This is a genomic window from Variovorax paradoxus (assembly GCF_000834655.1).
GTDB classification, from domain to species: Bacteria; Pseudomonadota; Gammaproteobacteria; order Burkholderiales; family Burkholderiaceae_C; genus Variovorax; species Variovorax paradoxus_F.
Genome location: NZ_JXQQ01000033.1, coordinates 55,743 through 149,362, shown reverse-complemented (window position 1 = coordinate 149,362; position 93,620 = coordinate 55,743). Strand labels below are relative to the sequence as shown.

At 66.3% G+C, this 93,620-nt stretch carries 95 protein-coding genes and 2 tRNA genes (1 of these 97 only partly in view); 50 read left to right on the top strand and 47 right to left on the bottom strand.

Annotated features, from left to right (window positions below):
- Nucleotides 1-1,983, bottom strand: a 1,983-nt coding sequence (locus tag RT97_RS16115; RefSeq protein WP_042579793.1) for an arginine/lysine/ornithine decarboxylase, incomplete at its 3' end; no start/stop codon positions are given.
- A gap of 197 nt (nucleotides 1,984-2,180) precedes the next feature.
- On the opposite strand from RT97_RS16115, the gene RT97_RS16110 reads away from it, so the two are divergent.
- From RT97_RS16110 to RT97_RS16090, 5 genes are all read left to right on the top strand, one after another.
- Nucleotides 2,181-2,606, top strand: coding sequence for an NfeD family protein (locus RT97_RS16110; protein ID WP_042579792.1), 426 nt, complete (start codon nucleotides 2,181-2,183; stop codon nucleotides 2,604-2,606).
- A gap of 34 nt (nucleotides 2,607-2,640) precedes the next feature.
- Nucleotides 2,641-3,570, top strand: a complete 930-nt coding sequence (locus RT97_RS16105; protein WP_042579791.1) for an SPFH domain-containing protein — start codon at nucleotides 2,641-2,643, stop codon at nucleotides 3,568-3,570.
- Between the two features lie 24 nt (nucleotides 3,571-3,594).
- Nucleotides 3,595-3,685, top strand: a tRNA-Ser gene (locus tag RT97_RS16100).
- A 211-nt stretch (nucleotides 3,686-3,896) separates the two neighbouring features.
- The gene (locus tag RT97_RS16095; RefSeq protein ID WP_042579790.1) at nucleotides 3,897-4,253 is read left to right on the top strand and encodes a hypothetical protein; all 357 of its coding nucleotides are present in this window, start codon (nucleotides 3,897-3,899) and stop codon (nucleotides 4,251-4,253) included.
- Nucleotides 4,254-4,353: 100 nt separating this feature from the next.
- Complete coding sequence (locus RT97_RS16090) at nucleotides 4,354-4,743, top strand: response regulator (protein WP_042579789.1); 390 nt, start codon at nucleotides 4,354-4,356, stop codon at nucleotides 4,741-4,743.
- A 99-nt stretch (nucleotides 4,744-4,842) separates the two neighbouring features.
- On the opposite strand, the gene RT97_RS16085 is transcribed toward RT97_RS16090, so the two are convergent.
- The 4 genes from RT97_RS16085 to RT97_RS16070 form a co-directional block, all read right to left on the bottom strand.
- Nucleotides 4,843-6,051 carry a branched-chain amino acid ABC transporter substrate-binding protein gene (locus RT97_RS16085; RefSeq protein WP_042579788.1) on the bottom strand — a complete coding sequence of 403 codons (1,209 nt, stop codon included), beginning with the start codon at nucleotides 6,049-6,051 and terminating at the stop codon, nucleotides 4,843-4,845.
- Between the two features lie 137 nt (nucleotides 6,052-6,188).
- Complete coding sequence (locus RT97_RS16080) at nucleotides 6,189-6,584, bottom strand: hypothetical protein (RefSeq protein WP_042579787.1); 396 nt, start codon at nucleotides 6,582-6,584, stop codon at nucleotides 6,189-6,191.
- Nucleotide 6,585: 1 nt separating this feature from the next.
- Complete coding sequence (locus tag RT97_RS16075) at nucleotides 6,586-7,029, bottom strand: DNA polymerase III subunit chi (protein ID WP_042579786.1); 444 nt, start codon at nucleotides 7,027-7,029, stop codon at nucleotides 6,586-6,588.
- Entirely contained in the window at nucleotides 7,026-8,540 is a 1,515-nt protein-coding gene (locus RT97_RS16070; RefSeq protein ID WP_042579785.1) for a leucyl aminopeptidase, read from the bottom strand. Before RT97_RS16070 ends, RT97_RS16075 begins: the two co-directional genes overlap by 4 nt.
- A gap of 21 nt (nucleotides 8,541-8,561) precedes the next feature.
- On the opposite strand from RT97_RS16070, the gene lptF reads away from it, so the two are divergent.
- From lptF to RT97_RS32530, 8 genes are all read left to right on the top strand, one after another.
- Complete coding sequence (lptF, locus tag RT97_RS16065; RefSeq protein WP_042579784.1) at nucleotides 8,562-9,701, top strand: LPS export ABC transporter permease LptF; 1,140 nt, start codon at nucleotides 8,562-8,564, stop codon at nucleotides 9,699-9,701.
- Nucleotides 9,698-10,807 carry an LPS export ABC transporter permease LptG gene (lptG, locus tag RT97_RS16060; protein ID WP_042579783.1) on the top strand — a complete coding sequence of 370 codons (1,110 nt, stop codon included), beginning with the start codon at nucleotides 9,698-9,700 and terminating at the stop codon, nucleotides 10,805-10,807. Before lptF ends, lptG begins: the two co-directional genes overlap by 4 nt.
- Nucleotides 10,804-11,181: a sirohydrochlorin chelatase gene (locus tag RT97_RS16055; RefSeq protein ID WP_042579782.1), complete on the top strand. Its 378-nt coding sequence runs from the start codon at nucleotides 10,804-10,806 to the stop codon at nucleotides 11,179-11,181. The genes lptG and RT97_RS16055 overlap by 4 nt, the downstream gene beginning before the upstream one ends.
- 62 nt (nucleotides 11,182-11,243) lie before the next feature.
- Complete coding sequence (locus tag RT97_RS16050) at nucleotides 11,244-12,185, top strand: CysB family HTH-type transcriptional regulator (RefSeq protein WP_042579781.1); 942 nt, start codon at nucleotides 11,244-11,246, stop codon at nucleotides 12,183-12,185.
- Between the two features lie 140 nt (nucleotides 12,186-12,325).
- Nucleotides 12,326-13,501 (top strand): pyridoxal phosphate-dependent aminotransferase, encoded by a 1,176-nt coding sequence (locus RT97_RS16045; protein ID WP_042579780.1) that lies wholly within the window; start codon nucleotides 12,326-12,328, stop codon nucleotides 13,499-13,501.
- A gap of 28 nt (nucleotides 13,502-13,529) precedes the next feature.
- A complete protein-coding gene (locus tag RT97_RS16040) occupies nucleotides 13,530-13,904 on the top strand; it encodes a hypothetical protein (protein ID WP_042579779.1) in 375 nt (124 codons plus the stop codon).
- A gap of 154 nt (nucleotides 13,905-14,058) precedes the next feature.
- Nucleotides 14,059-14,370, top strand: a complete 312-nt coding sequence (locus RT97_RS34200) for a DUF3592 domain-containing protein (RefSeq protein WP_080898322.1) — start codon at nucleotides 14,059-14,061, stop codon at nucleotides 14,368-14,370.
- Nucleotides 14,371-14,469: 99 nt separating this feature from the next.
- Nucleotides 14,470-14,628, top strand: a complete 159-nt coding sequence (locus tag RT97_RS32530) for a DUF3309 family protein (RefSeq protein WP_080898321.1) — start codon at nucleotides 14,470-14,472, stop codon at nucleotides 14,626-14,628.
- Between the two features lie 44 nt (nucleotides 14,629-14,672).
- Here the strand turns inward: RT97_RS32530 and hrpA are convergent, their stop codons facing one another.
- The gene (gene hrpA / locus RT97_RS16030) at nucleotides 14,673-18,536 is read right to left on the bottom strand and encodes an ATP-dependent RNA helicase HrpA (RefSeq protein ID WP_042579778.1); all 3,864 of its coding nucleotides are present in this window, start codon (nucleotides 18,534-18,536) and stop codon (nucleotides 14,673-14,675) included.
- Between the two features lie 380 nt (nucleotides 18,537-18,916).
- Here hrpA and RT97_RS16025 point away from each other — a divergent pair, with 380 nt between their 5' ends.
- From RT97_RS16025 to RT97_RS16010, 4 genes are all read left to right on the top strand, one after another.
- Complete coding sequence (locus RT97_RS16025; protein ID WP_042579777.1) at nucleotides 18,917-20,914, top strand: AAA family ATPase; 1,998 nt, start codon at nucleotides 18,917-18,919, stop codon at nucleotides 20,912-20,914.
- 40 nt (nucleotides 20,915-20,954) lie between these two features.
- Nucleotides 20,955-22,301 carry an amino-acid N-acetyltransferase gene (argA, locus tag RT97_RS16020; protein ID WP_042579776.1) on the top strand — a complete coding sequence of 449 codons (1,347 nt, stop codon included), beginning with the start codon at nucleotides 20,955-20,957 and terminating at the stop codon, nucleotides 22,299-22,301.
- A gap of 25 nt (nucleotides 22,302-22,326) precedes the next feature.
- Entirely contained in the window at nucleotides 22,327-22,965 is a 639-nt protein-coding gene (locus tag RT97_RS16015) for a LysE family translocator (protein ID WP_042579775.1), read from the top strand.
- A gap of 134 nt (nucleotides 22,966-23,099) precedes the next feature.
- Nucleotides 23,100-24,095, top strand: coding sequence for a DUF3829 domain-containing protein (locus RT97_RS16010; protein WP_042579774.1), 996 nt, complete (start codon nucleotides 23,100-23,102; stop codon nucleotides 24,093-24,095).
- A gap of 17 nt (nucleotides 24,096-24,112) precedes the next feature.
- On the opposite strand, the gene RT97_RS16005 is transcribed toward RT97_RS16010, so the two are convergent.
- The gene (locus RT97_RS16005; RefSeq protein ID WP_080898320.1) at nucleotides 24,113-25,120 is read right to left on the bottom strand and encodes a zinc-dependent alcohol dehydrogenase family protein; all 1,008 of its coding nucleotides are present in this window, start codon (nucleotides 25,118-25,120) and stop codon (nucleotides 24,113-24,115) included.
- Between the two features lie 92 nt (nucleotides 25,121-25,212).
- On the opposite strand from RT97_RS16005, the gene RT97_RS16000 reads away from it, so the two are divergent.
- The 8 genes from RT97_RS16000 to RT97_RS15965 all read left to right on the top strand — a co-directional run bounded on the left by RT97_RS16000 (nucleotide 25,213) and on the right by RT97_RS15965 (nucleotide 34,247).
- Entirely contained in the window at nucleotides 25,213-26,079 is an 867-nt protein-coding gene (locus tag RT97_RS16000) for a LysR family transcriptional regulator (protein ID WP_042579772.1), read from the top strand.
- Between the two features lie 32 nt (nucleotides 26,080-26,111).
- Complete coding sequence (gene dapC, locus RT97_RS15995; protein WP_042579771.1) at nucleotides 26,112-27,323, top strand: succinyldiaminopimelate transaminase; 1,212 nt, start codon at nucleotides 26,112-26,114, stop codon at nucleotides 27,321-27,323.
- A 52-nt stretch (nucleotides 27,324-27,375) separates the two neighbouring features.
- Complete coding sequence (dapD, locus tag RT97_RS15990) at nucleotides 27,376-28,209, top strand: 2,3,4,5-tetrahydropyridine-2,6-dicarboxylate N-succinyltransferase (protein ID WP_042579770.1); 834 nt, start codon at nucleotides 27,376-27,378, stop codon at nucleotides 28,207-28,209.
- A 166-nt stretch (nucleotides 28,210-28,375) separates the two neighbouring features.
- Nucleotides 28,376-29,524 carry a PilT/PilU family type 4a pilus ATPase gene (locus tag RT97_RS15985; RefSeq protein ID WP_042579769.1) on the top strand — a complete coding sequence of 383 codons (1,149 nt, stop codon included), beginning with the start codon at nucleotides 28,376-28,378 and terminating at the stop codon, nucleotides 29,522-29,524.
- 16 nt (nucleotides 29,525-29,540) lie between these two features.
- Nucleotides 29,541-30,716 (top strand): succinyl-diaminopimelate desuccinylase, encoded by a 1,176-nt coding sequence (dapE, locus tag RT97_RS15980; RefSeq protein WP_042579768.1) that lies wholly within the window; start codon nucleotides 29,541-29,543, stop codon nucleotides 30,714-30,716.
- Nucleotides 30,713-31,594, top strand: a complete 882-nt coding sequence (gene prmB / locus RT97_RS15975; RefSeq protein WP_042579767.1) for a 50S ribosomal protein L3 N(5)-glutamine methyltransferase — start codon at nucleotides 30,713-30,715, stop codon at nucleotides 31,592-31,594. Before dapE ends, prmB begins: the two co-directional genes overlap by 4 nt.
- A gap of 140 nt (nucleotides 31,595-31,734) precedes the next feature.
- Nucleotides 31,735-33,714, top strand: coding sequence for an ABC-F family ATP-binding cassette domain-containing protein (locus RT97_RS15970; protein ID WP_042579766.1), 1,980 nt, complete (start codon nucleotides 31,735-31,737; stop codon nucleotides 33,712-33,714).
- Between the two features lie 23 nt (nucleotides 33,715-33,737).
- Nucleotides 33,738-34,247, top strand: a complete 510-nt coding sequence (locus RT97_RS15965) for a hypothetical protein (RefSeq protein ID WP_042579765.1) — start codon at nucleotides 33,738-33,740, stop codon at nucleotides 34,245-34,247.
- On the opposite strand, the gene RT97_RS15960 is transcribed toward RT97_RS15965, so the two are convergent.
- Complete coding sequence (locus RT97_RS15960) at nucleotides 34,192-34,425, bottom strand: hypothetical protein (RefSeq protein WP_042579764.1); 234 nt, start codon at nucleotides 34,423-34,425, stop codon at nucleotides 34,192-34,194. The genes RT97_RS15965 and RT97_RS15960 overlap by 56 nt on opposite strands.
- A gap of 7 nt (nucleotides 34,426-34,432) precedes the next feature.
- Nucleotides 34,433-34,669 (bottom strand): helix-turn-helix domain-containing protein, encoded by a 237-nt coding sequence (locus tag RT97_RS15955; RefSeq protein ID WP_042579763.1) that lies wholly within the window; start codon nucleotides 34,667-34,669, stop codon nucleotides 34,433-34,435.
- A 65-nt stretch (nucleotides 34,670-34,734) separates the two neighbouring features.
- On the opposite strand from RT97_RS15955, the gene RT97_RS15950 reads away from it, so the two are divergent.
- Nucleotides 34,735-35,445 (top strand): helix-turn-helix domain-containing protein, encoded by a 711-nt coding sequence (locus tag RT97_RS15950; protein ID WP_080898319.1) that lies wholly within the window; start codon nucleotides 34,735-34,737, stop codon nucleotides 35,443-35,445.
- Nucleotides 35,446-35,473: 28 nt separating this feature from the next.
- Here RT97_RS15950 and RT97_RS15945 read toward each other — a convergent pair whose 3' ends face one another.
- The 4 genes from RT97_RS15945 to RT97_RS15930 all read right to left on the bottom strand — a co-directional run bounded on the left by RT97_RS15945 (nucleotide 35,474) and on the right by RT97_RS15930 (nucleotide 38,308).
- Nucleotides 35,474-36,064 carry a GAF domain-containing protein gene (locus RT97_RS15945; protein ID WP_042579762.1) on the bottom strand — a complete coding sequence of 197 codons (591 nt, stop codon included), beginning with the start codon at nucleotides 36,062-36,064 and terminating at the stop codon, nucleotides 35,474-35,476.
- 310 nt (nucleotides 36,065-36,374) lie between these two features.
- Nucleotides 36,375-36,935, bottom strand: coding sequence for a fasciclin domain-containing protein (locus RT97_RS15940; protein ID WP_042579761.1), 561 nt, complete (start codon nucleotides 36,933-36,935; stop codon nucleotides 36,375-36,377).
- A gap of 132 nt (nucleotides 36,936-37,067) precedes the next feature.
- On the bottom strand, nucleotides 37,068-37,388 hold the full coding sequence (locus RT97_RS15935) for a hypothetical protein (protein ID WP_042579760.1): 321 nt from the start codon (nucleotides 37,386-37,388) through the stop codon (nucleotides 37,068-37,070).
- 116 nt (nucleotides 37,389-37,504) lie between these two features.
- The gene (locus RT97_RS15930; RefSeq protein WP_042579759.1) at nucleotides 37,505-38,308 is read right to left on the bottom strand and encodes a MetQ/NlpA family ABC transporter substrate-binding protein; all 804 of its coding nucleotides are present in this window, start codon (nucleotides 38,306-38,308) and stop codon (nucleotides 37,505-37,507) included.
- A 276-nt stretch (nucleotides 38,309-38,584) separates the two neighbouring features.
- Between RT97_RS15930 and RT97_RS15925 the strand changes: the two genes are divergently transcribed.
- From RT97_RS15925 to RT97_RS15905, 5 genes are all read left to right on the top strand, one after another.
- Nucleotides 38,585-40,102, top strand: coding sequence for an amidohydrolase family protein (locus RT97_RS15925; RefSeq protein ID WP_042579758.1), 1,518 nt, complete (start codon nucleotides 38,585-38,587; stop codon nucleotides 40,100-40,102).
- Nucleotides 40,099-41,208, top strand: a complete 1,110-nt coding sequence (locus RT97_RS15920; RefSeq protein WP_042579757.1) for an ABC transporter substrate-binding protein — start codon at nucleotides 40,099-40,101, stop codon at nucleotides 41,206-41,208. The genes RT97_RS15925 and RT97_RS15920 overlap by 4 nt, the downstream gene beginning before the upstream one ends.
- Nucleotides 41,205-42,065 (top strand): ABC transporter permease, encoded by an 861-nt coding sequence (locus RT97_RS15915; protein WP_042579756.1) that lies wholly within the window; start codon nucleotides 41,205-41,207, stop codon nucleotides 42,063-42,065. Before RT97_RS15920 ends, RT97_RS15915 begins: the two co-directional genes overlap by 4 nt.
- Nucleotides 42,062-42,883: an ABC transporter permease gene (locus RT97_RS15910; protein ID WP_042579755.1), complete on the top strand. Its 822-nt coding sequence runs from the start codon at nucleotides 42,062-42,064 to the stop codon at nucleotides 42,881-42,883. The genes RT97_RS15915 and RT97_RS15910 overlap by 4 nt, the downstream gene beginning before the upstream one ends.
- Before the next feature lie 150 nt (nucleotides 42,884-43,033).
- Nucleotides 43,034-43,894 carry an ABC transporter ATP-binding protein gene (locus RT97_RS15905; RefSeq protein ID WP_042579754.1) on the top strand — a complete coding sequence of 287 codons (861 nt, stop codon included), beginning with the start codon at nucleotides 43,034-43,036 and terminating at the stop codon, nucleotides 43,892-43,894.
- A gap of 16 nt (nucleotides 43,895-43,910) precedes the next feature.
- On the opposite strand, the gene RT97_RS15900 is transcribed toward RT97_RS15905, so the two are convergent.
- Genes RT97_RS15900 through RT97_RS15890 form a run of 3 tightly spaced genes read right to left on the bottom strand, consistent with a single transcriptional unit; the run spans nucleotide 43,911 to nucleotide 46,273 of the window.
- Nucleotides 43,911-44,522: an alkylhydroperoxidase domain protein gene (locus RT97_RS15900; RefSeq protein WP_042579753.1), complete on the bottom strand. Its 612-nt coding sequence runs from the start codon at nucleotides 44,520-44,522 to the stop codon at nucleotides 43,911-43,913.
- A gap of 17 nt (nucleotides 44,523-44,539) precedes the next feature.
- Nucleotides 44,540-45,184, bottom strand: a complete 645-nt coding sequence (locus RT97_RS15895) for a CMD domain protein (RefSeq protein WP_042579752.1) — start codon at nucleotides 45,182-45,184, stop codon at nucleotides 44,540-44,542.
- Between the two features lie 12 nt (nucleotides 45,185-45,196).
- The gene (locus RT97_RS15890; RefSeq protein WP_042579751.1) at nucleotides 45,197-46,273 is read right to left on the bottom strand and encodes a putative FMN-dependent luciferase-like monooxygenase; all 1,077 of its coding nucleotides are present in this window, start codon (nucleotides 46,271-46,273) and stop codon (nucleotides 45,197-45,199) included.
- Nucleotides 46,274-46,720: 447 nt separating this feature from the next.
- On the opposite strand from RT97_RS15890, the gene RT97_RS15885 reads away from it, so the two are divergent.
- The 7 genes from RT97_RS15885 to RT97_RS15855 all read left to right on the top strand — a co-directional run bounded on the left by RT97_RS15885 (nucleotide 46,721) and on the right by RT97_RS15855 (nucleotide 52,689).
- Entirely contained in the window at nucleotides 46,721-46,912 is a 192-nt protein-coding gene (locus RT97_RS15885) for a hypothetical protein (RefSeq protein WP_155403824.1), read from the top strand.
- A gap of 266 nt (nucleotides 46,913-47,178) precedes the next feature.
- A complete protein-coding gene (locus RT97_RS15880; protein ID WP_042579749.1) occupies nucleotides 47,179-48,024 on the top strand; it encodes an STAS domain-containing protein in 846 nt (281 codons plus the stop codon).
- Between the two features lie 10 nt (nucleotides 48,025-48,034).
- Nucleotides 48,035-48,409, top strand: a complete 375-nt coding sequence (locus RT97_RS15875; protein ID WP_042579748.1) for an STAS domain-containing protein — start codon at nucleotides 48,035-48,037, stop codon at nucleotides 48,407-48,409.
- Nucleotides 48,399-48,803 (top strand): anti-sigma regulatory factor, encoded by a 405-nt coding sequence (locus RT97_RS15870; protein ID WP_042579747.1) that lies wholly within the window; start codon nucleotides 48,399-48,401, stop codon nucleotides 48,801-48,803. The genes RT97_RS15875 and RT97_RS15870 overlap by 11 nt, the downstream gene beginning before the upstream one ends.
- Before the next feature lie 29 nt (nucleotides 48,804-48,832).
- The gene (locus tag RT97_RS15865; RefSeq protein WP_080898318.1) at nucleotides 48,833-49,822 is read left to right on the top strand and encodes an ATP-binding protein; all 990 of its coding nucleotides are present in this window, start codon (nucleotides 48,833-48,835) and stop codon (nucleotides 49,820-49,822) included.
- A gap of 3 nt (nucleotides 49,823-49,825) precedes the next feature.
- Nucleotides 49,826-50,695 carry a sensor histidine kinase gene (locus RT97_RS15860; protein ID WP_042579745.1) on the top strand — a complete coding sequence of 290 codons (870 nt, stop codon included), beginning with the start codon at nucleotides 49,826-49,828 and terminating at the stop codon, nucleotides 50,693-50,695.
- Nucleotides 50,696-50,697: 2 nt separating this feature from the next.
- Complete coding sequence (locus RT97_RS15855; protein ID WP_042579744.1) at nucleotides 50,698-52,689, top strand: hybrid sensor histidine kinase/response regulator; 1,992 nt, start codon at nucleotides 50,698-50,700, stop codon at nucleotides 52,687-52,689.
- A gap of 35 nt (nucleotides 52,690-52,724) precedes the next feature.
- On the opposite strand, the gene RT97_RS15850 is transcribed toward RT97_RS15855, so the two are convergent.
- Nucleotides 52,725-53,195: an Lrp/AsnC family transcriptional regulator gene (locus tag RT97_RS15850; RefSeq protein WP_042579743.1), complete on the bottom strand. Its 471-nt coding sequence runs from the start codon at nucleotides 53,193-53,195 to the stop codon at nucleotides 52,725-52,727.
- A gap of 194 nt (nucleotides 53,196-53,389) precedes the next feature.
- Here RT97_RS15850 and RT97_RS15845 point away from each other — a divergent pair, with 194 nt between their 5' ends.
- Nucleotides 53,390-54,790, top strand: a complete 1,401-nt coding sequence (locus RT97_RS15845) for a tryptophanase (RefSeq protein WP_042579742.1) — start codon at nucleotides 53,390-53,392, stop codon at nucleotides 54,788-54,790.
- Nucleotides 54,791-54,935: 145 nt separating this feature from the next.
- Here the strand turns inward: RT97_RS15845 and RT97_RS15840 are convergent, their stop codons facing one another.
- Nucleotides 54,936-55,838, bottom strand: a complete 903-nt coding sequence (locus RT97_RS15840) for a LysR family transcriptional regulator (RefSeq protein ID WP_042579741.1) — start codon at nucleotides 55,836-55,838, stop codon at nucleotides 54,936-54,938.
- Nucleotides 55,839-55,937: 99 nt separating this feature from the next.
- On the opposite strand from RT97_RS15840, the gene RT97_RS15835 reads away from it, so the two are divergent.
- From RT97_RS15835 to RT97_RS15825, 3 genes are all read left to right on the top strand, one after another.
- Nucleotides 55,938-56,267 carry a nuclear transport factor 2 family protein gene (locus RT97_RS15835; protein WP_042579740.1) on the top strand — a complete coding sequence of 110 codons (330 nt, stop codon included), beginning with the start codon at nucleotides 55,938-55,940 and terminating at the stop codon, nucleotides 56,265-56,267.
- A complete protein-coding gene (locus tag RT97_RS15830) occupies nucleotides 56,264-57,046 on the top strand; it encodes an SDR family oxidoreductase (RefSeq protein ID WP_042579739.1) in 783 nt (260 codons plus the stop codon). The genes RT97_RS15835 and RT97_RS15830 overlap by 4 nt, the downstream gene beginning before the upstream one ends.
- Nucleotides 57,047-57,209: 163 nt before the next feature.
- Nucleotides 57,210-58,100, top strand: coding sequence for an alpha/beta fold hydrolase (locus RT97_RS15825; protein ID WP_080898317.1), 891 nt, complete (start codon nucleotides 57,210-57,212; stop codon nucleotides 58,098-58,100).
- Nucleotides 58,101-58,256: 156 nt separating this feature from the next.
- On the opposite strand, the gene RT97_RS15820 is transcribed toward RT97_RS15825, so the two are convergent.
- The gene (locus tag RT97_RS15820; protein ID WP_042579738.1) at nucleotides 58,257-59,312 is read right to left on the bottom strand and encodes a helix-turn-helix domain-containing protein; all 1,056 of its coding nucleotides are present in this window, start codon (nucleotides 59,310-59,312) and stop codon (nucleotides 58,257-58,259) included.
- Nucleotides 59,313-59,524: 212 nt separating this feature from the next.
- Between RT97_RS15820 and RT97_RS15815 the strand changes: the two genes are divergently transcribed.
- Both RT97_RS15815 and RT97_RS15810 read left to right on the top strand, forming a co-directional pair.
- Nucleotides 59,525-61,114, top strand: a complete 1,590-nt coding sequence (locus tag RT97_RS15815; RefSeq protein ID WP_080898316.1) for a GMC family oxidoreductase — start codon at nucleotides 59,525-59,527, stop codon at nucleotides 61,112-61,114.
- A gap of 144 nt (nucleotides 61,115-61,258) precedes the next feature.
- Entirely contained in the window at nucleotides 61,259-61,645 is a 387-nt protein-coding gene (locus RT97_RS15810) for a hypothetical protein (RefSeq protein WP_042579737.1), read from the top strand.
- A 540-nt stretch (nucleotides 61,646-62,185) separates the two neighbouring features.
- Here the strand turns inward: RT97_RS15810 and RT97_RS15805 are convergent.
- The 6 genes from RT97_RS15805 to tolB (RT97_RS15780) form a co-directional block, all read right to left on the bottom strand.
- Nucleotides 62,186-62,261, bottom strand: a tRNA-Lys gene (locus tag RT97_RS15805).
- Nucleotides 62,262-62,310: 49 nt separating this feature from the next.
- Nucleotides 62,311-63,153 (bottom strand): tRNA threonylcarbamoyladenosine dehydratase, encoded by an 843-nt coding sequence (locus tag RT97_RS15800; protein ID WP_042579736.1) that lies wholly within the window; start codon nucleotides 63,151-63,153, stop codon nucleotides 62,311-62,313.
- Nucleotides 63,154-63,172: 19 nt separating this feature from the next.
- Complete coding sequence (gene ybgF, locus RT97_RS15795; RefSeq protein ID WP_042579735.1) at nucleotides 63,173-63,922, bottom strand: tol-pal system protein YbgF; 750 nt, start codon at nucleotides 63,920-63,922, stop codon at nucleotides 63,173-63,175.
- Nucleotides 63,922-64,443: a peptidoglycan-associated lipoprotein Pal gene (gene pal, locus RT97_RS15790; protein WP_042579734.1), complete on the bottom strand. Its 522-nt coding sequence runs from the start codon at nucleotides 64,441-64,443 to the stop codon at nucleotides 63,922-63,924. Before pal ends, ybgF begins: the two co-directional genes overlap by 1 nt.
- 24 nt (nucleotides 64,444-64,467) lie before the next feature.
- Complete coding sequence (tolB, locus tag RT97_RS15785) at nucleotides 64,468-65,649, bottom strand: Tol-Pal system beta propeller repeat protein TolB (RefSeq protein ID WP_155403826.1); 1,182 nt, start codon at nucleotides 65,647-65,649, stop codon at nucleotides 64,468-64,470.
- Between the two features lie 178 nt (nucleotides 65,650-65,827).
- Nucleotides 65,828-67,054 carry a Tol-Pal system beta propeller repeat protein TolB gene (tolB, locus tag RT97_RS15780; protein ID WP_042579733.1) on the bottom strand — a complete coding sequence of 409 codons (1,227 nt, stop codon included), beginning with the start codon at nucleotides 67,052-67,054 and terminating at the stop codon, nucleotides 65,828-65,830.
- A gap of 254 nt (nucleotides 67,055-67,308) precedes the next feature.
- Between tolB (RT97_RS15780) and msbA the strand changes: the two genes are divergently transcribed.
- Nucleotides 67,309-69,093: a lipid A export permease/ATP-binding protein MsbA gene (gene msbA / locus RT97_RS15775; protein WP_042579732.1), complete on the top strand. Its 1,785-nt coding sequence runs from the start codon at nucleotides 67,309-67,311 to the stop codon at nucleotides 69,091-69,093.
- A 9-nt stretch (nucleotides 69,094-69,102) separates the two neighbouring features.
- Here msbA and rng read toward each other — a convergent pair whose 3' ends face one another.
- From rng to RT97_RS15730, 9 genes are read right to left on the bottom strand one after another with little or no spacing between them, the layout of a single operon-like run.
- Nucleotides 69,103-70,629, bottom strand: coding sequence for a ribonuclease G (gene rng, locus RT97_RS15770; RefSeq protein ID WP_042579731.1), 1,527 nt, complete (start codon nucleotides 70,627-70,629; stop codon nucleotides 69,103-69,105).
- A gap of 7 nt (nucleotides 70,630-70,636) precedes the next feature.
- Nucleotides 70,637-71,239, bottom strand: a complete 603-nt coding sequence (locus tag RT97_RS15765) for a Maf family protein (protein WP_042579730.1) — start codon at nucleotides 71,237-71,239, stop codon at nucleotides 70,637-70,639.
- Between the two features lie 2 nt (nucleotides 71,240-71,241).
- Nucleotides 71,242-71,922, bottom strand: coding sequence for a phytanoyl-CoA dioxygenase family protein (locus RT97_RS15760; protein WP_042579729.1), 681 nt, complete (start codon nucleotides 71,920-71,922; stop codon nucleotides 71,242-71,244).
- On the bottom strand, nucleotides 71,919-72,386 hold the full coding sequence (gene rlmH, locus RT97_RS15755; protein ID WP_042579728.1) for a 23S rRNA (pseudouridine(1915)-N(3))-methyltransferase RlmH: 468 nt from the start codon (nucleotides 72,384-72,386) through the stop codon (nucleotides 71,919-71,921). Before rlmH ends, RT97_RS15760 begins: the two co-directional genes overlap by 4 nt.
- Nucleotides 72,383-73,063 (bottom strand): ribosome silencing factor, encoded by a 681-nt coding sequence (gene rsfS / locus RT97_RS15750; RefSeq protein ID WP_042579727.1) that lies wholly within the window; start codon nucleotides 73,061-73,063, stop codon nucleotides 72,383-72,385. The genes rlmH and rsfS overlap by 4 nt, the downstream gene beginning before the upstream one ends.
- On the bottom strand, nucleotides 73,063-73,692 hold the full coding sequence (gene nadD, locus RT97_RS15745) for a nicotinate (nicotinamide) nucleotide adenylyltransferase (protein WP_042579726.1): 630 nt from the start codon (nucleotides 73,690-73,692) through the stop codon (nucleotides 73,063-73,065). Before nadD ends, rsfS begins: the two co-directional genes overlap by 1 nt.
- Nucleotides 73,689-74,606, bottom strand: coding sequence for an oxygen-dependent coproporphyrinogen oxidase (hemF, locus tag RT97_RS15740; protein ID WP_042579725.1), 918 nt, complete (start codon nucleotides 74,604-74,606; stop codon nucleotides 73,689-73,691). Before hemF ends, nadD begins: the two co-directional genes overlap by 4 nt.
- The gene (gene purD, locus RT97_RS15735) at nucleotides 74,606-75,904 is read right to left on the bottom strand and encodes a phosphoribosylamine--glycine ligase (protein ID WP_042579724.1); all 1,299 of its coding nucleotides are present in this window, start codon (nucleotides 75,902-75,904) and stop codon (nucleotides 74,606-74,608) included. The genes hemF and purD overlap by 1 nt, the downstream gene beginning before the upstream one ends.
- Nucleotides 75,905-75,958: 54 nt before the next feature.
- Complete coding sequence (locus tag RT97_RS15730; protein ID WP_042579723.1) at nucleotides 75,959-76,684, bottom strand: YebC/PmpR family DNA-binding transcriptional regulator; 726 nt, start codon at nucleotides 76,682-76,684, stop codon at nucleotides 75,959-75,961.
- Between the two features lie 116 nt (nucleotides 76,685-76,800).
- On the opposite strand from RT97_RS15730, the gene RT97_RS15725 reads away from it, so the two are divergent.
- From RT97_RS15725 to RT97_RS15710, 4 genes are read left to right on the top strand one after another with little or no spacing between them, the layout of a single operon-like run.
- Entirely contained in the window at nucleotides 76,801-77,589 is a 789-nt protein-coding gene (locus RT97_RS15725; protein WP_042579722.1) for a class I SAM-dependent methyltransferase, read from the top strand.
- A 2-nt stretch (nucleotides 77,590-77,591) separates the two neighbouring features.
- A complete protein-coding gene (locus RT97_RS15720; RefSeq protein ID WP_042579721.1) occupies nucleotides 77,592-78,626 on the top strand; it encodes a Rid family hydrolase in 1,035 nt (344 codons plus the stop codon).
- Nucleotides 78,627-78,670: 44 nt separating this feature from the next.
- Nucleotides 78,671-79,471: a lysophospholipid acyltransferase family protein gene (locus RT97_RS15715; protein ID WP_253278239.1), complete on the top strand. Its 801-nt coding sequence runs from the start codon at nucleotides 78,671-78,673 to the stop codon at nucleotides 79,469-79,471.
- Nucleotides 79,438-80,214, top strand: coding sequence for a glycosyltransferase family 2 protein (locus RT97_RS15710; protein ID WP_042579720.1), 777 nt, complete (start codon nucleotides 79,438-79,440; stop codon nucleotides 80,212-80,214). The genes RT97_RS15715 and RT97_RS15710 overlap by 34 nt, the downstream gene beginning before the upstream one ends.
- Here the strand turns inward: RT97_RS15710 and RT97_RS15705 are convergent.
- The 11 genes from RT97_RS15705 to RT97_RS15655 all read right to left on the bottom strand — a co-directional run bounded on the left by RT97_RS15705 (nucleotide 80,205) and on the right by RT97_RS15655 (nucleotide 91,985).
- Complete coding sequence (locus RT97_RS15705) at nucleotides 80,205-81,659, bottom strand: efflux transporter outer membrane subunit (protein ID WP_080898314.1); 1,455 nt, start codon at nucleotides 81,657-81,659, stop codon at nucleotides 80,205-80,207. The two genes, RT97_RS15710 and RT97_RS15705, sit on opposite strands and share 10 nt — an antisense overlap.
- Nucleotides 81,652-83,634, bottom strand: coding sequence for a macrolide ABC transporter ATP-binding protein/permease MacB (gene macB, locus RT97_RS15700; protein ID WP_042579719.1), 1,983 nt, complete (start codon nucleotides 83,632-83,634; stop codon nucleotides 81,652-81,654). The genes RT97_RS15705 and macB overlap by 8 nt, the downstream gene beginning before the upstream one ends.
- Nucleotides 83,631-84,794 (bottom strand): macrolide transporter subunit MacA, encoded by a 1,164-nt coding sequence (gene macA / locus RT97_RS15695; RefSeq protein WP_042579718.1) that lies wholly within the window; start codon nucleotides 84,792-84,794, stop codon nucleotides 83,631-83,633. Before macA ends, macB begins: the two co-directional genes overlap by 4 nt.
- A 203-nt stretch (nucleotides 84,795-84,997) precedes the next feature.
- The gene (locus RT97_RS15690) at nucleotides 84,998-85,501 is read right to left on the bottom strand and encodes a disulfide bond formation protein B (protein ID WP_042579717.1); all 504 of its coding nucleotides are present in this window, start codon (nucleotides 85,499-85,501) and stop codon (nucleotides 84,998-85,000) included.
- Complete coding sequence (locus RT97_RS15685; RefSeq protein ID WP_042579716.1) at nucleotides 85,498-86,595, bottom strand: sulfate/molybdate ABC transporter ATP-binding protein; 1,098 nt, start codon at nucleotides 86,593-86,595, stop codon at nucleotides 85,498-85,500. The genes RT97_RS15690 and RT97_RS15685 overlap by 4 nt, the downstream gene beginning before the upstream one ends.
- Nucleotides 86,596-86,610: 15 nt before the next feature.
- The gene (cysW, locus tag RT97_RS15680) at nucleotides 86,611-87,513 is read right to left on the bottom strand and encodes a sulfate ABC transporter permease subunit CysW (RefSeq protein WP_042579715.1); all 903 of its coding nucleotides are present in this window, start codon (nucleotides 87,511-87,513) and stop codon (nucleotides 86,611-86,613) included.
- Between the two features lie 132 nt (nucleotides 87,514-87,645).
- Nucleotides 87,646-88,533, bottom strand: a complete 888-nt coding sequence (gene cysT / locus RT97_RS15675) for a sulfate ABC transporter permease subunit CysT (RefSeq protein ID WP_042579714.1) — start codon at nucleotides 88,531-88,533, stop codon at nucleotides 87,646-87,648.
- 136 nt (nucleotides 88,534-88,669) lie between these two features.
- Nucleotides 88,670-89,686, bottom strand: coding sequence for a sulfate ABC transporter substrate-binding protein (locus RT97_RS15670; RefSeq protein WP_042579713.1), 1,017 nt, complete (start codon nucleotides 89,684-89,686; stop codon nucleotides 88,670-88,672).
- Nucleotides 89,683-90,258, bottom strand: a complete 576-nt coding sequence (locus RT97_RS15665) for an RBBP9/YdeN family alpha/beta hydrolase (protein WP_042579712.1) — start codon at nucleotides 90,256-90,258, stop codon at nucleotides 89,683-89,685. Before RT97_RS15665 ends, RT97_RS15670 begins: the two co-directional genes overlap by 4 nt.
- A 22-nt stretch (nucleotides 90,259-90,280) precedes the next feature.
- Nucleotides 90,281-90,922, bottom strand: coding sequence for a peroxiredoxin (locus RT97_RS15660; protein WP_042579711.1), 642 nt, complete (start codon nucleotides 90,920-90,922; stop codon nucleotides 90,281-90,283).
- A gap of 148 nt (nucleotides 90,923-91,070) precedes the next feature.
- Complete coding sequence (locus tag RT97_RS15655) at nucleotides 91,071-91,985, bottom strand: LysR family transcriptional regulator (RefSeq protein WP_042579710.1); 915 nt, start codon at nucleotides 91,983-91,985, stop codon at nucleotides 91,071-91,073.
- A 133-nt stretch (nucleotides 91,986-92,118) separates the two neighbouring features.
- On the opposite strand from RT97_RS15655, the gene RT97_RS15650 reads away from it, so the two are divergent.
- Nucleotides 92,119-92,766, top strand: a complete 648-nt coding sequence (locus RT97_RS15650) for an FMN-dependent NADH-azoreductase (protein WP_042579709.1) — start codon at nucleotides 92,119-92,121, stop codon at nucleotides 92,764-92,766.
- 71 nt (nucleotides 92,767-92,837) lie between these two features.
- On the opposite strand, the gene RT97_RS15645 is transcribed toward RT97_RS15650, so the two are convergent.
- On the bottom strand, nucleotides 92,838-93,395 hold the full coding sequence (locus tag RT97_RS15645; RefSeq protein ID WP_042579708.1) for an NADPH-dependent FMN reductase: 558 nt from the start codon (nucleotides 93,393-93,395) through the stop codon (nucleotides 92,838-92,840).
- 43 nt (nucleotides 93,396-93,438) lie between these two features.
- A protein-coding gene (locus RT97_RS15640) for an amino acid ABC transporter permease (RefSeq protein WP_042579806.1) crosses the window boundary here: on the bottom strand, nucleotides 93,439-93,620 show its end. It continues 562 nt past the right edge of the window; only the last 182 of its 744 coding nucleotides appear in the window; its start codon lies off the right edge, out of view; it ends in the stop codon at nucleotides 93,439-93,441.

Genomic DNA, 93,620 nt, shown 5'->3' with positions numbered 1-93,620 from the left:
GTACATCTCGGTGGTCAGGCGCGCCACGTCGTAGCGTGCGTAGAGCTGGTGGATGTGCTGGCACAGGTCGCGCAGGCCCAGGCGCTCGTAGCCCGGGTGCTGCTGGCAGAACTCGGGAAGGATGCGCCACATCGGCTGGTTGCGCGCGTAGTCGTCCTTGAACTGCTGCAGCGCCGTGAGCAGCGTGTTCCAGCGGCCCTTGGTGATGCCGATGGTGAACATGATGAAGAAGCTGTAGAGGCCCGTCTTCTCCACGATCACGCCGTGCTCGGCGAGGAACTTGGTCACCACGCTCGCAGGGATGCCGGTCTCGGCGAAGTTGCCTTCCAGGTCGAGGCCGGGCGTGACGATGGTCGACTTGATCGGGTCGAGCATGTTGAAGCCGTCGGCCAGGTCGCCGAAGCCGTGCCAGTTGCGCGGGCTCTTCTTGTTCTTGGGCTTGCCGTCCTTCTCGCCCTTCATGATCCAGTCGTCGGCGCGGCCGATGCCTTCGTCGACGAGTTTCTCGGGGCCCCAGACCTTGAACCACCACTCGTCCTTGCCGAACTCTTCCTCGACCTTGCGCATGGCGCGGCGGAAGTCGAGCGCCTCGAGGATGCTTTCTTCCACCAGCGCGGTGCCGCCGGGCGGCTCCATCATGGCGGCGGCCACGTCGCAGCTCGCGATGATCGCGTACTGCGGGCTGGTCGACGAGTGCATCAGGTAGGCCTCGTTGAAGAGGTCTCGGTCGAGCGCGCGATTCTGCGAATCCTGCACGAGCACGTGGCTGGCCTGGCTGATGCCGGCCAGCAGCTTGTGCGTGGACTGCGTGGCGAACACCAGCGATTCCTTGGGCCGCACGCGGCGCTTGCCCATCGCGTGATAGGCGCCGTAGAACGGGTGGAAGGCGGCGTGCGGTAGCCAGGCCTCGTCGAAGTGAAGCGTGTCGACGTAGCCGTCCAGCATGTTCTTGATGGTCTCGGTGTTGTAGATCACGCCGTCGTAGGTCGACTGGGTGAGCGTCATCACGCGCGGCTTGACCTTCTCGTGGTCCACGTCGGCCAGGAGCGGGTTGGCCTTGATCTTGGCCTTGATGGCGCTCTGCTCGAACTCGCTCTTGGGGATCGGGCCGATGATGCCGAAGTGGTTGCGCGTGGGCTTCATGAACACCGGGATCGCGCCGGTCATGATGATCGCGTGAAGGATCGACTTGTGGCAGTTGCGGTCGACCACCACCACGTCGTCGGGCGCCACCGTGTGGTGCCACACCATCTTGTTGCTGGTGCTGGTGCCGTTGGTCACGAAGAAGCAATGGTCGGCGTTGAAGATGCGCGCCGCATTGCGCTCGCTGGCCGCCACCGGGCCGGTGTGGTCGAGCAGTTGCCCCAGTTCTTCGACCGCGTTGCAGACGTCGGCGCGCAGCATGTTCTCGCCGAAGAACTGATGGAACATGCGGCCCACCGGGCTCTTCAGGAACGCCACGCCGCCCGAGTGGCCCGGGCAGTGCCAGGAGTACGAGCCGTCTTCCGCATAGTCGATCAGCGCCCTGAAGAACGGCGGCTGCACGCCTTCCAGATAGCTCTTGGCCTCGCGGATGATGTGGCGCGCCACGAACTCCGGCGTGTCCTCGAACATGTGGATGAAGCCGTGGAGCTCCCGCAGGATGTCGTTGGGGATGTGGCGCGCGGTCTTGGTCTCGCCGTAGATGTAGATGGGCACGTCCGCGTTCTTGCGCCGCACCTCGCCGATGAAGGTGCGCAGGTTCAGCACGGCCGGATCGAGATCGGGGCCGACCGTGAATTCCTCGTCGTCGATCGAAAGGATGAAGGCGCTGGCGCGGCTTTGCTGCTGCGCGAACTGGCTCAGGTCGCCGTAGCTCGTGACGCCCAGCACCTCGAAGCCCTCGCTTTCGAAGGCCTGCGCGAGCGCGCGAATGCCGAGGCCCGAGGTGTTTTCGGAGCGGAAGTCCTCGTCGATGATGACGATGGGGAAGCGGAATTTCATGAGCAGGGCTCCGGACAGGCAATGAGGCGCGAAGTGTACGGAATTCAGATGAAGGATTTGGTCAGCCTGGTGCAAGACATTTGGGCGACGACGGCACGAGGCACTCCTCTGGGGCCAGTACCCCTACGCAGGGCAAGCGCTTGGCGCCGTATGCCTCAGAATGGCGCGCATCGAACAAGCAAAAAAGAGGAGTTGTCATGGCGAATTCCACCATCTGGTGGCTGATCGCGGGCGCCGCCATCGTGGTCGAGCTGCTCTCGGGCACGGTGTACCTGCTTCTGCTGGCGGCCGGTTTCGCGGCCGCGGCGATTGCAGCGCACCTGGGCTTCGGCACCATCACCCAATTGATCGTGGCCGCCGTGATCGGCGTGGGTGCCGTGCTGGTCTGGTACTCGATCCAGCGCAAGCGTCCGCGGGCAGCGGCCTCCGGCACCAACCGCGACGTGAACCTCGACATCGGCGAGAGCGTGCATGTCGATGCATGGAACCCCGACGGCACCGCCACCGTGCGCTACCGCGGCGCCCAATGGACCGTCGTGCAGCGCGCGGGCCATCCGACTTCGACGGGCGAGCACCGCGTGGTCGAGGTGGTCGGCAGCCGCCTCGTCGTCGACAAGATCTAGTCAGCAGAACAGAGCTTAGAAAAGGAAGAGCACCATGGAATTTTCGGTCCCCCTCATCATCTTGGTCATTGCGATCATCTTCATCAGCCAGTCGGTCAAGTTCGTGCCGCAGCAGAACGCCTGGGTGCGCGAGCGCCTGGGCAAGTACCACGGCACCATGACGCCCGGCCCCAATTTCCTGATCCCGTTCATCGACCGGGTGGCTTACAAGCACAGCCTGAAGGAAATCCCGCTCGACGTGCCGAGCCAGATCTGCATCACGCGCGACAACACGCAGCTGCAGGTCGACGGCATCCTCTACTTCCAGGTGACCGACCCGATGCGCGCGAGCTACGGCTCGTCGAACTACATCGTGGCCGTGACGCAACTAGCGCAAACCTCGCTGCGCAGCGTGATCGGCAAGCTCGAGCTCGACAAGACCTTCGAGGAGCGCGACGTGATCAACGCCCAGGTGGTGGCTGCCATCGACGAGGCTGCGCTGAACTGGGGCGTGAAGGTGCTTCGCTACGAAATCAAGGACCTGACGCCGCCGAAGGAAATTCTCCTGGCCATGCAGGCGCAGATCACCGCCGAGCGCGGCAAGCGCGCGCTGATCGCAGCCTCGGAAGGCCGCCGCCAGGAGCAAATCAACATCGCTACCGGCGAGCGCGAGGCCTTCATCGCCCGCTCCGAAGGTGAGAAGCAGGCCCAGATCAACAACGCCCAGGGCGAAGCCGCCGCCATCACCGCGGTGGCCACCGCGACCGCAGACGCCATCGAGCGCGTGGCTGCCGCCATCCAGCAGCCGGGTGGCGAACAGGCCGTGCAGCTCAAGGTGGCCGAACGCGCCGTCGATGCCTACGGCAAGGTCGCGGCCGACTCTAAGACCACGCTGATCGTGCCGAGCAACATGAGCGAGACCGCGGCGCTCATCGCCTCTGCGATGCGCATGGTTCAGGCTGGAAAGCCTTCGAATCCGAGTTGAGCGACTGCTATAATCGTGGGCTCAGGAGCGGTGGATGAGCGGTTTAAGTCGCACGCCTGGAAAGCGTGTGAGGGTTAATAGCCCTCCGCGGGTTCGAATCCCGCCTGCTCCGCCAGAGATTGATTGTTCGTAACCGTTCGCGAACATGCAGAGTCAGCAAGAAGAAGCCCAAGTCGCCACAAGCACTTGGGCTTTTTTGTCGTCCGGGATGTCCTGTGACACGTTGCTTTGCAACAACTGGGGTCAAGTCCACCGACGCATTCGTCTGGCGGTACGATCCAAAGGTTTTACTTTTCAAGCCGGCAAGAACCGCAAAAGGAGCCTCGATGGCTGGACAGACCCAAACCGCGCCGCGTGGCAGGACCTCCCTGGACAAGACGCTTCAAAAGAGCGAAGAAGTCGCCGCCGATGTGCGACGGGCATCGGACAACCTGGCCGTGGTGAGCACGGTGCTCGAGCAAGAGTTGCCCGACGAAATCCAGGTCGGCGAAGTGGCGCAGGCCATCGAACACACCAGCCAGCTCGAAGAGAAGCTGGCCAAGTCGGCGGAAAAGCTGGCCGAGGTGAACGCCGCGCTGAGCGAAGAAATCGAGAAGCGCATCGAGGCGACTGCCGAGCGCGACGAGAGCCAGGCGCTGGCCGAGAAGCTCAAGGCCAGGATCCGCGCCAACGACCCGAGCTGAACGGGCCCCAGAACAACGGTCCTTCGGTCCGTCTCCCTTCTCCTACGCTGCGACCACGCTGGGCACGCTACGCTATTGGTTCTCAAAGCGAAACCAAGGCATGTCCCTCATCACGTTCCTCGTCGAGGACAACAAGACCATCAGAGACAACCTGGTCCCGGCACTCGAGGATCTGGTCAATGGCCATGTGGTCGGCTTTGCCGAAACCGAGTCGGACGCACTGGCGTGGCTGGCGGCCCACCCCGACGACTGGCAACTTCTGATCGTCGACCTGTTCCTCAAGGAAGGCTCCGGCCTGGGCGTGCTTGCTGGCTGCAAGGTCCGCTCCGCGGGCCAGCGGGTCGTGGTGTTGAGCAACTACGTGACCGTGGACATCCGGTCCCGCTGCCAGGCGCTGGGAGCCGATGCCGTGTTCGACAAGTCGCGCGATCTCGATGCCTTCATCGAGTACTGCAACACCGATCGCCCCTCGGGCCTCGCTCCCCTCTGACGACGCGCGCTGCAGCGCACTACAAATGAAAAAAGGGCCCGAAGGCCCTTTTCTTTTTTGCGAGACAAGCCGCGCGAATCGCGCGGTTGCCTATGCGCTTCAGCGCACCACGGCGATCTGCGTGCGGACGCCACCCTTGTACGTGAACAGGGTCAGCGCGCCGTTCTTGATGTCGCCCTTTTCGTCGAAGGCGATCGGGCCGGTCACGCCCTTGTATTGCAGCTTGCCGATTTCAGGCAGGTACTTTTCAGGCTCCGAAGAACCGGCCTTGACCATGGCTTCGGCCAGCACGTTGACCGCGTCATAGACGTACGGTGCATAGATCTGCACTTCGACGCCGTTCTTGGTCTTGAACTTGGCCTTGAAGTCTTCCAGCGGCTGCTTGAAGTCGCCGTCGACACCGCCGGCTTCGGCGCAGACCACCATGTCTTCGCCGATCGCATCGCCGGCCAGCTTCGGCAGTTCGCCGGTGCACAGGCCGTCGCCGCCCATGAACTTGACGTTCAGGCCGAGTTGCTTGACTTGCTTGAGCATCGGGCCGCCGACAGCGTCCATGCCGCCGAAGAACAGGACGTCGGGCTTGGCAGCCTTCAGCTTGGTCAGGATGGCGTTGAAGTCGGTCGACTTGTCGGTGGTGAACTCGTGGCCCACGATGGTGGCGCCGGCGGCCTTGGCAGCCTTCTCGAATTCTTCGGCAACGCCTTGGCCATAAGCCGTGCGGTCGTCGATCACGGCAATGTTCTTGCCCTTGAGCGTGTCGACCGCGTACTTGCCGAGCGTGCCACCCAGTTGCGTGTCGTCAGCCACCACGCGGAACGTGGTCTTGAAGCCTTGGCGCGTGTACTTGGGGTTGGTTGCCGACGGCGAAACCTGCGGAATGCCGGCGTCGCTGTAGAGCTTGGAAGCGGGAATGGTGGTGCCCGAATTCAGGTGACCGACCACGCCGTTGACCTTTTCGTCGACCAGCTTCTGGGCGACGGCCGTGCCTTGCTTCGGATCGCCAGCGTCGTCTTCGGGAACCAGCACGAACTTGGCAACCTTGTCGCCGATCTTGAGGCCCTTTGCATTCAGGTCTTCGATGGCCATCTTGGCGCCGAACTCGTTGTCCTTGCCAAGGTGGGCAATGGGACCGCTGGTCGGGCCGACGTGACCGATCTTGACGACCAGTGCATCGGCAGGAGGTGCTGCGGGTGCGGGGGCGGCCGCCGTGGGCGCCGGCGTTGCAGCGGGTGCAGCAGCTTCTTCTTTCTTGCCGCAAGCCACCAGCGTGAGTGCAGCCAGTGCGACCGCAGTCCATTTCAATTGCATGGGAAACCTCCAGAACTTGGATGAAAACAATAAAAAACCGGTCGTGTGATCCGGGCGCGCAGACCTCGCAAGTTTCGCGCCGCAGACCAGCGGCACCCTCACGCCATTCCGACCTGCGGCGCAGTTTAGCCGAGGATTTATGCGCCGGAAGCTGGCGTAGACCCTGTGTTTTCCGAGAGTTCGGCGGCCATCGATTCGATCACCAGCGCGCGCAAAACGGCTTCGATTTCACCGCGCAGACGAGGCACCATGTCGTCCAGTTGCTGCTGCACCGCGGCGGACACCGCATCGCTCAATCGCTCCTCGAGCGACAGGTCCACGCGCTGCAGCACGCGATGCAGAAGCTGCTCTTCGAGGCTCACGATTTCCGCCTGCGTGAGCTGCGCCGCGGGCGGCAGCGCCACCGCGCTGGCCGGATCGGGCTGTGGCGCCGGCGCATCGAACGGCTCGGCGCTCGCGGGCTCTGCCGGAATGTCGAGCACCGTGGTCAGCGTGGGAACGAACCGGGGCGGCGTGCGCAGCGTGCTGGCCATATCAGGAAGCGCTCCTTGCGAAGTCGTGCGGCTGGATGGTGTAGCCGCGGTCGGCGTAATGGCGCCAGCGCGAGCGGCCGATCTGCCGGTCGTTGGCCTCGTCGCTCACGATGTCGATCAGGCGCTCGAAGCGCTCGAATCCTGCGGGCACTTCGAGGCCCAGGTTCACCAGCATCTCGCGGTGCGGCCACGATGCCGCGTCGGCACCTTCAGACGAAAGAATCACCGGCGAGCGGGCCACCACGTGGGCCTGCGCGTCGCCGCGGCAGTGCGCGACGAAGTCGACGGGCGACAGCTGCCAGAGCGCGGCATCGACCACGTCGAGCGCCTGCGCGTCGCCGACCACCACCACCCGCAGGCCGCGCGCATTCACGGCCTTGCGAACGAGCCGGCAAGCGTAGTTCAGCTTGTCGGGCGCGTTGAAGTGAAAGCCGATCTCGGTCACTTGGAGGACCGGGCCTTCCGGGTCGGCGCCTTGGGTTCGGCCTTGGCCTTGGGTGCAGCGGTAGCGGCCGTGCTGGCCGCACGCGTCGTCAGGTAGGACACCAGAAGCCCCACCGGCCGGCCCGTAGATCCCTTGGCCGCGCCGCTCTTCCATGCGGTGCCCGCGATGTCCAGGTGCGCCCATGCGTAGTCGCCGACAAAACGCTGCAGGAACTTGGCCGCGACGACCGCGCCACCGGCACGCCCCCCGATGTTGGCCACGTCGGCGAAGTTGCTCTTGAGGCCTTCCGCGTACTCGTCGTCCAGCGGCAGGCGCCAGCAGCGGTCCTGCGATTCCTCGCCCGCCGCCTGCAGGGCCGCAGCCAGCGTCTCGTCGCTCGCGAACAGGCCGCTTCGCACGCCGCCGAGCGCGATCACGCAGGCGCCGGTGAGCGTGGCGATGTCGATCACAGCGGCAGGATCGAAGCGCTTGGCATAGGTCAGCGCATCGCACAGGATGAGCCGGCCTTCGGCGTCGGTGTTGAGCACCTCGATGGTCTGGCCGCTCATGCTGGTGACCACGTCGCCCGGCTTGACGGCCTTGCCGTCGTTCATGTTCTCGCACGAGGGAATGAGCCCGACCACGTTGATCGCCGGCTGGATCTCGCCGAGCGCGCGGAAGGTGCCCAGCACGCTCGCTGCGCCGCACATGTCGAACTTCATCTCGTCCATCTCGGCCGCGGGCTTGAGCGAAACGCCGCCGGTGTCGAAGGTGATGCCCTTGCCGACCAGCACCACCGGCGCTTGGTCCTTGGGTGCGCCCTGGTAGCGCAGCACGATGAAGCGCAGGGGCTCGGCCGAGCCCTGCGCCACCGCGGCGAAGGAGCCCATGCCCAGCTTCTCGACTTCTTTGGGCCCGAGCACCTCGCATTTGACATTGGGGAGCTTGGACAGGCCCTTGGCGGCTTCCGCCAGCAGCGTGGGCGTGGCGTGGTTGGCCGGGCGGTTGCCCCACTCCTTGGCCAGCTCGATGCCGAGCACGGTGGCGCGGGCCTCGTCGAAGGCCTTGCTTGTGCCGGCCGCATCGGCCACGCCGATGGTCAGGTGGCGGATGCTGCGCGCCTCGGCCTTCGGCTTGGTGGTGGTGTAGACATAGCTGGCTTCGGCCGCGGCAGTGACCGCACAGGCGACGGCGGCGCCGTCGGCCGGCTGGGCAAATACGACGACGGCCCGCTTGGGCCGATGGGCCTTGGCCGCGTTGACCGCCGCGATGACCCCGCTGCGAACCGAGGCGGGCTTGCCGTCGCCGATGGCTGCCAGCACGACGCGAGAGGCTACGACGTCGTCCGGGCGGTAGAGTGACAGGAGCTTGCCGGCCTTGTCGGGCAGGTCGCCGGCCTTCCTGGCACTGGCGGCCAGCACGGAAAGGGCGTCTTTCGAGGCGATGGGCGCGCTGCCGACGAGCACGATGAGGACGTCGGATTTTTCGGCTGCGGCCTGGGCGATGGTGAGGGGCTTGAGTTGAAAGTCCATAATCCTTTTTTTCCTCGAACGATGTTATTCCATTCTTCCCTACGCAAGGAGCTGTCCCGCAGCTTCGGAGCGACCCTCGTGGTTCTGGTCACCATCGTGATGACCATGATGCTCATCCGTACCCTCGGGCTCGCGTCCAAGGGCAGTGTGAACCCGCAAGAGGTGTTCCTCGTGATGGCCTACACGGTGCTCGGCTACATGCCGACCATCCTGAGCCTGAGCCTGTTCATCGCCATCGTCGGCACCCTCTCGCGCATGTACCGCGACAGCGAGATGGTCATCTGGTTCTCCAGCGGCCGGGGCCTCGCCGACTTCGTCGAGCCGCTGTTCCGCTTCGCGTGGCCCGTGCTGATCCTGATCGCCGTGATGGCGATGGTGGGCTGGCCCTGGGCCAACTCGCAGACCATGGGCATGCGCCAGCAGTACGAGCAGCGCAGCGACATCGAACGCGTGACGCCCGGCGAGTTCCGTGAATCCTCAGGCCGCATGCGCGTCTTCTTCATCGACAAGGACACGCCGGACGGCGCGACCGCCACCAACGTCTTCATCTGGGCGATCGAGCGCGGCCTGCAGATCACCACTTCGGCGCGCAGCGGCCGCATCGAGGACATCGGTCCCAACCGCTTCCTGATGCTCAGCAACGGCCAGCGCCTGGAGCGTCCGCTGCTGCCGACTTCGGGCCTCAAGATCAGCGAGTTCAAGACCTACGGCACCCGCGCCGGCGGCAGCGCCGACGCCACCGCCAACACCACCCCGCCGCGCGCCCGCACCACGCTCTCGCTGCTGCGCGACCGCAGCAGCGCGAGCCTGGGCGAGCTGGGCTGGCGCATCGGCATGCTGCTGGCCGCCATCAACTTCGTGCTGCTGGCACTGACCGTCTCGAGCGTGAATCCGCGCGTGGGCCGCAGCGGCAACCTGCTGTTCGCGCTGTTCGCATTCGTCATCTACTACAACCTGCTGAACCTGGGGCAAAGCTGGATCAGCTCCGGCCGCTACGGCATGGGCAGCTTCATGCTCCTCCTGCATGGCGGCGTCTTCCTCATTGCCACAGCGTGGCTGTTCCTGCGCAACAACAATTGGGGCCAGCGCCGGAAGCCCGCGCGCGTGATCGCCGGCGGCCTGCAGCCTGCGCAGCCCCACAAGATCGACCCCACCTCGTGAAAACAATCCGACGCCTGATCTATGTCGAGGCACTGAAGGCGGTGGCCTTCGTGACGCTCGGCTTCCTGAGCCTGTTCTTCTTCTTCGACTTCGTCGACGAGCTGCAGTCCGTCGGCAAGCCCGAAAGCCTGGCCTACGGGCCGATGCAGGCGCTGATCTATGTGGCGCTGCTGGTCCCCAGCCATCTTTATGAACTGCTGCCGATCACCGTGCTTATCGGTTGCATCTTCGTGATGGCGCGCCTCGCGCAGAGCTCCGAATACACCATCCTGAGAACCAGCGGCCTGGGCCCCTGGCGCGCGCTGCGCACCCTTTTGCTGCTCGGCGTGGGCTTCGTCATCCTGACCTTCGCGGTGGGCGACTACATCGCACCGATGTCCGAGCGCACCGGCCAGCTCCTGAAGTCGCGCTACCAGGGCACCTATTCGCTGGTGGGCAACACAGGCGCCTGGCTCAAGGAGAAACGCGACAACGTGTCCTACGCCGTCAACGTGCTGTCCATAGCGCGCGACGGCTCGCTCAAGAATGCGCGCATCTTCGAATTCGACGCCAACGGCTACGTGAGCAAGCAGCTGGTTGCCAAGTCCGCGCGCATCCTGGATGGGCACTGGGCGCTCGCGGACATCGAGAAGCAGGACTACGACACGCGCAGCGCCGCCGACAAGGCCCGCATCGTCACCACCGAAATTCCCGCGATGGACTGGAAGACTTCGCTGACCGCCGAAATGGTGTCTGTGGCACTGCTGCGGCCAGACCGCATGAGCACCATCGACCTGTTCGACTACATCCGCCACCTGGATGCGAACGGCCAGACCGCGCAGCGCTACGAGATCGAGTTCTGGCGCAAGGTGTTCTATCCGCTGTCGTGCCTGGTGATGGTGGTGCTCGCCCTGCCCTTCGCCTACCTGCACTTTCGCCAGGCGGGCATCACGACCTATGTGTTCGGCGGCGTGATGATCGGCATCAGCTTCTTCCTGCTGAACAACGTGTTCGGCTACCTCGGCAACCTCAGCAACTGGTCGCCCTGGCTCACGGCGGCGGCGCCGGGGCTCATCTATTCGGTGATGTCGTTGACGGCCTTCAGCTGGCTGGTTCTTCGAAGATGACCGGGGCTCTCGCATCGCAGGGCACCGTCCTGCTGGCGCACGGTTCGCGCGACGAGCGCTGGCGCGAGCCCATCGAGGCGGTGGCCGCGCGGGTCTTGCAGGACGACCCCGCTGCGCACGTCGTCTGCGCCTACATGGAATTGGCCACGCCCGACCTCCCTTCGGCGGCAGCCGGGCTGATCGCCGATGGCGCCACCGCCATCCGAGTCGTTCCCCTGTTCCTCGGCATGGGCAAGCACGCCCGAGAAGACCTTCCGCTTCAGCTCGACAACCTACGCACGACCTGGCCGCAGGTCGATTTCACGCTCGCCCGCATCGTCGGCGAGGAGCCCGAATTGGTCGAATTGCTGGCGAGAATTGCGGTCAAATCCTGAGACCCGGCAATTTCGATAGATTGCGAAGGCATAATGAATTCCGCAATAAGACGGAATTTGATATGAATCTGCACCAATTCAAGTTTGTTCAGGAAGCCGTGCGGCGCAACCTGAACCTTACCGAGGCGGCCAAGGCACTTCACACCTCGCAGCCGGGCGTCTCCAAGGCCATCATCGAACTCGAAGAAGAGCTTGGCGTCGAGATCTTCGCGCGCCACGGCAAGCGCCTCAAACGCGTGACCGAGCCGGGCCAGCATGTCATTGCCAGCATCGAACTCATCATGCGCGAGGTGGGCAACCTGAAACGCATCGGCGAACAGTTCAGCGCCCAGGACAGCGGCACCCTCTCGATCGCCACCACCCACACCCAGGCGCGCTACGTGCTGCCGGTGCCCGTGGCCAACCTGCGCGAGGCCTATCCGAAGGTCAACGTGAGCCTGCATCAGGGCTCGCCCGACCAGGTGGCGCGCATGGTGATCGACGAGATCGCCGAGATCGGCATCGCCACCGAATCGCTCGACGGCTACGCCGAACTCGTGACCCTGCCCTGCTACGAATGGCAGCACGTGCTGGTGCTGCCCAAGGACCATCCGCTGGCCGCCAAGGAGCGCATTTCGCTCGAAGATCTGGCGAGCGAGCCGATCATCACCTACCACCCGTCGTTCACCGGCCGCACGCGCATCGACCACGCCTTCGCGCAGAAGAAGCTCACGCCGCGCATCGCACTCGAGGCGATCGATTCCGACGTGATCAAGACCTACGTTCGCCTGGGCCTGGGCGTAGGCATCGTGGCCGAGATGGCGGTGCGCGACGAGTCGAACGCCGACCTCGTGGTGCGCCCGATGGGCCAGGTGTTCGGCCAGAATATTGCCCGTGTCGCGTTCAAGCGCAGCGCGTACCTGCGCAACTTCGTCTTCAAGTTCGCCGAGCTGCTCTCCGACCGGCTCGACCGCAACCTGATCGCCAAGGCGCTGAGCGGCCATCAACAAGACTACGAGCTATAGGATCACCCCCAGTCTTCGCGCACTTCGTGTCGCTTCGCCACCCCCCTTTGAGGTGGCAACACCAGCAGCCCGGCGGAGCCGGTTCTGCGGTGTTCCACGAAGAGGGAAGGCGCGGCGGAATCACTGAACCCACGACCACCATGAGCACTGTTCTTTCTTCTCCCCGCACGCCCGAGATCACGACGAAGCTTCCGGCCGTCGGCACCACCATCTTCACCGTCATGTCGGCGCTGGCCGCCGAGAAGAACGCGGTCAATCTAGGCCAGGGCTTTCCGGATTTCCATTGCGATCCGAAGCTGCTCGAAGACGTGACGGCCGCCATGGCCGCGGGCCACAACCAGTACCCGCCGATGCCGGGCATTCCGGCGCTGCGCGATGCCATCGCCGCCAAGATCTCCGCGCTCTACGGCCACAGCTACAGCGCAGCCACCGAGATCACCGTCACCGCCGGCGCGACGCAGGCGATCATTACCGCCATCCTGGCCATCGTGCGGCCCGGCGACGAAGTGATCGTGCTGGAGCCCTGCTACGACAGCTACGTGCCAAACATCGACCTGGCCGGCGGCAGCGTGGTGCGCGTGCCGCTCGTGCCCGGCACCTTCCGCCCCGACTTCGACAAGATCGCCGCCGCGCTCTCGCCGCGCACGCGCGCGATCATCATCAACACCCCGCACAACCCGAGCGCCACGGTCTGGACCGAGGTCGAGATGCGCAAGCTCGAGGAACTGCTCGCGCCCACCGACGTGTTCGTGATCGCCGACGAGGTCTACGAGCACATGGTGTTCGATGCCGCACGCCACGAGAGCGTGGCCCGCTTCCCTGGCCTGGCGGCGCGCAGCTTCATCGTCAGCAGCTTCGGCAAGACCTACCACGTGACCGGCTGGAAGGTCGGCTATGTGGCGGCGCCCGCGCCGCTGATGGCCGAGTTCCGCAAGGTGCACCAGTTCAACGTGTTCACCGTCAACACGCCGATGCAGCATGCGCTCGCGCAGTACATGGCCGAGCCGAAGCCCTACCTCGAACTGCCCGCCTTCTACCAGCGCAAGCGGGACCTGTTCGCCGCGGGCCTGGCCGAGAAGACGCGCTTCCGGTTGCTGCGCAGCGAAGGCAGCTACTTCCAGTGCGTCGACATCTCTGCCGTGAGCGATCTCTCCGAGGCCGACTTCTGCCTGTGGCTCACCCGCGAGATCGGCGTGGCGGCGATTCCGCTGTCGGCGTTCTACGGGAACGGCTTCGACCAGCGCGTGGTGCGCTTCTGCTTCGCCAAGAAGGACGAGACGCTGCTCGCCGCACTGGACCGGCTCGCAAAGCTCTGACGACAGCCGCCAGGACCCGGGTGCCGCGATGACGATGAATCGGCCGCGCTGGATCCTGCTGGTGCTGGGCCTCTCGTTCCTCCTGGTGGGCGTGGTCGACGCCTTCCTGCCGCCGGTGCGCGGCAAGGACTACACCGTGCTCGACGTGGCGCACGCCATCCTGATCTCGGCGCTTTGCTACACATGGTGCCGGGCCGAGGGACTCGCGCGCGGCGTGATTCCTCCGGGCCGCTCGGCATTGCTCGCGGGGGTCTTTCCGCTGCTGGGCATTCCGGTTTATTTCTTTCGCACGCGCCCTTGGCGACAGGCGCTGCTCTTCACGCTCGGGGCGGCGGGCTTTCTAGCCGTCGGTCTGCTGCTCGCGGCCGTCGGCACCCTGTTGGCCGAGCTGACGCGAAGCTGAGGTGCCTGAATGAAATCGGCCGGCATCGTCAAATTGGTCTTCGGCCTCATCGGCGTCGTGATGCTCGTCGGCGCGTGGCTCCTGTACCAGAACACCACCAAGTTCATCGCTTCGGCCAGCCGCGCGCAAGGCGAGGTGATCGAGCTGCTGCGGGTTGAGAGTTCTCGCCGCAACAGCTCGGACACATGGCGCCCGCTGGTGCGTTTCAAGGCGCCGTCTGGCGAAATCGTCGAGTTCGCGCCGTCGAGCAGCAGCAGCCCGCCCGCCCGCCTACGACAAGGGAGAGGTCGTGGGGGTGTTCTTCGACCCCGCCGACCCGAAGGACGCCCGGCTCGACGGCTTCTTCGATCTGTGGGGCGGAGCAACCATCGTCGGCGGTCTGGGCGCCGTCTTCCTGGCGTTCGCCATCGGCATGCACTTCCTGCTCTCCGACGAAGCAAGCGCCAAGCGCCGACGCCAACGGTAGGACAGCCCTGACCGCCGAAGGGGCGGCTCTCCGGCGCTAGCGGCGCCGCGGGACGATGAGCATCAAGGCTCGTTACAACAAACGTCCCAGGAGAAAATCATGTCCCTCTCGTTCATTCTGCTCATCGTCCTGATCCTGATATTGATCGGCGCGTTGCCGAGCTGGGGCTACAGCCGCTCCTGGGGCTACGGGCCTAGCGGCGGCGTCGGCCTCATCGTGCTGATCGTCATCGTCCTCGTGCTCATGGGCCGCATATAGCAGCCACCACCCAATGAAAAAAGCCCGCTTCGCCGCGGGCTTTTTCATGCCTGCAGCTGGGCCCAGGCCTTGTCCAGCCGCTTGACGCTCACCGGCTGCGGCGTGCGCAGCTCCTGGGCGAAGAAGCTCACGCGAAGCTCTTCCAGCAGCCAGCGGAATTCGAGCATGCGATCGTCCACCACACCCTTTCGCTCGGCCACCAGCCGCCAGTAGCGCTGCTCCTGCGGGCGAAGCTCTGCCAGCTTGGCGGTGTCGCGTGCAGGGTCGGCGCGCAGCTTGTCCAGGCGCAGCACGATGGCCTTGAGGTAGCGCGCGAAGTGCTGCAACTGCGTCCACGGCGAATCGGCAATGAAACGCTTGCCGACGAGCTTCTGCAGTTGCTGCGCAGCGTCCTGTACCGCATCGGGCTGGATCTTGGTGTCCTTGATCTTTCGGGCGGCCGCGGCGTACTCCACGAGGATGGTGGACGCAAGGCGCGCCACCTCGTTGGCGATCAGCGTGAGCCGTCCGCGCCCTTCTTCCAGCCGCCGCTTGAAGGCGAACTCGTCGGTGGGCAACGGCTCCTGCAGGAAGGCGCGGTCGATCGCCACGTCGATGATCTGCGCGCGCAGTTCCTCGGAGGTGCCCAGCGGCATGTAGGCCACGGCCATCTTCTGCAGGTCGGGGATGTTCTTCTCGAGGTACTTGAGCGCGTCCTTCAGCTGAAGCGCGAACAGGCGGCGAAGGCCTGCGCGGTGCTTGGCAGCGGCCACGGCAGGCTCGTCGAACACCTCGATCGTCACCGCGTCGCCTTCGTCGCGCAGCGCAGGAAAGCCGATGAGCGACTGCGAACCGCGCCGGACTTCCATCAGCTCGGGCAACTCGCCGAAGGTCCAGGCCGTGTAGCGCTGGCCCGCGGGCAACGCGGGTGTCGCCTTTTCGGGCGCCGTGCTTTTCGCAGGCGCCTTGCCTTCATCGGCGGCCGGGGCCTTCGGCGCGGGCGACGCTTTCACGTTGAGCCCCGCGAGCGCCTGGAAGGCCCCGCGCGCCTGCGCACCCAGCTCGGCCTTCAGCGCACCAAGGTTGCGCCCCATGCCCAATTGCCGCCCGTGCTCGTCGACGATGCGCAGGTTCATGAACAGGTGCGGCGCCAGCATGTCCAGCTTGAAGTCGGCGCGCTTCACGTCGATGCTGGTCATGTCGCGCACGCGCTTGAGCAGCACGTCGGTCAGCGAGCCGGTGCCGAACAGCTCGGGCATCGAGAGCGCCTCGGCCAGCTTCGCCGCCGAATCGGGCAAGGGCACGAGCCGCGAGCGCGGGCGCTGCGGCAGGCTCTTGAGCAGCGCCTGGATCTTGTCCTTGAGCATGCCGGTCACGAGCCACTCGCAGCGCTCTTCGCTCACCTGGTTCAGCACGAACAGCGGCACGCTGACCGTGAGGCCGTCCTTCGCATCGCCGGGTTCGTGCAGGTACGCAGCTGCGCAATCCACGCCGCCCAGGCGCAGCGTCGGCGGGAACGACTGCGTCGTGATGCCGGCTGCCTGGTGGCGCATCAGCTCGTCGCGCGTCAGGTACAAAAGGCGCGTCTGCTCCCTCGAGGCATGGCGGTACCAGTTCTCGAAGCTGATGCCGCTGGCCACGTCGGCGGGCAACTGCGCGTCGTAGAACGCGAAGATCAACTCCTCATCGACCAGCACGTCCTGCCGGCGCGCCTTGTGCTCCAGGCCTTCGACTTCACGCACCAGCTTGCGGTTGGCTGTAAGGAACGGGAACTTGCTTTCCCACTGCCCACCGACCAGCGCTTCGCGGATGAAGATTTCTCGCGCAGCCACCGGATCGACCTTCGTGAAATCCACGCGGCGCCCGCTGTACACCACGAGTCCGTAGAGCGTCGCGCGCTCCAGCGCCGAGACCTGCGCACCCTTCTTTTCCCAGTGCGGATCGAGCAGTTGCTTCTTGAGCAGATGCCCCGCCACCTGTTCGAGCCATTGCGGCTCGATGTTGGCGATGCCGCGTCCGAAGAGCCGCGTGGTCTCGACCAGTTCGGCCGCGACGATCCAGCGGCCGGGCTTCTTCTTCAGGTGCGCGCCGGGGTGCTTGTAGAACTTGATGCCGCGCGCGCCGAGGTACGCCTCGTCGTCTTCGAGCTTCCAGCCGACGTTGCCCAGCAAGCCCGCGAGCATCGACAGGTGCAGCGGCTCGTAGCCGGCCGGCTCCGCGTTGATGCGCCACTTGTGCTCGGTGACCACAGTGAGCAGCTGCGAATGGATGTCGCGCCACTCGCGCACGCGGCGGATGTTGATGAAGTTCTGGCGCAGCAACTGCTCGTACTGGCGGTTGCTCAGCTTGTGCGTGTCGCCATGGCCGCCGCGCGCGTCGGCGATCCATTTCCACAGCCGCAGGTAGCCGCTGAATTCGCTCTTCTCGTCGTCGAACTTCGAGTGCGCCTGGTCGGCCTGCTGCTGCGCTTCCATCGGCCGGTCGCGCACGTCCTGCACGCTGAGGGCCGAGGCGATGACCAGCACTTCTTCGAGCGCACCGCGCGTGCGGGCCTCGAGAATCATCCGGCCAACGCGCGGGTCGAGCGGCAGCTTGGCGAGTTCGGCGCCGGTGGCGGTGAGCTCGTTGGCGTCGTCGACGGCCCCCAGTTCGTTCAGCAGTTGGTAGCCGTCGGCAATCGCGCGCGGCGACGGCGCTTCGAGGAACGGGAAGCGCGCCACGTCGCCCAGACGCAGCGACTTCATTCGCAGGATCACGCCCGCGAGCGAGGAGCGCAGGATTTCCGGGTCGGTGAAGCGCGGGCGGCCGTCGAAATCCTTTTCGTCGTAGAGCCGGATGCAAATGCCGTTTGCCACGCGGCCGCAACGGCCCGCGCGCTGGTTGGCTGCGGCCTGGCTGATCGGCTCGACCAGCAACTGCTCGACCTTGCTGCGGAAGCTGTAGCGCTTGACGCGCGCAGTGCCGGTGTCGATCACGTAGCGCGTGCCCGGCACCGTGAGCGAGGTTTCGGCCACGTTGGTGGCAAGCACGATGCGCCGCCCCGTGTGGCTGTCGAAGATGCGGTCCTGCTCGGGGCCGGAGAGCCGCGCGAACAAAGGCAGCACCTCGGCATTGCGGAACAGCGGCTGGTGGCTCAGGTGGCGGCGCAGGTGGTCGGCCGCCTCCCGGATCTCACGCTCGCCGGGCAGGAAGACGAGGATGTCGCCCGCGTTGTGCGGATCGCGCCAGAGCTCGTCGACGCCATCGGCGATCGCGTCGTTCAAATCGTGCTCGCGCGACTCCTCGAAGGGGCGGTAGCGCTGCTCGACGGGGAATGTGCGGCCCGACACATAGATGATCGGCGCCGGTCCCCTGGCAGATGCAAAGTGCTGTGCGAAGCGATCGGCGTCGATGGTCGCCGAGGTCACGATCACCTTCAGGTCGGGACGGCGCGGGAGGATCTCGCGCAGGTAGCCGAGCAGGAAGTCGATGTTCAGCGAGCGCTCGTGGGCCTCGTCGATGATGAGCGTGTCGTAGGCCTTGAGCAGCGGATCGGTTTGCGTCTCGGCCAGCAGGATGCCGTCGGTCATGAGCTTGACCGAGGCGTCGCGACTCAGCCGGTCCTGGAAGCGCACCTTGAAGCCCACCACGTCGCCCAGAGGCGTCTTGAGCTCTTCGGCGATGCGCTTGGCCACCGAGCTTGCGGCAATGCGTCGCGGCTGCGTGTGGCCGATCAGCCGGCCCTTGCCCGGCTCGGCGTTGATCTTGCCGCGGCCGAGCGCGAGGGCGATCTTGGGCAGCTGCGTGGTCTTGCCCGAGCCGGTTTCGCCGCAAACGATCACGACCTGGTTCGCCTGGATGGCGGCCATGATCTCGTCGCGCCGGCCGGAGACGGGAAGCGATTCGGGAAACTCGATGCGCAAGGGGGCGGAGGGTGTCGTGGTCGTCAAGGGAAAGCAGTCGTCGTCGGCACGCGGCGGGCAAACCGTCGATTATCGGCGTGCACCGGCTGTTGCACAGCTTCCACAGTACGGCGCCACGGCTTGTTGTGTGACGTAAATAGTCTTTACTCTACCGCAACCCGCCGATAGGATCGCGTCCATGTCCTTCCTTGCCCTCACCCCATCGCGCAGCCGCTGCGCAGGCCATGCGCTCCCCGCGCATGACCGGGTCAGGTTGCTCCGCCCGGCCTGAGGCCGCGCCACTTCTCGAGTCGCGCGCTTCAGGCACCGAAGCGCAGCAACCGTCCTTTTCGAAGCGTCTGCCTGCCGCTCCCTCATTGCGAAGGGGTGGCCGCTTTTTCGTACCCGTTTTTCAAGAGATCAGATCCATGTCCACCGACATCCATTCCGAACTGCATGCCGAGCTCGCCGAGCGAACGAAGCACCTGCAGAAAGTCGCCCGAGCGCTGAAGGAAGAACTCTTCGGCATCGACGACATCATCGATCGCGTGATCGAATCGCTGCGCGCCTGGTATGTGCTGCCGCAGCTCATCGGCCGCCCCGTCATCGTCTGCCTCTGGGGCCTCACGGGCACCGGCAAGACGCAGTTGGTGCGCAAGCTGGCCCAGCAACTGGGCTTCTACGACCGCTTCATCGAAGTGCAGATGGACGGCTTCAGCCACGGCTCTGGCCACGGCAGCCGCGGCTCCATCTCGGCGATGCTGGCCGAATCGGGCATCGTCGAAGGCACGCCGGGCATCCTGGTGCTGGACGAGTTCCAGCGCTTTCGCACCGTGGACGGCAACGGCAACGATGCGAAGGTCGAGCGCTACCAGGACGTGTGGGCGCTCCTGTCCGACGGACGCCTGCCGCCGGCGCTGTCGATGCTCGGCGAGATCGAATCCTCGCTCGCCTACGCCGAGTACGAGCAGGACCGCGACGGCCCCGCCGACAAGAAGAAACTCAAGAAGCGCAAGCTGCACCTGGCGCCGTGGGAGGCGCGCGAAGTCAAGCGCTGCCTGAAGCTGCCCGAGACACTGCTGCAGATCATGGCGTGGAAGCCCGCCGAGGTGCATGCGCGCCTGCGCGCCTTCCGCGACGCGCAGCAAAGCTGGGAGACCGACTACAGCAAGCTGCTGGTGTTCGTCTCGGGCAACCTGGACGAGATGTACGCCGAGACCGCGCAGCGCGTGGAAGACTGCGACACCGACGCCGACATCTTCCATGCGCTGACGAAGAAGCTCTCGGTCATCGACGTGAAGAAGGCGCTGGCCGGGCGCTTCCGTCCCGAGCAGATCGCGCGCCTGGGCAACAACCACGTGATCTACCCGTCGCTCAACCGCGCGACCTACGTGCAGCTGATCCTGTCGATCTGCGACCGCTACGTGAGCGAGATCCAGGAGAGCTCCGGCGTGCGCTTCGTGCTCGATGCCGTCGTGTACGAGCAGATCTACGCCAACGCCGTGTTCCCGGCGCAGGGCACGCGCCCGCTGTTCTCATCGATCCACGCGATCCTGAGCGCGACGCTGGTCAACGCAGCGCTGTGGGCGCTGGAGCGCGGTGCCGGTGGTGGCGATGGCGATGACGGCGAGCCCGTCTGGCTCACGCTCGACGCGAGCGTGCCCTGCATCGTGGCCAGGTTCCGCAAGGCGCGCCGCCAGTTCCCGGTGGCGCTGGAGCTCAATCGCCTGAAGCAGCGATCGAGCGAGGACTTCCGCGCCCTGCTCGCGGTGCACGAGGCGGGCCATGGCGTGGTCTACGGCGTGCTCTTCGGACGCGCACCGCAGGAGATCAAGATCAACGTGGCTTCGTTCGAGGGCGGCTACAACAGCTACGAGCAGCGCAAGACCTGGTCGAAGGAAAACCTGCGTGACCGCATCTGCGTCGGCCTGGCGGGCCGCGCCGCGGAGCAGATGGTGTTCGGCAGCGAAGCCTGCACCTCGGGCGCCTCGCAGGACCTTCTGCAGACCACGTCGCTCGCCGCGCAGTACGTGCGCCACTACGCCTTCGGCTCGCGATTCAGCCGCACCGACGTCGCCAACGACGCCGAGGACAACCTGAACACCGATCTCGAAGCGACGAACCCCGAGATCGAGGCGCTGCTCGCGCAGGAGCACGCACGCGCACTTGCGCTGCTCGAGACGCACACCGCGGCGCTGATGGCGGTGGTCGATGCGCTCATGCGCGAAGGCTCGATCGCGCCGGGCGAACTGGCCGCGCTGCTCGACCTGCCCGCCGCCCCAGCGGGCGAGTCGACCGACGCCTATGCGGCGCTGCTGGCGACCTTCCGCGCCCGCAAGGGCCACCCGCCGATCCCGGCGCCCGAACCCGGACCGGGTGCAAGCCTTCCGGCGGTCGCGGCGCGCGTGCTGCGCGCATTGGCCTGAACCGTACGAAACCCTTTCCAAGAATGCACAATCACGCCCCATGTCCACCGTCTTCAATTTCACCTTCGTGCCCTGGTTCCGCTCGGTCGCGCCCTACATCCACACGCACCGCGGTAAGACTTTCGTGGTCGGCCTGGCGGGCGAGGCGATCGCAGCGGGCAAGCTGCAGAACATCGCGCAAGACCTGGCGCTGATCCAGAGCATGGGCGTGAAGATCGTGCTGGTGCACGGCTTCCGTCCGCAGGTCAACGAGCAGCTCGCCGCCAAGGGCCACGAGGCGCGCTACTCGCACGGCATCCGCATCACCGACGAGGTGGCGCTCGACTCGGCGCAAGAGGCCGCCGGCCAGCTGCGCTACGAGATCGAGGCGGCCTTCAGCCAGGGCCTGCCCAACACGCCGATGGCAGGCTCGACGGTGCGGGTGATCTCGGGCAACTTCATCACCGCGCGTCCCGTGGGCGTGGTCGACGGGGTGGACTTCAAGCATTCGGGCCTGGTGCGAAAGGTCGATGCGGCCGGCATTCGGCGCACGCTCGATTTCGGCGCGATGGTGCTCATGTCGCCCTTCGGCTTCTCGCCCACCGGCGAGGCCTTCAACCTCACGATGGAAGAAGTCGCTACCAGCGTGGCCATCTCGATCCAGGCCGACAAGCTGATCTTCCTGACCGAGATTCCCGGCATCCGCATGGACAGCGAGCTGCCCGAGAGCGAAGACAACCCCATCGACACCGAACTGCCGCTGGACGCCGCCGAGAAGCTGCTCGCCTCCCTGCCCCCCGCGCAGAAACCCACCGACACCGCCTTCTACCTGCAGCACTGCGTGAAGGCCTGCAAGGGCGGCGTGGAGCGCAACCACATCCTGCCGTTCGCACTGGACGGCTCGCTGCTGCTGGAGGTGTATGTGCACGACGGCGTCGGCACCATGGTGATCGACGAGAAGCTCGAGAGCCTGCGTGAAGCGACCGTGGACGACATCGGCGGCATCCTGCAACTGATCGAACCCTTCGAGCGCGACGGCACGCTGGTCAAGCGCGACCGCACCGAGATCGAGCGCGACGTGGGCCACTACACGGTGATCGAGCACGACGGCGTGATCTTCGGCTGCGCGGCGCTCTACCCCTACCCCGAGGCGAAGACCGCCGAAATGGCCGCGCTCACGGTGTCGCCGCTGTCTCAGTCGCAGGGCGACGGCGAACGCATCTTGAAGCGCATCGAGCACCGCGCCAAGTCGATGGGCCTGGAAAGCATCTTCGTGCTCACAACGCGCACGATGCACTGGTTCTTGAAGCGCGGCTTCCAGCAGGTCAACCCCGACTGGCTGCCCGAAGCCCGCAAGCGCAAGTACAACTGGGACCGCAAGAGCATGGTCCTGGTCAAGAAGATCTGAAGAACACCCAGACGGAGACACCACGATGACGCTCGCCACCGCCCTGCTGTTCGCCATCGTGGCCTTCGCGGCCATCGCCACGCCCGGCCCCACCGTGCTGCTGGCGTTGAGCAACGGCTCGCGCCATGGCGTGCGCCGGGCGCTGCCGGGCATGCTGGGCGCGGTGCTGTCGGACTTCGTGCTGGTCGGCGCCGTGGCGCTCGGGCTCGGCGCGCTGCTGGCGGCGTCGGAGTTCTGGTTCTCGATGTTGAAGTGGGTCGGCGCGGTCTACCTGGCCTGGCTCGGGTTGCGCATGCTGCGCTCCAAGGGCGGCTTCCAGCTGCCGGCCGCGGACGGCGGCGCGACGGTCACCGCGGGCGAAGGCCGGCGCATCTTCTTCAAGTCGTTCCTCGTGGCCGTGACCAACCCCAAGGGCTACATCTTCTGCTCGGCGCTGCTGCCGCAGTTCATCGACCCGACGGCCGCGCAGGCGCCGCAGTACCTCATCATCGCGTTCATCTTCGCGGGCCTGGACACGCTGGTGATGCTGGCCTATGCCTTCGTCGGCGCCCGCGCGATCCGGCTTTTGACCATCTCGGCCACGCGCTGGATCGACCGCGCCTGCGGCGGCATGCTGCTGGCGCTGGCGGGCTCGCTCGCCTTCTACCGGCGCAGCGCCGCCTGATCCCTCGACCGCTGTCCTCAGGCAGCGGCGCTCCTCCCCACGATGTTTCGCCGGGGCCCGAACGGGCCCCGATGTTTTCGGCAGGCCATGCCACGGCCTGCCTTTTCGGTTTTCTTAACGGAAGAAAAGAAAGAATGAAGTACCAGACCATTTTGGGAGCCACCCTCGTCGCCATTTCGGCGCTCGTCGCCGGATGCGGCGACAAGGCGGACAAGACCTCGCAGGCCCAGGCCCCGGCCGCCGCCAGGCAGTCCGGCAACGAGCAGCAGCTCGTCGAGAAATACAACATCTACGTCGACGTTTCCAACACCCTGAGCACCTCGTTCCAGGAAGCGCGCGAGAACTACGTCCAGAACCAGGTGCCGCTGCTGCAGGCCAAGGCGCCGCTGACCAGCCTGCGCATCCAGAACGACATCCTGGTCGACCGCTCTGCCAAGAAGCTGGACGCAGCGGTTGCCATTGCCGCGCCGCTGCCGGAGATCGACGAATCGGCCAAGGCGTTCTCGGCCGCGCTCAAGGTGCTCTCGCCGCTCAGCCGCGAGTTGAACGACTACGCCAACTCCAAGGGCTACCTGGCCGACAACGGCGACAAGGCGCGCCAGTTGAACAAGGACTACCTGGCCGCGCTCACCACCGTTGCCGAGGCCGAAGCGGCATTCGACAAGGGCATGGGCGCCCGCGACCGGGCGCTCACGAAGGAGGCCTTCGAGAAGGCGCCCAAGGACACCGCCGCCTTCTACCGCGCCGGGCTCATCTATCACGGCAAGGTCAACCACGCCGATGCGAGCGCGCTTTTCGCGGCGCCCAACGATCCGAAGGCGCTCGCCGCCTTCGAAGCCTCGCTGGCGCTCGTGGCCGACTCGGCCGCGGGCTGGAGCAAGAAGATGGCCGAGCAGTCGAGCCAGAGCGGCAAGAGCTGCAGCGGCGGCATGCTGCAGATCAACGAGTTCATCGGCCAGTCGCGCTCGATGGTCAAGGACATCAAGGACGGCGTGTTCGCCCGCAAGGAAACCGGCGCAATGGCCCGGCTGCCGGCGCACATGCGCAGCTCCAGCATCGTCAACTCGGCCAACCGCTACAACCAGAACTTCGCCAACATGATCGGGCAGTTCAACCACCCGCTCTGCTGACGCGGTTCAGGCCGCGGTCAAGCCCCGATGTCGACCACGATGCGGCCGCGGGCCTTGCCCGATTCGACGGCTTCGTGGGCGGACGTGGCCTCGTCCAGCGTGAAGCGGCGCGCGTCCATCAGCGGCACGAGTTGCCCGGCTTCGGCCAGCCGGACAGCGGCTTCGAGGATCTCGCCGTGGTGCGCACGGCCGCGGCCCAGGATCATCGGTATCAGCGTGAACACGCCCGAATAGGTCGCCGCGCGGAACGACAGCGGCGCCAGCTTGTGCGTGCCCCAGCCGAGGCAACTGACCACATGGCCGCCGTAGCGGCGGGCAGCGGCGAACGACGCATCGAGCACCGCGCCGCCGACCGTGTCGTAGACCACGTCGAAGCCCTCGCCGGCCGTGTGCTCGGCCACGTACGCCTCCACGGAGGTCGCCGTGAAATCGATCGGCGTCGCGCCGAATCGCCGGATGGTTTCGGCCTGCGCCGGCGTGCCGGTCGCGAACACTTCGGCCCCGAGCGATCGCGCCAGTTGCACCGCCATGTGGCCGACGCCGCCCGCGCCGCCGTGCACCAGCACCGTCTGTCCGGCCTGCGTTTTCGCGCGGTCCACGAGCCCTTCATATGCGGTGATGAACACCAGCGGAATGGCCGCCGCCTCGCGCATGCCGAGGTTGCGCGGTTTGAGGGCGATCAGGTCGGCATCCACGGCCGCGTATTCGGCGAGCGTGCCTTGCAGCCCGCCGATGCCGCCAGCCATGCCGTACACCTCGTCCCCAAGTTTGAAGCGAGTCACGCCCGGGCCGACCGCCTCGACCACGCCGGCCAGGTCCATGCCCAGCACAGAGGGCAACGGTTGTTGCGCATGCGCGGCCTGGCCGGCGCGGATCTTGGTATCGAGCGGATTCACGCCGCTCGCGTGGATGCGCACCAGCACCTCGTTGCGGCCGGCCGTGGGCCGCGCGAGTTCGGCGCTGCGAAAGGGATGGCCGGCGGCCTCGAGCACGGCGGCGCGCATGGTGGAAGGAGAAGCTGTCATTGGGAAATCCTCAAGTCGTGAATGGATGGATCGATTCTTCGATGAACACAACTGCAAGTAAATTGACAGAACTGCAGGCTTATCATTCATAAATGAATAGCACCCCCATGGAGTGGAGCGACGTGAAGGTCTTCCTGGCCATCGCCCGCACCGGCACCTTGATGGCCGCGGCCCGGCAGATCGGCCTGTCGCAGCCGACCATGGGGCGGCGGCTGAAGGCGCTCGAGGCGAGCCTCTCGCTCACGCTCTTCCAGCGCACCAGCGACGGCTTCGTGCTCACGGCCGAGGGCGAATCGGTGCTCGGCCACGCCGAACGCATGGAGGAACAGGCGCTCGCCTTCCAGCGCGAACTCCAGGGCAGCGAGCAGCAGCTGGAGGGCTCGCTGCGCGTGTCGTCCTCGGATTGGTTCGGCGTGTACGTGCTCTCGCCGATGCTGGCGGGGTTCATCCGCCGGCACCCGGGCGTGAGCGTCGAGCTGCTGACCGACACGCGGCTCCTGAACCTCGCGCGGCGCGAAGCGGACCTCGTCTTTCGCATCCAGCCCTTCGACGAGCCCTACATCCTCCAGCGCAAGCTGATGCACATGGACTACGCGGTGTTCGGGACCGAGGGACAAGAAGCACCGACAGCTGGTGATGGCACCGGCACCGCGCTCGTCACACTCGACACCGCCTACCGCGACTTCCCCGACGTGGTCTGGCTGCGCCGCATGCTGCCCAACGCCCGCATCGCCTTCGCCAGCAACAGCCGCGAAGTACAGGCCCGGCTCTGCGCCGCCGGCACTGGCCTCGCAGTGCTGCCCGTCGCGCTGGGCGGCCAGACGCCGGGCCTGCGGCGCATCGACCTCGGCGAAGCGCCGCCCGGGCGCGACGTCTGGCTCGGCTACCACCGCGACCTGCGGCGCCTGGCGCGGCTTCGGGCGCTCATCGACTGCACGATCGAGGCCCTGGCGTCGTGAAGCCGACACCCCCGTCGCCGATAATCCCGCGCATGAATCCCTTGCTTTCCAGGTTGCAGCCGTACCCCTTCGAGCGGCTCAAGCAACTGTTCGCGGGCGTCACGCCCGCTCCCGAATTCGCTCCCATCAGCCTCGGCATCGGCGAACCCAAGCACGCCACGCCGGCCTTCATCAAGGAAGCGCTGAGCGCCAGCCTCGGCGCACTGGCCGCCTACCCCGCCACCGCCGGCGACCTGAAACTGCGCAGCGCCTTCACCGGCTGGCTCCAGACGCGCTACGGCCTCGCGCTCGATCCAGCCACGCAGGTGCTGCCCGTCAACGGCTCACGCGAGGCGCTGTTCTCGCTGGCGCAAACGGTGATCGATGCCACCGTCTCGCCGCAGCCGGTGGTGCTGTCGCCCAATCCGTTCTATCAAATCTACGAGGGTGCAGCCCTCCTCTCGGGCGCCGAGCCGTACTACGTGCCGAGCGTGCCGTCGCGCAATTTCGCGGTCGACTGGGACAGCGTGCCCGACGACATCTGGGCCCGTACGCAGCTGGTGTTCGTCTGCTCGCCGGGCAATCCGACCGGTGCGGTGATGGCGCTGGAGGAATGGCAGAAGCTCTTCGCGCTGTCCGACCGCCACGGCTTCGTGATCGCGGCCGACGAGTGCTACAGCGAAATCTACTTCCGCGACGAGCCTCCGCTCAGCGGCCTGGAAGCATCGGTGAAGCTGGGCCGGCCCGATTTCAGGAACCTGATCGCCCTGACTTCTCTTTCGAAGCGCAGCAATGTGCCGGGCCTGCGCAGCGGCTTCGTGGCGGGCGACGCGTCCATCATCAAGAAATTCCTGCTCTACCGCACCTACCACGGGAGCGCCATGAGCGGCATCGTGGCGGCCGCCAGCATCGCGGCCTGGGGCGACGAGGCGCACGTGGTCGAGAACCGCGCCAAGTACCGCGCCAAGTTCGCCGCCGTCACGCCGCTGCTGGAACCCGTGCTCGACGTGCGCCTGCCCGATGCCAGTTTCTACCTCTGGGCGGGCGTTCCCGAAGTGTGGGCTGGCGACGACGAAGCCTTCGCCCGCGCGCTCTACGCTCAATACAATGTCACGGTTCTGCCGGGGAGCTATCTGGCGCGAAACACGACGCACAGCGCCAACCCGGGCCGGGGCCGCATCCGCATGGCCCTGGTGGCCGAAACCGCCGAGTGCGTGGAAGCCGCCGGCCGCATCGTCAGCTTCGTTCGAGACGGCCGGCGCTGACGCACCGCCTCCCAAGGCTCCTGGCCCCGATTTTTCACCCGAGACTTTCTCCATGACCCAGCAACTGCAACAAATCATCGACGCCGCGTGGGAAGACCGCGCCAACATCTCGTCCTCCGCCGCCTCCGCCGAAGTGCGCGACGCCGTCGAGCACGTGATCACCGAACTCAACAACGGCAAGCTGCGCGTGGCCACCCGCGAAAGCGTCGGCAAGTGGACGGTGCATCAGTGGATCAAGAAGGCCGTGCTGCTGTCGTTCCGCCTGAAGGACAACGAACAGATCCAGGCCGGCTCTCTCGGCTTCTACGACAAGGTGCCGACCAAGTTCTCGCACCTGTCGGCCGGCGAGCTGAAGGAATCGGGCGTGCGCATCGTGCCGCCTGCCGTGGCCCGCCGCGGCAGCTACATCGCCAAGGGCGCGATCCTGATGCCCTCGTACGTGAACATCGGCGCCTACGTGGGCGAAGGCACCATGGTCGACACCTGGGCCACCGTGGGTTCGTGCGCACAGATCGGCGCCAACGTGCACCTGTCGGGCGGCGTCGGCATCGGCGGCGTGCTCGAGCCGCTACAGGCCGGCCCGACCATCATCGAAGACAACTGCTTCATCGGCGCGCGCTCCGAAGTGGTCGAGGGCGTGGTGATCGAAGAAAACTCGGTGCTCGGCATGGGCGTGTACATCGGCCAGAGCACCCCGATCTTCAACCGCGACACCGGCGAGACCTCGTTCGGCCGCGTGCCCTCGGGCAGCGTCGTCATCAGCGGCAACCTGCCCAAGAAGACCAAGTCGGGCCAGGACTACAGCACCTACGCCGCGATCATCGTCAAGACCGTCGATGCGCAAACGCGTTCCAAGACCAGCCTGAACGACCTGCTGCGCGACTGAACCAGGTACACCCCCATGCTGCGCGCACTTCGTGTCGCTTCGCACACCCCCTTGCAGGGGGCAACGCCCGCGGCCCGGCGAAGCCGGTTCGGCGGCGTTGACCGCGAAGAACATGGTCCGTGCGCAGCTGGCGAATGATTCAAACAACACCCGAGGAGAGAGACCGATGAACATGATGGAGCGAATTCTTCGTTTGATGGCCGAGCGCAAGGCCTCCGACATCTACCTCTCGGCTCACTCCCCGGTGATGATCCGCATCAACGGCATCTGCGTGCCGATCAATGCGCAGGTGTTGCCTGCGACCGCGCCGCTCGCGCTGCTGTCCGAGGTGGTGCCCGAAGCGCGCATCCAGGAACTGGAGAACACGGGCGAGCTGAACATGGCCGTCGCGCTGGAAGGCGCCGGCAACTACCGCATCAGCGCCATGCGCCAGCGCGGCACCTATGCGGTGGTGGTGCGGCACATCGCCTCGGTCATCCCGAGCTTTGCCGACCTGAACCTGCCCGACATCCTGAAGACGCTGATCATGGACAAGCGCGGGCTGATCCTGATGGTCGGCGCAACCGGCGCGGGCAAGACCACCACGCTCGCCTCGATGCTGGACTACCGCAACGAGAACGCCAGCGGCCACATCCTCACGGTGGAAGAGCCGATCGAGTTCACCTACACCAACAAGAAATCGCTGGTGAACCAGCGCGACGTGGGCAGCGACACCACCTCGCTGCACGTCGCGCTCAAGAACGCACTGCGCCAGGCGCCCGACGTGATTCAGATCGGCGAAATCCGCGACCGCGAGACCATGACGGCCGCCATCGCCTATGCGCAGTCGGGGCACCTGTGCGTGGCCACGCTGCACGCCAACAACAGCTACCGGGCGCTGAACCGCATCCTGAGCTTCTTCCCTGTCGAAGTGCGACCAACGCTGCTGGGCGACCTGGGCGGTGCGCTGCGCGCCATCGTGTCGCAGCGCCTGTTGCGCACGCCGGCCGGCGCGCGCGTGCCGGCGCTCGAAGTCATGCTGAACACCGCGCTCGTGGCCGACCTGATCGAGAAAGGCGACTTCTCCGCCGTCAAGGAGGCCATGCAGCAGTCGATGGCCGAAGGCTCGCAGACCTTCGAGGAAGACATCGCCCGCCTCATCGTCGAGGAACGCGTGACGCGCGAAGAGGGCCTGGCCCATTCCGACTCGCCCACCAACCTGCTGTGGCGCCTGCAGAACCGTGCTGCGCCCAAGCAGCAGATCGACGACCGCAACCTGACCGACCAGGTCGACGAACCGACTTTTACCGACATCACGCTCGACGTGAAGTTCTGAACGAACCCCTTTCCCGATGTCCCGTACGCTCCAGCTCGCCGAACAACTCATCTCGCGCCCCTCGGTCACCCCTGACGACGCGGGCTGCCAACAGATCCTCGGCGAACGGCTGGCGCAACTGGGCTTCGCGCTCGAAACCATCGAGAGCGGACCGGTCGACTTCCGCGTGACCAACCTCTGGGCGGTGCGCCGACCGGCCGACACCGCCGGCAGCAAGACGCTGGTGTTCGCCGGCCACACCGACGTGGTGCCCACCGGCCCCGTCGAGCAATGGACCAGCCACCCGTTCACGCCCACACACCGCGACGGAAAGCTTTACGGCCGCGGTGCGTGCGACATGAAGACCTCGGTGGCCGCGTTCGTGGTGTCCATCGAAGAGTTCCTGCAAAGCACGCCCGACCCGAAGCTCACGCTGGCCCTGCTGCTCACGAGCGATGAGGAAGGCCCGGGCGTCGATGGCACCGTCATCGTCTGCAATACGCTGGCCGCGCGCGGCGAGGTCATCGACTATTGCATCGTCGGCGAGCCCACGGCCGTGGAGCGCTGCGGCGACATGATCAAGAACGGCCGCCGCGGCACCATGAGCGGCAAGCTCACGGTCAAGGGCGTGCAAGGGCACATCGCCTATCCGCACCTGGCGAAGAACCCGGTGCATGCGGTGGCGCCTGCGCTGGCCGAACTCGTGGCCATCAACTCGGCCGGCGGCTGGGACGCCGGCAACGACTATTTCCAGCCGACCAGCTGGCAGATCAGCAATTTCCATTCGGGCACGGGCGCGAGCAACGTGATTCCGGGCAATGCGGTGATCGACTTCAACTTCCGCTTCTCGACCGAATCGACGCCCGAATCGCTGCAGCAGCGCGTGCATGCCGTGCTCGATGCGCATGGCGTCGACTACACGCTCGCCTGGACGGTCGGTGGCCTGCCCTTCCTGACGACCCCGGGCGAACTCGTGACCTCGGTGCAGGCAGCCATCGCCGATGAGACCGGCATCGCGACCGAGCTCTCGACCAGCGGCGGTACGAGCGATGCACGCTTCATCGCGAAGATCTGCAAGCAGGTGGTCGAGCTCGGCCCGGTCAACGCCAGCATCCACAAGATCGACGAGCACATCGACGTGGCCGAGATCGAGACGCTGAAGAACATCTACAAGCGCACGCTCGACAGGCTCGAAGCCTCGCTCGCACGATGAGCACCGTCATCGAACTCATCGAGGCCGGCGCGAAGCGGCTGGAAGATGCCGGCGTCGCATTCGGGCACGGCACGGCCAACGCTTTCGACGAAGCTGCGTGGCTGGTGATGTGGCGCCTGAAGCTGCCGCTGGACGATATCGACGCGGTGGCCGACACGGCCGTCTCGCCGGCCGATGCCGGCAAGGTCGCGGCGCTGCTGGACGAACGCATCGCTTCGCGCAAACCCGTCGCCTACCTCACCAAGGAAGCGTGGCTCCAGGGCGTCTCTTTCTACGTGGACGAGCGCGCCATCGTGCCGCGCAGCTTCATCGCCGAATTGATCGCCGACGGCAGCATCGACTACTGGCTCGGGACCCATACGCAGCGCGTGCTCGACCTGTGCACCGGCAACGGCAGCCTGGCCGTGCTCGCGGCGCTGACGTACCCGGACGTGACGGTGGACGCCGCCGACCTCTCGGTCGAGGCGCTCGAGGTCGCGGCAATCAATGTCACCCGGCATGAGCTCGATGCGCGCGTGAAGCTGGTCGAATCCGACGGCCTTGCCAACCTGCCCGGCCCGTACGACCTGGTGCTGTGCAATCCGCCCTACGTGAACAGCGCCAGCATGGCCGCCCTGCCCGCCGAATACCGGGCCGAGCCCGAACTGGCGCTGGCCGGTGGCGCCGATGGCATGGACTTCATCCGAAAGCTGTTTGCAGACGCGCCCTCGCGCATGAGCGACGAGGCCGTGCTGGTGCTGGAAATCGGCAACGAGCGCGACTACTTCGAGGCGGCATTCCCGCAGCTCGAGGTGGTGTGGCTCGAAACCTCGGCGGGCGAGGACCAGGTCCTGCTCGTGACCCGGGCGGCCTTGCTGGCCGGTGCCGGCGCGCGTTAGCTGCGCCCGCCCAAGCCCTCTTCTTGCCGCTTTCCGCAGCATTGGCTGCGGTCCCCTTGACCGGGTGATGCCCCTCTTTTGCCCCTCGCGCCAGACCGCCCGGGGCCGGACGGGATAATCGCCCCTACGGTTCCTATTTCATGATTACTCTCAAAAACGTCATTCTTCGCCGCAGCGCCAAGAAACTGCTCGACGGCGCCACCGTCACCATCAACCCCGGTGAAAAGGTCGGTCTCGTCGGGCGCAACGGCGCGGGCAAGTCCACGCTGTTCGCGCTTTTCAACGGTTCGCTGCACGAAGACGGCGGCGACTTCTACGTGCCCAAGCAGTGGCGCATGGCCCAGGTGGCGCAGGACATGCCCGAGACCGAGGAGTCGGCCACCGACTTCGTGGTGGGCGGCGACACCCGGCTGGCCGAGCTGCGCGCCACGCTCGCCGCCATCGAGGCCGCCTACGCCGAGAACCCCGACGACGCCGACATCGGCATGGAACTGGCCCACGCCTACACCGACCTCGCCGATGCCGGCGAGCATGACGCCGTGCCGCGCGCGCAGGCGTTGATCCTCGGGCTGGGCTTCAAGTCGCACGAGCTGGACGGCCCCGTCAACAGCTTCTCGGGCGGCTGGCGCATGCGCCTGCAACTGGCCCGCGCTCTGATGTGCCCGAGCGACCTGCTGCTGCTGGACGAACCCACCAATCACCTGGACCTGGACGCACTCGTCTGGCTCGAAGCCTGGCTGCAGAAGTACCCCGGCACGATGATCGTCATCAGCCACGACCGGGAGTTCCTCGACGCAGTGACCGACGTCACCCTGCACATCGCCAACGCCCAGCTCACGCGCTACGGCGGCAACTACAGCAAGTTCGAGGAAATGCGCGCGCTGCAGATGGAGCAGCAGCAGGTCGCGTTCTCCAAGCAGCAGGACAAGATCGCCCACTTGCAGAAGTTCATCGACCGCTTCAAGGCCAAGGCCAGCAAGGCCAAGCAGGCGCAGAGCCGGGTCAAGGCGCTGGAGCGCATGGAAAAAGTGGCGCCGCTCTTGGCCGAAGCCGACTTCACCTTCGAATTCAAGGAGCCGGGCAACATTCCTAACCCGATGCTCTCCATCGCCAATGCGAGCTTCGGCTACGAGGTGGAAGACGCCGAGCCCAAGACCATCCTGCGCGGCGTGAGCCGCTCTGTGCTGGCGGGCCAGCGCATCGGCATCCTGGGCGCCAACGGCCAGGGCAAGTCGACGCTGGTGAAGACCATCGCGCGCGAAATGGGTGCGCTGGCCGGCGAAGTCACCGAGGGCAAGGGCCTGAACATCGGCTACTTCGCGCAGCAGGAACTGGACGTGCTGCGCCCGCAGGACAACCCGCTGGAGCACATGGTGCGCATGGCCCGCGAATTGGGCAGCGCCGTTAAGGAAAGCACCGGCGAGCAGGCGCTGCGCGGGTTCCTGGGCAGCTTCAATTTCAGCGGCGACATGGTCAAGCAGCCCGTGGGCACCATGAGCGGCGGCGAAAAGGCCCGCCTCGTGCTCGCGATGATGGTCTGGCAGCGCCCCAACCTTCTGCTGCTGGACGAGCCCACCAACCACCTGGACCTGGCCACCCGCGAGGCCCTGGCCGTGGCGCTCAACGAGTTCGAGGGCACGCTGATGCTGGTGAGCCACGACCGGGCGCTGCTGCGCTCGGTGTGCGACGAGTTCTGGCTCGTGGGCCGCGGCGTCGTCACCGACTTCGACGGCGACCTGGACGACTACCAGCGCTACCTGCTGGACGAAGCCAAGCGCCTGCGCGAAGAGGCCAAGATCGCGGTGCGCGAGGCCGAAAGCGCGGTGGTGGCCGCGGCTGCGGCTGCAGCGCCGGCCAAGTCCAACGCCCAGAACGCCCAGGACCGCCAGCAGCGCAGCGACCAGGCCAAGCCGATCAAGCGCGAGATCGCCCAGATCGACGAACGCCTTGCTGCCGCGGGCATCGAGCGCACCGCGCTGGAAGCGCGCCTGGCCCAGCCCCTTCCGTCTGGCGAGATCGCCGATGCGGGCAAGCGGCTGAAGGCACTGAACGACGAAATCGCCAGGCTCGAGGAGCGCTGGCTGGCCCTCTCGGACCAGCTGGAGGCCTTGGCCGCCTGAAACACCCCGGGGAGACAAGCCGCATGCCGTCCGCGATCGAACTGGCCCATGGTGACGAGAAACTCATCGCGGCCATCCACCGCAGCCGGCGCCTGATCGGCCGCAAGGCCCTGATGGCGGCGGCCGCGAGCGCGATCCCGCTGCCGGGCATCGACTGGGCCGCCGATGCGGCGCTGCTCTCGCGGCTTGTGCCGCAGATCAGCGCTGAATTCGGGCTCTCGGTCACCCAGGTCGAAAAGCTCGCGCCGCACCAGCGCGAGCGCATCCAGAAAGCCGCCACGACCGTGGGCGCTCTGCTGGTCGGCAGGCTCGTGACGCGCGACCTGCTGATCAAGCTGGCGAAACACGCCGGCGTGCGACTGACCGCCAAGCAAGCCACCAAGTACGTGCCGATTGCCGGACAACTCGTCTCTGCAGCGCTTGGCTACGCGGCCTTGCGCGCCTTGGGCGAGCAGCACATCAAGGACTGCGTGCGCGTCAGCGCCACTCTCGGTCTAGCGCCTCCCGAACCGCACGTGCCCGTTGGCACGTAGCGCCGTCGAGCAGCACGCAGGCGGCCCACAGCGCCCCGGCCAGGCCGAACATGGCCATGCCCGTGAAGCGCGCGTCGCTGGTCAGCAGTCCATGGATCAGCGCGGCAATGGCCAGCAACGCCAGCAGCGCGCACAGGGTCCAGTCGAGCCAGAGGCCCCACGATCGAGAACGGCGCATTGCCCCGTCATTTGGTGCGGGGCCAGTTGAAAGGCGCGGGGCCGCGCGCGGCACCGGGGGCTTCGGCCTTTACCTGCTGCTCGTAGGCCGTAAGCAGCGCCACGTAGTGCCGCGACATCACGTCGTGCACCCGCCCGAGGCCGATCTTGCTGACGGTGGGTTGAGGAATCCCGGTGCGCTCCTGGATCTGTTTTTGCGTCAGGCCCATGGCCCTCAGCGCCTGCACCAACTCGCGTGGCTTCATTGATAACTCCCATTTTTATATTTTTGAGTCTAACTATAATATTCGTTCAAGATTAAATCCGCGGCATGGAGACCATTGCCACACGTGCGAAGGCGGCACGCCTTTACGCCAACCTGACCCAAAAACAAGCCGAAGCCGCGTCCGGCATCAAGCAAGGGAGTATTTCGAAGATCGAACGCGGAGACACCATCCGCACGACCGGCCTGCTCGCGCTGGCGCGTATCTACCGCGCCGACCCGAATTGGCTCGACACCGGCGACGGCCCGGCGCCATGGGACCCGATCCAGATCCGCAAGGCGCAGCACCAGGCCAACGAGCCCGCAGCCATCTACCGGGTGGTGCGCGTGCCGCCCGAACTGCCCTGCTTCGCGCCCGGAACACCCGACACGGTGCCGCTGATTTCGTGGGCGCAGGCGGCCAACTGGGAAAGCGCCGGCAAGCAAAGTGCCGACCGATGGATTCCCTGCATCGCCCACCACGCCCCCGAAAAAACCTACGCGCTGCGCGTCGAAGGTGACAGCATGGCCGCGGCGAGCGGCGAGTTGAAGAGCTATCCCGAAGGCTCGATCATCTTCGTCGACACCAACCTCAAGACCCCCGATGACGGCGAGCGCGTGATCGCCCTGCTCACGGAGAGCAACAAGCTCACGTTCAAGGAATTCAAGGAGCAGGACGGCCCACGGTGGCTGCTGCCGCTGAACCCCAGGCACGAACCGATCCGTGCGCCGTTCGTCGTGCTCGGCACCGTCATCGGCAAGTGGGAAGACGAAGACTGATCAGCCAGGATTGATCGGCGAGGCTTGATCAGCGCAGTCGCGGCGGCGTGACGTGGGGCTCCAGCGCCCAGTTGGCCATCGCCGTTTCCGCCTCGCGGGCCCGGCGCAGGTTGATCTTCTTGGCGGCCAGTTGGGCCGACACCTCGAGCTTCTTCAGGTCGCGTTGCGTCAACTGCTCGTTGGGCGCAAAGCTGAAGCAGCACAGCGTGCCGTAGACGCGGCCGTCGTCGAGCACGATGGGGGTGCTCAGGTGCGCGCCAATCGAAAAATCGGTCGGCGGAAGTTCGTCGAAATTCGGCAGCGCGCCGACGTTCTGCACGAGTTGCGGGAGGCGCCCATCGACCACGCGCTGGCAGAACGACTCTTCCAGCGGCGACGACTGTTCCGGCTCGATCACACGCGCCTCGGGCTTCGTTTCGACGCGGCGAAACACGCGGCGACCTTCGCTGAATTCGGAGACGAAGACCACGTCCATCTGCAGGTGGTCGAGCACCATGCGCAAGACCTCGGTCACGGAACCATCGATGAGTGCATCGGTGCCATCGGGCGTGGCCACCAGCAATTCGGAGACTCGGACTTCGAACGCGTCCGGTGCGTAGTCGGGATCATAAAAAACCATGTCGCGCATTCTATTTTTGTCACACGAGACGGTGCAAGGAGCCAGGTGAGGTCAGGTTGCGTACAGCTTGAGCGCGCACAGTCAGGGCTCTCCCGTGACCTGCATCCTCTCTGATCCTCCCTCCTCCAGCAGGTCACCTTCCAGCCCGCCTCGTGCGGGCTGTTTTTTTTAAAAGGCTTGTTGCTCGCCTCCAGGGTGCGCGCACTTCGTGTCGCTCCGCCTTCCCCCTGCCGGGGCAACACCTGCGGCCTGGCGGAGCCAGTCCCGCGATGTTTGCTGGAAGAAGACAGGGATCTGGAAGACCGGGGAATTACTTGGGGAGCAGCACCTTGTCTACCACGTGGATCACCCCGTTCGACTGGTAGACATTCGGGATCGTCACGGTGGCAGTGCCACCCTTCTCGTCGGTGAGGGTGATCTTGCCGCCCTTGCTCTTGGCCACGAGCGTGCCGCCGGCAACGGTCTTGAGCTCCGCGGAGCCCTTGCCGGCTTTGATCTCCTTCTTCAGCTCGGCCGCATCGAGCTTGCCCGACACCACGTGGTAGGTCAGCACGCCGGTCAGCGCATCCTTGCTCTCGGGCTTGAGGAGCGTGTCGACGGTGCCGGCCGGCAGCTTCGCGAACGCTGCGTTGGTCGGCGCGAACACGGTGAACGGACCCGGGCCCTTGAGCGTGTCGACCAAGCCTGCTGCCTTCACTGCAGCCACCAGCGTGGTGTGGTCCTTGGAGTTGACGGCGTTGTCGATGATGTCTTTGGTGGGCAGCATCGGCGCGCCACCGACCATGACACTGGCCGCCATGGCCGAGTAGGCGCCGGCGGAAAGCGCGACGGCGAGAGTGACGGCTGCGAGGCGATGAAGTTTGCTGTGCATGAAGATGCTCCTGTGGTGTGACGAGCACGCCGCGAAAATGCGCGGCGGCTGCCTTCAATACGGCACGTTGCGCACAGCAGATTCGTTCATCGGTGAAAAAAGAATGCGGCGCCTGTTCGCGCCGCATCCGTCTCAGAACCTGAACGAGCCTAGCGCTCGCAGGTGCGACCGCAGTTCGGCGCGTGGCGACTTCTTCGCAAACGCCAGCGCCAGGATCAGGCCGACGCCCGTCGCGGCAGCGCCACCCAGCACGACCGGGTTCAAGAGGAACCGGCCGATGCGCGAGCGCTGCGGTTCACCGCCGCCGCCCTCGCCTGAAGCGGCCCGCTCCAGCGGCGTGACCGCGCGCAGGGCGCTCGGGTTTTCTTCGCTTTCCAGGATGCCTTGGGAAATCTCCAGTGGCGTCAGTTCTTCTGCAATCGGGCCCGAAAGCCGGGTGTGGTTGGCGCTCATGGGGAAAGCCTTTCCTTGTAGGTTGATCTCACGACCAAGCCTCGCCTGCGAACGCGCCGGCCCTGCTCAGCGGGCGGCGGACATTCGCGTAGGCCGAAGGCGCGCGCTGTACACCATCAGAAGGCCGGGATCACCGCGCCCTTGTATTTGTCCTGGATGAACTTGCGCACCTCGGGCGTGTGCAGCGCCGCCACCAGCTTGCCGACGGCCGGCGATGCCGCGTTGTCCTTGCGCGTGGCGATGAAGTTGGCGTACGGCGACTTTCGGCCGTCTTCGATGAAGAGCGCGTCCTTGCTCGGGTCGAGCTTGGCCTCCAGCGCGTAATTGGTGTTGATGAGCGCCAGGTCCACGTCGGGCAGCGCACGCGGGAGCTGCGCCGATTCGAGCTCGCGGATCACCAACTTCTTCGGATTGGCGACGATATCGCGCGCGGTCGACTTGATGTTGCTCGGGTCCTTGAGCTTGATGAGGCCTTCGCGCGCCAGCAGCGACAACGCCCGGCCCGAGTTCGACGGATCGCTCGGGATCGCGACGACGGCGCCTTCGCGCAGCTCGGAGGCTTTCTTGATTTTCTGCGAGTACGCACCGAAGGGCTCGATGTGCACGTCGCTGCCCGGCACTTCCACGATGTCGGTTTTGCGGTCCTTGTTGAAGGACTCCAGGTAGGGGCGGTTCTGGAAGAAGTTCGCGTCCAGTTGCTTGTCGCTCACGGCCAGGTTCGGCTGCACATAGTCGTTGAACACCTTGACCTGCAGGTCCACGCCCTGCGCCTTCAACTGCGGCCGGATGAATTCGAGGATCTCGGCGTGCGGCACCGGCGAAGCGGCCACACGCAGCACCTCCTGGGCGTGAGAGGTGGCGGCAAGGCTGGCAGCGGCAAGCGCTGCAGCGGAAAGTGCGCGTCGGATGGAAAGCAACATGGTTCTGGATCCCTCGAGAGATTGATTGGCAGGTTCTGTTCGTTCACCTTCCGCGTCGCGCAGAAGGCATGGGCGTCGCAGGTTAGTCGCGCCGCTTTCGGAGCCAAACAACGGATGGGCGCTTCGATATCTGTTTTCCGCATGCGGCGGTCTCCCGATCGCCTATATGCACGCAGCGGCTAAGCAATCCCAAAAGCCTTCTTTGGCGAGCGCGTGGGCCGCGCGTAGCCTGCGCCGTTCCTTTTCCGCTCCCTTCCCCCACCGAGGAATTCGCAGATGAACGATCGTTTGAACCGCGTGCACGCATCGCGCTCCGCCGCCGTGAAGGCCGGCCTCGACCATCCCGTGATCGACACGGATGTCCACGTCAACGACTACGCGCCCGTGCTGGAGGACTACGTGGCGCAGTACGGCGGCAACAAGCTTGTCGATGCGTTGCGCAAGGCCCTGGGCGGACGCTTCGTCACGCGCAGCAATGCGGGCAAGGACTGGTACCAGCAGACCCCCGAGGAGCGCCAGTTCCACCGCACGCTGCGCGCGCCCTGGTGGGCCCGCGTGACGCGCAACACCTACGACCTGGCGACCTACACGCTGCCCGCGCTGCTCTACGAACGCTTGAGCGAACAGGGCTCGGACTATTCGATCCTGTTCCCCAACGACGTGCTCTCCCCTGCCGCGGCCGGCAGCGAATACCGCCAGCCGCTGCACCGCGCGATCAACCACTTCCACGCCGACCAGTACCGCCCCTACGCCGACCGCCTGACGCCGGTGGCGGGCATTCCGCTGCACACGCCCAAGGAAGGCATCGAGGAGCTGGAGTTCGCGGTCAAGACGCTGGGCCTGAAGGTCATCAACATCGCCGGCGGCGTGCGCCGGCCGATCCGCGCCATTGCCGAAAAGTACCCGGCCGCCGAGCACCCCGAGATCGCCAAGCAGGCCGGCTACATCGACTTCTACGGCATCGACAGCGAGTACGACTACGACCCGTTCTGGGCCAAGGTGGTCGAGCTGGGCGTGCCCGTGACCACGCACTACGGCAGCCAGGGCTGGACCGGACGGCAGTCGATCAGCAACTACATGAACAACCACGTCGGCCACTTCGCCGACGGCTCGCAGGCCTTTGCCAAGGCGCTGTTCTTCGGTGGCGTGACGCGGCGCTTCCCGGGCCTGCGCGTGGCCTTGCTCGAAGGCGGCGCGGACTGGGGTTCGCATGTCTACACGCACCTGGTGGACCGCTGGGAAAAGCGCAACAGGAACGTGGTGCGCAACTACGACCCGGCCGAAGCCGACATCGAGTTGCTCGCCTCGCTGTTCGAGCGCTATGGCGGCGACCTGCTCAAGGGCCGCACCATCGACAAGTCGACGCTGTTGCGCGACAGCCTGGGCATTTCTGCGCTGCCGCACAGCCGCGAGCCGGACGACTCGGAGATCGACGACTTCGCGCTCGCCGGCATCGAGAAGGTCGAGGACATCCGCGACCGCTGGGTCGACAACTTCTACTTCGGCTCCGAGGCCGACGACCGCACCGTGGCCGCCGCGTTCAACACCAAGGTGAACCCGCTGGGCACCAAGATCAATGCGATCTGGTCATCCGACGTGGGCCACTGGGACGTGCCCGAATTCACCGAGCCGCTGGCCGAAACCTGGGACCTCGTGCAACAGGGCGTGATCTCCGCCGCGGACTTCAAGGCCTTCGTCTTCGAGAACCCGCACCGCTTCTACACCGAGTCCAATCCGCGCTTCTTCGAAGGCACCGAGGTCGGCCGAAAGCTGGGCCTGAAAGGCGCGAAATGAACGCGACCGTGCTCACTCGCCTTCGCCGCTGGGCAGCACCGCTCAGCGCACTTGCACTGATGACGACTGCGGCGCTGACCGCGCACGCGGCGCCCGACACCATCCGCATCGGCGTGGCCACCGCGGGCGGCGGCGACCCGGTCACCTGGGGCGGCTCGCCCGGCGGCGTGGCGCGCGTCAACAACTGGCTGGAGGACGAGTTCAAGGCCTCGGGCGTGAAGGTCGAGTGGCTGTTCTTCAAGGGCGCGGGCCCGGCGGTGAACGAAGCGCTCTCGAACAAGCAGATCGACTTCGCCTACCAGGGCGACCTGCCCGCGATCGTCGGGCGCTCCAACGGCCTGAAGACCAAGCTCCTGGTGGTGAGCGGCGCGCGCAACAACCTCTACCTGGTGACGCCGCCGAAGTCCGACATCCGCTCGATCAAGGACCTGAAGGACCGCAACGTCTCGATCTTTCGCGGCACCAACGGCCACATCGTCGCCATCAACGTGCTGGCCGCCAACGGCCTGGCCGAGCGCGACGTCAAGGGCGTGAACCTGGACACCGGCAGCGCCCAGGCGGCGCTGGTCTCCAACGGCGTGGACGCGGCCTTCGGCGGCTACGAGTGGTTCAAGGTGCGCGACCAGGGACTCGCCAAGGTGGTGTATTCCACCCGGGGGCAGGACCCGTCGTACACGCGGCAGGCGGCGCTCCTGGTGCGCAGCGACTTCGAGCAGGCCAACCCGGCCGAGGTGCAGCGCGTGGTCGATGTGTTCGTGCGTGCGGCGCACTGGTCATCGGACGAGAAGAACCGCGACGAGCTCTTCCGCATCTGGGCGCGCAGCGGCACTCCGGTCGCTTCCTGGGTGGCGGAGTTCGACCAGCAGCAGCTCGCGCTGCGCAATTCGCCGCTGGCGGACGACTTCATCGTCGGCCGCTACAAGGCCGTGGTGGCCGACGCGCTCAAGCTCAAGCTGATCCGGCGCGAGGTGACGGTCGACGACTGGTTCGACACGCGCTACCTGAAGACCGCGCTGAAGAAGCAGGGGCTGGAGAACTACTGGACGGCGTACGACGCCAAGGGCAATCCCAAGGGCGGCGCAGCCGCATCGGTCGCGGCCCGATGAGCGCCGAAGCGGAATTGACAGCCGTCCTGCGGCCTCGCGACGACGCGCCCGCGTCCGCCGGGGCGCGCTCGTTCGCATCGTCACTGCCCTGGCGCCGCATCGGCGACCGCGCCCTCCCCTGGCTGCTGCCCGTCGCGCTGCTGGCGCTCTGGTTCACCGGCGCAGAGCAAGGCTGGATCTCGCCGCAGGTGCTGCCGCCGCCGCAGTTCGTATGGGAGACCCTGCGCGACCTCGCCACGAGCGGCGACCTGTGGCTGCACGTGAGCACCAGTTTCACGCGCGTGGGCGTCGGCTTCGCGGCGGGCACGCTGCTTGGCCTGGTGCTGGGCTCGGCCATGGGCCTGTCGCGCAGCGTCGAGGCCTACCTGCTGCCCACCTTCAATGCGCTGGTGCAGATCCCGGTGCTCGCCTGGCTGCCCTTCGTGCTGTTGATCGTGGGCATCGGCGAGCCGCTGAAGTACATCCTCATCGCCAAGGCGGCGCTGGTGCCGGTGGCATTGAACACGCTGCAGGGCTTTCGCCAGACGCCCGCCGCACTGCGCGAGGTGGGCGACGTGTACGGATACAGCCGGCGCCAGCAGGTGCTGGAGATCGTGCTGCCGCACGCCGTGCCGACGCTCTTCACCGGCGTGCGGCTGGGTTTCACCAAGGCCTGGCTCTCGCTGGTCGTGGTGGAGCTCGTGGCGTCGAGCGAGGGGCTGGGATACCTCATCGTCTACGGCCGCCAGCTGTTCCAGCTCGACCTGGTGATGGCCGCCGTGATCGTGGTGGGCGCCATCGGCTATGCCATCGACCGCCTGCTCGACAGGCTGGAGACCGCGGTGCATCGCCGCCGGGCCGGCGGAGCCGCGCCATGAGCGCGACACGCACCGCTGCGCGGGATGCGGCCGAGCTGGCCGCCGTGCAGCCGCTGCGGCCCGAGCAGCGCAGCCGCTGGCGCGGCTTCGTGCTGCCGGTGGCGGCCGTCGCGTTGTGGTGGCTGCTGTCCTCGCTCGATGTCGTCAACTCGGCGCTGCTGGTCTCGCCGGCCAAGGTGTTCGACACCGCGGTCGAGCAGGTCGCGAGCGGCCGCCTCTGGCGCGCGTTGAGCGCGAGCCTTGCGCGCGAGGCCACGGGCTTCCTGATCGGCACCACGTCGGGCCTGGTGCTCGGCGCGCTGCTGGGCCTGTCGCCCCTTTTCAACCGCATCGTCGGCCCGAGCTTCAACACCTTCAAGCAGATTTCGCTGTTCGCGTGGATTCCGCTGATCTCGGTGTGGTTCGGCCTCGGCGACGTGGCCAAGGTGGTGTTTCTGTCGTTGGCGGCGCTGGTGCCGGTGGTGGTCAACACCTGCGACGGCATCCGCACCGCGCCGGCCGGCCTGCTCGAGGTGGCGCGCGTCTACGGCTACACGCGCTGGCAGACCGTCACGCAGGTGGTGCTGCCGTCGGCGCTGCCCTCGATCTTCACGGGCGTGTATCTCGCGCTCATCTATTCCTGGCTCGCCACCATCGGCGCCGAATACCTGCTGGTGGCGGGCCGGGGCATCGGCAACACGCTGATCGAAGGCAGCGAGCATTTCCAGATGGACCTGGTGATCTTCGGCATGTTCGTGATCGGCCTGGTCGGCTGGCTCATGAACGCCTCGGCACGCGCGCTGGAGCGCCGGCTGTCGCGCTGGACGGGGCGCGCCTGAACCGACTTGTGCCGAGCCAACAGACCCCAACCCGTTCACGCTGAGCCTGTCGAAGCGCCGCGCCCCCCCCGACAAGCTCGGCCCGAACGGTTGCGGTCTTCAGCTCGGCACAGCCCGTATCCGCATGACATCGCATAACCCATCGAACCCATGAGCAACGCAACCATCACCGCCTCGAACGAACTCGACATCCGCGCCCTCGGCAAGCGCTACGCGAACACGCAGTCCGACGGCGGCGAACTGCAGGTGCTGGACCACATCGACCTGCACGTGCCCGCCGGCAGCTTCGTGAGCATCGTGGGCGCGAGCGGCTGCGGCAAGTCGACGCTGCTGCGACTGGTGCTCGGGCTGGACGACCAGTACGAAGGCCAGATCCTCCTGGGCGGCCAGCCGATCTCGGGCACCGGGCGCGAGCGCGGCATCGTGTTCCAGGACCACCGGCTCTTTCCGTGGCTCACCGTAGCGCAGAACATCGCCGTGGGCCTGCGCAACGCGCCCTACAGCGCGAAGGAAAAGGCCGAGCTGGTGGCCGAGCATGTGGCGCTGGTGGGCCTGGGCGGCTTCGAGCGCTCGTGGCCGCACGAAATCTCGGGCGGCATGGCCCAGCGCGTGGCCATCGCGCGCGGGCTGGTCAACCGCCCGCGCGTGCTGCTGCTGGACGAGCCCTTCGGCGCGCTCGACGCACTCACGCGCTCGCGGCTGCAGAACGAACTTCAGCGCATCTGGCAGAAGGAGCAGATCACGATGCTGCTGGTGACCCACGACGTGGAGGAAGCCGTGTTCCTCGGCAACCGCGTGGTGGTGATGCAGCCCTCGCCGGGGCGCATCCGGCGCATCGTCGATGTCGACCTGCCGCATCCGCGCAACCGGAGCGATCCGGCGTTCATCCGGTTGCGGGACGATGTGCTGAGCGATTTCCTGGACACCGAGCCGCATCCGCGGGTGACGCCGCCGCCGCGTGGGGGGCTGCCCATCGGCGCCGTGCCGCAGCGGCTGCAACTGGCCTGGTGAACGAACGCCGGAGTGCTCAGGCGCCCGCGTTCTCCTGCGGCTCGCCCAGCGACAGCATCAGGCGGTTGGCCCAGTTGAAGAAAGCCGCGCCGTGGATCACGTCGGCAATCGCCAGGTCGTCCAGCCCCTGCGCGCGCAGCAGCTCGATGTGCTCGGGCCCGAACGCCGAAGGCGTGGCCGACAGCGCGACCGAGGCCGCGACGATCGCGTTCCAGCGCTCGCCCAGGTCGGCTTTCACGCCTTCGTCGAGCAGGCGCTGCACGTCGCCGGTGCGCTGCGAGAAATGCGAGGCGAAGCGCGCGTGCACCGCGGCGCAGTAGATGCACCCGTTGTAGCGAGAGGCCGCGGCCGCCGAAAGCTCGCGCTCGGCGCGCGGGAGGCCCGCTTCGGGGTTGTAGAAGATGTCCTTGTCGGTGCGGGTGCGCGCGCCCAGGATGTCGGGGTCGCGCGCCAGCAGGCGGAAGTAAGGCGACTTGGCGCGCGATGCGTCCACCAGTCCGGCGAAGTGCCGCTCGGTCAGTTCGGCTTCGGGCAGCGGCTCCAGCCAGGGCAGCCATTCGAGCTGCGCCTGCGTGAAGACGCTCGGGTGGGTGTTGCCGGGATGGGTCAGCGTGGATTCTGTGGTCATGGGGTGCCTCGGATCGGTCAATCGACCAGGGTGACGGGCCGTTGCGCCAGCGCCTTCAGGCCGACGACGACGCGGATCTGGAACGCGAGAAATGCCACGAGCTGCGACAGCGTCACGATCCCGGTGCTCGTCCAGCCGGCATCGAGCAGCGCCTGCAGCGCGGCCGGGCTCGCATCGCGCGGATGGAAGACCAGCAGGTGCGCATGCGCGAGGCCGGCCGAAAGCCGCTCGCCGAGCACCGCGTGCTGCGCGGCGTCGACAGCATAGGAAGGTCCGGGCACGTCCTCTGCACTGAGCGGGCCCGCGGGATAGCGCCCATAAGGCCCTTCCGCGGCGCCTCGCTGCGTTTCGATGGCGATGGCCTCGGCCAACCCCGTGCGCGCGCCCTGCCCGGCCATCGCGTCGGCATAGAAGCGCGCCACGTCGGGGTGCCCGTGCAGTCCGGCCACGAAGGCGGCGATGGCGAACCGGTCCGCGATCTCGAAGTCGCCGAACACGGGCGGCGTCGGCGCGAACAGCGAGAGGTAGCTCTGCTGCGCGTTCGTGCGCGCCTGCTCGCGCTGCGCGCGAACCTCGTCGAGATGGCTGCCCGGCGCGATGCCGACGAGCCGGTCGATCACATCGGGCACCGCCGATGCAGGAGAAGAAACCGTGGCGTTCATGGGAAGTCCAGCCTAGAGAAGTGCAAGGGATTGAAGGTCCGACACGCCCTCGCCCCGCGCCCAGCCCAGGGCCGGCGCGACCACGGTGGCGGTCAGTTCGATGGAGCGCAGGATCGCCTCGTGCGGCGGATCGACCGAATGCACCTGGCAGACCAGGTCGGTCACGCGCGAGAGCGTGCGGTCGGCGCGCAGCGAAGCGATCACGTCCTCGGGCGAGCCGACGTGCACGTCATAGGCAGCGATCAACTGTTCGAGCGAGGCATCCGGACCGGCACGGTCTGCGAGACCGGCTTGCCCCGAGGCGGCGAAGCGGGCGGCCGAGCGGCGCAGCCCGATGTCCGCGAGGCGCAGCGCCTCCTTGCGCGTGTCCGCCACGAAGACGCTGCGCGAGCCCACGATGCGCGGCGCACGGCTGGGCGGCAGCGCAGCCAGGTAGGCATCGACGATCGGGTTCTGTATATCGGCGAGCGACGCATCGGGCGCGTGTTCGGGACGCGGCTGCGTGCGGGAGAGCATGAGCCCGTCGCCGGCCTGCCCCGCGCGCGTGCCGCCGCTCACCGAGAACGTGGCCTGCCAGATGCGGTCGAGCAATGGCGCGCCGGCGGGGTACAGCGTGTCGCCGCCCGCAAGCGGCTGGCCTGCCCACGCCGCTCGAACCGCGGCCAGCTGTCTTGCGAAAAGGGCCGAGCGGTCGTTGCCGTCCAGCCCGAACGCGGCGAACGACTCGGGCGTGCCCCCCGTTCCCACGCCCACCTCCAGGCGGCCCTTCGAGAGCAGGTCGAGCACGACCGCATCCTCGGCCACGCGCACTGCGTTCTCCAGCGGCAGCGTGACGATGCCCGTGCCCAGCCGGATGCGCTTGGTGCGCGAGGCCACGTAGGCCAGGAACACGAACGGCGACGGCAGCCCGCCCTCGTGTTCGTGAAAGTGGTGCTGCGCCACCCAGGCCGAATCGAAGCCGAAGGCCTCGGCATGGGCGACCTGCGCGGCGACAAGGCGGTAGCGTTCGGCGGCGGAGGTGTCGTCGAGCAGGCGGCTGAAGAAGCCGAGGCGAAGCGGGCGCGAAGGGTTGCTGGAAATGCCGGGCATCCGGGGAAGACGAAGGTTGTCGGAGAGCCTTCGAGTCTTGCCTGCGGCTCGACAGGAGGGAAATCCGGTTTTCGCGCTTGGTTATGCGGTTTGCGCGTATCGCCCACGGACGATGCCGCCAGATCGTCCGCAGCAGCGCCAGGGTGTGAACCCGTTCACACTCGGCGCCCCTTCCTTGCGCATCGCTGCTACCTCCGACAGACATGCCGGGCCCTTCTGCCTAAGGTTTCCTGGCTGTCACGCCTCACGCCTGCGGACCTTTTGCCGAACCGACATCGGCACCGGTGCATCCGCCATGAAGGGCCCGTCGATCGCCGTGCTTGCTCGCCCACGTCCTCGGCGAGTCCAGAAGGGCGAAGCAAACGCATGGGAAACAGACCGACTGCAACCGACGCAGATGAAGAGTGGCTGGAAGTGCGCATGCGCCGCGGCAGGGAGAGCACGCCCGTGAAGATCAGTCGCGATGTGTTCGACGATCACTTCGGCGCACGAAGCGCAGGGCAATCGTTGACGCTGGCGTACGTCATCAACATGGACGCCATCCATGCGGCCATTCGCGCCAAGCTGGCACGGGGCGGCTACTACACCGTCAACAATCCCATGGAGCTGCTCGCCTCGGACATTGCACGATTGCGCTAGGTCGACCCGACGAAACCAGGAGCCACATCGCATCGCCATTTGATCGAGCCCAAGCAAAAGACATTGCGGCCCTTCACAAGATCGCTTAGAGGCGCCTGCGCGTGTGAGAAACGGCCTACACGAACTGACGATTCTTTGGTGACGAAACCGTGCCCGGGCACGGATGCACCGGCTACGATCTGTAACTTGACCTTTCGCGGCAGGCGCAAGCGTGGTCTACAAGCAGGTCGTTGAAAGACCGCCACTCCAAATTCCAGAGGAACTTCATGAAGAGCGAATACCAAGCGTTGCTGGCCACCCTGCGCGAGGATGAAACCACCGTCATCGATACCTGGCTCGATGAAGCTCAGGTGAGCGAACCCGGCGCGCGCCGAGCAGCGCATGCCGAAGCGGCCGACATCCTGGCCCAGTTGCGCGATGGCCTGCAGGCGGACGGCGATCCCTCGCGATTCGAGGCGCCCGCCTGGGCCGGCCTTCGCGAGACACTGGGCGCACTGTCCAAGACGCGCGCAGCGAAAGGCCAGACGGCCGCAGAGACCAGCCTCTTCGTGCTCGCGCTGAAAAAACCGCTCTTCGCCGCCATCCAGAAGCGCCTGGCCGCGGACCCAGTCGCCATGGCCGCTTCCCTCTGGGCGTTGTCGACCACCGTCGACAAGCTGGCACAGAACACCGTGGCCACCTACCAGCAGGCCCGCGAGGAGATCATCCGTCGCCAGCAGGAAGAGCTGCTGGAGCTGTCCACGCCGGTCGTCAAGCTGTGGGAAGGCGTGCTCGCCGTGCCGATGATCGGCGTGCTCGACAGCAGCCGCACGCAGATGGTGATGGAAGCCCTGCTGCAGCGCATCGTGGAGACCGGCTCCGAACTCGCCATCATCGACATCACGGGCGTGCCCACGGTCGATACGCTGGTGGCGCAGCACCTGCTCAAGACGGTGACCGCGATCCGCCTCATGGGCGCCGATTGCATCATCAGCGGGATCCGGCCGCAGATCGCACAGACCATCGTGCATCTGGGCATCGACCTGCAAGGCGTGCGCACCAAGGCGACGCTGGCCGATGCGCTCGCGCTCGCACTGCAGCAGACCGGCTGGCGCGTCTCGCGCGACAACTGAAAGGCGTGCCGTGGATCGCATTCCAATCCTTCGCATGGGCGAGACGCTGCTGGTGACCATCCAGGTCGACATGCAGGACCAGACCGCACTGACCCTCCAGGACGATCTGGCGGACCGCATCGCCAAGACCGGTGCCTCGGGCGTGATGATCGACATCTCGGCCCTCGAGATCGTCGACTCGTTCGTCGGGCGCATGCTCACCAGCATTTCAGGCATTGCCCGCATCCTTTCTGCGACGACCGTGGTGGTGGGCATGCAGCCCGCGGTGGCCATCACGCTCGTCGAACTCGGCCTGTCCCTCGAGGGCGTGAAGACGGCGCTCAACGTCGAGCGCGGCATGGAGCTTCTGCGGCGTTCCCGGCTGGAGAACGTCCTTGACCATTGAAACCTCAGGCACGTTGCCGCTGCTCACCGAGCAGAACATCGTCGCCAGCCGCCAGATGGTGCGCGCCCTTTGCCAGGATCTGAAGCTCTCGCTGGTCGATCAGACGAAGATGATCACGGCCGCGAGCGAACTGTCCCGCAACACCCTCATCCACGGCGGCGGGGGTCGCATGCGCTGGGAATTCGTCGAACGCAACGGGCGGCGCGGCCTGATGCTGCACTTCGAGGACGAAGGGCCCGGCATCCCCGACCTCGCCCTGGCCCTGACCGACGGTTGGACCAGCGGCAGCGGCATGGGCCTGGGGCTGCCCGGCAGCAAGCGGCTCGTCAATGACTTCGACATCGTGTCGGCGTCGGGCCAGGGCACCCGAGTGAGTATCACCAAGTGGAAGTGACCACGGGCTGGACACACAAGGCGTTTCCCATGGACGACGCGAGCCGCGTGGGCGAGGCGCGTCGGCATGCGGCCCAGGCCGCCGCGGAAATGGGTTGGGGCGAGGTCGATGCCGGCCGTCTGGCGTTGGTGGTGACGGAGCTGGGCACCAACCTGCACCGCCATGCCACCCGTGGCCGGCTGCTGATAGCTTCGCGCCCGACAGCCAGCGAGGTCGAACTGATTTCCATCGACGAAGGCCCGGGCATTCCGGACATCCCGCTCGCCATGCAGGACGGCCACTCCTCGGGCAGCACGCCGGGCACCGGCCTGGGCGCCGTGCGACGGCTGGCGAACGAATTCGATATCCATTCCTCCGTGCCCGACGGGACGGTGAGCGTGGCGCGCGTGCGCCAGATCGCCTCGCCCGGCGCCTCGGCGGGCAGCGCTACCGCGCCAGCGCTCGAGATCGGCGCGGTCTGCCTGCCCGCACCGCACGAGTCGGTGTGCGGCGACGGCTGGGCCGGCTTCACCCAGGAGGGGCAGACCACGCTTCTCATGGCGGATGGTCTGGGCCACGGACCCGAGGCGGCCAAGGCGTCCGACGCAGCCACCGCGGCCTTCGCCGACGCGCCGCAGGACGACCTGCGCGAGACCGTGCAGCGCGTGCATCGCGCGCTGCAGACCACCCGCGGGGCCGCCATCTGCGCGCTGCGCGTCGATGCAGCCGCCGGCACTGTCTCCTACAGCGGCGCCGGCAACATCGTGGGCCGGGTGCTGTCGGGCGTGTTCGACAAATCGATCGTCACCCAGCACGGCACCGCCGGCATGCAGATCCGCAAGCCCGAGATCACCTCGTTCGAGCTGCCGGCGCATGCGCTGGTGGTGCTGCACAGCGACGGCATCGAGACGCGCTGGAGCGTCGATCGCATCCGCCCATTGCTGCAGAGGGATCCCACGCTGGTCGCGGCGGTCCTTTTGCGCGACCATACCCGTCACCGTGACGATGCGACCATCGTGGTGATGCGCCGGAAGGAATAGCCAATGAACAGCACCGACGTGGTCGATGCAGAAGATGCGCTTGCGGCCAGTCGACGCGAAGTCGACGAATTGCGCGCGGAGCTCGAGGAGACCAACCGCGGCGTGGTGGCGCTCTACGCCGAGCTCGACGCCCAGGCGGAGCAGCTTCAGAAGGCCACCGAACTCAAGAGCCGCTTCCTGGCCTACATGAGCCATGAATTCCGCACGCCTATCAGCGCGATCCGCAGCATCGCAAGGCTGCTCAGCGATCGGGTCGACGGGCCGCTGACCCCCGAGCAGGAAAAGCAGGTCGGCTTCGTGGACACCACCGCGACCGAGTTGGCCGAAATGGTCGACGACCTGCTCGACCTGGCCAAGATCGAGGCCGGCCGCGTCGACATCTCGCCGGCGTGGTTCGAGATGGTCGACCTCTTCTCCGCGCTGCGCGGCATGTTCCGCCCGGTGCTGCACAACCCGGCCACCGCGCTGATCTTCGAGGAGCCCGAAGGCCTGCCCAAGCTCTACACCGATGACCGCAAGCTCTCTCAGATCCTGCGCAACTTCATCTCCAACGCGTTGAAGTTCACGCCACATGGCGAGGTGCGGGTGACGGCGATGCCGGTGGGCGAAGACTCGATCCGGTTTTCGGTCGCGGACACCGGCATCGGTATCGCGCCCGAACACCATGCCGCGGTGTTCGACGACTTCTCCCAGGTCGACTCGCCGGTGCAAAAGCGCCTGCGCGGCACAGGTCTGGGCCTGTCCCTGTGCAGGCAGCTCGCGGGGCTGCTGGGCGGCCGGGTCGAAGTGGCAAGCGAACTCGGCAAGGGCTCGGTGTTCTCCGTGACGCTGCCGGTGCAGCTGCAGCGCCAGCCCGCGGCGCAACCGGACTAGCCATGTCGCCCGAGCCGCTGATAAACACCACGATCGACCGATCGCGCCACACAGTGCTTGTGGTGGACGACAACCCCACCACGCGCTACGCCACCGAGCGCGTGATCCGCGCCGCCGGTTTTCAGACGCGCCAGGCGAGTACCGGCGGCGAAGCGCTCATGCTCGCCACGCATCAGATTTCGGCCGTGGTGCTCGACGTGCACCTGCCCGACTTCAGCGGTTTCGAGGTGTGCCGCGAACTGCGCGTCAAGCCTTCGACCGCAACGCTGCCGGTGGTGCATCTATCGGCCACGTTCGTTCGCAACGAGGACAAGGTGGCGGGCCTCAACGCGGGTGCCGACGCCTACTTGGTGCATCCTGTGGAACCCCCGGTTCTCGTCGCGACCTTGCAAGCGCTGATCCGCGCGCGCATGGCCGAGGAAAAGCAGCGAAGCAGCGAAGCGCGATTTCGTGCCATCTACGACCATGCGCCCACAGGCATGGCGCTGATCGACGCCGACGGCCGGTTCGCCGACGTGAATCCCGCGATGGTCGGGATGCTGGGGCAGTCGCGCGACGCGTTGATCGGCCAGCCTGTCAGCGCCTTCGCACCCGACGAATGGACAGCCTTCGTCGAGGCCCACACGGGCGGCGCCTCGCTCACGCCCGCCCTGGGGGCACCGTGGAAAGGCGAATTCCCGCTGCTTCGGCAAGACGCCTCCTGGATCCGGCTCGAATGGACGATGTCTGCCCCCATCGAGCCAGGCTTGCGCGTGGGCATCGCACTGGACGTGTCCGAGCGCTTCGAACTCGAAACGCGCCGCCGCGAAGTGCTCGAGCGCGAGCAGGCCGCGCGCGTCGCGGCCGAGCGCCTGAGCCGCACGAAGGACGATTTCGTCGCCGTGCTTTCGCACGAACTGCGCAACCCGCTCAACGCGATCGGCGGATGGGTGCATCTGCTGAAGGTGGGCAAGCGCACGCCGGAGCAGATGGAAAAGGGACTCGAAGCCATCGACCGCAGCGTCAAGGCGCAAACGCGGTTGATCGCCGACATCCTGGACGTCTCGCGCATCAGCTCGGGCAAGCTGCGGCTGCACCGCGAGTGGATCGAGCCGCGCGGCCTGGTGGTCTCGGCCATCGAGGCGCTGGCCGCGCCGGCCGCTGCCAAGCGGCTGGACATCGTGTTCGAGGCGGGACCTGCCGACCCGCCCGCCTGGCTCGACGCCACCCGCTTCCAGCAGATCGTCTGGAATCTGCTGTCGAACGCGATCAAGTTCTCCCACGAGGACGGGCGCATCCTCATCCACCTGCATCGCGAGGGCGATCTGCTGGACCTTTCGGTGCAGGACTTCGGGCGCGGCATCAGCCAGGATTTTCTGCTGCACCTTTTCGACCGCTTCTCGCAGAACGACTCGCCGGACAACCGCTTCCACGGCGGGCTTGGCCTCGGACTCTCGATCGTCAAGAACCTGGCCGAACTTCACGGCGGCGACGTCTGGGCGCACAGCGAGGGCGAAGGGCTCGGCACCACGCTGCGCGTGACGCTGGGGGTCGTGCCTTCGGACGATGCGCCGATCGTGCTGCTGGACGCCCTCGATGCACGCCCGGCGGTGATCAACGACCGCCTGCTCGCCGGCCTCGATGTGCTCGTGGTGGAAGACAACGCCGATGCCAGCGAAATCATGACCGTCGTGCTGACGGACGCGGGCGCTACCGTGCGCTTGGGCACGGACTGCGAAAGCGCCATGCAGTTGCTCGACCAGAAATGGCCCGACGTGCTGCTCAGCGACATCGGGCTGCCGGGACGCGACGGCTACGACCTGATCCGGGAAGTGCGCCAACGCGAGCATGCGCTCGGCAGGCCGCGGCTGTTCTCGGTGGCTCACACGGCGTTCACCCGGCCGCAGGATCACGCCAAGGCGACCGAAGCCGGCTTCGACGCGCACCTGGGCAAGCCGCTGCAGCCGCATGCGTTGCTCACGTTGATCAGCGGTCGCAAGCGACCCGGCGTCTGAGCCAGCGCCATTGCTGCGCCGCACGCTGTTTCAGATCACTGCTCGGACAAGGGCAACCCCGAGCGCGGCTTGATCTCTTCCAGGCACACGCTGGACTTGACGAAGTTGACGCCAGGCAGTGCCACGAGCCGCTCGGTGAGAAAGACGTTGAGTCCCTCCAGGTCCCGGGCGATGACCTTCAGAACGTAGTCGACGTCGCCGGTGACCGAATGGCATTCGAGCACCTCGGGCATGCCGGCAAGCGTTTGCCGGAACAGCTTGAGATCGCGCATGTGGCCCCGCTCCATGCCGATGTGCACGAAAGCCGTCACCTGCAGGCCCAGCGCGGCGGGCCGCAGGCGCGCTTCGTACCGGGCGATCACCCCGCCCTCCTCCAGGCGATGGTGGCGCCGGCTGCACTGCGCCGGAGACAGTCCTATCGCCTCGGCCAGCTCCAGGTTGGACATGCGGCCGTTCTCTTGAAGAAGGGCAAGGATGCGAACATCGATTCGATCGAGTTTGATCATATGCAATAGCTTCTCACATAAGCATCAATCCATACAACCTTTCCTCTTTTTTCAAACGAGAGGAGGCTGATAAGAAATCTCATCTCTCTCGCTTGAAAGAACAATTGATCGTTGTTCACAACAAAAGCGCGTTGCGTAGTCAATCAGCGCAATGTGCTTCCGTGCAATCCTCATCCTGTGTGGAACCAACGATCATGAAACGCATACCCGAGCCATTTCGCATCAAGACCATCGAACGCATCGCGATGACGACGCGAGAGCACCGCGAGAAGGCGCTGCGCCACGCAGGGCTCAACCCCTTCCTGCTGCGCAGCGACGACGTCTACATCGACCTGCTGACCGACAGCGGCAGCGGCGCCATGAGCGATCGCCAATGGAGCGCGATGATGGCCGCGGACGAGGCCTATGCGGGCAGCCGCAGTTACTACCGGCTGGTCGATACCGTCGACAAGGTGTTCGGCTACCCGTACCTGGTGCCCGCTCACCAGGGGCGCGGCGCCGAGCAGATGCTGTACCCCGAGCTGGTCAAGCGCCGCGGCTCCGAACAGCCGGTGTTCCTGTCGAACTTCCATTTCGACACCACCAAGGTGCACATCGAACTGGCCGGCGCGCGCGCCCTGAACGCACTCAACAAGGAGGCGCTCGACACCAGGGAGTACCACGACTGGAAGGGCAACTTCGATCTGCTCGAACTGGCCCGGCTCATCGAGACGGAAGGCGCTGCCAATGTCGCGGCCATCGTGGCCACGGTGACGTGCAACACCACCGGCGGCCAGCCGGTGGCGCTGGCCAACCTGCGGGCCGCATCGCAGATGGCGCGGCAGGCGGGCATTCCGGTGGTGATAGACGCGACCCGTTTCGCTGAGAACGCATGGTTCATTCGCGAACGCGAGGCGGCGTACGCCCAGCACAGCATTGCGCAGATCGTGCGAGAGATGATGGCCTGCGCCGACATTGCCGTCATGTCGTCCAAGAAAGACGGGCTGGTCAACATCGGCGGGTTCTGCGCTTTCCGTGACGACCAGGATCTCTTCCGTGCCGTGCAGGAGCGCTGCGTCGTCAGCGAAGGCTTCATCACCTACGGCGGCCTGGCGGGCCGGGACATGGAGGCGTTGGCCGTGGGGCTCGAAGAAGCGATGGACCCGGATTACCTGAACTACCGCATCGGGCAGGTCGCCTACCTGGGCGAACGCCTTCGTGCCGAGAACATCCCGATTCAATATCCCACCGGGGGGCATGCGGTGTTCGTGGATGCCGCAGCGTTGCTGCCGCACATTCCCCCCGCGCAGTTTCCCGCGCATGCACTGGCCTGCGAGCTCTACATCGAGTCCGGCGTGCGAGCCGTCGAGATCGGGTCGCTGCTGCTAGGGCGCGATCCGCTGACCGGCAAGCAAGAGAAAGCGCCACTGGAGTCGATGCGGCTGACGATACCGCGAAGGGTCTACACCAACGACCACATGGACTACGTTGCGGATGCCCTCGCGGCGGTGGCCAGACGCGCGCACGCCATCCGGGGGATGGACTTCACCTATGAGCCCAAGCTCTTGCGCAACTTCACGGCCAGGTTCTGCTGGGCTTCCGAAAGCGCAGGATAAGTTCAACACCAACGCACGACGTCGCACGTGTTCCTGTTTGGCCGCGCGCACGATAGAGCGTGCGCGAGCAGCGGGGGACGGACAGGCGGACGCTGAGCTGAGCGGTCGATGCAGCGAATCGGCGGCCGCTTGCACGCTCCTCGACCTACGGTCGAGGCTTGTCCAGCATGCAGTCGATGAAAGCTCGCAACGCCGGGGGCATGTGGCGTCTGCTGGGGTGATAGAGAAACAATCCCGGGCGCGTGATCGACCAATCGGCGAGCACCTGCACCAGCTGGCCTTGGGCAAGATGCTCATCCACGCTTGTGCGCTCGAACGCATACGCAATGCCCAATCCCTGCAGCGCCGCAGCCACCCCGATGTCGGAATTGTTGGTGACCAGCGGTCCTTCGACCGGCACCTCGATCCGCTCTCCCTTTTTCTGGAACTCCCAGCGGTAAGCGCGTCCGTCGGCCTGGAGTCGCCAGTTGATGCAGGCGTGGTCGTGCAGGTCCACCGGCGTGCGTGGCGTGCCGCGATGTGCCAGGTAGTCTTGAGACGCCACCGCAATCATCTTCACGTCTGGCGTCAAGCGCACCGCGATCATGTCCTTCTCCAGTCGGCCTCCCACGCGGATACCGGCATCGAAGCGGCCACCGACGATGTCGCTGAGTGCATCGTCCACGACGATGTCGAGCACCACCTCGGGGTGCGCACGATGAAACCGCCCCAGCCGGGGCGCGATGACCTGGCGCGCGGCCATTCCCAAGGTGTTGATGCGCAGCGCGCCGCGCGTATGACCGCCGGTCGCACTTGCTTCGTCCACCGCCTCGGCCATTTCGCGGAACAGTGGAGCGATGCGCTCATGAAGCTGTGTCCCCGTGGCGGTAGGCGCCACGCTGCGCGTGGTGCGGTTCAGGAGTCTCGTTCCCAATCTCGCCTCGAGTTGCCGGATTGTCTGGCTCAGAGCGGAAGGCGAAAGCCCCAGATGCTCGGCGGCTCGCGCAAAGCTTGCTCGCTCGACCACGGCGGAAAAGGCCTTCAACTCGGCGAAATCGGACCCGCGCATTATGTATTTCCTACTTCATAACTCATGAAGATTCTAGGAGATTCTCTAATTGATCCCGCAGGCGCATTCTGAGGACTTCATCACCAAGGAGTCGTCTCCATGCACCAGCTGAACCTTCCCGAACCGATTGCCGCCTACTACGCGGCTGAGCAACAAACTCCCGAAGCGCTTGCGCGCTGCTTCACCGCGCAAGCCGTCGTCAAGGATGAAGGCCATGCCTACACCGGCCCGGAAGAAATCAAGGCGTGGAAGGCGGCCGCATCGGCCAAATACACCTTCACGACCGAACCGCTTGTCCTGGAGCAGGAGCAAGGCGCTCAGCTTGTTCGAGCGCGGGTGACAGGCGACTTTCCCGGCAGCCCCGTGGTTCTTCAATATCGCTTTCGCCTCCAACGGGGACTGATCGCATCGCTGGAGATCACAGCATGAGCTTCGACCTTCAAATCGCCGGCTTGCGCGCGCTCGTCACGGGCGGGACCAAGGGTGTTGGCGCCGCAGTCGTTCAAGCTCTGCAGGACGCCGGTGTGCGCGTGATGACCACGGCACGCGCCGCGCCCGCGCGGTCGACCGGAGACGTGATTCATGTTGCCGCCGATCTTTCGACGGCCGAGGGCGCGGACAAGGTGGCGCAGTCGGTGCTCCAACACTGGGGTGGCGTGGACATCCTGGTCAACGTGGTCGGCGGCTCCAGTGCGCCGGGCGGCGGTTTTGCAGCGCTTGACGATGCACAGTGGTTCGCCGAACTCAATCACAACCTCATGCCGGCCGTCCGGCTCGATCGAGCATTGCTGCCGGCCATGCTCGCGCAGGGTTCGGGCGTCATCGTCCATGTCAGCTCGATCCAGCGCGTGTTGCCACTGCCGGAGTCGACGACTGCCTATGCGGCCGCCAAGGCTGCCTTGTCTACCTACAGCAAGGCGTTGTCGAAAGAGGTGACACCCAAGGGAGTGCGGGTGCTGCGCGTCTCCCCCGGATGGATCGAGACCGAGGCGTCGGTGGCGCTGGCCGAGCGCCTCGCCGACCAGGCGGGCACCGACTACGAGGGCGGCAAGCAGATCATCATGCAATCGCTTGGCGGGATTCCTCTCGGACGGCCAGCCAAGCCGCAGGAGGTCGCCGACCTGATTGTCTTTCTGGCATCGCCACGGGCAGGCTCGATTTCAGGCTCGGAGCACGTGATCGATGGGGGCACGGTCCCGACGGTTTGACGGGCCAAGCCCATTACCCACAGGCTGCTTCACAAGGCAGGCGCGGACTAGCCCCATACGCCTAAGTGCTTGAGGGGCATAGGCCCGCTGCGACCTCGAGGCACGCGTTCGTCTCGATCTTTTATTGCGTACATCCAGAAGAATTCAGCCTGAGGTTTTGCCGATGCGCGTTTTACGCAATCGATATTGCGAATCTCAGGCCATTTTCGCAACCCCTTTCATTGCGAATTTTTCTACGATTTCGACTCTTTCCATCAACTTCAAAGGCAACACAGTGAACTCACTTATTCGCAAGTTTTTCGTCGCCGCTGTAGCAACCGCCAGCATCGTGGGCCCCGGTGGCGGAGCCCATGCACAGCCGGCTCAGGCCAAAAACGTCGTGCTGGTCCATGGCGCCTTTGCCGATGGATCGGGCTGGCGCGGTGTCTATGACGAGCTCATTGGACGAGGCTACAAGGTCACCATCGTCCAGAACCCCTTGACGTCCCTGGCGGACGATGTTGCGGCGACCCAGAGGGCACTCGCCCGCCAGGACGGTCCCACCATCCTCGTCGGTCACTCCTGGGGTGGCACGGTCATTACCGAGGCGGGCACCAATCCGAAGGTTGTCGGTCTTGTCTATGTCTCTGCCCTGTCGCCCGACGCCGGCGAGACCACCAGCGAGCAGTACGCCGGATTCACGGCCCCTGATTTCGTGATCGACACGCAGTCCGACGGATTCGGATTCGTCAATCGCGAGAAGTTCAAGATCGGCTTCGCCGGAGATGCCAGCGATGCGGACGCGGCGTTCCTGCGCGACTCGCAGGTGCCGATCGACATGTCGGTGTTCGCGACCAAGCTCAATCACGCAGCATGGCGAACCAAGCCAAGCTGGGCCGTGATTGCGACCGAAGACCGGGCGTTCGATGTGCGGATGCTGCACAAGATGGCCAAGCGCATCGGTGCCACCGTTCAAGAGGTCAAGGCAAGCCACGCAGTCTTCATGACACAGCCGAAGGCTGTCGCCGATGTGATCGATCGTGCGGCCAGGGAAGCCGGGCGCAAAGCCCAGTGATCCCGTCAGACGCGGCACTGACCTTCAACGTCGACTGGGGCGCGCTGCATGTCCGTGACGACGCGTGGCGCGCTTCAGGCCAGTGGGCTGGATGCTTTGCATCGTCGTCCGCATGCCGCTCGCATGGTCCTGCCGGCTGCAGGCCCGATCGCCTCTCTAGGGCTTGGCCATCAACTCGCGAAGCTTCACTTCGTCGGAAGCAATTGCAGCGAGTTCCAGCAGGGTGCGCTTTTGGCTGGCGTCCAACTTTCGCGGGCGAAAGTCGATGACGCAGATCGACCCGAGTGCGAAGCCGTCAGGGTCGTAGACCGGCGCGCCCGCATAGAAGCGGAAGTGGGGAGCATTTGCGACCGCGGGGTTCAGCGCGAAGCTGGGATGCTCTTTCAAGTCTCGGACTTCAAAGATCCCGTTCTGCAAAACGGTGTGATTGCAGAACGCCCAACTGCGGGGCGTTTCGGCCATCGCCAGGCCTTGGCGAGACTTGAACCACTGCAGCTCCGGAGTCAGCAACGTCATCAGTGCGATGGGCGCCTTCAATGCGCCGGCTGCAAGCCAGGTAATCCGGTCGAACCGATCCTCCGCTGGCGAATTGACCAGCCCGGAACGCCGCACCGCCTGAAGCCGACTTCCTTCGTTGGGCGCCAATGGGAAATCGCCTTGCACGACTTGGTCGACGAGGCGCGGTGGATCGCTGGTCAACTGCCTTATCGTCTGCGCCACCGTATCGGGCGACGCTTGCTGCACTCGGGGGGGCAAGTCTCCCGACTCGATGTGTGCTTGGGCGACGCCCACGAACTCGGTGTTCTTCAGACGGCTGTCTGTCGCCAGGTTTTGCAGCAGCGCCAATCCGGGGGCTTTCCATCCGTCCAGATCGACCGCAACCACTGCGGGCGCGCGACCGCCTGCGGCAACGGCCGCAGACCATACGTCCGTAAGAAATTGCGGGGCGATATGTCCGATCTCCGCGAACAGTTGCCGAAACATCGGGAGTCGCTCCTGCGTGGTCACCACGAGGACTGCTGCCGAGGCATGCCGCACATCGGCCTGGGCTTGCTCCATCAGTGCGTCGACATCCGAACGATGAACGCGCCGATGCCCACCGGGCGTCTTCCATGACGGCAGCCCGCCCCCTTCGATCAGGAGCTGAGCGGTACGAACCGAAATGCCAAGCAACCCAGCGGCTTGTGTGGTGGTCAGGACACTGTCTTTCATCGGGCTGAGATCTCGGGGCGGCCCCGCAAAGCGGCGTACGCCGAGGGGGCTAGCTTAAAGCCAGGCGAAAGCCGCTGCGAATGCCCGACCAAAAGCGTCCGTGAATTCATACAAATTTGATAGATTCGGCAAATACGAAGATACTTGCGTCGGCTTCTGCGAGTAACGATGCGGCGGCCATTCGATCCACCTCTTCTTTTAAAACAACCAACGTGAACCAGGAAATACCAGACACCTCTTCAGCAGCCTCCTCCGGTGACGCTTGCGCCACCGACTTCGACTTCATCGTCTGTGGCGCCGGCACAGCCGGCTCCGTGGTTGCAGGCCGGTTGGCCGAAAACCCGGAAGTGCGGGTCTTGCTCATCGAGGCGGGCACCGATGACGAGCATCCGCACATCCTGGAGCCAGGAAACTGGCCCTTGAACCTGGGCAGCGAGCGCGACTGGAACTTTGCCGGCGCCCCGAATCCTCACGTCAACAACAGGCAGATCCCGCTGAACATGGGCCGGGCATTGGGCGGCGGTTCGAGTGTCAACGTCATGCTGTGGGCGCGAGGGCACAAGAACGATTGGGAAGACTTCGCAGAAGAGAGCGGCAACCCGGCCTGGAACTACGAATCGGTGCTCGGCATTTATCGACGCGTGGAAGACTATGTCGGCACGCCCGATGCAACGCGTCGCGGTGTGGGTGGCCCGGTCCATATCGCCCCAGCTCGCGATGCTCAACCGATTGCGAATGCAATGATCTCGGCCGCCGGCTTGCTTGGCGTGCCGACCTTCGACAACCCGAACGGCGAAATGATGGAAGGTCGCGGCGGAGCCGCTCTGAATGACCTGATCGTCAAGGAAGGTCGACGCAACTCCATCTACCGTGCCTACGTGCACCCGCGCCGTGGCCAACCCAATCTCACCGTTCTGACGAACACGCTCGTCAGCCGGCTGGTCTTTCAAGGCAAGCGCGTCATCGGTGTGGAAGCCGTCAGGAATGGCCAGTCGGTTCGCTTCGGTGCGCGCAGCGAGGTCGTTCTTTCGCTGGGTGCCGTGAACACACCGAAGGTTCTCATGCAGTCAGGCGTGGGCCCCGAAGAAGAACTGGGTCGCCATGGCATCAAGGTAATCCAGCATCTGCCGGGCGTTGGAGCCAACCATCAGGACCACGTGTCGTTTGCCGTGATCTTCGAGTACGAATCGCCGCAGCCCGTGGGCTACGGAGGTTCCGAGGCAACGCTTTATTGGAGCAGCCAGAGCGCCTTGCGCCTTCCCGATATGTTTCACTGCCAGGTCGAGTTTCCGGTGCCCAGCGCAGAAAACGCGACGCTCGGCGTGCCTGCGCATGGCTGGACGATGTTCGCGGGCCTTGCGCATCCGCAGAGCCGCGGTCAGATCACGCTTTCGGGCGCGAAGGTCACCGACGCACCGATCATCCAGGCCAACACACTCTCTCACCCTGCGGATCTGCGCGGCGCGTTGGAGAACATCCGCTTCGTCCAGGAACTCGGTGCACAAGCTCCCTTCAAGGGCCTGGTCAAGGGCGAAAGACTGCCCGGGAAGATGGACAGGATCTCTCTCGAAAATTACGCACGCAACGCTGCAGTCACCTACTGGCACCAGTCCTGCACCGCCAAGATGGGGCGAGACCCGATGTCCGTGGTCGACGGTCAGCTCCGGGTGTACGGACTTCAAGGTCTGCGCATTGCCGACGCATCGATCATGCCGCACGTGACCAGCGGCAACACGATGGCGCCGTGCGTCGTGATCGGTGAGCGCGCGGTCGAGGAGATCCGTGCCAGCCACGGCATCTAGCGTCCTCATCCCACCCACGAATCGCAGCCTGCGAAGAGTCTGGGCATTCGGAACACGGTCCCACCCGGCTCACACGGCATGGCAGCGTCCAGCAGCCTCCTGCCGTTCCCCCTTCACTTCAATTTCAACCTAGGAAACACTCACATGAACACCAAGCAATTCTTCAGCGCCCTCGCCTTCACCGCAGTCGGAATCGCGACGAGCGCACAGGCCGAAAACTACGATGGCGTGGCCACCATCCGGTCCGAACGTCCCCGCGCCGACCTGGCAGCCGAGGCGCGTGAAGCCGCGCGCAACCCGATCGCGGGCGAAGCTTCCTTTGTCAGCAAGATCGATGTGCCGAACGAAAGATTGGCACGGGCAGAAGTTCGCAACGCAGCGCTGTCTATCGCCCGCGCAGGCAATCCGTATGGAGACAATGCCGGCGCTGGCGTGCTTGGCTTGACCAGCGGGCCCGCTACCCACAAGTCTCTGGAACCGCAGGCACGCAAGACTCCCGACGCGAACCGGAACCGCGCCTCCGGCGGCTGATTCGATTGCTGCCCGCACCCGCGTGACTCCCGTACATCGCCGGTCGGGCTGAATGGTCCGAGAAAGCTCGTGCTCGAAGGATTACATGCTGTAGGCCTTTGACGGTATTCCAAAGCGCACTGTGCCAAGCTCATGCCTTGGGTGCGGCTTGCTCGGAGCCGCTCCCCACTCGTTCAGGCGTCCTTGATTCGAAGTTCGCAAGGCGTATGAACCGGGTCGGCTTTCCCCGGGAAATTCAACACTTTTGACGCGCACGACGGAGCACCAATTGAATCTTGAGTCGATCAATCCGACTGTCTGGGGATGGCTGGCGGGCCTGTGCGTGCTGGGTTTGATCCGCTACTTGCTGAACCGGCGCAAGTAAGCGCCAGGCATCTCAGCGCACACGAAGTCATCGCACTCGGCCATCCACATCGACTGCGTCTGTCGAAGTCCCGACCTCGAAGCGGAACGGGCCTGCGCCCGCGCCGCGCAAAGCACAAAAAAAAGCCTGCTACCGATCAGATAGCAGGCTCTTCAATGACCATGCAGCTGGGCTGCTGGTAGGACGTACTGGATTCGAACCAGTGACCAACGGATTAAAAGTCCGCTGCTCTACCAACTGAGCTAACGTCCCGGAACCATTTTTCGCTTCTTGCCGACGTTGAATCCGGCAAAGCCAAAGATTATAGCGTGGCGTTGCTCGCGATTTTGTCGAGAACCCAACCTGCTGCACATTGTCCGAAAGTGGCCGTGACGCTGACCACCGAACCGTAGCCATGGCAGTTGAGCGATCCGTCGCCTTCGATTGCGCAGGATGCATCGGGTGGCGCAACGCTTTCGCGGCTGAAGACGCAGGTCACCCCGATCTTGCGGCCCTCGCGCGGCGCACCGTGGTCCTTGCGCAGGCGCTGGCGAAGCTGGGCGAGCAGCGGGTCGTGCGTGACGAGCGAAAGATCGTCGATGTCGACCTTGTGCGCCTGCCGCTTGCCGCCGGCCGCGCCTACGGTAATGAATGCAGCGCGCGACGCGCGTGCCCACGCGGCCATGGTCAGCTTGGCCTTCACCTGGTCGCAGGCGTCGATGACGACGGTGGCCGGGCCGTTCGCGGCTTGCGCGGCGTCGAGCAATGCACCCCAGTTGCCGGGCTCCACGAACTCGTCGAGCGCGAGCACCTTGCAGTCGGGGTTGATCTGCGCGATGCGGTCGCGCATGGCTTCGACCTTGGCCTGCCCCACCGTCGCATCGAGCGCGTGGATCTGGCGGTTGATGTTCGATTCCGACACGTGGTCCAGGTCGACCAGCGTCAGCCGCCCCACCCCGCTGCGCGCCAGGGCCTCGACCGCCCACGAGCCCACGCCGCCGATGCCGGCGACCAGCACGTGCGCGTTGCGGATGCGCGCGGCACCGGCCACGCCATAGAGGCGCTCCAGGCCGCCGAAGCGGCGCGCAAAGTCAGGCGCCGCGGTGTCGGTGACGACATCCGCGGCGACTGGGGTGGTTGACGCTGCTGGGAAGGTAGCGTTCAAGCGGCGTACTCCGCCGCCATCAGCGCAGGCGCGAGAGACGCTCTCGGCCCGCCTGTGCGGCTTCGGACTGCGGATAGGCCTTGGCCAGGTCTTCCAGCGTGCGGCGTGCCGAACGCGTGTCCTTCAGCTCGATCTGGCAGTTCGCGATCGACAGCACGGCCTCGGGCGCCTTGGCGTGGTCGGGTGCGAGCGAGAGCATCGAGCGGAAGTTCGCGATGGCCTCGTTGTAATTGCGCGTGGCGTACTGCGCATTGCCAAGCCAGAACAGCGCCGAGGCGTTGTAGCCGCTTTGCGGGTAGCGCTTGACGAATTCGGCGAAGGCGGTTTGCGACTGCGCGAACTGGCCGGCACGGAAGATGCCGAGGGCAGCTTCGAAGTCGGCCTTTTCCTTGGGATCGGCGTTGAACTCGCGGCCGTCGACAGTCACCTTGGACGGCTCGCTCTGCTTGAGCTTGTCGTCGAGGGTGCTCTGGCGCGACTGCATTTCGCTCAGCGTGCGCGTGAGCTGTTCGTTCTGGCCGGTCATGCGCGCCAGGTCGCCCCGCATCTGCTCGATCTGGTTCTGCAGGTCGAGCAGGCTGCGGCGCAACTGGCCGTTCTCGTCGGTCAGGCGCTGATCGGTTTGCTGGCGCATCGCCTCGACGCGCTGGCGCAGATCGAGAATGGCCTTGCGGGCCTCGTCATCCTCGAACAACGCGGCCTGCGATCCCATCGAGACGCACAGCAGGGCGGCAGCCAGCGCCGCGCCCCGCAACAGGACGCGTGGCATCACCGGGTGGTGTAGCGGATTTCAGCGCGACGGTTCTGCGCCCACGCCTCTTCGCCGGAGCCCTGGACCGCCGGCTTTTCCTTGCCGAAGCTCACGGCTTCGATCTGGCTGTCGCTCACGCCCAGGAGGGTCAGTGCACGACGGACGGCTTCGGAGCGCTTCTGGCCGAGGGCCAGGTTGTACTCACGGCCACCGCGCTCGTCGGTATGACCTTCGATCGAGATGCGGCGCTGGGGAGCGCTCTTCAGGAAGCGCGCGTGGCCGTCGATGATCGACTGGAACTCGGGCTTGACCGTGTAGCTGTCGTAGTCGAAGTACACGATGCGCGCAACGCCCACCGGGCCTTGCGCCGTGCCTGCGTTCGGGTCGGCGTTGACCGGCGTCACGGCGCTTGCGCTGCCGCCCTGCTGGCCTGCCGAGCCGCGGCCGTCGGTCACCGGCGTGTCGTTGAGCTTGGTGCCCGACGAGCAACCGGCGATGAGGGCCACGATGGCCAGCGAATAAATTGTGCGTTTCAACATTTCAAACTCCTCAAATAAACCTAATCATTGCTTTTGAAACGGACCCCAGTCCGGTTCCCTGATGTCTCCCGCCTGTCCCGCCAGTCGTGCCTTTATTTTTCCGTCGAGCGTGGTCGTCATGAGCGCTTCGCGGTCTTGAAGACGCGTTGCGTAGACGATCAGCTTGCTATTTGGGGCAAAACTTGGGCTCTCGTCGGCAGTGGTGTCGGTGATGGACGCAACTTTGCCGGTCGCCAACTCCATCACCTGGAGTTTGAAGGCAGTGTCCACGCGCGCGATGTAGGCCAACCACCGGCCATCGCCGCTGACGGACGGAGAAATGTTGTAGGTGCCGCTCGTCGTAACCCGGGTCGGGTTGCCGCCGCTCGCATTCATCTTGTAGATCTGGGGCGAGCCGCCGCGGTCGCTCACGAAATAGATGGTGCGGCCATCGGCCGAGTACGCGGGCTCGGTGTCGATGCTCGCGCTCTGCGTCAGCCGACGCGGTTCGCCACCGTTCGCCGGCACCGTATAGAGCTGCGAGCCGCCGTCGCGGCTGAGCGTGACGGCCAGCGTATTGCCGTCCGGCGCCCAGGCGGGTGCGCTGTTGGAGCCCCTGAAGTTCGCCAGCAGCCGGCGCTGGCCGCTGGTCACGTTGTGCACGTAGACGACGGGCTTGCGCGACTCGAAGGACACGTAGGCCAGTTGCTGGCCGCTGGACGACCAGGTGGGCGAGATGATCGGCTCCGGACTGGCGAGCGCGGCCTGCGCGTTCTCGCCGTCGGCATCGGCCACCCAGAGCGTGTTGCGGTTGGCGCCCTTGGTGACGTAGGCGATGCGGGTCGAGAAGATGCCCTTCTCGCCGGTCAGCTTTTCGTAGACGAAATCGGCGATGCGGTGCGACGCGAGGCGCAGGTCGCCCTGCGGCACGGTGTAGCTCTGTCCGCCCAGGTCCTGGCCCTTCACCACGTCCCAGAGCCGGAACTTCACATCGAAGCGGCCGTCGGCCAGCCGAGTGACGCTGCCAACGACCAGCGAGCCGGCTGTGCGCTGGCGCCAGAGCGACAGGTCGGGACGCGAGGCCTCGTCCAGCGCCTGGCCCGACGCATCGACGCCGCGGAATTGGCCGCTGCGTTCCAGGTCGGCCTGGACGATGTCGGAGATTTTCTGCGACGAGGCGTCCTGCCCCTTGAAGGGGACGAACGCGACCGGCAAGCCCCCGCCGATGGCGGCCGGCTTCGAGGGGCCGGCGCTGTCTTGCGGGCGCGCACTGCCGCTGCGATCGGGCACCGCCGGTTCATCGGGCTTCGTGTTCGCCGCGCAACCGGCGATCAAGGCCACGATGACCAGCGAATAAATCGTGCGTTTCAACGTTTCGAACCTCTGAGGATGCATCTGGTCCGGGTCATTGCTTGCGGAACGGTCCCCAGTCCGGCTCTCGGATGTCGCCAGCCTGTCCGGCTAGCCGCGCCTTGATCTTTCCGTCGAGCGTGGTCGTCATGAGCGCTTCGCGGCCTTGCAGGTGCGTTGCATAGACGATCAGCTTGCTGTTCGGCGCAAAGCTCGGGCTCTCGTCGGCGGTGGTGTCGGTGATCGACGCGACATTGCCGCTCGACAGCTCCATCACCTGGAGCTTGAAAGCACCGCCCACACGGGAGATGTACGCCAGCCACCGGCCGTCGCCGCTGATGGCGGGCGAGATGTTGTAGGTGCCGCTGAAGGTCACTCGCGACGGGCTACCGCCGCCGGAGCTCATCTTGTAGATCTGGGGCGCGCCGCCGCGGTCGCTCACGAAGTAGATGGTGCCGCCATCGGCCGAATACACGGGCTCGGTGTCGATGCTCGCGCTCTGCGTCAGCCGGCGCGGTTCGCCTCCGCTCGCCGGGATCGTGAAGAGTTGCGAGCCGCCGTCGCGGCTGAGCGTGACGGCGAGCGAACCGCCATCGGGGGCCCAGGCCGGCGCGCTGTTGGAGCCCTTGAAATTGGCCACCTGGCGGCGCTGTCCGCTGGACACGCTGTGCACGTAGACGACGGGCTTGCGCGACTCGAACGACACATAGGCCAGTTGCTGCCCATCGGCCGACCAGCGAGGCGAGATGATGGGCTCGGAGCTGGCGAGCGCGGCCTGCGCGTTCTCGCCGTCGGCATCGGCGACCCACAGCGCATAGCGGCTGCCGCCCTTGGTGACATAGGCGATGCGGGTCGAGAAGATGCCCTTTTCACCGGTCAGCTTTTCGTAGATGAAGTCCGCGATGCGGTGCGCCACCAGGCGAAGGTCACCCTGCGGCACCGTGTAATTCTGGAAGCCCAGCTCCTGGCCCTTGACCACGTCCCACAGTCGGAACTTCACATCGAAGCGGCCGTCGGCCAGGCGGGTGATGCTGCCACCGACCAGCGAGTCGGCGGTGCGCTGGCGCCACAGCGACCAGTCGGGACGAGACGTGTCGTCCAGAGCCTGGCCCGAGGCATCGACGCCGCGAAACTGGCCGCTTCTCTCGAGGTCGGCCTGGACGATGTCCGAGATCTTTTGAGGCGCGGCGTCCTGGCCCCGAAAAGCAACGAGCGCGATCGGCAATTGCGTCAGCCCGACACCCGACACTTCGACCCGGAACTGGGCGAGTGCTGGAAGCATGGGGGTGGCAGCAAGGGCCGCAATGAGCGTGCGGCGTGCAAAAAGTGATGAAGAAGGAGTTGGGATAGGAGCTGGCAACGGCTTGTTCATGCGGTTCGGAGAGGTTTTCGGCCGAAAAAGTTTCGGTCCGACGCAACGGGCCACATGTTACACACTGGCCCGGCGCCGCCGTCACAAAACGTTTATCCATCGGCGCGGTCCTACACGATGCCTGCCGAAAGCCGTCCCCGGGGCGACCCGTAGAATCCGCCGCCATGCAAGCATCCCCTGGCAGCGAGAACGCGCGCCCTCCCCTGATGCGCCGTCTGGCGCGCCTGATGACCTGGTTCGGCAGTTCGCGCAAATGGTGGGCCGTGGGGCTATGCGGGGCCATGCTGGCGGCGATCACCGAGCCGCTGATGGCCGCCCTTCTCAAACCCTTGCTCGACCGCGGCTTCACCCGCGGCGAGATGCCGCTGTGGTTCGTGCCCGCCGCCGTGCTGATGCTGTTCGCCGTGCGCGGCATCGCGCAATTCATCTCTCAATATGCCCTCTCGCGCATCGCCAACGAAGGCATGCAGAAGCTGCGCCGCGTGCTGTTCGAGCGGCTGCTCGGTGCCGAACTCGCCCTGTTCACGCGCCAGTCGGCGAGCGCGCTCTCGAACACCGTGGTCTACGAAGTCCAGACCGGCGCGATGCTGCTGGTGCAGGCGCTGCTCGGGCTTTCGCGCGACGGCTTCACGCTGATCGCGCTCTTGGGCTACCTCGTCTACCTGAACTGGAAGCTCACGCTGATCGTCGCCTTCCTGGTGCCCAGCATCTCCTGGATCATGAAGGTGTTCTCCAAGCGCCTCTACAAGCTCACGCAGCAGGGCCAGCAGGCGACCGACGAGCTGGCCTACGTGGTCGAGGAAAACGTGCTCGCCCATCGCGTCGTGCGGCTGCACGGCGCCGAGCAGGCCCAGGAGCGCCGCTTCGAGCAACTGAGCCAGCGCCTGAATCGCCTGGCAGTGAAGTCCACCATCGCCCAGGCCGCGACCACGCCGCTCACGCAGATGATGGCCTCGCTTGCGCTCTCGATCGTGGTGATGATCGCCCTCTGGCAAAGCGGCAAGCAGGGCTTCACGGTGGGCGGATTCGTCGCCTACATCACGGCGATGCTGATGCTGATCGCGCCGATCCGGCGACTGGCCGAAGTGGCCGGGCCCATCACGCGCGGGCTCGCCGCACTCGAACGCGGCTTGATCCTGGTCGACGAGGTCGCGCCCGAATCGCAGGGCAGCTTCGAGATGGCACACGCCGACGGCCACATCGAACTGCGCAACGTGCAGGTCAGCTATCGCGGCGACGACGAGCAACGCGCACTCGACGGCGTGAGCCTGACCATCCAGCCCGGCCAGGTGGTGGCCTTCGTCGGGCCTTCGGGCTCGGGCAAGACCACGCTGGTAAACCTGCTGCCGCGCTTCGTGCAGCCCAGCGGCGGGCAGGTGCTGCTCGACGGGCACGACACCAGCGAATGGAAATTGAAGAGCCTGCGCGCGCAGTTCGCGATGGTGAGCCAAGACGTGGTCATGCTCAACGACACGCTGGCGGCCAACGTGGCGCTGGGCTCGGAGATCGACCGCGAGCGCGTCAACGAATGCCTGGTCGCCGCCAACCTGAGCGCCCACGTCGAGAACCTGCCGCAGGGCATGGACACGGTGCTGGGCCACAACGCCACGCAGCTCTCGGGCGGCCAGCGCCAGCGGCTCGCGATTGCGCGTGCGCTCTACAAGAACGCGCCCGTTCTGCTGCTCGACGAGGCCACGTCGGCGCTCGACACCGAATCGGAACGGCTGGTGCAAGACGCCCTGCAGCGCCTGATGCAGAACCGCACCACGCTGATCGTGGCGCACCGGCTCTCGACCATCCAGCACGCGGACCGCATCATCGTCATGGAGCAAGGCCGCATCGCCGAGCAAGGCAGCCATCAACAGCTGATGGCGCTGGACGGCCTCTATGCGCGCCTGCAGACGCTGGCGGTGCGCAGCGCCACGCCGGGGCAAGACCCGACGCTCTGAGCCGCTCGCTCAGAGCAGCACGATGTCGTACTGCCCCTGCCCGATGGCGGGCTCGGACTGCAGCGAAATCGGCTTGCCGATGAAGTCGCTCAGCCCCGCCAGGTGCTGGCTTTCCTCGTCGAGAAAAAGCTCGATCACCTGCGGGGACGAGACGATCCGGAACTCGCGCGGCGTGAACTGCCGGGCTTCGCGCAGGATCTCGCGCATCACGTCGTAGGCCACGCTGCGCGCCGTCTTCACGATGCCCTGCCCGCCGCAGGCAGCGCACGGTTCGCACAGCATGTGGGCCAGCGATTCGCGCGTGCGCTTGCGCGTCATCTCGACCAGTCCGAGCTGCGAGAAGCCGCCCGCCGTCGTCTTGACGCGGTCGCGCGCCAATTGCTTGCGAAACTCCGCCAGCACCTGTTCGCGGTGGTCGTCGCGCCCCATGTCGATGAAGTCGACGATGATGATCCCGCCCAGGTTGCGCAGCCGCAGCTGCCGCGCAATCGCCTGCGCCGCTTCGAGATTGGTCTTGAAGATCGTGTCGTCGAAATTGCGCGCGCCGACGAAGCCGCCGGTGTTCACGTCCACCGTGGTCAGCGCCTCGGTCTGGTCGACCACGAGGTAGCCGCCCGACTTGAGTTCGACGCGCCGGCCCAGCGCCTTGGCGATTTCTTCGTCCACCGAATACAGGTCGAAGATCGGCCGCTCGCCCTTGTAGTGCTGCAGCTTGCCCGCGGCCTGCGGCATGAATTCGAGGCCGAACTTGAGCAGCACCTCGAACTGCTCGCGGGAATCGATGCGGATGGTCTGCGTGTCTTCGCTGGTCATGTCGCGCAGCACACGCTGCAAGAGGCTCAGGTCCTGGTGCAGCAGCGACATCGCAGGCAGCTTGCTCGACGCGTCGCGGATGCGCGACCAGGTCTTGCGCAGGTAGGCGATGTCCTCAGCCAGCTCGGCGTCGGACGAGTCCTCCCCGTTGGTGCGCAGGATGAAGCCGCCGGTGTTCGCCGGCACCACGCCGCCGCTGTCGGCCGCCGCGGCCGCCTCGATGAGGGTCAGCATGCGCGTGCGCAGCGACTCGCGCTGCTCCGAAGGAATCTTCTGCGAGACGCCGATGTGGTTGTCCTGCGGCAGGAACACCAGCAGCCGTCCGGCGATGCTGATCTGCGTGGACAGCCGCGCGCCCTTGGTGCCGATCGGGTCCTTGATCACCTGCACCAGCAGCGACTGTCCTTCGAACACCTGCTTCTCGATCGGCACCATCGGGCCGCCGTTGCGGTGATCGCGCTCGGGCGCCGGCGCACTCGCACGCGAGCCCGGCGTGAACGGCGCGACGATGTCGGCCACGTGCAGGAAGGCCGTGCGCTCCAGGCCGATGTCGATGAAGGCCGACTGCATGCCCGGCAGCACGCGCGAGACCTTGCCCAGGTAGATGTTGCCGACCAGCCCACGCTCCAGCGTGCGTTCGACGTGCAGTTCTTGCACCGCGCCGTGCTCGACCAGCGCCACTCGGGTCTCTTGGGGCGACCAGTTGATCAGGATGTCTTGCATGGAATTCTTAGGTATTGAAACCGGCGCTGCGAAGCAGCTGCGCGGTCTCGAACATCGGGAGTCCCATGATGCCCGAATAGGACCCGCTGATGTGCTCGATGAAGGCTGCCGCGGCCCCCTGGATCGCATAGGCGCCGGCCTTGCCGAGCGGCTCGCCGCCGGCAGCATAGCCGGCGATCTGCTTCTTCGTGATCGCTGCGAAACGCACGCGCGACACGCTGAGCGCCGCATGGCGGCGGCGGCCATGCTGCAGCGCGACGGCGGTCAGCACGCGGTGGGTGCTGCCGGACAGGAGCGCGAGCATCCGCTCGGCATCGCGCCCGTCTTCGGGCTTGCCGAGAATGGTGCGGCCGAGGGCGACCGTGGTGTCGGCGCAGAGCACGGGTGCATCGGACAGGCCGAGGCGCTTGCGCCGGGCGACCGCAGCATCGAGCTTGAGGGCGGTGACGCGCTGCACATAGGCCGTCGGCGACTCGTTGGGCAGCACGATTTCGAGCGACTCGGCGTCTTCGTCGGGCGTGGCCAGCAGCAACTCATGGCGAACGCCGAGTTGCCCGAGCAGTTGGGCGCGGCGCGGGCTCTGCGACGCGAGGTAGATGAAGTCGGGCAAGTTCAGGGCTCCGTGAGGTTCCAGACCAATCCATGCGGCAGGCGCGCAGGTCCGAACAGGAAGTGAAGGACGCGCCGGCGGACGGGCGCCCTGGCGCGAGAAGAAGCGTGCAGCAACAAGGGGCGCATGGCGAGCGCATCACCGCGTGCGGCGGTACAGGTCGTTTCGCCATGCATGTCGCGCAAGGCGCGCGCCTCTGCGTCACCAAGCCGGCCCGCGCGATGGCTGCCCGGCACGACACGCAGAGGGCCCGCATCGACGCCGCAGGCGTCCAGATGCACGCGCACCGCGAGCAACGACTCCAGCACGTCGACCGGCGGTTGCACATAGGGCTCGCCTTCCTTGACGGACACCGGCAGCGCCGCATCGGGCGGGTTAGACGAGGCAGGAATCGATGTGTCCTGGTGCAGCGCGACCAACCAGTTCCGGTCGGCGGTCTTGTCGAACAGGGTGCACTGCACGGCCGCCGATGCGGCGTTTAGCAGGCCGGCTTCGACGAGCCGTGTCTTGAGGAGCGCGGCCGTGTCGCGGCAGCGCGGTTGTTTCAGGAGGTTCCGGCTGCCGGCAGCGCCCTGCAGCCATGACTCCAGCGACGCTGCAACCTCGTCCAGGTGCCCGGCCTGCAGCAGTGCGGGCAGAAGTGCGTAGCCCGCCTCGTCGAGCAAGGCGACAGGCCCGGTCATTCCCGGTGGTACGGATGGCCCGCGTTGACCGACCAGGCCCGGTATAGCTGCTCGACCAGCAGCACCCGCGCCATCGCATGCGGCAGGGTCAGGTCCGAGAGGCGGATGCGTTCGTGCGCCGCGGCCTTGAAGGCGGGGTCGAGGCCGTCGGGGCCGCCGATGACGAGGGCCACGTCGTCGCCCTCGCCCTGCCAGGCCTGCAGCCGCGCCGCAAGCGCCTTGGTGGTGAGTGCGGTGCCGCGCTCGTCGAGCGCCACGATACGCATGCCGCGGGCAATGGCGCCCTCGATGCGCTCGCGTTCGGCGGCATAGAGCGTCTCCAATGACTTGGAGCCGCGGGGTTCTGTCTTGACGGCGCGCAGTTCGAGCTTGAGCTCGGGCGGAAAGCGCTTGGCGTAGTCGTCCCAGGCAGTCTGCGCCCAATCGGGCATGCGCTGCCCGACGGCGACCACCAGGAGCTTCATGCGCGGCGGGCTGGCGCCTTCTTGGCAGGCGCCTTCTTTGCCGCTGGCTTCTTTGCCGCAGGCTTGCCGATGACCTTGACCGGCGTGCGCGCGGTGGTGGTCGAGGGCTTCTTGGCGGGTGCCTTCTTTGCGGCCGTTTTTCTGGCGGGTGAGCGGCGAGCCTTCTCTTCCCTGGCTTCCTGTTCGGCAGCCTTGACCGCGGTCTTGGCGGCGCTTGCGCGGCGCAGCGAAGGCTCCTTGGCCGCGGGCTTTTTCTTCTTCTCGCCCGCTTCCTCCGTGCTCGACGCGGTGCTGGCGGCAGGCTTGGCGGCGCCGAGCTTGGCGCGCACCGGCTTGTCGCCCCAGATCTCTTCGAGGTGGTAGTACTGGCGGATGGCCGGCTGCATGATGTGCGCCACGGCCGCGCCGCAGTCCACGATGATCCACTCGCCGTTGTCCTCGCCCTCGATGCGCGGCTTGCCGAAACCGGCCTCGCGCACCGCATCGCGCACGCTGGCGGCGAGCGCCTTGGTCTGGCGATTGGAGGTGCCCGAGGCGACGATCACGCGCTCGAACAGCGGCGACAAGTGCTCCGTGTCGAATACCTGGATGTCCTGCGCCTTGACGTCTTCGAGACCATCGATGATGGCTCGCTGGAGTTTCTGGGTGTCTTTCTTGGCGGCGGCATCAGTGGTCATCAGGCAGAGCGGTAGAGGTGGTGTTGGTCAATATAGCGTGCAACCGTGGGCGGAACCAGCGAGGAAATGTCCACGCCCAGTGCAGCGCGCCGCCGAATCTCGGTGGCGCTGGTGTCCATGGCAGGCAGTTCTAGCGCCTCGAAACGCGCGCCAGCCGGGAGGTTGGGCAGCATGTTCGGATCAAAACGGGCAATGCCGCCCGTCGATAGTGCGCGATACGCTACAGAAACGATAGCAATGCCGAGTATAGCCTGCCAGCCGTGCCAGGTCGGCAACGCGCCCGCCTGGTCCGCGCCCATGATCAAGACCAGCTGGGCGCCTGGCTGCTCTTTCTGCAACTCGTGCAGGGTGTCCAGCGTGTAGGTCGGACCGTCGCGCAGCACTTCGCGGCTGTCGACGACGACCTTGCCCTTCAAGTCGCCGAAGGCAAGGCGCGTCATCGCGAGGCGGTCTTCCTTCGGCGTGAGGGTGCGGCTCTTGTGCCAGGCCTGCCCTGTCGGAATGACATGAAGCTCGGCCAGGCCGAGTTGCGCCTGAGCGGCTTCGGCCAGCGCGACGTGCGCGTTGTGCGGCGGATCGAAAGCGCCGCCGAAGACGCCGATGCGCGGGGCCTTGCCGGAAGAATTCACAACCAGTCGCGCCGCGGGAGAAAGTCGGTGTAGAGCGCTGCTTCAGGGCTGCCCGCCTCGGGTTGCTGGCGATAGGCCCAGCTCGCGAGCGGCGGCATCGACAGCAGGATCGACTCGGTGCGTCCGCCCGACTGCAGCCCGAAGTGGGTGCCGCGATCCCAAACGAGGTTGAACTCGACGTAGCGCCCGCGCCGGTACAGCTGGAATTCCCGCTCGCGCTCGTCGTAGTGCGTGTGGCGGCGGCGCTCGACCAGCGGCAGGTATGCCGGCAGGAAGGCATCGCCGACCGAGCGGATCAGCGCGAAGCCGTTCTCGAAACCGCCCTCGGCGAAATCGTCGAAGAAGATGCCGCCGATGCCGCGCTGTTCGTTGCGGTGCTTGAGGAAGAAATACTCGTCGCACCAGGTCTTGAAGAGCGAGTACTTGTCGTCGCCGAAGGGCATGAGCGCGTCGCGGCACGTGGTGTGGAAATGCACCGCGTCTTCCTCGAAGCCGTAGCAGGGCGTCAGGTCCATGCCGCCGCCGAACCAGCAGACCGGTTCGCCGCCCTCGGGCAGCGCCGCCAGCATGCGCACGTTCATGTGGACGATCGGCACGTACGGATTGCGCGGATGGAAGACCAGCGACACGCCCATCGCTTCGAACGGCGCGCCTGCCAGTTCAGGCCGGTTCTGCGTGGCCGAAGGCGGCAGCCTGGGTCCGCGGACCTGCGAGAAGCCGCAGCCCGCGCGCTCGAAGAGCGCCCCGCCTTCGAGGATGCAAGTCAGGCCATTGCCCTGCAGCGGCTCACCCGGTGCCTTGTGCCAGGCATCGTGCAGGCAGGTGCCTCCATCGGCCTCTTCGACCGCCGCGATGATCGACTGCTGCAGTCCGCGCAGGTAGCTGCCGACTGCCGCGGGGTTCGTCTGCTGCATCAGGCTTGGGGCGCGTTGCGCGCATGCACTGCGCGGAATCCGATGTCCTTGCGGTATTGCGCGCCGTCGAAGCGCACACGCGCCGCGACCTCGTAGGCCCGCTGCTGCGCGAGCTTCACGCTGTCGGCCAGAACGGTCACGCAGAGCACGCGGCCGCCGCTGGTCTTCAGGTCGCCGTCCTGCATGGTCGTTCCGGCATGGAACACCACGGCATCGGGCGCCTCGGCGGGGATGCCGGTGATGCGGTCGCCCTTGCGCGGCGAGAGCGGATAGCCGTGCGCCGCCATGACCACGCCGAGCGCGACACGGCGATCCCACTGCAGCTCGACCTGGTCGAGCGTGCCGTCGGTGGCGTGCCAGAACACCTCGAACAGGTCGGACTTCAGCCGCATCATGATCGGCTGCGTCTCGGGGTCGCCCATGCGGCAGTTGAATTCGAGCGTCTTCGGATGGCCGGTCGCATCGATCATGAGGCCCGCGTAAAGGAAACCGGTGTACGGAATGCCGTCTTTTTCCATGCCGCGGATGGTCGGCAGGATGATCTCGCGCATCGCACGCGCATGCACCTCGGCGGTGACCACCGGCGCGGGCGAATATGCGCCCATGCCGCCGGTATTGGGGCCCTCGTCGCCGTCGAGCAGGCGCTTGTGGTCCTGGCTGGTGGCGAGCGCGGTGACGTTCTTGCCATCGCACAGCACGATGAAGCTGGCTTCCTCGCCCTGCAGGAATTCTTCGATGACCACGCGTGCGCCGCCGTCGTTGTGCGACACGCCGAACTTGTTGTCCACCAGCATGAAGTCGACGGCCTCGTGCGCTTCTTGCGCGGTCATGGCCACGACCACGCCCTTGCCGGCCGCCAGGCCATCGGCCTTGACGACGATCGGCGCGCCCTTGGCGTCGATGTAGGCATGCGCCGCCGCGGCGTCGGTGAAGGCCTCGTATTCGGCGGTCGGGATCTTGTGGCGCTTCATGAACGCCTTGGAGAACGCCTTGGAGCTCTCCAACTGCGCGGCCGCCTGCGTTGGGCCGAAGATGCGCAGCCCGTGCGCCCGGAATTCATCGACCACGCCCGCTGCGAGCGGCGCCTCGGGGCCGACCACGGTCAGCGAGATCTTTTCCTGGATGGCCCACTCGCGCAGCGCGGCGGGCTCGGTGATGTCGATGCAGTCGTAGCGCTCGTCGCTCACGGTGCCGCCGTTGCCCGGCGCCACGTAGACGCGGCTGACCCGGCTGGCTTGTGCCAACCGCCAAGCCAAGGCGTGTTCACGGCCCCCTCCTCCAATAACCAGTACCTTCATTCGTGGGCCTTCTTCATTCGCTGTGGATCAATGTTCATTCATTCGCTCGATCGCTCATTCGGCGAGCGAGGCGTTGTGATAGACGGCCTGCACATCGTCCAGGTCTTCCAGCACGTCGAGCAGCTTCTGCATCTTCGCGGCGTCCTCGCCGGCCACGTCCACCGTGTTCTCGGCCCGCATGGTGACTTCGGCCACTTCGGGCTTGAGGCCCGCGGCTTCGAGCGCGTTCTTGACGGCTTCGAAATCGAGGGCGGCGGTGATCACCTCGATGGCGCCGTCGTCGTCGGTGACGACGTCTTCGGCGCCCGCTTCGAGCGCCACTTCCATCACCTTGTCTTCATCGGTGCCGGGCGCGAAGATGATCTGGCCGCAGTGCTTGAACTGGAAGGCCACCGAGCCTTCGGTGCCCATGTTGCCGCCGTGCTTGGAGAAGGCATGGCGCACTTCGGCCACGGTGCGCACGCGGTTGTCGGTCATGGTGTCCACGATGATCGCGGCGCCGCCGATGCCATACCCCTCGTAACGAATTTCCTCGTAGTTGACGCCTTCGAGGTTGCCGGTGGCCTTGTCGATGTTGCGCTTGACCGTGTCGATCGGCAGGTTGACCGCCTTGGCCTTTTCGACCGCCAGCCGCAGCCGCGGGTTGGCGCTCAGGTCGCCGCCGCCGGCGCGGGCTGCCACGGTGATTTCACGGATGGCGCGGGTCCAGAGCTTGCCGCGCTTCTCGTCCTGGCGGCCCTTGCGGTGCTGGATGTTTGCCCATTTGCTGTGTCCGGCCATGGCTTTCTATCTCGCTGTCTTGTGTTTTCAAAGCAAGGTGCGAGTTTACTGTCCGGCGCACACAACGCCCGCCGGCCCCCAGGATTTCGGCCGGGGCTTTTGGCGATAATCTTTCGATGACGCCATCGCCTACCGTCGGAACCGGGAATCCCGACACCCTCGCGCCTCACGCGCCCCTTCCGCTGTACTACAACAATGAGGCAGAGCACCAGGCATTCCTTCGCCGCATCTTCGACAGCACCGCGGCGGACTACGACCGCATCGAGGCCGTGCTCGCATTCGGCACCGGCCCCTCGTACCGTCGCGCTGCACTGCAGCAAGCCGGCCTTGCCGCTGGCGCAGAGGTGCTCGACGTGGGCATCGGCACCGGCCTCGTGGCGCGCGAGGCGCTCAAGATCATCGGCCCCACGGGCAAGCTCACCGGCGTCGACCCCAGCGCCGGCATGATGGAACAGGTCAAGCTGCCCGGCGTCGAGCTGCTGCAGGGCGTGGCCGAATCCCTGCCACGCCCCGACGCCAGCTGCAACTTCGTGAGCATGGGCTACGCCATGCGCCACATCAGCGACGTGGCGGCCGCCTTCAGCGAATTCCATCGCGTGCTGCGTCCGGGCGGCCGCGTGATCGTGCTGGAAATCACCAAGCCCGAGGGCCGCATCGCGACGGCGCTGCTCAAGGGCTACATGCGCGCCGTGGTGCCGCTGATCGCCCGCGTGGTCGGCCGCCAGCGCAACACATCCGAACTGTGGCGCTACTACTGGGACACCATCGAGGCTTGCATTCCCCCCGCGCGGGTCATGCAGGCGCTGGGCGATGCGGGCTTCACCGAGGTGCGCCGCTACCCGAGCCTGGGAGTCTTTTCTTCCTACACCGCCCGCAAACCAGAACAGACCGCTAAGGCCGCTTGACAGTGCGAGTTCAGGACGACACCTTTTCTTCCCACCTGCGCGTCGAGCGCCTTTCGCTGGCCGACAGCCTCGCGCTGGCCGCGAACGGCAAGGCGCCTTTCGCAGCCCTTGGCTACGGCACGCCGCACAGCGTGGCCTGGATGCCGACCGTCAATGCGCGCGTGCTGTCGTCGCACGGCGCCATGGCCGACGTGTGGCACGTGACGGGCGTGCACGTCGAATCGGGCACCACCGGCATCGCGCGCTGGCGCACCGACGGGCAGTGGCTCCTCGGCGCCATCGACCTGGACGAAGCCGCCGAGAAGCAGGGCCTGGCCGAACTCGCGCACCGCGCCTACCGCGATCTCTTCAAGACGCTCGAGCAGGCCGGCACACCCCACCTGCAGCGCATCTGGAACTACCTGCCGCAAATCAACGCCGACGGCGGCGGACTCGAACGCTACCGCCAGTTCAACCTCGGCCGGCAGGAGGCCTTCCTGGAAGCCGGCCGTGCCGCGTTCGAGGGCGCGCCCGCAGCGTGCGCGCTGGGCATCCACCAGGGCATGCTTTCGATCCGCTTCCTCGCGGGCCAGGCGGCACCGCTGCCGGTCGAGAACCCACGGCAGGTCTCGGCCTATCGCTACCCCGAAACCTACGGACCGCGCTCGCCGACGTTCTCTCGCGCAGCGCTCTCGGACATCGGCGACGGGAACATTGCGCTCTTCATCTCCGGCACCGCGAGCATCGTCGGGCACGAGACGCAGCACCACGGCGACGTGCTGGAGCAGACGCGCGAAACGCTGCGCAACCTGGGCGCCGTGATCGCCGCCGCCAACGAGCGCGCCACCGCGACCTTCTCGCTCGCGGATCTGGATTGCGTGGTGTACGTGCGCCACCCTTCGGACACCGCGGCGGTGCGCCGCGTGATCGAAGACGCGCTGGGCGCCGACGCCCCGATGGCACGCCATGCGGTGTACCTGGAAGCCGACATCTGCCGCAGCGATCTGCTGGTCGAGATCGAAGCCCACACGGTCGCGGCCGGCAGGCTGCAGGCTTGAGCCGCGGTTCGCTCGACCGACCGGGGCCGACCATTCATTCCTCCATGATGACCCGCGTGCTGCGCATTCTCTGGGCGATCCCGCTCGCGCTGATGCTCTACGCGCTGCTGCTGTTCCTCGGACTGATTTCGCTGGTCTGGAACTTCGTCGCGATGCTGCTCTATCCGCTGATGCCGGTGGGGCCCGCCCGAACGCTGGGCCGCATGACGATCGCCCTCGCCTACCGCATGTTCTGGTGGCTCGCCTCCGTGACCGGCATGATGCGCATCGACGCCGCCTGCCTGGACCCGATGCGCAACGAGCCCGGGGTGATCTTCGTGGCCAACCACCCGACGATGCTCGATGCGCTGCTCCTGGTGGCGCGCCTTCCGCGCAGCGCCTGCATCATGAAGGCCGACCTGCTGCGCAACATCTTCCTGGGGGCCGGAGCCCGGCTCGCGCGCTACATCAGCAACGAATCGGCGCGCACGATGGTGCGGCTGGCGGTGAACGACCTGCGCAGCGGCGGGCAGCTGGTGATCTTTCCCGAGGGCACGCGCACCGTGACGCCCCCGCTCAACGCGTTTCGCCCCGGCGTGACGCTGATCGCCAAGCTCGCGCAGGCGCCGATCCAGACGGTGTTCATCGACACCGACTCACCGTATCTGAGCAAGGGCTGGCCGCTGTGGCGCGTGCCGCCGCTGCCGATCGTCTTCACCCTCAGGCTGGGCCAGCGCTTCTCGCCGACGCCCGACAGCGACATCCTGCAAGCCGATCTCGAACAATACTTTCGCCAACACATGGAACAGCGCGCAACCGACGCGTCCCCCGAATGCCAGACGCCTCGCGCACACACCTTGTCCTGATTCCCAGCTACAACGCGGGCGAACGCCTGTTCTCGACGGTCGAGGGCGCGCGGGCGCAGTGGAACCCGGTGTGGGTGGTGGTCGACGGCAGCGACGACGGCACGGGCGAGCGCCTGCAGCAGATGGCCGCCAGCGATCCGGGCTTGCGCGTGTGGGTGTTGCCGCAGAACCAGGGCAAGGGCGCCGCCGTGCTGCACGGGCTGCGCCTGGCGAAGGACGCCGGCTTCACGCATGCGCTGACGATGGATTCCGACGGACAGCATCCGGCCGACCTGATCCCCTCCTTCATGCAGGCCTCGCTGGCCCGGCCCGAGACGATGGTGCTGGGGCGGCCCGTGTTCGATGCCAGCGCGCCGCTGTTGCGGGTGCGCGGGCGGCGCGTGTCGAACGGGTGGACGCAACTCGAGACGCTGTTTGCCGGCATCGGCGATTCGCTCTACGGCTTCCGCGTGTATCCCATCGCGGACCTGATCGCCGTGATGGCGCGCCAGCCCTGGATGCGGCGCTTCGACTTCGACACCGAAGCGGTCGTGCGCCTCGCCTGGCGCGGCGTCAAGCCTGTGAACATCGATGCGCCGGTGAAGTACCTGACGGCCGAGGAAGGCGGGGTTTCGCACTTCCGCTACGGGCGCGACAACGTGCTGCTGACGTGGATGCACGCCCGGCTGATGGTCGAATTCGTCCTGCGACTGCCCGCGTTGATTCTTCGCAAGCTCCGCGGAGCGCCGCCCTTTCAGGACTGACCGGCCGCCGCACCACCGGCACCACCGGCACCACCGGCACCACCGGCACCACCGGCACCACCCGCACCACTCGCACCACCCAGCGCCTTGTAGAGCGTCATCGTCGCATTGAGCTGGTTCAAGCGATTGAGGGCCAGCGACACCTCGGCCGAACGGCGCCTGTCCTTGGCGTCGAGCACGGGCTGCAGCGCGGTGGCGCCGGCGCGGTAGCGCACTTCGGACAAAGTCTCCGCGCGCTGCGCCTGCTGCAGCGCCACCACCAGCTTCCCGCTCTCCTCACGCAACTGCGTTCGCGACGACAAGGTGTTCTCCACCTCCGACAGCGACGTGTAGAGCGCCTGGCGGAACCCGAGCACGGCCTCTTCGTACTGCGCCTGCGACACGGCCACGGTCAGCCGTGCGGTGTTCCACTGCAGGAAAGGCAATGCCAGGCCCGCACCGAGCGTGGCGACCGGATTCTTCAACAGCTCGCCCAGCGCCGTGCTCGTCGTGCCGAGCGAGCCGGTCAGGCTCAGCGCCGGATAGAAGCTGGTGCGCGTTGCATCGACGTTCGCCAGCGATCCGCGCAGGCGCTGCTCCGCGGCGCGCAGGTCGGGCCGGCGGCTCAGCAGGCTGGCGGGCAGACCGACATCGATCGCGGGCAGTTCGATGTTCGGCAGTTGCGACGGCTCCTGCGCCGCGGCTTCCGGCGGACGGTCGAACAGGATCGCCAACGCATGGCGTGCCTCGACACGCTGCTGCAGCAGTTGCGTATGTGCCGCCTCCTGGCTCGCCAGGTTTTGCCCGGCCTGCGCAACGTCGAGTCCCGACACCGCGCCCGCCGCATATTTCGCACGCACCAGCGCGAGGATGCGCCGCGCGTCTTCCATGCCCGCTTCGCTGAGCGCGATGCGCTGGTTCAGGTAGCCCACCTGCCAGTAGAGCCCTGCGGTCGTACCGATCAACGAGAGCGCCGTGGCCTGCCGGTCCGACTCGGTGGCTTTCAGTTCCCAGTCGGCGGCACTGCGCTGCGCTGCGAGCCGGCCCCACAGGTCGAGCTCATAGCTCAGCGTGATGACCGACGACGAACTCGATCCGGCCACGCTGCCGCGCTGGAGGTCGTAGCTGCGGCCGGTGCTGGCCTGCCCCACCACGCCCGGCGTGAGGTTGGTGTTCGCCAGGCCCGCCTGCAACTGCGCGCGCTGCACGCGAATGCCGGCCGCGGCAAGGTCGTTGTTGGTGCGCAGCGCGTCGTCGATCAGCGCGTCGAGCTGCGGATCGTTGAACGCGCGCCACCATCGGGCCGGAAACACCGCGGCCGCGCTCGGCGTGCCGGGTTGCGGCTGCTGCCACGCCTGCGGCACCTCCAGCGGCCGTTGCTCCCGCCGCTCGGGCTGGAACAGCGTGCAGCCACCCAGCGCCAGCACCGTCGCGAGCGAACTCAGGGCAAGGCGCGCGCTATTCACGAGCCAGCGCCTCGATCGGATCGAGCCGCGCCGCATTGCGCGCCGGCAGGTAGCCGAACAACACGCCGATCAGCGAGGCGCACAGAAAAGCCGACACCACGGCCCCCATCGAAAAGATCATTTGCCATTGCGTCACGAAGAGCGAAAACAGAAAGCTGATGCCATACGACAGCAGCACGCCGATGAAGCCGCCGACCAGGCACACGAGCACCGCCTCGGTCAGGAACTGCTGCAGCACGTCGCTCTGCCGCGCGCCCACGGCCATGCGGATGCCGATCTCGCGGGTGCGCTCGGTCACCGACACCAGCATGATGTTCATCACCCCGATGCCGCCCACCACCAGCGAGATCACCGCGATCAGCGACAGCAGCAGCGTGAGCGACTGGCTCGTGCGCTCGGCCGTCTTCACGATGCTGTCCATGTTGAAGGTGAAGAAGTCCTTGGCCCCATGGCGCAGGGTAAGCAGCCGCACGATGCTGTCCTCGGCCGCCTTGGTCGGCTGGTCGTCGCGGATGCGCACGGTGATGCCGTCGAAGTGCTGCTGCCCGAAGAGGCGGCTCGCGCCGGTGCTGTAGGGCAGCCAGATGTTGAGCGTCTTGTTCTCGCCGAACATGGCTTTCTTCTCTTGCGAGACGCCGATCACCGTGCACGGCAGATTGCCGACCAGGATGACCTTGCCGACCGGGTCGGTGCCGTCCGGGAAAAGCTTGCGCCGCGTGTTCGCATCGATCACCACCACCTGCGCCTGGTGGCGCACGTCGGCGGCGGTGAAGGCCGTGCCGCTGGTCATCTGGATGTCGCGCACGCGAAAGAAGGCATCGCTCACGCCGCTCACGTTGCCGTTGACGTCGGCGCTGCGGTAGCGCAGGCGCAGGCTGCGCACGACGGTGGGCGTCACGCTGTGCACATAGGGCTGCGCGGCGATCGCCTCCAGGTCGGCCGGCGTCAGCGTGCGGATGCTCGCGGCCTTGTCGTCGCCGAAGTCGCGGCCCGGGTACACGTCCAGCGTGTTGGTGCCGATGGCGCGGATGTCCGCCAGCACGAAGCGCTTGGCGCCCTCCCCGATGGCCACGATCGACACCACCGAGGTGATGCCGATCACGATGCCCAGCATGGTGAGCGCCGTGCGCATGCGGTGCGCCATCATCGAGCGCCAGGCCATGCGAAAGGCCTCGGCGAAGCGGGCCCAGCCGGTGCTCAGGCTCGCGATGCCGAGCTTGGGCCTGGTCATGGGGGGCGGTGTCGATGCATCGGTCCCGACCGCCTGCGCAGGCGCCGCGATCGTCGGCACATTGGGCCTGTCGCCCACGATCACGCCGTCGGCGATCTCGATGATGCGTTCGGTGCAACTGGCCACCTGCATGTCGTGCGTCACGATGATGATCGTGTGGCCCTGCGCATGCAGTTCGCGCAGGATGCCGATGACCTCCTGGCCGCTCTTGCTGTCCAGTGCGCCGGTCGGCTCGTCGGCCAGGATGACCTGGCCGCCATTCATCAGCGCGCGCGCGATGCTCACGCGCTGCTGCTGGCCGCCCGAGAGTTGGCTCGGCCGGTGCTCGGTACGGTCTGCGAGGCCCAGGCGCGCGAGCAACTGCCGCGCCCGCGCATCGCGCGCTACGCCCTCGGTGCCGGCATACACGGCAGGCACCTCGACATTGCCCGCGGCCGTCAGGTGCTGCATCAGGTGGTAGCGCTGGAAGATGAAGCCGAAGTGCTCGCGGCGAAGTTGGGCAAGCGCGTCGCTGTCGAGCGTGCCCACGTCGTGGCCCGAGACGGTGTAGGTGCCGCTGCTGGGCCGGTCGAGGCAACCGAGGATGTTCATCAGCGTCGACTTGCCCGAGCCCGAGGCGCCGACGATGGCCAGCATCTCGCCGTTGCCGATGTCCAGGTCGACGTCCTTGAGCACCTGCACTTCCTGCTCGCCCGAAGGAAAGCTGCGGCCGATGCCGCGCAGCTTCAGCAGCGGCTCCGTCACTGGCGCCTTCCTCTGTTGCCGCCGCCTTCGCCGCTGCTGACCGGATCGAGCGCCGAGGCATCGCCGGTGATGACGGTGTCGCCCTCCTTGAGCCCCTCGAGCACCTGCGCCTGGAAGTTGTTGCTGATGCCCACGCGCACCTGCCGCTTTTCAACCGTCTGGTCGGGCTTGAGCACGCGCACTTCCTGGCGGCCGTCCTTGTCGCGCGCGCCGAGCGCGGTGAGCGGCACCGTGAGCGCCTGCTTTGCCTCGCCCAGCAGGATGGCCACCTGCGCCGTCATGTCGACGCGCAGCGTGCGGTCGGGGTTCGGCACGTCGAACAGCGCGTTGAAGAACACCGCGTTGTTGATCTTCTCGGGCGAGGGCTGCACCGCGCGCAGCGTGCCGTGGTAGCGCTTGTCGGGGTCGCCGAGGATGGTGAAGTACACCGGCTGCCCCGCCTTCACGCGCACCACGTCGGCCTCCGACACCTGCGCCTTCACGGTCATGGTCGACAGGTCGGCCAGCTTCATCAGCGTGGGTACCTGGAAGGCGGCGACCACGGTCTGGCCCTCGAGCGTGTTGATGGAAACCACGTCACCATCGATGGGCGCGACGATGCGGGTGTACGAAAGATTGGTCTGCGCCGAGGCCATGGCGAGCTTCTGCTGGCGGATCTGCGCGTCCAGCGAAACGCCGTCGGCGCGCAGCGCGCGCAACTCGGCGTCGGCGCTTTCCATGTCCTGTCGCGGCGCGGCGTCCTGCGCAAGCATTTCGCGCTGCCGAGCCCAGGTGAGCTCGGCCTGCTTCACGCGCACCTCCTTCGCGAGCTTCTGCGCCTGCAGGTTCTCCAGCTTGGCCTGCTCCTGGGCCAGCGTGTTCTGCGAGATGACCGGATCGATCTCGGCGAGCCAGTCGCCCTTCTTCACCGTTTGCCCCAGCACCACCTTGAGCGACTTGAGCTGGCCGCTGACCTGCGCGCCCACTTCCACCTGCCTGAGCGCCTGCAGCACGCCGGTGGCCAGCACAGCGTTTTCGAGGTCGGTGCGCTGCACGGTGGCGGTGAGGTATTCGGTTTTCTTGGCCGGACTCAGCCAGAAGAAGGCGATGACGGCCAGGACGACGAGCGCTGCGATACCGAGAAGGAGCTTGCGCGATCGCCGTGGAGGGGTGTTGGGCATGCAGTGAGGTGAAAGTGAAGGGTGCTGCTGTTCGAGCGGGCTTGATCCTAGCCTTGCATTCTGAAGATCCGCTAAAGGCGGAGTTCCCTCGAAAGGCCATTTCGCGGCATTCTTCCCCCTGAGTTCCACTGAAAACGGCGCGGTCCGCCGTCCCGTTCAGGGACAGCGGACCGCGCCGTGGCAGATGCAGAAGAAAAAGGAACTCAGCGCGCGGTGCGGCGGCGCAGGAGCAGCGTGATGAGCAGCAGGGAGAGAACCACGAACGCGACGAACGACCAGTTCGCCAGCGTCAGGCCGAACAGCGACCAGTCGACCTTGGAGCAGTCGCCGCCGCCGCGGAAGATGAGCGGCAGCGCGCGCTTGAGCGGAAAGGTCTCGATCATCCCGTAGAGGTCGCGCCCGCAGGACACGACTTCGGGCGGATACCACTGCAGCCAGCTCTGCGAGGCCGCCGTGTAGGCGCCGCCCACCGCCGAGACCAGCGCCAGCACCCCGCCCGTCACCTGCAGCGCGCGGTTGCGGAAGATGGCGGCCAGCCCGGTGAAGAGGGCCACCAGCACCAGCGCATACCGCTGCACGATGCACATGGGACAGGGCTCCAGCCCCACCACGTGCTGAAGGTAGAGCCCGAAGGCCAGCATGAGGACACAGGCCAGGCAGATCAGCCCGAGCGCGCGGCGCGGCGCGCCGAAGTACCAATCGATCAAGGAGACACCCAATCTTCTTCTACGAACACCCTGGCCTTGCGCGGATTGGCGACGACGGTGTCGCCCTCCTTCAAGCCCAGGTCACGGAACTGTTGCGCAGGAAGTTGCGCCTCGATGATGGTTCCGGAGCCCGGATTATCAGGATTCGATTCGGTGGGCTCAAGTTCCAGCCGCGCGATCGGGCCGACCACGATGGCACGCGACAGCGTGGCGACGATGCCGGTGGCACCCGGCAGGTAGCGGGTCACATCCAGGTCATGCGGGCGAACGTAGGCCATGGCCTTGGCATCGCGCGCGCCGCTGTGCTCGGGCGAATCCAGGCGCATGCCGTCCAGTTGCACCTGGCCGTTGTCGGCACGGCCGTGGAAGAGGTTCACGTCGCCGAGGAACCCGTAGACGAAAGGACTCGCGGGCTTGTCCCACACGTCCTGCGGCGAGCCGACCTGCTCGATCTGCCCCTTGTTGATGACCACCACGCGGTCGGCCACTTCGAGCGCCTCTTCCTGGTCGTGCGTGACGAAGATCGAGGTGACGTGCAGTTCGTCGTGCAGCCGGCGTAGCCAGCGGCGCAGTTCCTTGCGCACCTTGGCGTCGAGCGCGCCGAAAGGCTCGTCCAGCAGCAGCACCTTGGGCTCGACCGCCAGCGCACGGGCCAGGGCGATGCGCTGGCGCTGGCCGCCGGACAGCTGCGACGGATAGCGGTCGGCCAGCCAGTCGAGCTGCACCAGCTTGAGCAGGTCGGTCACCTTGGCCTTGATCTGCGCATCGCTCGGCCGCTCCTTGCGCGGCTTCACGCGCAGGCCGAAGGCGACGTTCTCGAACACGGTCATGTGGCGGAACAGCGCGTAGTGCTGGAACACGAAGCCCACCTGCCGCTCGCGCACATGCACGTCGGTGGTGTCCTCGCCCGAGAAAAGGATGCTGCCGGTGTCGGCCGTCTCCAGCCCCGCGATGATGCGCAAGAGCGTGGTCTTGCCGCAGCCCGAGGGGCCGAGCAGCGCGACGAGCTCGCCCGATTCCACGTCGAGGTTCACGTTGCGCAGCGCGCGGAAGTCGCCGAATTGCTTGCTGATGTCGCGGATTTCGATGCTCATGATTTCTTCTTTCTCTCAGGCGGCCGTGGCTTCTGGGGGACGCTCGGGCGGCAGTTCGGCAATGGCCTTCATCTCGCGCTCGTGGCGCCACTCGATCACCGACTTGATCACCAGCGTGACCAGCGCCAGGATCGCCAGCAGCGAGGCCACGGCGAAGGCGGCCACCGACTGGTATTCGTTGTAGAGCACTTCCACGTGCAGCGGCATGGTGTTGGTCTGGCCGCGGATGTGGCCGGACACCACCGACACCGCGCCGAACTCGCCCATGGCGCGCGCGTTGCAGAGGATCACGCCGTACAGGAGCCCCCACTTGATGTTGGGAAGCGTCACGCGCCAGAAGGTCTGCCAGCCGGTCGCGCCGAGCACGATGGCCGCCTGCTCCTCGTCGGTGCCCTGCGCCTGCATCAGCGGAATGAGTTCGCGCGCAATGAACGGGAAGGTCACGAACACGGTGGCCAGCACGATGCCGGGCACGGCGAAGATGATCTTGATGTCGTGCTCGGCGAGCCACGGGCCCAGCCAGCCCTGCGCACCGAACACCAGCACGTAGATCAGGCCCGCCACCACCGGCGACACCGCGAACGGCAGGTCGATCAGCGTGGTGAGGAAGGCCTTGCCGCGGAACTCGAACTTGGCAATCGCCCAGGCCGCGGCCACGCCGAACACGAGGTTCAGCGGCACCGTGATGGCGGCCGTGATCAGCGTGAGGCGGATCGCGCTCCAGGCGTCGGGTTCCTTCAGCGCCTCCAGGTACGCCGAGACGCCCTTGCGCAGCGCCTCGGTCGCCACGGCCGCCAGCGGCAGCACGAGGAACAGGAACATGAACGCGAGCGCAATGCCGATCAGCGTCCAGCGGACCCAAGCCGCCTCGGTGGTGCCGGCCTGCGCGCGGCGGATGATCTTGGAAGGTGCGCTCATGAATGGCTCCAGACGGGCCTGCGCGAAGAAACACCGCAGAACCGGCTTTGCCGGACTGCTGGTGTTGCCCCCGGCGAGGGGGTTGGCGAAGCGACACGAAGTGCGCGAAGACGGGGGGAGTGCAACATTTCTTCAGCCCCCTGCCCTGCGGCGTTGCCAGGCTTGCAGGCCATTGATGACCAGCAGCAGCAGGAACGAGATGACCAGCATCACCAGCGCGACCGCGGTGGCGCCCGCGTAGTCGTACTGCTCCAGCTTGCCGATGATGATGAGCGGCGTGATCTCCGAGATCATCGGCATGTTGCCGGCGATGAAGATCACCGAGCCGTATTCGCCGATGGCGCGCGCGAAGGCCATGGCAAAGCCGGTGAGCAATGCGGGGCCGATGGACGGCAGGATCACCTTGGTGAAGGTCTGCAGCCGCGTCGCGCCGAGCGAGGTGGCGGCTTCTTCGAGTTCCTTCTCAGCATCTTCCAGCACCGGCTGCACCGTGCGCACCACGAACGGCAGCCCGATGAAGATCAGCGCGATCACGATGCCCGCCGGCGTGAAAGCCAGCTTGATGCCGTGCGGCTCGAGCAGTTGCCCGATCCAGCCGTTGCCCGCGAGCAGCGCCGTGAGAGAGATGCCGGCCACGGCCGTGGGCAGTGCGAACGGCAGGTCGACCAGCGCATCGACGATGCGCTTGCCCGGAAACTTGTAGCGCACCAGCACCCAGGCCACGAGCAGCCCGAACACCGCGTTCACGAGCGCGGCGATCAGCGAGGCGCCGAAGGTCAACCGGTAGGAGGCCATCACGCGCGGCGCGGTCACGGCCACCCAGAACTGGTCCCATGTCAGCGTGAAGGTCCGGAAGACCAGCGCCGACAGCGGGATCAGCACGATCAGGCTCAAGTAAAGAATCGAGAAGCCGAGCGTGATGTGGAAACCCGGCAGCACGCGCTTGGCGCCCCCTGCCCGGTTGGCACGCGAAAAAGGCGCTCCCGCAGTTGGGAGCGCCGAAGAAGTCACACCACTCATGATGAGAAGGGTCCGTTGTTATTCGGCCGGTCCCTTCGCGAAACACCGCGGAACCGGCTTTGCCGGCCCGCTGGTATTGCCCCCTGCAACGGGGTTGGCGAAGCGACACGAAGTGCGCGAAGACTGGGGGTGTACTTCACTTCGCGCCGGGCGTGTAGAGCTTGTCGAATTGGCCGCCGTCGTTGAAGTGCACCTTCTGCGCGTCGCCCAAGCTGCCGAACAGCTCTTGTACCGTGAAGAGCTGCAGCGGCTTGAACGTCGCGGCGTACTTCTTGAGCACGGTCTGCGAGCGCGGACGCAGCGCGTGCTTGGCGGCGATTTCCTGCGCTTCTTCGGAATAGAGCCAGTCCAGATACGCCTTGGCGAGTTCGCCGGTGCCCTTCTTGGCGACGGTGCGTTCGACCACGGCGACCGGGTTCTCGGCCACGATGCTGATAGAGGGGTACACCGAGTCGACCTTGCCGGTGCCGAATTCGCGGTCGATGGAGACCACTTCCGATTCGAAGGTGATCAGCGCGTCGCCGATGTTGCGTTGCAGGAAGGCGGTGGTGGCGTCACGGCCGCCGCGTGCGAGCACCGGCGTGTTCTTGAAGAGCTTGCCGACGAACTCGGCGGCCTGCGCGTCGGTGCCGCCCTTCTTCTTGATGTAGCCCCAGGCGGCCAGGTAGGCGTATCGACCGTTGCCGCCGGTCTTGGGGTTGACGATCACGACCTGGATGCCGGGCTTGACCAGATCGTCCCAGTCCTTGATGCCCTTGGGGTTGCCGTTGCGCACGAGGAACAGCATGGTCGAGGTGGTCGGCGATGCGTTCTCGGGGAATTTCTTGGTCCAGTCCTTGGCGACCACGCCGGCGTTGGCCAGGAAGTCGATGTCGGTCGAGGTGTTCATGGTCACCACGTCGGCATCGAGGCCGTCGGCCACCGAACGCGCCTGCGCGCTGGAGCCGCCGTGCGACTGGTCGACCTTCACGTCCTTGCCGGTGGCCTTCTTGTAGTGCGCCACGAATGCCGCGTTGTAGTCCTTGTAGAACTCGCGGGCCACGTCGTACGAGGCGTTCAGCAGCGTCGTGCCCTGGGCGAAGGCGCTGCTGCCGGCGAGTGCGGAGGACGCCAGCGCGAGCACGGCGACGAAGGTCTTGATTCTGGAAGTCATGTGGTTGCCAAGGTTTCTGAAAAATCACGGCCCGCCGGCCAGGCGGCGGGCTCGTCGGTCAACGATTGCAGCAGGGCCAGGCCGAGCGGCCAGTCTCCGTGCCCCGAATCGATGTTGATATGGCCCGCATTCTGCATGCGCACGAACTCACTGCCCCAGGCGCGCGAATATGCACCCGCCAGCCGGATGGGACAGTAGGGGTCGTTGCTGCTGGCCACCACGATGCTGCGATACGGCAGCGCGGCGTAAGGCACGGGCGCGAAGTCGGACAGCACGGCGCGGCGCTCGGGGTCGGCCGGGGCCACCAGCAGCGCGCCCTGGATGCGGGCGGCAGCCTCGGGCGGCAGATGCGCGGTGGCGATGCAGCCCAGGCTGTGCGCCGCGATCACCACCGGGCCGGGCGTCTCCATCACCAGCTTGGCGAGCGCCGGCACCCAGGCGTCGCGCTTGGGCGAGGCCCAGTCGTCCTGCACCACCCGGGCCGCGCCCGGAATGCGCTCTTCCCAGAGGCTCTGCCAATGGCCCGGCCCGGAATCCCTCCAGCCCGGCACGATGACGACGCGCGTCTGCATCTGCGATTGCCGCCTGCGTCGCTTACTTGTTCGGCTGCGGCGTGATGCGCAGGTAGGGCCTCACGGCCTTGAAGCCCTTGGGGAAGCGCTCGGCGAGCTCGGCCGGGTCCTGGATGCTGGGGACGATGACCACGTCGTCGCCGTCCTTCCAGTTCACGGGGGTGGCCACCTTGTGGCTGTCGGTGAGCTGCAGCGAATCGATCACGCGGATGATCTCGTCGAAGTTGCGGCCGGTCGATGCCGGGTAGGTGATGGTGGTGCGGATCACCTTCTTCGGATCGATGATGAACACGCTGCGAACGGTGGCCGTGGCCGAGGCGTTCGGGTGGATCAGGTCGTACAGGTCGGCCACCTTGCGGTCGGCGTCCGCAATGATCGGGAAGTTGACCGTGGTGTTCTGCGTTTCGTTGATGTCGCCGATCCATTCCTTGTGCTTGGTGGCCGGATCGACGCTCAGCGCGATGGGCTTGACGCCGCGCTTGGCGAATTCGCCCGACAGCGCCGCCGTCTTGCCCAGCTCGGTGGTGCAAACGGGCGTGAAGTCGGCCGGGTGCGAGAAGAACACGACCCACGAATCGCCGGCCCACTGGTAGAAGTCGAGGGGGCCTTCGCTGGAGTCCTGGGTGAAATTGGGGGCGGTGTCGCCGAGTCGCAGAGTAGCCATGGTCGCTCCTGGGATGGATGGGAGCCCTGGATTGTGCGAACCCCGGCTTCAATGCCAAACGAATATCTGCTTGTTTGGATATGACGTTTTTCGCATAAGGAGCGAGGGTTCGGGTCGTGCGCGACGGGCGCGCGCGGCTCCGGAGCCCCTAGAACATACGCATATCCTCGCTCTGCAGGTGTTCCATCAGGAAGTCGATCAGCCGCCGCACCGCGGGCACCAGCGCTCGCCGCGCCGGAAACACCATGTGCGCCACCACCGGCGCCGGCCCCCAGCCCGGCAGCAGTTGCACCAGGCGGCCGGCATCGATGTCGGCGCGGCACATGTAGTCGGGCAGCATCGTCGCCCCGATGCCAGCGAGCGCGCCCTGCTGCAGCGTCACGAGGTCGTCCGCCACGTAGCGCGGCGCATGGGAGTGGACGTGGCTCTGGCCGTCCGGCCCCTCGAGCCGCCAGTCGCCGCGCCCTTCCCCGTTGGCCGACATCGCCGCCGTGGGCAGCTTGCCGAGGTCGGCCAGGGTTTCGATCGATCCGTGGCGAGCCAGCAGCGCCGGCGCCGCCACCAGCACGCCGCGGCTGTAGCCGAAGGTCTTGGCGACCAGCACCGCGCTGTCCTCGATGGAATGCCGCACGCGCAGTGCGATGTCGATGCCCTCCTCGATCAGGTCGACCGGCCGGTTGATCACCCGCATGTCCACTCGCACCGCCGGATAGCGCGCCATGAAGACCGGCATCAGTTCCCCCAGCCCGCTATGCACGATGGTGATGGGACAACTGATGCGCACCAGACCGCTGGGCTCGTTCTGCACCTGTGCCACCGCCTCGGCCGCGGCCTGTGCCGCATCGCGCATGGCGGCCGAATGGCGCAGGTAGATCTCGCCGGCGGGCGTGAGGGACAGGCGCCGGGTGCTGCGCTGCATCAGTTGCACGCCCAGCCGCTCTTCCAGCTCGGCCACGCGGCGGGACAGCCGCGACTTCGGGATACCGAGCGCCCGGCTGGCGGCGGCAAACCCGCCGCGCTCGGCCACTTCGGCGAAGAAAACCATGTCGTTGAGGTCTTGCATGGTGTCGATTGTCCCGCAAACAGGACGATGTAGGCAAATTTTGGCTACTTATCAACCACTCGACCCAAAAATAGAATTCTCCCATCGCCGGCCACTTTTGAGCGCCGACACCATCCACACGAAAGTGATTGATATGAAGCTGCTCCACATCGACTCCAGCATCCTGGGCGCCTATTCGACCTCCCGCCTCCTGACGGCCGAGACCGTGGCCGCCTGGAAGGCCGCGCATCCCGACACCACCGTCGAATACCTCGACCTGGCCGTCGATGCCCCCGCGCATTTCAGCGCCGACGCCCTGGCCATCAAGACCGGCCCGCAAGCCGAGCCCACCGAAGCCCAGCAACGCGAGAACGCGCTGTCTGAAAAGCTGGTGAGCCAGTTCCTGGCCGCCGACGTGATCGTCATCGGCGCCCCGCTCTACAACTTCTCGATCCCGACCCAGCTCAAGGCCTGGATCGACCGCCTCGGCCAGGTCGGCCGCACCTTCAAGTACACCGAGACCGGCCCCGTGGGCCTGGCCGGCGGCAAGACGGTGATCGTGGCTTCGAGCCGCGGCGGCGTGTATTCGACCAGCGACTGGGGCCAGGGCGCCGAGCACCAGGAGAGCTACCTGAAGGTTGTCTTCGGCTTCTTCGGCATCACCGACGTGCGCATCGTGCGTGCCGAAGGCGTGGCGATGGGCGACGAGCCCAAGGCCTCCGCACTGGCGGCCGCGCGCTCCGACATCCTGGTGGCGACGGCTGAAGCCGCGAACCAGAAGGACGTGGCCCAGGTCGCCTGAACGCGCCCTGTTCCAAAAAGAAAGCCGCCCCGTGGGGGCGGCTTTTTCATGGGCGTCGATCGCCGCGGTTGTCAGGCCGCCGAATGGGTCTTGACCCAGGCCACGTACTTGTCCATCCACCCCTGCAGGAACTTCTTCGTGCCTTCGTTGCCGACGTGGCCCTTGTCGTCGAACAGGTCGTCCTTGGCCTGCAGGAACACTTCGGGCGCGCCCATCGTGGGCACGTCCAGGTAGGCCAGGATGTTGCGCAGGTGCTGCTGCGCGAGCGCCGTGCCGATGGCGCCCACCGAGACGCCGATCACGCCGGCCGGCTTGCCGCCCCAGACGCTCTGCCCATAGGGGCGCGAGGCGTGGTCGATGGCGTTCTTCAGCACGCCGGGGATCGAGCGGTTGTATTCGGGCGTCACGAACAGGAGGCCCTGCGCGGCCGCGATTTCGCTCTTCAGGCGCTTGACCGAGGGGGCCTGGTTGCCGTCGTCGTCCTGGTTGTAGAGCGGCAGGTCGTCGATGCGCACGTGTTCGAAGGTGAAGTCCGAGGGCGCGAGGTGGGCCAGCGCGAGCGCGAGCTTCTGGTTGAACGAATCCTTGCGAAGGCTGCCGACTACGACGGCGATCCGGGTCTGGGCCATGAATGAACTCCTTGAAATGGGGGGATGGAACTGGCGAGGGCGATTATGCGAATCGCCCATGACCTTTTCTGGAAAAGCTCTTGTGCCGTTGACCGCCCGGTTGCGAGGCCCGTTGCGCACGCCGCGCCAGCAGGTTCGCCATACGGTCCAGGGCGGTGCACATCAGCCAGTAGATCGCGCCCACGAGCATGAAGATCTCGGCCGGATAGATCATCGTGCGCGCAT

Excerpts from the sequence above, each read along its gene's own strand:
- RT97_RS16110 (WP_042579792.1), top strand. The coding sequence starts at position 2,181 with ATGGCGAATTCCACCATCTGGTGGCTGATCGCGGGCGCCGCCATCGTG.
- RT97_RS16105 (WP_042579791.1), top strand. The coding sequence starts at position 2,641 with ATGGAATTTTCGGTCCCCCTCATCATCTTGGTCATTGCGATCATCTTC.
- RT97_RS16095 (WP_042579790.1), top strand. The coding sequence starts at position 3,897 with ATGGCTGGACAGACCCAAACCGCGCCGCGTGGCAGGACCTCCCTGGAC.
- RT97_RS16090 (WP_042579789.1), top strand. The coding sequence starts at position 4,354 with ATGTCCCTCATCACGTTCCTCGTCGAGGACAACAAGACCATCAGAGAC.
- RT97_RS16085 (WP_042579788.1), bottom strand. The coding sequence starts at position 6,051 with ATGCAATTGAAATGGACTGCGGTCGCACTGGCTGCACTCACGCTGGTG.
- RT97_RS16080 (WP_042579787.1), bottom strand. The coding sequence starts at position 6,584 with ATGGCCAGCACGCTGCGCACGCCGCCCCGGTTCGTTCCCACGCTGACC.
- RT97_RS16070 (WP_042579785.1), bottom strand. The coding sequence starts at position 8,540 with ATGGACTTTCAACTCAAGCCCCTCACCATCGCCCAGGCCGCAGCCGAA.
- lptF (WP_042579784.1), top strand. The coding sequence starts at position 8,562 with ATGTTATTCCATTCTTCCCTACGCAAGGAGCTGTCCCGCAGCTTCGGA.
- RT97_RS16055 (WP_042579782.1), top strand. The coding sequence starts at position 10,804 with ATGACCGGGGCTCTCGCATCGCAGGGCACCGTCCTGCTGGCGCACGGT.
- RT97_RS16050 (WP_042579781.1), top strand. The coding sequence starts at position 11,244 with ATGAATCTGCACCAATTCAAGTTTGTTCAGGAAGCCGTGCGGCGCAAC.
- RT97_RS16045 (WP_042579780.1), top strand. The coding sequence starts at position 12,326 with ATGAGCACTGTTCTTTCTTCTCCCCGCACGCCCGAGATCACGACGAAG.
- RT97_RS16040 (WP_042579779.1), top strand. The coding sequence starts at position 13,530 with ATGACGATGAATCGGCCGCGCTGGATCCTGCTGGTGCTGGGCCTCTCG.
- RT97_RS32530 (WP_080898321.1), top strand. The coding sequence starts at position 14,470 with ATGTCCCTCTCGTTCATTCTGCTCATCGTCCTGATCCTGATATTGATC.
- RT97_RS16025 (WP_042579777.1), top strand. The coding sequence starts at position 18,917 with ATGTCCACCGACATCCATTCCGAACTGCATGCCGAGCTCGCCGAGCGA.
- argA (WP_042579776.1), top strand. The coding sequence starts at position 20,955 with ATGTCCACCGTCTTCAATTTCACCTTCGTGCCCTGGTTCCGCTCGGTC.
- RT97_RS16015 (WP_042579775.1), top strand. The coding sequence starts at position 22,327 with ATGACGCTCGCCACCGCCCTGCTGTTCGCCATCGTGGCCTTCGCGGCC.
- RT97_RS16010 (WP_042579774.1), top strand. The coding sequence starts at position 23,100 with ATGAAGTACCAGACCATTTTGGGAGCCACCCTCGTCGCCATTTCGGCG.
- RT97_RS16005 (WP_080898320.1), bottom strand. The coding sequence starts at position 25,120 with ATGACAGCTTCTCCTTCCACCATGCGCGCCGCCGTGCTCGAGGCCGCC.
- RT97_RS16000 (WP_042579772.1), top strand. The coding sequence starts at position 25,213 with ATGAATAGCACCCCCATGGAGTGGAGCGACGTGAAGGTCTTCCTGGCC.
- dapC (WP_042579771.1), top strand. The coding sequence starts at position 26,112 with ATGAATCCCTTGCTTTCCAGGTTGCAGCCGTACCCCTTCGAGCGGCTC.
- dapD (WP_042579770.1), top strand. The coding sequence starts at position 27,376 with ATGACCCAGCAACTGCAACAAATCATCGACGCCGCGTGGGAAGACCGC.
- RT97_RS15985 (WP_042579769.1), top strand. The coding sequence starts at position 28,376 with ATGAACATGATGGAGCGAATTCTTCGTTTGATGGCCGAGCGCAAGGCC.
- dapE (WP_042579768.1), top strand. The coding sequence starts at position 29,541 with ATGTCCCGTACGCTCCAGCTCGCCGAACAACTCATCTCGCGCCCCTCG.
- prmB (WP_042579767.1), top strand. The coding sequence starts at position 30,713 with ATGAGCACCGTCATCGAACTCATCGAGGCCGGCGCGAAGCGGCTGGAA.
- RT97_RS15970 (WP_042579766.1), top strand. The coding sequence starts at position 31,735 with ATGATTACTCTCAAAAACGTCATTCTTCGCCGCAGCGCCAAGAAACTG.
- RT97_RS15965 (WP_042579765.1), top strand. The coding sequence starts at position 33,738 with ATGCCGTCCGCGATCGAACTGGCCCATGGTGACGAGAAACTCATCGCG.
- RT97_RS15960 (WP_042579764.1), bottom strand. The coding sequence starts at position 34,425 with ATGCGCCGTTCTCGATCGTGGGGCCTCTGGCTCGACTGGACCCTGTGC.
- RT97_RS15955 (WP_042579763.1), bottom strand. The coding sequence starts at position 34,669 with ATGAAGCCACGCGAGTTGGTGCAGGCGCTGAGGGCCATGGGCCTGACG.
- RT97_RS15950 (WP_080898319.1), top strand. The coding sequence starts at position 34,735 with ATGGAGACCATTGCCACACGTGCGAAGGCGGCACGCCTTTACGCCAAC.
- RT97_RS15945 (WP_042579762.1), bottom strand. The coding sequence starts at position 36,064 with ATGGTTTTTTATGATCCCGACTACGCACCGGACGCGTTCGAAGTCCGA.
- RT97_RS15940 (WP_042579761.1), bottom strand. The coding sequence starts at position 36,935 with ATGCACAGCAAACTTCATCGCCTCGCAGCCGTCACTCTCGCCGTCGCG.
- RT97_RS15935 (WP_042579760.1), bottom strand. The coding sequence starts at position 37,388 with ATGAGCGCCAACCACACCCGGCTTTCGGGCCCGATTGCAGAAGAACTG.
- RT97_RS15930 (WP_042579759.1), bottom strand. The coding sequence starts at position 38,308 with ATGTTGCTTTCCATCCGACGCGCACTTTCCGCTGCAGCGCTTGCCGCT.
- RT97_RS15925 (WP_042579758.1), top strand. The coding sequence starts at position 38,585 with ATGAACGATCGTTTGAACCGCGTGCACGCATCGCGCTCCGCCGCCGTG.
- RT97_RS15920 (WP_042579757.1), top strand. The coding sequence starts at position 40,099 with ATGAACGCGACCGTGCTCACTCGCCTTCGCCGCTGGGCAGCACCGCTC.
- RT97_RS15915 (WP_042579756.1), top strand. The coding sequence starts at position 41,205 with ATGAGCGCCGAAGCGGAATTGACAGCCGTCCTGCGGCCTCGCGACGAC.
- RT97_RS15910 (WP_042579755.1), top strand. The coding sequence starts at position 42,062 with ATGAGCGCGACACGCACCGCTGCGCGGGATGCGGCCGAGCTGGCCGCC.
- RT97_RS15905 (WP_042579754.1), top strand. The coding sequence starts at position 43,034 with ATGAGCAACGCAACCATCACCGCCTCGAACGAACTCGACATCCGCGCC.
- RT97_RS15900 (WP_042579753.1), bottom strand. The coding sequence starts at position 44,522 with ATGACCACAGAATCCACGCTGACCCATCCCGGCAACACCCACCCGAGC.
- RT97_RS15895 (WP_042579752.1), bottom strand. The coding sequence starts at position 45,184 with ATGAACGCCACGGTTTCTTCTCCTGCATCGGCGGTGCCCGATGTGATC.
- RT97_RS15890 (WP_042579751.1), bottom strand. The coding sequence starts at position 46,273 with ATGCCCGGCATTTCCAGCAACCCTTCGCGCCCGCTTCGCCTCGGCTTC.
- RT97_RS15880 (WP_042579749.1), top strand. The coding sequence starts at position 47,179 with ATGAAGAGCGAATACCAAGCGTTGCTGGCCACCCTGCGCGAGGATGAA.
- RT97_RS15865 (WP_080898318.1), top strand. The coding sequence starts at position 48,833 with ATGGACGACGCGAGCCGCGTGGGCGAGGCGCGTCGGCATGCGGCCCAG.
- RT97_RS15860 (WP_042579745.1), top strand. The coding sequence starts at position 49,826 with ATGAACAGCACCGACGTGGTCGATGCAGAAGATGCGCTTGCGGCCAGT.
- RT97_RS15855 (WP_042579744.1), top strand. The coding sequence starts at position 50,698 with ATGTCGCCCGAGCCGCTGATAAACACCACGATCGACCGATCGCGCCAC.
- RT97_RS15850 (WP_042579743.1), bottom strand. The coding sequence starts at position 53,195 with ATGATCAAACTCGATCGAATCGATGTTCGCATCCTTGCCCTTCTTCAA.
- RT97_RS15845 (WP_042579742.1), top strand. The coding sequence starts at position 53,390 with ATGAAACGCATACCCGAGCCATTTCGCATCAAGACCATCGAACGCATC.
- RT97_RS15840 (WP_042579741.1), bottom strand. The coding sequence starts at position 55,838 with ATGCGCGGGTCCGATTTCGCCGAGTTGAAGGCCTTTTCCGCCGTGGTC.
- RT97_RS15835 (WP_042579740.1), top strand. The coding sequence starts at position 55,938 with ATGCACCAGCTGAACCTTCCCGAACCGATTGCCGCCTACTACGCGGCT.
- RT97_RS15830 (WP_042579739.1), top strand. The coding sequence starts at position 56,264 with ATGAGCTTCGACCTTCAAATCGCCGGCTTGCGCGCGCTCGTCACGGGC.
- RT97_RS15825 (WP_080898317.1), top strand. The coding sequence starts at position 57,210 with ATGCGCGTTTTACGCAATCGATATTGCGAATCTCAGGCCATTTTCGCA.
- RT97_RS15820 (WP_042579738.1), bottom strand. The coding sequence starts at position 59,312 with ATGAAAGACAGTGTCCTGACCACCACACAAGCCGCTGGGTTGCTTGGC.
- RT97_RS15810 (WP_042579737.1), top strand. The coding sequence starts at position 61,259 with ATGAACACCAAGCAATTCTTCAGCGCCCTCGCCTTCACCGCAGTCGGA.
- ybgF (WP_042579735.1), bottom strand. The coding sequence starts at position 63,922 with ATGCCACGCGTCCTGTTGCGGGGCGCGGCGCTGGCTGCCGCCCTGCTG.
- pal (WP_042579734.1), bottom strand. The coding sequence starts at position 64,443 with ATGTTGAAACGCACAATTTATTCGCTGGCCATCGTGGCCCTCATCGCC.
- tolB (WP_042579733.1), bottom strand. The coding sequence starts at position 67,054 with ATGCTTCCAGCACTCGCCCAGTTCCGGGTCGAAGTGTCGGGTGTCGGG.
- msbA (WP_042579732.1), top strand. The coding sequence starts at position 67,309 with ATGCAAGCATCCCCTGGCAGCGAGAACGCGCGCCCTCCCCTGATGCGC.
- rng (WP_042579731.1), bottom strand. The coding sequence starts at position 70,629 with ATGCAAGACATCCTGATCAACTGGTCGCCCCAAGAGACCCGAGTGGCG.
- RT97_RS15760 (WP_042579729.1), bottom strand. The coding sequence starts at position 71,922 with ATGACCGGGCCTGTCGCCTTGCTCGACGAGGCGGGCTACGCACTTCTG.
- rlmH (WP_042579728.1), bottom strand. The coding sequence starts at position 72,386 with ATGAAGCTCCTGGTGGTCGCCGTCGGGCAGCGCATGCCCGATTGGGCG.
- rsfS (WP_042579727.1), bottom strand. The coding sequence starts at position 73,063 with ATGACCACTGATGCCGCCGCCAAGAAAGACACCCAGAAACTCCAGCGA.
- hemF (WP_042579725.1), bottom strand. The coding sequence starts at position 74,606 with ATGCAGCAGACGAACCCCGCGGCAGTCGGCAGCTACCTGCGCGGACTG.
- purD (WP_042579724.1), bottom strand. The coding sequence starts at position 75,904 with ATGAAGGTACTGGTTATTGGAGGAGGGGGCCGTGAACACGCCTTGGCT.
- RT97_RS15730 (WP_042579723.1), bottom strand. The coding sequence starts at position 76,684 with ATGGCCGGACACAGCAAATGGGCAAACATCCAGCACCGCAAGGGCCGC.
- RT97_RS15725 (WP_042579722.1), top strand. The coding sequence starts at position 76,801 with ATGACGCCATCGCCTACCGTCGGAACCGGGAATCCCGACACCCTCGCG.
- RT97_RS15715 (WP_253278239.1), top strand. The coding sequence starts at position 78,671 with ATGATGACCCGCGTGCTGCGCATTCTCTGGGCGATCCCGCTCGCGCTG.
- RT97_RS15710 (WP_042579720.1), top strand. The coding sequence starts at position 79,438 with ATGCCAGACGCCTCGCGCACACACCTTGTCCTGATTCCCAGCTACAAC.
- macA (WP_042579718.1), bottom strand. The coding sequence starts at position 84,794 with ATGCCCAACACCCCTCCACGGCGATCGCGCAAGCTCCTTCTCGGTATC.
- RT97_RS15685 (WP_042579716.1), bottom strand. The coding sequence starts at position 86,595 with ATGAGCATCGAAATCCGCGACATCAGCAAGCAATTCGGCGACTTCCGC.
- cysW (WP_042579715.1), bottom strand. The coding sequence starts at position 87,513 with ATGAGCGCACCTTCCAAGATCATCCGCCGCGCGCAGGCCGGCACCACC.
- cysT (WP_042579714.1), bottom strand. The coding sequence starts at position 88,533 with ATGAGTGGTGTGACTTCTTCGGCGCTCCCAACTGCGGGAGCGCCTTTT.
- RT97_RS15670 (WP_042579713.1), bottom strand. The coding sequence starts at position 89,686 with ATGACTTCCAGAATCAAGACCTTCGTCGCCGTGCTCGCGCTGGCGTCC.
- RT97_RS15665 (WP_042579712.1), bottom strand. The coding sequence starts at position 90,258 with ATGCAGACGCGCGTCGTCATCGTGCCGGGCTGGAGGGATTCCGGGCCG.
- RT97_RS15660 (WP_042579711.1), bottom strand. The coding sequence starts at position 90,922 with ATGGCTACTCTGCGACTCGGCGACACCGCCCCCAATTTCACCCAGGAC.
- RT97_RS15655 (WP_042579710.1), bottom strand. The coding sequence starts at position 91,985 with ATGCAAGACCTCAACGACATGGTTTTCTTCGCCGAAGTGGCCGAGCGC.
- RT97_RS15650 (WP_042579709.1), top strand. The coding sequence starts at position 92,119 with ATGAAGCTGCTCCACATCGACTCCAGCATCCTGGGCGCCTATTCGACC.
- RT97_RS15645 (WP_042579708.1), bottom strand. The coding sequence starts at position 93,395 with ATGGCCCAGACCCGGATCGCCGTCGTAGTCGGCAGCCTTCGCAAGGAT.